Genomic DNA, 112,566 nt, shown 5'->3' with positions numbered 1-112,566 from the left:
ATTACAGAATTAGATGAAATCTATCAAGAACAAGAAAGACTTGCCATGATAGATTCATTGACAGAGATTTATAATCGTTTGAAGTTCCAACAAATATTAGAGATAGAGTGGGATAATGTAATACGTAACGATGAAAAAATGGCAATTATATTATTTGATATAGATAATTTTAAAACAGTAAATGACACATATGGTCATGATTTTGGAGACTTAGCATTAATACAACTTGCAGAACTTATGAAGTCTAAAGTAGAGCAACAAAATGTATTTGCAAGATGGGGAGGAGAAGAATTTATTATATTAGTGACAAATACAGTAGAAAAAGAAGCATTTCAAGTTGCAGAATCATTGCGCTTTTTTATTGAAACAAAACAATTCTCTGGAATTTCGAAATTAACAGCGAGTTTTGGAGTAGCGTTATATGAGAAAGGAATTACAAGAGAAGAATTAATGCAGCGAGCGGACATTGCATTATATGAAGCGAAAAAAAATGGGAAAAATCAGGTATGTATATATAGAAAAGAAAAAATGTGATTTTTCGCAACTAATTGTTGCGATTTTTTTTTATTGCCTGATAATAGTAGTAGGGAGACCATATGTAATGAAGTAATTATGGAGGAACAATATGATAAAAAAAATAATAGTAGTTGCTTCACTATGTACTGTTGTTTGCGGCGGAGTATACTATGCTTTCTATGCTCCCAGTGTAATGGAACAAACAGTGTTAACTACTAATGTGGCCCCGGCTATTGGGTCAGAAGTGCAAGATAATATAGAAGAAAAAGAAGAGAGACAAATTGATTATGCTAGTATATCTCAAAAATTAGATCAATATTTAGTAGGAAAGCAATTTAATGGGACAGTTTTGGTGACTGATAAAGAGCGTGTTATATTGAATAAAGGATATGGATATGCTGATGTTCAAAATAAAATAGAAAATACACCTCAAACAAAATATCGTATCGGTTCTATTACGAAAACAGTAGTTGCTACATCTATTTTACAGCTACAAGAACAAGGGAAATTAAACATTCAGGAAAATGTAAATACATATATTCCTTCATTTCCAGCAGATAAAAATATCACTTTATATCATTTATTAACGCATACATCGGGTTTACCGGAAAGCGGCAAAGGAAAAGTGAATGCGGCTTCTCGTATAAACTTAGTAAATTGGATTGGAAGTCAAAAATTAGAGTTTCCACCAGGAGCAGGTTGGAGATATACAGATTATAATTATATGGTGCTTGCTTATATTATAGAAAGCATATCAAAAAAAACGTTAGGAGATTACATAAAAGAAAATATATTTATTAAAGCAGAAATGCACGAATCTGGTATGGGAAATATGGCTCCGGGAGATCAGCATTTTACTAAAGGGTACGTTAAGAAAGATAATGTACTTGAACCTGCACAAAAATTGTCAATGGATTGGTTATACGGTTGCGGCGAGATGTATACGACAGTTGGAGATATGAAGAAATTAGACGAAGCAATTATAAATGGGAAACTTCTTTCTGAACAAAGTATGCAAGCGATGTTTTCACCTTCAGAAGAACGGAAATATGCATTTAGTTTTTATATATACCCAGATTATTTTCATAATCATGGTGTACTATCTGGTTGGAACACTTTCAATAATTTTAATAAAGAAAAAGGGACTTTTGTTATTTTATTTTCAAATGTGAAAAATAGTATGGATGATGATTTTAATAATGAGTTTCGAAAGATGGTAAATGATTTATTAGAACAAAGGGGATGAGAATATGGAAAACAAAATTTTATCAATAGGTTTCATCGGTATTGGTGTAATGGGAAAAAGTATGGTTCGTCATTTAATGCAAGAAGGTCATAAAGTATATGTATATAATAGAACGAAAGCGAAGACAGATTCTTTAGTACAAGATGGTGCAAATTGGTGTGATACACCGAAAGAGTTAGTGAAGCAAGTAGATGTTGTAATGACTATGGTTGGATATCCACATGATGTTGAAGAAGTGTACTTTGGAAGTGAAGGGATTATAGAGAATGCAAATGAAGGCACGATAGCCATTGATTTTACGACATCTACACCAACATTGGCAAAACGTATAAATGAAGTTGGTAAAAGAAAGAATGTATTTACGTTAGATGCCCCAGTATCTGGAGGAGATGTTGGTGCTAAAGAAGCAAGACTTGCAATTATGGTCGGTGGAGAGAAAGACATATATGATAGATGTTTACCGTTATTTGAAAAACTAGGAACAAATATTCAGTTACAAGGACCAGCTGGGAGTGGACAACATACGAAAATGTGCAATCAAATTGCAATTGCATCCAACATGATTGGAGTATGTGAAGCTGTTGCTTACGCGAAAAAGGCTGGACTAAATCCAGATAAAGTATTAGAGAGTATTTCAACAGGTGCAGCAGGTAGTTGGTCATTAAATAATTTAGCTCCTCGAATGTTAAAAGGAGACTTTGAGCCAGGGTTTTACGTAAAGCATTTTATGAAAGATATGAAAATCGCTTTAGATGAGGCTGAAAAATTACAATTACCAGTACCAGGTTTAAGCTTGGCGAAAGAATTGTATGAAGAGTTAATTATGGATGGAGAAGAAAATAGCGGAACACAAGTGTTATATAAAAAGTATATAAGGGGGTAAATGAGATGGATCTCCAAAAGTTTGATGAGATGATTGATGCTGTGCAGCGAGCAACTTGTATACAAATCAATGAAAAACAAAAGGAAGCCTTTAAACAAAAATATGATTTTGAACCAAACTTTGAATATGGAAGAGATGAGAAAGGGCATTATGTCATTCGAACTTCAAAAAAGATGTTAGAAGAAATGGAGTTTTATTTGGCATTAAAATATGATCGTGATGGAGTGGATCTTTATATGCAAGCTGAGATTGACGATATATGTCATGTGTCTGTTAGCTATAGTGAAGATGCGTTACATCTACAAGAATTGTTTCAATTTCTAGAAGAAAATAAATAAAAGTCCTCATTTGAGGACTTTTATTTATTTAGGTAAATATATTTCATTTTTATAATTATAAGCTAGAAGCTCGACGGCACCGTTCAACCGGGAACGGGATAACTTGCGCCATGTGGTTAGCGCCAAATTGTTTTGAGCGAGCGTGGCGTAATATATAAAATGCGCACAGAATAGCAACAGGAATAGCGCCGTATAAACCAAAAAATAAAGCGCTTACACAAGAGGCGACAAAACCTAAAACACCAACTTCTAACTCTTCCATAATAGCTCCTAAAATAACAGGAATAGCTCCGCATAAAACTCCTAGTATAAGTGCGATAAGTAAACTCATGATTATCCCCCTCTGTTTGCAATATTATTTTCCTTCTTATTAGTTGTAGTATATCATATACAAAACAGAATTTTCAGAAAAAATCTAAAAAAAGTTCAACAAATGTTCAAAAAGGGTTGAGAAATACACTTGAAAAATCAAGTGGATAGATTGTTTCTTGGAAGAAGAGGAAAGATGCTTTGAATAAATAAAAAATCAGGCCTATTTCATTTTTGGAAATAAGCCTGTTCCATAGGAGGATGTATATATGTAGAGTGAATAAAAGGTTGGAAAAGGGGGTCCAAGTCCTTTTATTCAACTAGCTACCTTAATAGATTGGAACCCAGCCTTCAGTTGTAACAAAAATACGAATAGCTACAACTTGACGATCATCCTGCAAAGTAAAATAATGTCTTGCATTTTCAGGAACAGAGATTAGGTCGCCTGGCTCAAGTTCAACGTCAAAGAATTTTCCATCTTTGCCTTCAATAGCAAAGATGCCATGGCCACTGACAATAAAGCGAACTTCATCATCAGTATGATGGTGTTCTTTTTGGAAATTAATTAATAATTCGTCAAGGTTAGGTGTGCTACTTGAAAGTGAAATTACATCATGCGCTTTATAACCTCGGCGTGCTGAAACATCAGCGATTTCTTTTGAAAAAACAGTTAATATTTCAGCTTTGTTATCATCTGTTAACGAATAATTTTCATTTAAATGAGTAGGAAGTTTAGAAATATTCCATTTCTCATATAAAACGCCTTCCTCTTGTAGAAATTTTGATACTTCCACTTCATCCTCAATGCGAGTATTTACTTCATGAATACGAATTTGCGCCATTAGAAACGCCTCCTTGAATTGATAATAGTTTTATATGAAATTGGAATAAAAACTCATAAGCTTCTAATCTTTTCTTTGCATCAAAGCTATCTCGGCCCCATACAGTGATGCCGTGATTTCGAATTAATACTGCTCCCGAATCTCCTTGTATATGTTTTCGGAAGTTCTCCCCAAGTGTTGGGATATGAGCATGGTTTTCGATAATAGGAATGTGAATTGTTGCACCTTCCTCCCAAATATCAAGAGCTTTAATGATTTCTTGATTTTGAAGGGTGACTGTATCGCTATACAAATTTGTGATGACATTGTTATCCGTTGTATGAACATGAAGTACGCACCCGGCATTCGTATTGTTATAAATATGTGTATGCAATATTGTTTCTGCTGAAGGGCGTAATTCAGTCTCTAAAACGGGAACTCCTACATGATCTACTAATAGAAAATCATCTGGAGTGGTTTTTGTTTTATCTTTACCGCTTGCTGTAATAAGGAAAGTAAGCGGCTCATGACTAACTTTTATAGAAATATTGCCACTTGTTGCTGGAAACCAATTTCGAGTTGTTAATTCTTTTTTAATCTCGCTTAAGTCATACCATTGACGAAACAGTTGTTTCATGATTTCACCTCCAACAAATGTTTTAATTCAGCTTGAACATCGTGAAATGTTTCAAACGGTGTATAAACAATATGATTTTCTTTACACTTTGTAATAAGGAAATCGCGAGCGAATACTTTATCTGCTTGTTTCGCAGCTTGTAAATCAGTAATAGAATCTCCGATTACAATATGGAAATTATTTGTATCACTTAATTTGCGGATTAAAGATGATTTACATAATCCACAATGATTTTGACAGTGATGATCACAAGGGTTAGGCCACTTAACTGTAATGTATTCATTTGAAAAGTCTGTTTCATTACAGTAAATTTGCTCTTTTGGAATGATTCCTTGTAGGAGTGGATAGACGAAGAAATCCATTCCACCTGATACAACGTAAAAAGAAATATTATTTTCATTTACAAATTGTATAAATTCACGAAAGCCACTACGAATTTCGGCAGTTTCTTTTAAAAATTGAATTATATCATCGTGCAAATTAGTAGGTAGCAATTGAAATAATTGGGAAACACCTTCTTGAATAGAAAGCTCTTGTGATAAAATTCTTTGCTTTATTTCTTCTGCTTCTGGTGGTGCGAATTTTTCCATAATCGACATAATGTTATCGTTATTTGTAATCGTACCATCGAAATCACAAAATACTTGAATACTCATAATTTCACCTCATGAGAGGGATTTCCCCATATTTGTAGTGCGCTATGCAAATTTATTTCATCTACTTCATGGAGTGGTTTACCTTGCAAAGTAGCATCAATTGCAGTACGGAAAGCTTTTCCACCACCTTGCGCCCCATACGGATGCCCATGTATGCCGCCGCCCGCATTAATAACAACATCTTTACCGAAGTCTCGTAGAATAAAGGGAACGAAACCAGGATGAATGCCAGCAGATGGGACAGAGAAACTTTTCTTGAAAAACGCATCGTCTTCAGTTAAATAGTTTGAAATGTTGAAAGCATCTTCCTTTTCTAACGCAACACTTCCGTATGGAGACGGGAATAAAGAAAAATCAGCACCAGCATAACGTAGTAGCTTTCCAAGTAATAATGGAGATGAGACCCCATATAGCTTGGATGCTGAATAAGCACCACTTACAGCAGGGTGTGCCATAATAGGAACTGGGATTTCATCATCTTCTGCCAGTGATTGTAGTACATCTAGTCCGTAAGCAAATACATTAAATAATAGAATATCAGCACCAGCTTGCACTGCGCGTTTCGCATTTTCTTTTAAGTCGAAAGTTCGTCCTGTTAAATTTACGGCATATAATGTTTTATGGCCGTATGTTTCATATACGGATTGTAAAACTTCTTTTCCAGATACAATTCGCTTCGCAAGTGGTGTTAAGGAGTTCTCGAATAAAATTTCATCATCTTTTACGATATCCACACCACCAATTGCTTGATCGCGTAATTGAGTTTTTAAGTATCCAATATTTCGTCCAATCATTCCTTTGAAAATGCTCATTAAAAGGGGACGGTCATACACTTGTACAAGATTTCGAATACCATCTATACCGAATTTTGGACCAGGGAAGTGCTTTTTTAATTCGTCTGAAAACGTTAAGTCAATTAATTTCACTTCGCCATCAAGTGATAACTTTCCGAATGTAGTTGTTAAAATCGCTGGTAAATCTGGACTGAAATTTAATAATGGGTATTCGATTTTAATAATCCCACGTTTTACTTTTTTGCGTAGATACGAATTGATATGTTCTTGTTCTTCTAATTCCTCAATATGAATGACGTTGCCTTTATGTTGTTTTAATTGTTCTTGTAATAAATGTGGCAAATGAGTCCAAGAGCCAATTGTTAAACCGAGTGCAATTTGTTCAGCCTTTTTGTCTAAGTTAAGTGAATCGTCATGGATTAAATACGTCGCTATAATTCCGCTCATTGTTATAACCTCCTAGTTAAATAAAAAAACCTCTCAGCTAAGGAGAGGTTTTTTTACAACCAGCTCCTTATCTGTCAGCGTAATGCTGCGAGAATTAGCACCGTGTCTACAATTGTAGATCGGTTGCCGGGTTTCGTCGGGCTCGTCCCTCCACCTGCTCTTGATAAGAAGTATTTAGAAATGTTTAAATTTTTAAGATAACTGAATTTTGTCAGATATTTTTCATGTTGTCAACGACTTTTTGAAAAAATTTAATTTATCAATTCGATTAATTGCTTCTCGTAATCGTTCTTCTGTATGCAAGAGACCAACGCGGACGTATCCTTCACCGTGTTCACCAAATCCAACACCAGGAGCAACTGCAACGTGTGCTTTTTCTAGCAAAATATCAGAAAATTGCTCAGATGTATATCCTTCTGGTACAGGAAGCCATGCAAAGAAGGATCCGGTTGGGATGTCTACATTCCAACCGATAGAGTGACAAGCTGAAATAAGAGCATTTCTTCGAGATTCGTAACTATTTACAAGATCTACGACGCAAGATTGTGAACTTAATAGCGCTTCGCGGGCAGCGTCTTGAACTGCACCAAAAATACTAACATACATATGATCTTGCAATAGGTTAATTGTTTCGATGACACTTTCATTCCCTACGGCAAAAGCAATACGCCATCCAGCCATATTGAAAGTTTTGGATAATGTGTAAATTTCAATTCCTATATCTTTTGCACCGTCTGCTTGCAAGAAACTAACCGGTTTTTGACCATCAAATCCGATCGCACCGTAAGCAAAATCGTGAACGACTAATATATTATGTTTATTAGCAAAATGAATGGTTTCATCAAAGAAATCTTTTGATGCAGTAGCACCAGTAGGATTGTTTGGATAGTTTAAAAACATTAACTTTGCTTGTTTCGCAATAGCGTCATCAATTTTTGTATAATCTGGTAAAAATTTATTTTCGGCAATAAGCGGCATTGTTTCAAATTGCGCTTTTGCTAAAGCAACTCCGGATAAATAATCTGGATAGCCTGGATCGGGAACGAGAATCGTATCACCAGGGTTTGTAAAACACATTGGTAATTCTACTAATCCAGCTTTTCCACCAAACAAAATAGCAACTTCAGTTTTTGGATTTACTACTACATCATATTCACGTTGATAGAATGTTGCCACGGCTTCTTTTAAGCTTTCGTGTCCGCGAAATGGCGGATATTTATGATGAATGGTCTTTTCTGCAGCATGTTGTAAAGCTTTTACGATATGCTGCGGTGTTGGTTGATCTGGATTACCTTGACCTAGATTAATAACATCGTGACCAGCCGCAACGACTTTGTTAACTTTTGCAACAAGTGAAGCGAAAAATTGTGTTGGCAATGATGTTACTATCTCAGAAGGTTGAAATAATTTCATACTTTCCACCTCTTTTGAAAGTTGTTACAATTCTAGTGACAAATGATATAATCTTTCCAGTATTTTGTAAAGAGAAAATTAAGAATGGGGCTGAAAAAATGAAAGTCGCATGTATTCAAATGGATATTGTATTTGGAGATGTAGAAAAAAATATGGAGAACGCTAAAAATAAAATAAGCGAAGCGATGAAGGAAAGACCAGATGTTATCGTCTTACCAGAACTATGGACAACAGGATATGATTTAACGAGGCTTTCTGAAATTGCAGATAGGGATGGATTAGAAACGAAAGAAAAGTTGAAAGAATGGTCGAAGCAATATGGTGTACATATTGTTGGTGGTTCTATAGCAAAGCAAACAGAGCAAGGGGTTACCAATACAATGTATGTCGTAAACAACGAAGGAGATCTAGTCAATGAATATAGTAAAGTACATTTATTTCAGCTTATGGATGAACACAAATATTTAATAGCGGGTAATGAAACAGGTGAATTTAAACTAGATGATATCGAGTGCGCTGGCACAATTTGCTATGATATTCGTTTTCCAGAATGGATGCGCGTTCATACTGCTAAAGGGGCAAAAGTTTTATTCGTTGTAGCAGAATGGCCATTAGTTCGTTTAGCACATTGGCGTTTGCTATTGCAAGCAAGAGCAGTTGAAAATCAATGTTATGTTGTTGCATGCAATAGGTCAGGAAAGGATCCGAATAATGAGTTTGCAGGTCATTCTCTAATTGTGGATCCTTGGGGTGAAGTCGTGGTAGAGGCAAATAAAGAGGAATCCATTTTATTTGGAGAACTTACATTCGAGAAGATTAAAGAGGTACGTAAAGGAATTCCAGTTTTTGCAGATCGCCGTCCAGAACTATACAAATAAAATATTGACAAGTGATTTTTATTCTTGGTATAGTTTTCAACATAAAGTTAAAAATTCTAAAAAATCATATAACTCTTATCAAGAGCAGGTGGAGGGATTTGGCCCGATGAAGCCCAGCAACCGACCGTAATACCATTGTGAAATGGGGCGTTTATGACGCCAAAAGGCACGGTGCTAATTCCAGCAGAAAATAAAATTTCTGGCAGATAAGAGGGGAGAAGATAAACTTCAAACCTCTTTCTTAGTGGAAAGAGGTTTTTCTGCGTTAGAAAAACCTCTGAATTTAAAAAGGAGGAAAAGACGATGGGATATTATTCATTAACAGAAGTAACAGCTGTACAATATGCGAAAGAACATGGATATTTTGACAAGAAGGCGAAAGTAGTTTGTCATGAAATAGGAGATGGAAATTTAAATTACGTGTTCAAATTAGTTGATGGAGAGAGATCAATTATAATAAAACAAGCACTTCCATATGCGAAAGTAGTTGGTGAGAGCTGGCCGTTGTCTATAAAAAGAGCGACGATTGAAAGCAAGGCATTACAAATTTTCGCGAAGTATGTACCAGATTATGTTCCGGTAGTGTACAGTCATGATGAAGAGTTAGCAGTTACAGTAATAGAAGACTTATCAAGACTAACAATTACAAGAAAAGGATTAATAGATGGAGAAGGATATCCACTTTTATCCCAGCATATCGGTCGTTTTCTAGCACATGTTTTATTTTATACTTCAGATTTCGGTTTACAGTCAGAAGAGAAAAGGGTGCTAGAAGGTACATTTGTAAATCCAGACCTTAGTAAAATTACAGAAGATTTAGTTTTTACGGATCCGTTTGGACATTACGATACGAATGATTATGAGTCAGATTTACAGTCAGTGATTGATGAACTTTGGAGTGACAAAATTTTAAAACTAAAAGTAGCACAATATAAATATAAGTTTTTAACGAGAAAAGAAGCGCTTATTCATGGTGATTTACATACTGGTAGTATTTTTTCATCACCTTCTGAAACGAAAGTGATTGATCCAGAATTTGCAACGTACGGTCCATTTGGCTTTGATATCGGTCAATTTATTGCAAATCTATTATTAAATGCTTTATCGAGAGAAGAAGAAAAGAGAAGTGTACTATTTTTCCATATAGAAAAGACATGGAGTTATTTTGTAGAAACTTTTACGAAGTTATGGATTGGAGAAGGTGTAGAAGCATATACGAAAGAAAAACAATGGTTACCAATTATTTTGCAAAATATCTTTACTGATGCCGTCGGATTTGCCGGATGTGAACTGATTCGTAGAACAATTGGTTTAGCTCATGTAGCGGATTTAGATGAAATAGCAAATAAAGAAAGAAGAATTCAAGCTAAGAAGCAAGCGCTGTACTTAGGAAAAGAACTAATAAAATATGAATCTAAGTGTGCTGATATTCAACTGTTTCGAACATTATTTCAACAGACAGTTTCAGGAGGCATAAAAGCATGAGTACATTTGTAACTGTTCCGAGGTCTGTAAGTTGGAAAGGTGATGCAATTGCGGTATTAAATCAAACAAAGTTGCCGCATAGTACAGAATATAAAACGTTGACGACTATTGAAGAGGTATGGAAAAGTATTGTAATGCTAGAAGTACGCGGAGCACCCGCAATTGGAATTGTAGCAGCATTTGGTTTGGCGCTTGCATCAAAAAAATATAACACGATACATATTGAAGAATTTCAGAAGATATTTAATAGAGATTGTAACTATTTAGGGACATCACGACCGACGGCAGTGAATTTGTTTTGGGCAATTGATCGTATGAGAGAATCTATTCGAGAGATTACTACAATAAAAGAAGCGCAAAAAACATTAGAAGAAGAAGCGCTTCGCATTCAGCAGGAAGATGAAGAGGTATGCCGGAGTATTGGAGAACATGCGTTAACATGCTTTACAGACGGTGATAACATTTTAACAATTTGTAATGCCGGAAGTATTGCAACTGCAAGGTATGGTACTGCATTAGCGCCGTTTTATATCGGGAAAGAAAAAGGTGTACACTTACATGCGTATGCATGTGAAACGAGACCGGTTTTACAAGGTGGCCGTTTAACGACATGGGAGTTAAAGCAAGCGGGTATTGATGTGACGCTTATTACAGATAATACGGCAGCTCATGCAATTCGTACGAAAGAAATTGATGCAATTATCGTAGGGGCAGATCGAATTGTCACAAATGGAGATACGGCAAATAAAATCGGAACAATGAATTTAGCTATATTAGCAAAGTATTTCGAAATTCCATTTTACGTTGCAGCTCCGTTATCTACGTTTGATATTACGAAACAAACAGGTACCGAAATTGTTATTGAAGAAAGAGATGAAACAGAAGTTACGAAAATTTTTGGCAAACAAGTGGCACCGATTGGTACAGATGTTTATAATCCTGCATTTGACGTAACACCGCATGAATTAATTACAGGTATTATTACTGAGAAAGGTATTATACGTGGAGATTATGAGCGAGAAATTTCATCATTATTTGAAAAACAAGCTAATACATAATAGCTTGTTTTTTTATGCCTAAATGTGCCTTTTCCCCTTATTTATATAATGAAAGGAGGAGAGAAGGATGGAAGAGTGGATCGGGATGATAGGTAATGTAGGCTTTCCAATTGTTGTAACATTATATTTACTCCATCGGATTGAAAGTAAATTAGATGGGATAACTGTTGCGATAGAGAAACTGCCACAGCAATTACTAAAGTACGATGATCCTCGTGATAAAAAATAAAGTTTGCTCTTCGTGAGCAAACTTTATTTTTTTATCACGCATTAACTGCCCGTAAAAGCCCGATTGGTGAGGGCTACGAATCAGTGGGGGATGAAGCCCCACTGATTAAAGTTTCACTTTATTGAGCAATATAACCACCATCGATAACGACAGCTTGACCAGTTATGCCTTTTGCTTTTTCACTCGCTAAAAACATAGCATAATCAGCAATTTCTTGTACTTGTAATAAACGTTTTTGTGGTACAAGTGGATAAATGACATCTTCTAAAACATTTTCAAGCGGTACATTTCGTGTAGTAGCTAAGTCTTGTAGTTGATTACGTACAAGAGGGGTATCGACATAACCAGGGCAAAGTGCATTAACAGTAATTCCATGGGTAGCACCTTCTAATGCGGCAACTTTTGTTAGTCCAATTACGCCATGCTTTGCGCTATTGTAGGCAGCTTTTCCGGCGAATCCGACAAGGCCATTAATAGAAGCGACGTTAATAATCCGGCCGTATTTTTGTTTTTTCATAATAGGAAAAGCGTGTTTGATGGCGATAAATGGAGCGATTTGCATAATTTTAATAAGAAGCTCGAATTTCTCAGTTGGAAAATCTTCAATCGGTGAAACATGTTGCATTCCTGCATTGTTAATTAATACGTCTAATGAACCGAAATGACTAACTGTTTGAGAAAGCGCTGCTGTAATTTCTTCTTCAGATGTAACGTCACATTTTAAACCGATAGCTTGAAAGCCTTCTTTTTGTAATTGTTCAGCAGCTTCTTTCGCACGATCTTCAAGGCGATCAGTAATAACAACTTTTGCGCCTTCTTTTGCAAAGGTATTCCCCATTTCATAACCAATACCACTCGCAGCACCTGTTAAAAAGACAACTCGATTTGTAACCATGATGAAAAACACTCCTTCATAATAAAAGTTCCCTCATTGCTCTATTTAGAGGGGGAACTACGAAATTCCTGCAAACATTTGGAAAAAATCCGTTAGCTATCTTGTAAAACAAGATAGTGGGAGGATTTCAATTATGTCGACAAGTCAAATGCTGAAAGGGATTTTAGAAGGATGCTTACTTGCTATTATTTCTGAAGGTGAAATATACGGTTATGAAATGAGTGAAAAGCTAGCGAAGTATGGTTTTACAATGGCGAGTGAGGGAAGTATTTATCCGTTGTTAATACGGATGCAAAAAGAGGGGCTAATATCAAGTGTAATGAAGGAATCTCCATCTGGTCCAAAAAGGAAGTATTATACGTTAACAGAAAAGGGAGAAGATGAACTGGATGAATTTATGGGTCGCTGGGAATCGATGCAAAGTAGTGTAGAACGTCTACTTGAAGGGAAGGGAAGAAATGCTATCAAGTGAAGCGCAAAAGTTTTTGTTAGATATGAGATTGTTTTTGACCGCAAAGAGTGTGGAAGAAAGCGATATGGAAAGCTTTTTAGAAGATGCAGAGTTGCATTTAATAGAAGGTGAGAGTGACGGGAAAAGTGTAGAAGAAATTTTTGGAAGTTCGACGAAAGAATATGCTAATGAACTTGTAAAAGTGATGGAAAGAGATAGACAGGAAACGTGGAAGTAAATTGGTTTTACAGTAATGAATATCGTAGCATTTTGGATTATTGCTTCTATTTTAATAGTGAATAACGGAAAGTTACAAATTTCACTTATTCAGTGCATTGGTTATAGTTTCACATTAATGTTAGCTGTGTTAGGCCCTAATTTTTTGCTTCGTAAAATGACCTTTGTAACAAGCTTTACAAAAACGTGGTTTTCTATGTGGTCTTTAGTCATGATCGCTCCAATGTTTTTATTAGGAGCTGTTACGATATTAGATGTAATATATCCTACAAAGATGGTTACATTCACCCAAATGCAAAGTTATATGTTAGCTGGTGGGATCTTTATCATGACAGTAGCTATAAACATGTATTTTGAAGGATGGTTTAAAAACTTATATTTAATTATTCCTCTTTCTATTATGTTAGTATTTCAAGCATTTACATCAGAAGATCTCATGTCAATGTTATTTCAGATTATATGCTTATACGGAAGTTTATTTATTTTAATTTTCGTTGAAATTATGATGAAGACGAATAGAAGAGAAACGGTTAATTAAGGAAGGGGAGAATGAGATGCTTTCACATGAGTCACGAAATTTTTTGGCGGAGATAGGTGCCTATTTAACAGCAAAAGGGATAAGTGAAAAAGATATTGAATCCTTTTTAGAAGATGCGGAATTGCATTTAACAGAAGGGGAGAAAAGGGGCAAGAGTGTAGGAGACATATTTGGTAATTCGCCGAAGGAATATGCCAATCAACTTGCAAAAGAGATGCAAGTTGATTATAAACGTAATATTGGATGGCTAGTTACAGCTATTATGAGCATACTATGTTATTGGACTATTCCAGATCTTTTATTTCGAAAGCTAAACGAACCATATACAGTCTCTTTAATCGGGGTAATTGGATATCCAATTATCATAGTTTTAATGATTGTGGGAGGAATTTTGTTTTTAAGAGGTGCTAGTTTTCAAAGTAGTATTTTGAAAAAGAGTTTACTGCTATTTGGAGCCGTAATGCTTACTTATTTACCAGTATTAATAATGCTTTTTAAGGATTGGTACAGTTTTCCTTTCTATGAAATTCCTCAAATAGGAAGATATTTAATTGGAGGAGTTATACTAGTAGTGACAACAATTGTAAATGTTCGGTCTCTTGGGTGGAGTGGTTTATTTGTATTAGGAATCCCTATTTTTATAATAGTGATGGTTGAAAAACTAGTAATTTAATAAGAAGTTCTAGAAATAGAAGAGGATTAGCAATTATAGGAATCTATACAGATTTGGCAAAAAGGTACATGATGACTATTTTAATACTTTATTAGATGACACATCAGGATATATTTTGTTCTTCGGGTTAATAGGAAAAAGGCTGCTCTGGATATGCAAAAAATTATTTCCAAAGAAATATTATATAGGGATTTTTAGAGGGATTACATTTACGTTTAGTTGTCTATTTTTATTTCTAGCAGCCGGGACTTGGTTTGTTGATTAAATAAGTTGTTTTAAACAGTAATAAGATTGTTACTGTTTTTTTCTTTGTAATAAAGAGCTTTGTAAAGAGAGTTCTTTTTGTTCGTTTGTTAATAAGGAATGAATATGGACGTTTTCTGGGCGGGGGACTACAGGGTACATCAGATTTGATGGAGAAGGGTGGTGTTCCGAGCCAGTTGGAGAATGAGGATCTGCATGTGTAAGTTTTCCGTGAACCCGCCTTGTGAATAAAATATGGCCAATTTCGTGAGCGAGCGTATATATATTTTTCATAGGAGCGGCTGAATTTGTTAAAACGATATAACCAGTAAGTTGTTGTTGTTTAGCTAAAGAGTAAGCACAGGCAATTACTGCTGTTTCTTTAAAATAATCACTGCCAATATAACAAATATAAAGATCACATTCTGGAGCTTCATTTACACACGTTTGGAAAAAGGATGCTAATTTTTCCTGACTTTGAATAGAATTTTTATAACTAATTTCACGGTCTGAAAAACGAAAAAGCTCATTTAATACAATTACTTCTTGAATTTGAAATGTAATGGGGTGCCAAATTGATTCTGCGACTGCTAAATCTTTTGCGATACGGTCTTCAGAAATGTTGGCGCCTGGCGTAATGCAAATACATATATTGACGTATGGATCCATAGGGAACACCTCAAATGAAAAAATTCTTCCTATAATATATGTGAGAAAAAGGTGCTATGTATGGATAAACGCCTTGTTTATTACATGAATATATAGACTACAAGTCGAAAAAATTTCATAGTTCTATAACGTAGTATGGTCATCTTTTTGATATAGTAAAGGAAAGGGGGAGAATATATGTATACATTAAAAATCGTTTCAGACAGAGAAGCTCTTTATCAATTTGCGAGTTATGTAAAAGTTGTGCAAGGGGTTGAAGATGTATATGTAGAGGTGGGAGAACCTGTATATGAACATCCATTAATGAAGTTTTACGTACATATTAAGCTGGGGGAAACATATGATCAACATAAAGCGTTACAAGAAATAGCAAGATTAGTAGAATTGGGGCGTTTTACATACGTTCATTATCGTAATGATGAAATTGAAGAAGCTTTTGAAGCTGTAAAATATGAAAGTTTTAAGAAATAAAGTGAAAAAAGGGAGCGAAAGCTTCCTTTTTTTCTTGAAATTTACATCAACAAAATGAGAAAAATTTTGTTATGATAAGGGAGGGTGAGGAAAGGAGAGTTTACATATTGGGGTATATTGAAGAGTTACGTAAAGTCGTTGGTACAAGGCCACTTATTTTAGTAGGATCAGCAATTATTATATTAAATGATAGGCAAGAAGTATTGCTTCAATATCGTTCAGACACATATGATTGGGGTGTACCTGGCGGAGCGATGGAGCTAGGAGAAACGACAGAAGAAACTGCTCGCAGAGAACTATTTGAAGAGACGGGACTAAACGCGAAAATTATGCAATTTATCGGGGTTCTTTCGGGAAAAGAAGTGTACTTCCAATATCCAAATGGAGATGAAATTTTTAATGTCATTCATCTGTATCAGGGGCATCATGTGAGTGGGGAAGTTAAGCTTGATCATGAAGGAGTACAGCTTCAATATTTTCCGGTAGATAAGTTACCGAATTTGAATAAAACAACAGAGAAGATTTTACAAAAATTCCTATACGCATTAACAGAATAGAAGGTTAATTCCTTCTATTTTTATTATATTAAATATTTTGATTTTTTAGTATGTTTATAGTATGATAGTTGTAGATATACATCTTATGGAATTTCACCTAAAAACTGACTAGGGTACATAAGAGAGGGGCAAGTACAAAATGCATAATGTTGTCATTACAGCTGCAGTTCGTTCACCAATAGGAACTTTCGGAGGAGCACTAAAAAATATAACACCAGTAGAATTAGCTGTTCCTGTACTTCAGGAAGCTGTAAAACGAGGCGGGGTAGAACCACATGAAGTTGATGAAGTAATTTTAGGTCATTGTATTCAAAGAACTGATGAAGCAAATACGGCGAGAACGGCTGCATTAGCGGCAGGATTTCCTGACACAGTTACGGGCTATACAATCCAACGCCAATGTTCTTCAGGTATGCAAGCAATTATGTCAGCTGCAATGCAAATTCAATTAGGTGTGAGTGATGTTGTTATTGCAGGTGGAGTAGAAGCGATGAGTTCGAGCCCTTATGCATTGAAACAGCACCGCTGGGGACAACGTCTACAGCACGGAGAAATTCGTGATACGGTGTGGGAAGTGCTAGAAGATCCGATTCATCATATTATGATGGGTGAAACAGCGGAAAATTTAGTTGAACAATATGAAATTACAAGAGAGGAACAAGATGAAGTTGCGCTTCGCAGTCATACATTGGCACTACAAGCAATCGAGTCTGGATACTTTGACGATCAAATTGTTCCTATTACAATAAAAGAGCGTAGAAAAGAAATTGTATTTTCTAAGGATGAACATCCGCGTGCAGATATTACAGCGGAAAAATTAGCTGGATTAAAACCAGCTTTCCGTAAAGATGGATCTGTAACGGCAGGGAATGCATCTGGTCTTAATGACGGAAGTGCAGTTCTAGTATTAATGAGTGAAGAAAAAGCGAAAGAAAAAGGCTTACAACCGTTAGCTAGAATTGTTGGCTATTCAGTAGCTGGAGTAGATCCTAAAATTATGGGAATTGGACCAGCACCAGCAATTCGTAAAGGATTAGAAAAAGTAGATTGGTCATTAGAAGATGCAGATTTACTTGAAATTAATGAAGCTTTCGCTGCGCAATACCTAGCTGTAGAGAAAGAATTAGGTTTAGACCGTGAAAAAGTGAATGTAAACGGTAGTGGTGTAGGACTTGGACACCCAATCGGTTGTACAGGAGCTCGTATCACTGTAAGTTTAATTCATGAATTAAAAAGACGTGGATTAGAAAAAGGAATTGCCTCTTTATGCGTCGGTGGCGGTATCGGGGTTGCCTTATTTATAGAAGCATTATAAAAAAGAAGCAGCGTTTGCTGCTTCTTTTTTACGACTCAAATAGATGATGGAATAATCGATCGCGATTTTCAAAGAAAAGTTTCGTCGTTTGATAATGCTCCGTTTCTTCTAAAGATGATTCGTGAATCCCCTCTTGTGTTAAAGAATATATAGTAGATTCAGGATAAGCCATTAATATAGGGGAATGCGTGGCAATAACAAATTGTGAACCTTGTTCAGCTAGTTCGTGCATTCGAATGAGCATGGAAAGTTGTCTCATCGGGGATAAAGCTGCCTCAGGCTCATCTAAAATGTATAAACCTTGTCCTGAAAAACGGTTCATAAATAAGGAGAAAAATGATTCGCCATGTGATTGTTTGTGTAGTGAGATACCACCATATGAGTCAATAACTGGATTTCCGCGTGCTTCTGGATCAGCATCCATTTCATCGATATAAGAAGCGACGTTATAAAATGATTCAGCGCGAAGAAAGAAACCATCGCTTGGTGTATTGAAACTTTTGGAAATTCGAAGATATTCATGTAAAGATGAATGTGAATTATTTGTGCTAAAACGGAAATTCTTCGTTCCACCTTCAGCATTAAAACCTAAAGCAATTGCAATTGCTTCAAGTAGTGTTGATTTACCTGTTCCGTTTTCTCCAATAATGAATGTTACATTTGGATGGAAAAGGAGCGATTGTAATGTTCGAATAGCGGGTAAACAGTAAGGATATGCGGAAAAGCTAGGGATATCTTCTTTTTTTAATGTGACACTTTTTAAAAAGGGTACGTCAATCAATATATAAACCTCAATTCATAACGGATTTTGATTTAAAAAAAGCAAAAAATACAAGTGTAAGACGACTTGCTAATAAAGTGCGCCAAAACCGAGATTTTCTCAGCCGAACGTCATTCTCTGCAATATAAAAATGGAAAGAACGCTTATAAAGCCAACGAGAGCAGGCGTATATTTTATAATTTTTAAGTTCTTCCATAGAAAAAAGAAAAGTGTTAATGACATGAGAACTCCCATTTTATTTTCTGAATATTTCATGAGGATTATAACATGGAAACTATGATATTCCAATGTGAAAATAAACATTGCATGAAGGTCAATTCTCTCGTTATGATAGATGATATTCTATTGGAAATATGAAAAGGAGTTAAAATATGCCGTTTACATTTGCGCATCCAGCAGCTGTTCTCCCTTTTTCTAAAAAGCAGGTTAATTATATTTCAGTAACGGCTCTTATAATAGGTAGTATGGCACCTGACTTTGAATATTTTTTACACTTTAGACCGTATGGCGTGATTGGACATACGTGGCTTGGGTTCTTATATTTAAATTTACCTCTTGTCTTTCTATTAGCATACATATATCATTACATTTTAAAAAAGCCGTGTATAACACATTTACCTAAACCATTTGCTGGCTACTATACATATGCAGTAGATGAGAGGTGGGGACTTCATACATGGAAGGATTTCTTTGTATTTTGCTATTCTGCTTTATTTGGTATGCTCACGCATGTTGTTTGGGATGCGTTTACTCATAATACAGGCTACTTCGTTATGGAAATACCATTGTTACAAAGAGAATTACATAGTATTCCGGTGTATAAATATATGCAACATGGGAGTACATGTGTTGGTTTATTATTACTATTACACGTACTATGGAAGTATAAAGATGAAACAGGGAAAGATATTATTATAGCTTCAGAAAAAAGGAAGTATTGGGTTTCGGCAATCATTGTGGCAACTATTATATTTATCGTTCACGCGTTCGTAAATCCCTATTTTCATATTTTCCAAATAGGGGGTATAATAGTATCTGGACTGACAAGTTCGTTTTGTGGACTTCTTATTGTTTCTATAGTTTACAAGACTAGGGACTAATTTATTTTAATGAATTGATAGTGTTAGGAGAAATTAAATGATGAAAGCATGGAAAAGTATTTTTGTTTTATGTAGTTTTCTTCTTATGTTAAGTGGTTGCTTCCATCAAGAAGAAAAGAAAGCTGAACCGAAGAAGAAAGAATCTATTCCTGAAACAAAAGAATATGGTGGGCGTGAGCTAAAAAAAATTGGGCAAAGAGTGAAAGAAACAGGATGGGGTACTTTCAAGTTAGAGCAGATACATTCTGTGAATCAAACATTTGAAGTAGCACCAATGAAAATTCATGTACAAGATGTGAAAGTAATCTCTTTATCACAAATGAGTGAAGACGCAAAAAATACATTAAAAGCATATACGGCATTAACTCCTGACGAAGTAAAGCGTAGATTGGGCGATAAGGTAAGTCAAGAAGATGCTGAATTATATGCATCGCTAAGTGGAACAGAGATTAGTGATACGATTCGTTACGTTGAAATTACATATAAGGTGGAAAATAGCGGGAATAAAAATATGCAATTTTTCTCTATGAATGATGTTACGATTAATGATAAGCAACATTTTAAAGTAGCGACTCAAAACTTTTTATATGATGAAGATACGCTCGTTGGTACGAAAAATGTATCAAGAGAAGATTATAAGCCTGGTGAAACAAGAGATGGAATTATCGGTTTAATACTTGATGATGGAAAAGAAAAGGTAAAGGATATTAAATTTACAACGGATGATTTAATGGCAGGAGACACAGAAACACAAGAAACTGTTAAAGAATCACAAAGTTTTAACATTTCACTTTCTGAGTAATATGTTTTTAAAATGATATAAGGAAAAACAGTCAGCATTCTATATATTATGCTGACTGTTTTTTTATTTCTTTTATGTATGAATCTACATTTTGAAAAGGCACTTTAATTTTAAACGCATCTTTTTGTTCATTAAATTGTTTTTCATTATAGGGACCGAAACGTTTATTGTGCTTTACGTCAATAATCCAATAATGTTCACTTTTTTTATTTGCAATTGCTGCGTCAGGGTTATTTGGATCTGACTTTTCCTCTGTTTGTTTTACAATAATGTATTTATCATCCCAAGCGATGTCTGTAATTTTGGCAGGGATGTATTGTGTGGCATATACAGCATCTTGCGTAGGGAACAGTTCAAATGCATTTCCAGAAGTACGTATGAGTTCGTATTCATCGTTAATCGTATAAGATACATGGTTTGTATTTCCTGTACAAGCAGTTAATAGGACGGCGACGAATAGGATTATCCATTTTTTCAATATGGGAACCTCCTTTACAATGCTGTTGTAACACATTGTACAAGAAAAGTAAGAGAAACGCCAGTTTACAATGTTTTTTAGAAGTGGTACGATGTAACGGGTAAAGAAGGATACGAAGGAGTCGACATAAAATGAAGTTGAAGATGCATCGTCCAGCGCTTGTAATGAATCGCATAGGTGCTTCCCTAATTGACATGTTTTTAATCTCGGTTATGTATGGTGCAGTAGTAGCTGTTATGACCGGAAACTATAGTGCTATTTTTAATCGGTTTAATATAAGTTTCGGTGACTATAGATATGATCTCGCAGTAGTTTTCATATTAATGGTTCTATATTTTATTTTGTTACCTTTTATTTGGAACGGTGTTACACTTGGGAAAAAAATAACGAGAACAAAATTGATTTCATTGACGAGTGAAAAATTAACGTTGCAAACATTAACTTTACGATTTTTTGTATTGTTATTACCGAACATACTGTTACTTGGAATTCCGTTAATATGCAACGTATATATGATGTTGTTCCGCAAAGATAATTGCGGTTTTCATGATTTAATTACAAAGACAAAAGTGATGAATCTAGTATAATAAAAAACCTTTTTATGCTTGTACATAAAAAGGTTTTTTATTATGGAAGGATATTTTTCGAAGTAGAAAGTCCTTTTTCAATAGATTGAAAATTAAGAAAATGGTATAATAAATGAAAATAATATCTTTATATAATGAAGGGGGAAGCTGTAATGACGGGAGGTAGCATAATCTTTTGGGGGATTTTAATTTTCATTGGTCTCGTTTTCGATCAGTGTAATAGTAAGAAAAAAGAAGGAGTAAAAAAGTAATCGCTTACAAATAAAAGAGTACCTTTTCTTGCTTGCAGACTAATCTTATAAAGGAGTATACTGAATGACGGTAAGACTTATAGAAGGGGTAATGAAAATGAAGCTTGCAGGAAAAGTTGCTATCGTAACTGGCGGTGGCATCGGTATTGGACGTAATACAGCTCTTTTGTTGGCTAAACAAGGCGCAAAAGTAATTGTGACGGACATTGATCAAGATAGTGGACAAGCAACAGTGGAGGAAATTACGAATCTAGGCGGAGAAGCCCTTTTTGTATCCTACGATATGGAAAAACAAGGAGATTGGCAACGTGTTATCAGTATTACTTTGAATGCATTCAGTCGCATTGATATGCTTTTTCAAAATGCTGGTTTATATAAAATAGATTCTATTTTTTCTCGCCAACAAGAGAACGATTCCAATGTACTTTGTATTAATGACGTTTGGATAGAGATAAAACAATTAACGTCATCTTTTATGAAACAGCAAGAAGAAGTGGTGCTTAGTGACTTACCGATTTTCGGTATTATTAGCACGAAAGGACAATCATTTCATACAGTAGAAGCCCTAGTATAATAATGAAAACCGCCCTCAATGTATGTGGACGGTTTTTTTGTATGTTATATACAAGAAAATTTTTTTAGCGAATACGTTGTTCGGTTTGGCTATCAAAGAAATGCGCTTTATTTAAATCAAATGCTAATTTAATTTGGTCTCCAGGTGAGAATATATGTCTTGCATCAACACGTGCTGCAAAATCTTGATTTCCAAGTTTCATATATAAAATGGATTCAGCACCTAACAACTCAGCAACTTCAATTTTTGATGTGAAAGTAGTAGATTGTGAAGCCTCTAAAAATAGTAGTTCATCATGAATATCTTCAGGACGAATTCCTAAAACGATTTCCTTATTTACATAACCTTGTTCACGTAATAATTTCATTTTTCCTTCAGATACTTTGATTTTCAATGAATTATCTATAACGAAATCAGTTTCATTTAATGTACCACGGAAGAAATTCATAGCTGGAGAGCCAATAAATCCGCCAACAAAAATGTTTTCAGGTGTTTCATATACTTCTTTTGGAGTTCCAATTTGTTGAATCTTTCCGTCCTTCATAACAACAAGACGGGAAGCCATTGTCATTGCTTCTGTTTGATCATGTGTTACATAAATTGTCGTTGTTCCAAGGCGATGGTGTAACTTAGAAATTTCTGAGCGCATTGCAACACGGAGTTTTGCATCTAAGTTTGATAATGGTTCATCCATTAAGAAAACTTTCGCGTCTCGAACGATTGCTCTACCTAACGCAACACGTTGGCGTTGTCCACCTGATAACGCTTTTGGTTTTCTATCTAAATATTGTTCAAGCCCTAAAATTCGTGCGGCATCTTTCACACGACGATCGATTTCATCTTTTGGTATTTTTCGAAGCTTTAATCCAAATGCCATATTATCATATACACTCATATGTGGATAAAGAGCATAGTTTTGGAAAACCATTGCGATATCACGATCTTTTGGAGGAACATCATTCATTAGCTTACCATCAATTGAAAATTCTCCTTTTGAAATATCTTCAAGTCCAGCTACCATTCGTAATGTTGTAGATTTTCCGCATCCAGAAGGACCAACAAATACGATAAACTCTTTATCTTGAATGTGTAAATTAAAATCTGTTACAGCGGTTACGTTATTATCATATATTTTATAAATGTTTTCTAATTTCAGTTCTGCCATGGTATTTCCCCCTAGAAAAAATTATGCAAACGTTTTCTTTGAGTTTATTATAAACGAATAGATTCAAAAAATAAATAAAAAAATAAAACGTTTTCATTTATTCGAGTGATATGTAGTAGTTTTCATATGTTTTCCTAGAAAAAGAAGGATAAAAATTGTAAGCGCTATTTTAAATTAAGATAGAATCTGTTATCATTCATTAGTGAAAACGTTTGCGCCTTGGAGAAAGAGAAGAATGAATTACTAATGAAATGGGGTAGCATAATGGAAAAACAATGGTGGAAAGAAAGTGTAGTATATCAAATTTATCCTCGTAGCTTTATGGATAGTAATGGTGATGGTATAGGGGATCTTCGTGGTATTATTTCAAAGCTAGATTACTTAAAAGAATTAGGGATTGATGTAATTTGGTTATCGCCAGTCTATGAATCTCCAAATGATGATAATGGTTATGATATAAGTGATTATTGTAAAATTATGAACGAGTTCGGAACAATGGAAGATTGGGATGAGCTATTACATGAAATGCATGAACGTAATATGAAACTTATGATGGATTTAGTTGTTAATCATACTTCTGATGAACATAATTGGTTTATTGAATCACGTAAATCAACAGATAATAAATATAGAGATTACTATATATGGCGTTCTGGAAAAGAAGGGAAAGAGCCGAATAACTGGGGAGCAGCTTTTAGTGGATCTGCATGGCAATATGATGAAATGACAGATGAGTATTATTTACATCTGTTTTCTAAAAAACAGCCGGATTTAAATTGGGATAATGAACAGGTAAGACAAGATGTTTATGAAATGATGAAGTTTTGGTTAGAAAAAGGAATTGATGGATTCCGCATGGATGTTATCAATTTTATTTCTAAAGAAGAAAGTTTACCGACTGTTGAAACAGAAGAAGAGGGGTATGTTTCAGGTCATAAGCATTTTATGAACGGTCCAAATATTCATAAATATTTGCATGAAATGAATGAAGAAGTATTGTCTCATTATGATATTATGACGGTTGGCGAAATGCCTGGTGTAACGACAGAAGAAGCTAAATTGTATACAGGAGAAGCTAGAAAAGAACTACAAATGGTATTTCAATTTGAACATATGGATTTAGATTCAGGAGAAGGCGGAAAATGGGATGTAAAACCATGTCCACTTCTTACTTTAAAACAGAATTTAACAAAGTGGCAAAAAGCATTAGAGCATACAGGATGGAATAGCCTGTATTGGAATAACCATGATCAGCCGCGCGTTGTATCTCGTTTTGGTAATGATGGAATGTATCGTACTGAATCTGCGAAAATGTTAGCGACGGTGCTTCATATGATGAAAGGAACACCATATATTTATCAAGGAGAAGAAATCGGAATGACTAACGTTCGATTCGAATCAATTGATGAATATCGAGATATTGAAACGTTAAATATGTATAAAGAAAAAGTGATAGACCGTGGTGAAGATAAAGAAAAAGTCATGGAATCTATTTATATAAAAGGTCGTGATAATGCTAGAACTCCGATGCAGTGGGATGATCAGTATCACGCTGGATTTACAACGGGTGAACCTTGGATTACGGTAAACCCTAATTACAAAGAGATTAATGTGAAACAAGCAATCCAAGACGAAGGATCAATTTTTTATTACTATAAGAAATTGATTGAGTTACGCAAAAATAATGAAATAGTTGTGTATGGATCGTATGATTTAATACTAGATAATAGCCCTTCTATTTTTGCTTATGTAAGAACATATGGAGAAGAAAAGCTACTTGTGATTGCAAACTTCACTGCGGATCAATGTGTATTTGAATTGCCTGAGAACATTGTTTATAGTGAATCAGAACTGTTAATACACAATTATGACTCGGAAAATGGATTAATGGAAAACGTTACATTGCGTCCATATGAAGCAATGGTGTATAAATTGAAATAAGAAAAAGCCTTATGTCCGAGCGACATAAGGCTTTTTCTATTACCATTTTAATATTGAGAATCCGTGCGGTGGAAGTGTAACTTGTAATACACTTGCTTCTGCTGAAAATTCTTCGTTTGTATATATATTGACTATTTTCTTCCTTGTAATATGGATAGGGAGTGAAGCTGTAATTTCATCGTTAGTAGGATTTAAAACGAAAAAGATAGTTTCATCTCCATATGTTTTCGTATAAGAAATGTAATTATGTTCATCATTTGCTTCGATGAATTGGAATGTACCATGTCCTCCAAATGCTTTATATTGTTTTCGTAATGAAAGTAATGTTTGTATATGTGTAAATAATACATGGTCTTGTTCTTTTGTATCCCAAATCATACATTTGCGGCAATCCGGGTCCATGCCGCCATCCATACCGATTTCGTCTCCATAATAAATACAAGGAGAGCCGATGAAAGAAAGATGGAATACATAGAGTAACTTTAACTTATTTTTATCTCCGTTACATGTTGTTAATATTCTTGGTGTATCATGGCTGTCTAATAAATGAAATGCGGCTTCATTTATATTCATAGAGTAGGAATGTAGGGATTCTGTAATTTGTTTCATGAATTCACTTGCTTTAATGGAATTGTTAGCAAAGTAAGAAAGTAGAGCATTTGTAACAGGATAGCTCATGACAGCATCAAATTGATCTCCGTGTAGCCATGGGAGGGCGTCGTGCCAAATTTCTCCTAAAATATATACTTCAGGATTTAACGCCTTTATCTCACTTCGGAATTCTCTCCAAAAGCAGTGGTCAACTTCATTTGCTACATCAAGGCGCCAACCGTCTATATTGAATTCTCTTACCCAATAACGCCCTACTTCAAGTAAATATTCTTTTACATCTGGGTGTGCAGTATTTAATTTAGGCATATACGGTGTAAATGCGAAAGTATCATAATTAGGAAGTGGCTCGGTTATAATTGGGAATTCATGAATGTGGAACCACTCTTTATATGCTGACTTTTCACCATGTTCTAGTACGTCTTGGAATTTATCGAAAAAGTAGCCACTATGATTAAACACAGCATCGAGCATTACTTTTATACCGTGTTTATGACATGCCCCAACAAGTTCTTTGAAAGTTTCTTTCGTCCCGAATTGCGGATCGATTTCCATGTAGTCAATAGTGTCATATTTATGGTTTGAATGAGCTTTAAAAATAGGTGTGAAGTATATTCCAGAAATCCCAAGTTTAACAAGGTAATCAAGGTTTTGAATAATACCAGCAAAATCTCCTCCGAAAAAATTAGTTGGAGTTGGTTCGGTACTTCCCCAAGGGAGGGTGTTTGCTGGATTTAATGTGCTGTCCCCGTTAGCGAATCGTTCTGGGAAGATTTGATACCATACTGTGTCCTTAATCCAAGGTGGTGCCATGAAAACGTCTTTTGTATGAATGAATGGAAAGCAGAAAAAGTTACCGACATCGTCATCTGGAATGTTTGAGAAAAAGCCTCGTTCTGCATAAATAAGAGTTTCTGTCTCAGTTTTTAATTCGAATCCATAACGTAAGCGCTTAAATTTTGGTTCGATTGAAATGGACCAATAATCAAATAATGCAGTAGAACCAGTTTTGTTCATCGGCGTATTTGACGTAATCCATTTTCCATCTGTCCATTCGTAAGGGTCACCATAAATAAGAGTGGCGATTTGAACATCGTTTCTCTTAGTACGTATTCGGATGTGAATTGTTTTTTCATCGTAAGCGTATGCATAATTATCTTTCGGCCTATGGTAAACGGCTTCTTTAAGCATATAGAAAATCCCCCTTTAATATCTCTATACATATTATTCCCTTAAATGTAATAATAAAGCCTGTATTGCAAACGATTGCCTTTCTATTAGCTTTAATATTGCTTATAAGAGTAGTATTCATTTCATATAAAGTCAATGTATAAAGAGCATAATGACATTATTTTTAAAATTAATATTTGCAAAATGAATAAAAGAATGTATAATGATAGACAAATAGCGCAAACGTTTTCATAGATTTGAGATAGGGTTTGCGCTTCTATTAAACTTTCAAATGCAAACGTTTTCAATTAGTAAGGTACATAGACAATTTAGGGAGGTTTTTTGGGATGAAGAAAGCATTATCATTATTAACGGTTTCGGCATTATCAATTGGTATGTTATCTGCATGTGGGCCGAAAGATTCAGGGAAAAAAGAGGAAAGTAAAGCGAAGAAAGACTATGACCTTCTCGTTTGGGAAGATGATAAAAAAGGCGTTGGTTTAGAACCAGCAGTGAAAAGCTTTGAGGAAAAATATAAAGTAAAAGTAAAAGTTGTTGAAATGCAAATGACAGATCAAGTGAAGAAGTTACGTCTTGATGGACCAGCGGGGACTGGACCGGATGTTGTAACATTGCCACACGATCAAATCGGAAATGCAGTAACAGAGGGCTTACTTTCTGAAGTGAAAGCAGATGATGCTGTTAAGAGTAAGTTTACTGATTTATCAATAGAAGCACAGACATATAACGGGAAACTATATGGCTTACCAAAAGCGATTGAAACACCAGTCTTTATTTACAATAAAAAGTTTATGCAAAAAGCACCAGAAACAATGGACGAATTGTTTAACTTCTCAAAAGATTTTACAAAGGATGGCAAGTACGGATTTTTAACATTAGGAGATAATTTCTACTTTGCTAATGCATTCATGGCAGGTATGGGTGGTTATGTGTTTGGTGAAAAAGATGGAAAACCAAATGCAAGTGATGTTGGGTTAAATAATAGCGGTGCTGTACAAGGTGCTGAATATCTTCAGAAATGGTACAAAGAAAAACTATTCCCGAAAGGTATTATCGGTGAATCTGGTGGACCTGCTGCTGATGGATTATTTAATGAAGGAAAAGCAGCTTCTATCATGAACGGACCATGGGCGTTCCAAGCGATGGAAAAGAACGGAATTGATTATGGTGTTGCTCCAATGCCAAAATTACCAAATGGTCAACCGATGAAAACGTTCGTTGGGGTAAAAGGATGGCATGTAACAAGCTTTTCTAAACAAAATGATTTAGCTACTAAATTCACTGAATGGGTAACGAATGAAGAAAACGCGAAAATTAGATTTGAGAAAACGAAAGAAATTCCGCCAGTAAAATCAGTAATGGAAGATCCGATTATTAAAGATAACGAAGCTGCAAAAGCGGTTGCAACGCAATCAGAAAATGGAATTCCAATGCCAAACATTCCAGAAATGCAAGAAGTATGGAAACCAGCTGGAGATGCCCTTCAATTAGTTGTTACAGATAAAGAGGCGCCAAAAGCAGCTCTTGATAGTGCAGTGAAGCAAATTAAAGGTAATATTGAGGCAAATCATAACAAGAAAAAATAAGGTGAAGTTCGTGCCTCTAATATGAGGGGCACGAATTCTCTCCCTTCCAAGTAGGAAGAAAAAAGGGGGAAGGAATATGCAAACATCTATGGAACCAATGAAAGATATGAACGGTTCAAAACATAGGAAAATGGCAACCATGTTATCAATCATTCCGGGCGTGGGCCAAATGTATAATAAACAATTTGTAAAAGGTCTTATTTTTCTAGTATTAACAGGTTCATTTATTGTAGCCTTTGCTGATTTATTAAATATGGGATTATGGGGGATTGTAACGCTTGGTACAGAAGTTCCACGTGATCATTCTGTCTTTCTATTAGTGGAAGGGATCTTAGCACTTATCGTTATCGGGTTTGGACTCGGAATATATGCATTTAATTTATATGATGCGTATCAAAATGGAAAGAAACGTGATATCGGAACACCTTTAAACTCTGTAAAAGAGCAATACCGTAATTTATTAGATCAAGGCTTTCCGTATTTAATGGTTTCGCCAGGTTTTCTACTACTTATCTTTGTTGTTGTATTTCCAATCATTTTCGTAATTTTAATTGGATTTACGAACTATGATTTATATCATTCTCCTCCAGCTAAATTAGTAGATTGGGTGGGCTTTAAAAACTTTATTGATATTTTCACACTACCGATGTGGAGAGAGACATTTTTAAGTGTATTCTCTTGGACGGTCATTTGGACATTCGTTGCAACGACATTACAAGTTGCACTCGGTATTTTTTTAGCGATTATCGTAAATCAGCCTGGTATTAAAGGGAAGGCAATTATTCGAACAATCTTCATTTTACCGTGGGCTGTTCCAGCATTCGTATCTATTCTTGTTTTCTCTGGTATGTTTAATGAAACATTTGGAGCAATTAACAATCAAGTATTGGCGTTATTCGGAATTGAAAAGATAGCTTGGATGACAGATCCATTTTGGGCGAAGATAGCTTTAATTATGATTCAAACGTGGCTTGGGTTCCCATTCGTCTTTGCAATGACAACAGGTATTTTGCAATCGATTCCAGGAGAATTATATGAAGCGGCTACAGTAGATGGAGCGACAGCTTGGCAACAGTTTCGTAAAATTACATTGCCACTTGTTTTATATGCAACAGCACCAATATTAATTACGCAATATACGTTTAACTTTAATAACTTTAGTATTATCTATCTATTTAACGGCGGAGGTCCTGCTGTAGCTGGACAAGATGCAGGTGGAACAGATATTTTAATTTCATGGATTTATAAGTTGACGATGACTTCAGCGCAGTACGGGAAAGCAGCAGCTCTTACAATGATTTTATCGTTAATCGTTATTACAGTTGCGTTATGGCAATTTAAGAGAACAAAATCATTCCAAGAAGAGGATATGATGTAAATGAATATTAAAAGACAGAAGATGTTACGTCTCTCATTAAGCTATTTCGTTATTTTTGTAATGTGTGCCATCATTTTCTATCCATTATTATGGATTATTGGCTCATCGTTTAATCCGGGTGATAGTTTATCTGGATCAAGTATTATTCCGCAAAATGCAACGTTAGATCATTATCGTAAGTTATTAGATCTAGAGAATAGTAATTACTTACTTTGGTATAAAAACACATTAAAAGTAAGTGTTTTAACGATGATTTTCTCAGTGTTAGCAATTAGTTTTACTGCTTATGCATTTTCGAGATACCGTTTTGTTGGAAGAAAAAATGGCTTACTAACATTTTTAATTCTGCAAATGATTCCGAACTTTGCAGCGTTAATCGCTCTATACGTATTAGCGCAGTTAACAGGATTAATTGATACACACCTTGCATTAATTTTAATTTATGTAGGCGGGGCAATCCCTATGAATACATGGCTTATGAAAGGGTATTTTGATACGATTCCGAAAGAATTGGATGAGTCAGCTCGTATGGATGGAGCAGGGCATTTTCGTATTTTTTGGCAAATCATTATGCCGCTTGCAAAGCCAATCGTAGCGGTTGTAGCGTTATTCACTTTCATCGGTCCATTTACAGATTTCATTTTAGCGAGTATCATTTTGCGCACACCAGAAAATTATACTTTAGCAGTTGGATTATATGAAATGGTAGCGAAGAAATTTGGTAATGAATTTACGACGTTTGCAGCGGGTTCAGTATTAATTGCAATCCCAATTTCAATTTTATTCTTATCACTACAAAAATACTTTATCTCTGGTTTAACAGCTGGAGGTACGAAAGGATGAAAAATGGGACATTACGTCCCATTTTTCTTTTCATCTCCCTATAAAAAGCTTTATAGGGAGATGAAAAGAGATTTGACATCACATGTGAAAATAAGTGAAATAAATAGTATATTATAGTATAGGAAAAAAGAGCTATATCCCTTACAATACATGGAGAGGGAGAATATGATAAGTTTTGCAAGATAAAATAAAAAAATGAAAGTTTATGACTTCTCCTATGACTTGCAACGAGTGCAAGATAAAATATATGAAAAATGGCAGAAAAGTGAGAGGAGGGGATTTTTTATGACAGTTACAATTAAAGATGTGGCGAAGAAGGCGAACGTAGCACCATCAACTGTTTCTCGTGTAATTGCTGATAATCCAAGTATAAGTGAAAAGACAAAGCGCCGTGTTCGAAAAGTAATGAGTGAATTAGGATATCATCCAAATTTAAATGCAAGAAACCTTGCGAACCAAACGACGAAGACACTTGGTCTTGTTATGCCAAGCTCTGCAAGTAAAGCTTTTCAAAATCCGTTTTTCCCGGAAGTTATAAGAGGAATTAGTTCATTTGCACATGTGGAAGGGTATGCACTTTATATGTCGACAGGTGAAACGGAAGATGAAATTTTTAATGGTGTTGTAAAAATGGTACAAGGGCGTCAAATTGGTGGTATTATTCTTTTATATTCAAGAGAGAACGATCGGATTATTCAATACTTGCATGACCAAAACTTCCCGTTTGTTTTAATTGGAAAACCATATGATCGAAAAGATGAAATCACATATGTAGATAATGACAATTATACAGCTGCAAGAGAAGTGGCAGAATATTTAATTTCACTAGGACATAAACAGGTCGCGTTCATTGGTGGTGGCTCAGATTTACTTGTAACAAGAGATCGTTTAGCAGGTATGAGTGATGCTTTAAAATTAGCAGACATTGTATTACCGAAAGAGTATATTTTACATTTTGATTTTTCAAGGGAAAGTGGTCAACAAGCCGTTGAAGAGTTAATGGGACTAAAACAACCACCGACAGCAATTATAGCTACGGATGATTTAATTGGACTTGGTGTGTTAAGTGCGCTTTCTAAAAAAGGACTCGTTGTACCGAAAGACGTTTCAATTGTAAGCTTTAATAATGCTTTATTATCAGAAATTGCGAGTCCGCCGCTTTCAACAGTTGATGTGAATATATATCAGTTAGGATATGAAGCAGCAAAAGCTTTAGTTGATAAAGTGGAGAATGCTGAATCTACTGCCAAGTGTATCATTATTCCGCATAAATTATTGAAGCGTCAAACATGTGATCATTATGCATAAAAAAAGCTAGGAGTTTAACTCTTAGCTTTTTTTTGTAGAAAGGCTTCTAAACGATCACAGCCTTCTTTTAAAGTTTCGATACTATATGCATAGGAAAGGCGAAGATAACCTTCACCATACTCAGAAAATGCTGTTCCAGGAACGATGGCTAGTCCAGCTTCTTTTACTAGATCAAGTGCAAAATCAAATGATGAAGATGTTAAATGGCCAACATATGGGAATAAGTAAAATGCACCTGTTGGTTTTTCAACTGTTAGCCCCATTTGAGTGAGTCTATTATATACGTAATCACGGCGTTTTTTGTATTGGTGGCGCATCATCTTCGGTGCGTCTTTAGCGGCAGTTAATGCTTCGATTGCAGCATATTGAGCGATTGAAGTAGCACATGTTACATTGTATTGATGAACTTTTAAAATATGTCCTGCTAAATAGCTTGGTGCAAATAAAAGTCCAACACGCCAGCCAGTCATAGAATGTGATTTAGATAAACCGTTAATGACGATCGTCTTTTCACGCATTTCTGGGAAATGGGCGATAGATGTGTGTTTTTCTTCGTATACAAGTTCGCTGTAAATTTCATCTGAAAGAACAAAAATATTTTTATCTTTTAAGACTGATACAATATCTTTTAATTCTTCTTTTGATAAAGTTACACCAGTTGGATTAGAAGGATATGGCAGTACGACGCATCTCGTTTTTTCTGTAATAGCATTTTCTAGTGCTGCAGCAGTTAAACGAAATCCAGTTTCACGAACATCTACAAAAATTGGCGTTGCGCCGCATAGTCGAATAATAGGCTCGTAACCAGGATAAATAGGAGCAGGCAAAATTACTTCTGTCCCGGGCTCTAAAATCGTTCGGAATGCAACGTCAATTGCTTCACTAGCACCGATTGTAACGATGGTTTCGTTTTCAGCTGAATAATGTAAATCGTAGTTATCTTTTACAAAGTTACAAGCGGCCTTTCGTAATTCTAGTAAACCAGCGTTATGTGTGTAGCTTGTATAATTTTCTGTAATGGCCCGTTTTGCCGCTTCTTTTACGAGAGAAGGTGTAGGGAAATCGGGTTGCCCAATTGTTAAAGAGATAAGATTATCATAGTTTTGAATCATATTAGAGAATTGGCGGATTCCAGAAATTTGGATGTCCTTTACTCTAGGATTAATGAATTGTTCCATTGTATCTCCCTTTCTTCCGTTTGAAAATTAAGTTCATTTTATCATACTTTCTATGATTACGCTTTGTATATGAAATTTAGAAAGAGAGAACAGAAAAAAAGCCGCTATAAGCGACTTTTTAGTATCCGTATTCCCAATCTATTTCATCTTCATTCCAAAGTACAGAGGATACTTTGCCAAGGTGAACAACTGATTCGTTCACAGCACATGTGCAATCTGCTTCTCCTGTTTTATGCTGTAATTCCTCATACACTGATTTTTCAACATTTTCTAGAACTACCAAATTTTCTTCTTTTAAAACAAGCGTAGTACCTGCCATATTTATCTTCCTCCTACTAAAGTAATGATCACTTATTTGTAAACATAGATAGTATGGATTATATGCTGTATTTTACTATAGTTGTCCGTCTAGTGAAGTATTTTTTATATTTTCTTTGTAATCCGTATTCATTGTATACTGCATGAAGGAAATTTGGTACAGGGTTTACAATCATTTCGAAAATCTGTAACAATTAATATGTGTTGTTAACAAAGAATTAACAAATATGTTAAGAAAAATCAAAATTTTAAAACAAATACACTAATAAAATGATATAATCATATCAAAATACATATAGGGGATGAGAGGCTATGGAGCTTATCCGTGATTTATTGATCCAAATTGCCATCATTATTTTGCCATTATTTTTATATGAAGCGATTCGTTTAAATCGCTATCAAGAAATGCCTCCGAAGCCGAATCGTTACTTTATTATGTTTTTATCTAGCGTTACGCTCGTTCTCTCCATGACATATTCTATTTGTTTTGACAATGTTTGCGGGTATAACTTTCACCCAATCCCAATTGTCAGTGGTTTTTTATATGGTGGGATTGTCGGTTTAATCCCAGCAGTTATTTTTGTTACATATGAATGGGCACTAAAAGGAATGAGCATTCTTCCAGTTGTAGAAGTAATATTTCTATTGATAGTTCCATTGTTCTTATCAAAGAAATGGTCTCTTTTTTCAAGGGATAAGAAGCTAATTTTAGCATTTATGATTTCGTCATTTTATGTGTTGGTTTTTCTAGTATTTGGTATAATTAATGTGCTGTTAGAAACAGGTTTTACACCGTATATTTCGCAAATATATAGCGGATTTATATTTGCCTCGCTTATTATGGTTATGACTATGGTATTTCAGGTGTATTTAACGGAATATTTAAATGAAAACGCATTACTACGTACTGAGATGCAAAAATCAGAAAAACTTAATATCGTAAGTGAATTAGCAGCAAGTGTTGCACATGAGGTTCGAAATCCGCTCACTGTTGTTCGTGGATTTATCCAATTGCTAGAAAGTACGGAAGAAGTGAAGAATAAGGACTATATGCGTCTCGTATTAGCTGAATTAGATCGGGCGGAACAAATTATTTCAGATTATTTAAATTTGGCAAGACCGCAAATTGAGAAAAAAGAACACATTTGTTTATCCGCGCAACTTATAGAAATGACTACTTTAATGTCATCATTTGCAGCGATGCAAGGTGTATATTTGCAAGTTGAGATTTCTGAGAGCCTTTATACGATTGGTGATAAGACGAAATTGAAGCAAGCTATTATGAATGTTGTTAAAAATGGTATTGAAGCAATTCAAGGAAATAAAGGATATTTAAAAGTAACGGCTGTTCAAAAAGACGAAACAATCGTAATAAGAGTTAAAGATAGTGGCGTTGGTATGACAAAAGAACAGTTAGCAAGGCTTGGACAACCGTATTATTCTTTAAAAGAAAAAGGGACAGGATTAGGACTTATGGTGACATTTAGTATTTTACAAGCGCATAATGGTACACTGGAATATAAAAGCGAAAGCGGAAAAGGTACTGAAGCGATTATTATATTACCAGCTGTAAGAAATAAGGAATAAAAGTTACCGATGGAAGGTAACTTTTTATTTTATATTGTTTATTCGTTTGTTCTTTCTTGTTTTGTTCGGCTAAATAAACTTTTAAATGAATGGAAGAAACCTTGTTCTTTTGAGGCGGCGACCATTCTTTTTGTTTCTTGAATTTCGCGAATAACTTGCATAAGTTGTGTATCACGGTTACTGTCTTTATTATAAATTTGATTAACGAGTTTATTCATTTTTTCTTCTTGCTTGGATTCTCGTTTATACATATGATTCATTAACAAATCCATCTTTTCTTTTTGCAAGGCATCTGTTTGAGCGGCGTGATCAACTAACTCTTGTAGCATTTTTTCTTGAGAGCCTTCTTTTACATAAACTTGTTGCATCAATTCATCTAATTTTTCATCTTTCAAACGATTTTGTGTAATTAGAGTAGAATTTTGATGAATAATTGCTTCATTTAATTGAGCGAGCATTTCGAGTTTTAACATGAACTCCTCAAAGTTACGCCCATCTTCTTTTTCTTTCGTTTGTATTTCTTGCTTATCTTGTATAGCGGGTACAGGCGGGGCCTCTTTTTCTTTTAAAATAATAGGTATCGTTTCTGAAATATCTTCTTGCAGTTTAGCAGCTCTTTCATGTATAGATTTCAATAGTTTTAAATCATCCAGTTTATAAATACGAGCATCAGCTGTTTTTGAAATGATATAACCATGTTCCTCTAACAGTCGGCTATATTTACGGACTATATGTTTTGGGATGCCTGTTTTATTCGTGACATCTTTTGTTTTATAGATAGCTTCCATGTTATTTCCTCCCCAAAAAGTATCGTATATATCATTTCAATCTTTTTATGAGGACTTCCTTTGAAAAAGAATGTCGGAAGGTTATTAGTTTTCTACAGCATTAGTGAAAAGATGAAGAAAAATGAGAGATTTTTGGCGGAATGGCGAAGAAGAGCTAAAATAATGTCTGAAAACATATACAGGAGAAGTTTGTTATAATAACGGAGGAAAAGAAACTGGTAGAATCATGGAGGTATACATGAAGCAATTAAAAGGTATTATCATTTCAATTATTGCAATTCTTTCTATTGTAGTAGCGGTGTATGAAGTACTTGTTCCAGAGGAAACAAGTATCAAAAAAACGAATGCGTATGATCAAGTTCTAGAATTTCCGAAAGAGCGATATCCAGAGACAGGGAAACATATTACGGATGCTATAAAAGAAGGGCATTCAGAAGTTTGTACAATTGATCGTGGTGGTGCTGGAGATAGAAGGAAATTATCGTTAGCTCCATATCCATCAAAAAAAGGCTATGATCGTGATGAATGGCCAATGGCGATGTGTAAAGAAGGCGGAAAAGGGGCGCATATTGAATATATAAGTCCAGCGGATAATCGCGGAGCAGGTTCTTGGGTAGGAAATAAGTTAGATAAATATCCAGATGGTACGCGTGTGAAATTTGAAGTGAAGTAGTGTTACATATTTCATAATGAAGGAGAAGGGGAACGATGGAGTTAACAATTTCTTATTCACAATTAATGTTGATGAACTATGACGGTGAACAGCCTTACGTAGACTGGACGGATGAAGATTTTGATAGAGGTTATGCTAAGGCGGATGGAACTGTTATTTTTGAAGCACTTTCTGATTATACTTGTGAAGTAAAAGTGACTTGTGGAAAACATATTGAGAAAGAAGAAGTAATTAGAACAGTTACGGTTCCTTTTACAGTTAAAAATGAATGTATCGTTGTAACGAGTATTCTTTCAAATAAATTTCAAATTCCTATTCCAAATGGTGAGTATACAGTTGTATTGCAGGTAATTCCTCTTGAAGAACCAACGGATGATGAGTTATATAAACTACAATACGAATTCTTTTTTGAAAGTAAAGAATAAAAAATGGGTTATCCTAAGGAAGGATAACCCATTTTTGTTATGCATTTGTTTTTAAAAGGGAACGAGCATCTTTTGCTGCTTGCACCATGTGTTCTAAAGCTGGAATAACTTCTTCCGTTTTTCTTGTTTTTAAACCACAGTCAGGATTAATCCAGAAATATTTAGGATCACATACTTGTAAAGATTGTTCTACGATTTCAAACATTTCATCTTTACTTGGTACACGTGGGCTATGAATATCGTATACCCCTAGACCGATCCCTTTTTCATATGTTGTATGTTTTAATGTATCAATAAATTCTCCGTGACTACGTGATGTTTCGATAGAAATGACATCCGCATCTAATGCACGAATAGCATCTACAATATCTTCGAAGTTACTGTAACACATGTGCGTATGAATTTGCGTTTCATTGGCTACAGAAGATGTTGCTAAAAGGAAGGATTGAACTGCCCATGTAATATATGCATCCCAATCTTTTTCTTTTAGTGGCATTCCTTCACGAAGCGCTGGCTCATCGACTTGGATTACTCTAATTCCAGACGATTCAAGTAATTCAATTTCATGACGAAGTGCTAATGCAATTTGATAGGAAACTTCTTTTCTTGAAATATCATTTCGAACGAATGACCAATTTAAAATAGTGACAGGTCCAGTTAGCATACCTTTTACTACTTTTTCTGTTAAGCTTTGTGCGTATACAGTTTCTTTAATAGTCATTCCATTTATAAAGGCAACATCACCATAAATAACAGGTGGTTTCACGCAACGGGAACCATACGATTGTACCCAACCGTTTTTAGTGAAGGAGAAACCAGCAAGACGTTCACCGAAGTATTCGACCATGTCAGTTCTTTCAAATTCACCATGAACAAGAACATCAAGACCGATTTCTTCTTGGTAACGAATCCATTTTTCTGTTTCTTTTTCAATAAATTGCCCATATTGTTCATTTGAGATAACGCCGTTACGCCATTCTTTTCGCGTTTGACGAACTTCAGTTGTTTGCGGGAAGCTACCGATAGTTGTTGTTGGTAACAACGGTAACTGCAGAGCAACTTGTTGTAATTCGTATCGTTTTTCAAATGGAAGAGGGCGTGAAAAATCTTCTTCTTTTAGTGCTGTTCGTGCTGCTTTGACATCTTCTCTGTTACGTGCACCAGATGAACGTATTGTATGGTGCGCATTGCGATATGTTTCAAGTTCGTTACTAATGCTTTCTGTACCTTGAGTCAAAGCAGAATGAATAAGAACTAGTTCTTCTAATTTTTGGTTTGCAAATGCTAGTGCATCAAATAGTTCAGTCGATAAGTGAGTTTCCTCGGTTTTATCAATTGGTGAATGCAATAAACTACAAGAAGGCTGAACGATGAAATCTTTCGTTTGGACTTGTTTTTGTAACGTTGTAAATAACGTAAGAATTTCATCAAGGTCCGCTCTCCAAATGTTACGGCCATCTATACAACCGACTGCTAAAGTTTTGTCAGCTGGGAATCCGTATTTCGCAATAGCATTTAAATTACCTTCTTTACCGTGAACGAAATCTAAACCAACACTAGATACAGGGAATGTAATAATTTCTTCATAGTTTTCTTCTACACTATCAAAATATGTTTGTAAAAGAAGATTCGCGTTTGGAACTTCTTTACGAATAGTTTCATAAATTTCTTTCGCATGCTGAATTTCTTCTTTAGTTAAAGAAGCGAAAATCGGTTCATCAACTTGAATGATTTGTGCACCAGCCGCATGTAGTTCTGAAAGTAGTTGTACGTAAGGTGTAACTAACTGTTTTAAAATAGTAGCAAATTGATCTTGTTTATAGCCTTTTGCTAATTTTAAGAAAGTATATGGTCCTAAAATAACAGGCTTTCCATCTACGCCTAATTCTTGTTTTGCCTCTTCGTATAAGCGAAGTGGACGATTATCTTTTAAAGAGATTTGTAATCCCTCTTCATATTCAGGAACAATATAATGATAGTTTGTGTTAAACCATTTAGTCATTTCGGAAGCTACGTGATCTTTAGAGCCACGCGCCATTGCAAAATATACATCAAGGTAAGATGTAAACTCAGAAAAACGTGACGGGATAAAACCTAACATATAAGCAGTATCCAGAACGTGATCATAATATGTAAAATCGCCGACTGGAATGAGTTCAATTCCTTTTTCTTGCTGTACTTTTACGTGTTGAAGGCGAATTTCTTTCATCGTTGTTAAAAATTGTTCTTCATCAATTTTATTGGACCAAAAAGCTTCCAATGTTTTTTTCCATTCTCGTTGTAGTCCGATACGTGGATAACCTAAGTTACTTGTTTGAATTGCCATTTTAAATTCCTCCCTAATTGAAAGTAAGCATTTCCGTTTACTAGGAAATACTTATAACAAAAAGTACAAAGACATAGAAAATAAGCCTTCCTTTTTGTTTTAACACCTCATCATCATCCGTGAATCTATCAGTGTTGTTAAAACAGGCAGGTCTCCTGACTTATGCTTCATATAATTTCTTTCACCTTCCCGTTCTCACAGTGGCACTAACAAAGAAATCTCAGCATTTACAGTGGCGGGACCGTGTTGGAGTTTCACCAAGCTTCCCTTTTAAACACGAAACGAAATTTTCGTGTACCTATTTTCCTTTTGAAAGGAATTTAACAAGCGATATGATATTGAAACAAATTCTAACACAATTTTTGGAATTTTGTCTACTGTTTTAAAATAAGAAAATTCTAAAGGTTTTATTTCTTAATATTCTGAATAATTTAGGTGTTTTTCAGATTAATGATATATAATGGAATGTGAAAATATAGAAAAATTGAGCGAGTAAAGAAGACGTTCCCTCTTCTTTACTCGCTCAATTTTCATCTACATCAAATTTTGAAAGTCGTCCTGCTATGGCATCGTTAAGGAGGGTGCTTAACCATTGTAATTCAACGGTAATATGCTCAATAACACTTTGTAAAATATATAGTTGTGCACGTGGAATTTTTCCTTTACTGCAATCATATATAGTTTGCATTTTATGTAAATATTGAACGGTATCATGTTTCTTTTTTTCTAAAATTGGAACTAATTCTTGATCATCACCAAAATGAGTGAAAGAAAGTGCTGAATAAATTGGTTTATATATTTGGTTTTTTGCTTCGAACTGTTTTAAGAGTAACGTGTGAAATAGTTGTTTACCTTCCTCTGTTATATGAAAGATTGTTTTATCTGGTCTATTCGTATCACGAACAATAGTTGTAATGCGAATTGCACCTTGCTTTTCTAATTGCTCGAAGGCGTAATAAAGTGATCCTTTTGCATATTTAATATAATAATCCATCTGTCTTTCTTTCATTATGTGCTGCACTTCATATGGATGTTTATCTCCTTCGAGTAGCAAGCCGAGAATGACTAATTTCATGCTCATTCTGTCTCAACTCCTGTACATAAAAACTGTATCCCTACTAATTAAAGTTTGATTTTATACATATTATAAACGGCATATCCTTTTTCATAAAGGGATATGCCGTTCCTTTTTTAATACTAACTTACTTGTTTTTGCTTTTGTTTCGCTTTCGGTCCTGTAAATAGGCGTTCATTTCCCATAAGTAAAATACAAATAATACTTAGTACAGCTGGGATCAGTGCCCAGAAGAATGTGTTGGCAATAGATGTAGCGAGAGCTTCTTTAATACCAGTTAATATTTCTGCTGGAATCTTCTCGGTAGCACCTGGTGATAATAAGAAACTTGTGTCTCCACCTTTTGGAGCTAATTTTGCAAGTTCAGGAGGGAACACAGTGTTTAATTTATTAATAAAAATATGATTTTGAATTGTACCGAAAATCGTTACACCAAGAGTCATACCGAGTGAACGGAAGAATGAGTTTGTTGATGTAGCAGAACCACGGTCTCTCATTTCTAATTTATGGATAGAAGACATACTTAAAACTGAGAATGAGAAACCAACCCCAAGTCCAGCGAGAACCATAAATAGCGTTACGAGCATACGAGGTGTGTCCATTGTTAAGGTGCTTAGTAAATAAATACCAAGAACGAAGAAAACGCCAGATACCATCATAATGTTACGATAGCTTGTTCGTGAAGCTAACTGTCCACCTGTTTGACTTCCAATTACAGAGCCGACCATCATTGGTGTTAAAATTAATCCAGCATTTGAGGCTGATCCTCCGAGAACACCTTGAACGAAGATTGGGATATAAACTGTACAGATGATAAAAGCAGCACCATAGAAAAAGGCAACGCCTTGGCTAGCTGCAAATAAAGGTTTTTTAAATAGATGGAAAGAAATGATAGGCTCAGTTGCTTTTCGTTCTACGAAGAAGAAAATAATAAGCATAATAACAACAGTTGCAAATAAACCGATAATTACATTAGAGTCCCATGCATACGTTTTACCACCAAGTTCTAGTGCGAACATCAAGCAAATAATACTAATGACAAGTGTAATAGCACCAGCCCAATCAATTTTTTGTTTTCTAAATTCTAGAGATTCACTGTAGTATTTAGTAATGAAGAAGAAGGAGATAAGCCCTAATGGAATATTAATATAGAAGACCCAATGCCAACTTATATAGTCCGTAATATAGGCACCTAATAAAGGTCCAAATACACTTGATGTCCCGAAAACTGCACCGAATAGCCCTGTCATTTTCCCACGTTTTTCTGGCGGGAATATGTCATACATAATTGTGAAGGCGATAGGCATAAGGGCGCCACCACCAATACCTTGAATTGCTCTATAAATACTTAATTGTTCAATACTAGATGCTGTCCCGCAAAGTGCAGAGCCGAATAAGAAAAGAATGAGTCCACCAATATAAAAACGTTTCCGTCCGTACATATCAGAAAGTTTTCCGAAAATAGGCATCCCTGCCATTGTTGCTACCATATATGCCGATGTGACCCAAACAAACTTGTCAAATCCTCCTAAGTCTCCGACAATCGTCGCCATTGCGGTTGCAACAATTGTATTATCCATTGCTGCCATTAAAATACCAAGTAGTAAACCAGCAACAACAAACTTTGTATTGTTGGAGTCTTTTTTTGATAGTTGAGTTTCCAAATATGCCCCTCCTTTAATAATAAGTAAACTATATTAAGTTTTAAATGCAACGCATAAAAATCTAAAGCATAGTTCCTCTTAAATTCTCTTACATAAGTGCACTGACATGCCATAAAGAATATTATAGTCAAATTTGACTAAAAGGCAAACTTTTTCTTTCACCAAAATATCCTTTTGTATGGAAAGAAAAAGAGTGAGCAATACTGAATATTGTTATAAAGTCAATGAAGTAAATTGTAAAAAATATTTCAGTAAGAATACTTCCTGTTAACAGTTGAAAAATGGTTTTTTCTTTATATTGTCGAATAGGATAAAAGGAAGGGAACTATTAAATATCGTTTGTAACAAGCGTTCATCATTTTTGTAGTTTATTGTGTAAAGCGAAAGAATAGAATTGTATGGATGGTACATCTGAAATGAGGTGAATATATATTATGAAAATATGGAAGCGAATTTCGGATCAAGGAAGGGATACAATACCGTTACAGCCGGTATTGTGGATTGATGGCTCAAAAAAGGAAGGCGAACTTCCTAATGTAGCAGTTACATTACAAATCCGTAGTATGTATGAAGAAAAATTTTCATATGAACTAATCTATGATGTAAACGACATACTTATTATGCGAATTGAAGTTGAAAATAAAGGAATTGAAGTGATTTCACGAGTCGTTGTAAGTCATATGATTAGAGATTACTTTTCGTATATTCCGAATTCTCTGCAGGTTAATAAGGGGATGAGCGAGTTTTTATTCCAGCTTGTAAGGTGGAGAATCGATAATTTATTGCCGAACGAGAAGGTGGAACTAAGTTGTAAATTAAAAGCAAATAAAGATAAAGCGGTTAAAACTGCATTGTTTAAGGCTACATACACATTTCAACATAAAGCAGTCTCATATGGCCCATTGCAAACAAATGAAGTTGTGGTGCAGCAATGATAAAAAGGAACCTGTGCGAAAGGTTCCTTTTTTAATGGAGGTTGTGCTTCTTGAGTATTTTCTTTTGTTCGATTCCTTTTTTTCCTACATAGTTATTTTTATAACCAAAATATAGAATGAATAGAAATGAAATAACATTTACAATAGCGTCGATTTGATCGTTCGTAATAAAGTTTATTCCGAAAGAGGTAAATAGTAGCTTTAATGATAACAAAAAACCAGCTAGTAAACGTATAGCATCTGATAGATTTTCTTTTTGTAGCATATAGGTCACTCCTTTCTATAAACGATATATAGTATATATGAAATAGAATAAAAAAAGGAATACAAGCTCTAGCGGAAATGTACATAGAATATGTACATTTTTTATTTAGTAGAAAAACATTATTGTTATAGAAACATATATTGGTATAGAAAGGAGAGGAAGTATGAAACATAAAGGGAAGATTAGTGGATTATTACTAGGGAATACTGTTGCTGTTACGGAATGGATTGCGCTTCAGGATGTAATTGCAAAATTAGATTCGCGATCATTTTATACTGTCTTTATTATTTATATTTTGCAACTGTTGCTAAGTTGTTACTTTGGCCATTGGTACGATAAAAGAGAAAACGGACGTATGAATATGGAAGTAGGGGGAATGGCAAGTAATGATTTTGTTGTTGATTTTTTTGAAAAAGTAGCTGCTTTATCTGAACGAGATTCTCGCAATATTACAGTGTACATTCTTTCCGTTAAAGAATGGGAGGGATTAAAGGAAACAGTGCAAGAAAAAAAGTTGGAAGCGTTAGTACAGAGAGTGGAGTCTACTATTGTAAAGACGATTCGAAAAGGTGATGTCGTTACAAAATGGGATGAAAATAAATATGTTATTGTAGCGATTGATAATGGTCATGAAAAATCAACAATAACACGACGATTAATGAAAAATATTGAAAGTGAAATAGAAAGTGGTTTATTAAGTGTGACGCTATTATTTGGGGCCGCTAGTTATCCAGTAGAAGGGAAAACTTTTGAAGAATTGTTAAGAAAGGCACAGAATCAATTGTACCAGTATAGAAATTTGAAAGACAATGAGTAAAACTTTGAGTTAAAGAAGTATGATATGAAGAAATTCGGATTGTAACATTTTTTTGACTTTTATTACAAAAACAACTTTTATTGTAATAAAAGTCTTTAAAAATATATGAAATAGGCATATAATTATGATGGATGTGTCAATGCATTTGCACAATGTGTTTCATTTTAAAAGTGTAGAGGAAAACATGCTCTACACTTTTCCTTTTTAGGAAAGGAAAAGAATATTTGTAAGTTGTTGCGAGGTAGTATTTGTACTGTGTAAAATGAACAAAGAGATTATTTGATAGAAAGCGGAAAGGGAATGATAGATGTGAGAGATCGACAATCATCTTTTATCAGGTGAATTATTATAGTTGTTCTTCTAATTATTATGGCTCTGGTGAATTCCATTGTATTTTAAGGTAATACATAGTGTGAGTAGAGAATGAAAAGTGCAAAGTGAAATATACTTAGTAGATGGACATGAAACTGCTACATAATTCAAAGAGAATAACGTGAAAAATAATTTTAAGTAATAAATGTGTACAAGCATGATAAACAATACTGATGATCTTCGTAAAAAAGATGCGAGTGTGAAGTGTATAGAAGGATTATATGATTTTTATAGCTTTTTTACACAAGGATCGTTTATAAGTAGGAGGAAAAGATGTTGAAATATAGTAAATTAGCAATTGTAGCCGCATTATCAATGGTTTTATTAGCGGGTTGTTTCGGGCCAAAACCAGAAGAGGAATTATATGTAGCATTTGAAAATGCTGCCAAGCAAGAAAAGACAATGTTTGAAGATGCAAAAAAACTTGAAACCTTAGAGAAAGAAGGACAAGAATTATATAACCAAATTGTTCAAGAAGGAAAAGATAATAATCAAGTCGTTAAAGAAAAGCTGAATCAAGCAGTAAAGAATACAGATGAACGAGAAAAAGTGCTTACAAAAGAAAAAGAGGCTTTAAATAAAGCACAAGAAGAAGTGAAGTCAGCTGATAAGTACGTAAAGAAAATTGAGGATACTAAATTAAAAGACAAAGCGGATAAAGTTAAAAGTGCGTATGAGAAAAGACATGAGTCATTTAACAAGATGTTTGATAGCTATAATAAATCTTTAAAGCAAGAAAAAGAGTTATATACGATGCTACAGGATAAAGGTACAAAATTAAAAGATATTAGTGAGAAAGTTAAAGTAGTAAATCAATCGTATAAGGATATTGAGTCAGAAAAAGATAAGTTTAATGAATTCACGAAATCTTATAATACAGAAAAAGTTGCATTTTACAAGCAAGCCAATATTAAAATTAAAGAAGAGAAAAAATAAAACAGTTTGGCCTAACATAGGCCAAACTGTTTTATTTTTTTGTATAAGTACGGCTATACCATGGAACAGGTTCACTTAATTTTTTTTCTTGTTTCAGTGCTTCAGGACCAATATAATCTTGAAGTGTTTTTTTGGAAACTGTTAAAGACAAGGTTGTTTTCGGGTTTCGGTAGGAGGATTCAAGATGACCAAGATGTGGTAGGTTTCGAAAATCTTCTTTCGTAGGAGGGATGTGGAAATAATAATCGCCTAACCGTATAAGAACATCAGATTGTTGTTGGCTAAAACGTGGATTTCTAGAGAAATGTAATCCTTCTTTAATTGCTTTTTTTTCGGCGATTAAACGCTCTAAAGCTGTCTTTTTTAACCAGTATAAATATTTAGGGTTAGTTGCAGCTTTGGCATGACGATTCACAACGAAAATAGATTGAGCTAGTCGATTAATAGGATGTTGGTTTTGTAATTGAGATTGTGGTTGTGAAGGTTTCATATTGAATCTCCTTTCAATTTTTCATTATTATAACATAAATAAAAGAGGTTTTTATTATATGCAAAAAGTGATTGTATACATTTTCAATATTAAAGCAATATTGTTACAAAAAACAACTATTTTGTATAATAGTAATAGAATGTGTTTTGAAATTTGATAATGAAAGAGTGAGAAGTTTGAAAGAACTATTAAAACAACAATATGCCATTATAGATATTGGATCTAATACAATGCGTTTAGTTATTTATGAAAAGCAAAATGGAGGTTTTTATAAAGAAATTGAAAATACGAAAGTGGTTGCTCGGTTAAGAAATTATTTAATCGATGGTGTTTTGAATGAAGAAGGTAAAGAAGTATTGTTACAAACATTATTTCAATTTCAAGAAAGTACAAAATTCCATCAGCTGCATCATGTACTTTGTGTTGCAACGGCAACAATTAGACAGGCTGAGAATCAAGAGGAGATTAAAAAACTTGTTGAAGGACAAACAGACTTTACTCTTAGAGTGTTATCAGAATATGAGGAAGCACGTTACGGCTATTTAGCAGTTATGAATTCTACTTCGTTTTCGGAAGGAATAACAGTAGATATTGGTGGCGGAAGTACGGAAGTTACATATATTAAAAATAGAGAGATTTTAGAGTACCATAGTTTTCCTTTTGGTGCGCTTTCTTTAAAACATCTATTTATTAAAGGTGATATTCCTACTAAAGATGAATTAGAGGAAATTCGAGAGTATTTAGAGTGTCAATTTCGAACGTTACCATGGTTAATTGATAAGAAATTGCCTCTTATTGCAATTGGTGGTAGTGCGAGAAACTTAGCAAAAATCCACCAAAATTTAATAAACTATCCTATAGCGGGAGTACATTTATACAAAATGAAAGAAGAAGATATTGAAAATGTAAAAGGTACATTAGAAAAACAATCGTTTATCGAACTTCAGAAAATGGAAGGATTGGCAAAAGATCGAGCTGATACAATTATTCCAGCGGTTGAAGTATTTCATAAACTTGTAAATATTATAGAAGCAACGGCATTTGTATTAAGCAAAAAAGGATTAAGAGAAGGTGTTTTCTATGAAGAGTTGACGAAAGATTTAGGGATTTCATATTATCCGAATGTAGTTGAAGAAAGCTTACATTTGTTATCACACGAATATGAAATGGATATGGAATTTGTCATTCAACTTATTAAACATGGAAGATTGATTTGTAAACAACTCGAAGAAATGGGACTGATTTCTGTTTCAATAAAAGACTGGGAAGCATTCCATCAAGCAGCGAAAGTATTTAACATTGGAAAATATATAGATGAAGAAGCGAGTCGTTTACACACGTTTTATTTATTGGCGAATAAAACAATTGATGGCATGATGCATAAAGATCGAGTGAGGTTAGCGCTTATTGCATCTTATAAATCAAAAATGCTATTTAAACAACATTTATCTCCATTTGAAGGTTGGTTTGATAAAAGCGAACAAAAAAAAATCCGCCTATTAGGGGCTGTTTTACAATTTTCAGCTGCTTTAAATGTAAGACAAAGATCGCTTGTTGATACGATATCCATAACAGAAAATAAAGAAGGATTAACGTTTAGAATTTTATGTGAGCAATCGGCATTAGCAGAAAAAGTACAAGCTGAAAAACAAAAAAAGCAGCTAGAAAGAGTGTTAAAAACGAATATTAACTTGTCATTTGAATGAAAATGCTAGGTTGTACGGATGTCTTTACAAAAAATTTACACTTTATAATATTGTAATTTGCTAAAATAAAAGTAACTAAATTATAGTAAAAAAGTTTCAAGGGGAAGTGTGAAGAGAATGGAATTGTTGAAGGGGAACATCGTAAATTTAAATGATACAGCATATTATAATAACCGAGAGCTAAGTTGGTTAGCATTTAATGAACGTGTACTACAAGAAGCGCAAGATGAAAATAATCCACTCTTGGAAAGATTAAAGTTTATTAGTATTTTTAGCTCGAATTTAGATGAATTCTTTATGGTACGTGTAGCGGGTTTGAAAGATCAAGTGAGTGCTGGGTTTAATCAACCAGAAAATAAAGCTGGCTTAACACCAAAAAAACAATTAAATAAAATTGAGATAAAAGCCCATGAATTAATGACCGTACAATATGATACGTTTAAAAATTACGTATTGCCAGCGCTTGAATTAGAGGGGATTGAGCGTTTAACATTCCATGATTTGACGAAAGAACAGAGAGAATTTATAGAAGATTATTTTGATGAGCAAATTTTTCCGGTTTTAACGCCTGTAGCTATCGATGCATACCGTCCATTTCCGATGTTATTAAATAAAAGTTTGAACTTAGCTACTCTTTTATATGATGAGAAGCAAGTGGAGGAAGAAAACCGTACGAAGTTAGGAATTGTGCAAGTTCCTTCATTACTTGAACGCTTCATATTTTTACCGAGTGAAGGGCAAAAGCATAAATTTATTTTATTAGAAGACGTAATTAGTAGTTTTACTCATAAATTATTCACAGGATATAAAGTATCATCTGTTACTCGTTTCCGTATTACACGTAATGCGGATTTAACAATTCATGAAGAGGGTGCGAGGGATTTATTAAAGGTAATTGAAAAAGAGTTGAAAAAGCGTAAGTGGGGAGCTGCTGTACGTTTAGAAGTTGGCAAAGAACACATTGATGAAAGAGTATTAACATTATTATACGAGGTGTTGGAAGTAAAAGATGAAGATGTATATATAATGGATGGACCGTTAGATTTAACATGTTTATTCTCTTTATATAAAAAATTAGCACCATTATATGAACATCTCATTTATCCAGCCCTTATTCCGCAACCACCTCAAGACTTAGGTGATGAGGAAGATGTATTTGAAAAGGCGATTGAGCATGATATTTTATTACATCATCCTTTTGAATCGTTTCAGCCAGTAGTTGATTTTGTCCGTGATGCGGCAGACGATCCGAATGTACTTGCGATTAAACAAACATTATATCGAGTAAGTGGTGATTCTCCGATTATTCAGGCACTAAAAGTAGCAGCTGAAAAAGGAAAACAAGTCACAGTGTTGGTGGAGTTAAAAGCAAGGTTTGATGAAGAGAATAATGTTCATTGGGCTAAAGAATTAGAACAGGCTGGGTGTCACGTTATTTACGGTGTAAGTCACTTGAAAACGCATAGTAAAATTACGCTAGTTGTAAGAAGAAAAAACGGAAAAATCGAAAGATTCGTACATCTTGGAACCGGAAATTATAATGATGCAACAGCAAAGTTATATACCGATTTTGGCTATATTACATCACGAAAAGACTTTGGGGTCGATGCAACAAATTTCTTTAATTATTTAAGTGGTTATACAACGAAACCGCATTTTCACCATTTATCAGTTGCACCATTTGATATAAGAGAGCAATTTATGGATTTAATAGATGAAGAAATTCGTTATCATAGGCAATATGGAAATGGCTATATTATCGCTAAGATGAATTCACTAACGGATAAACCATTAATAAAAAAAATGTATGAAGCATCACAAGCGGGAGTAAAGGTAGAGCTCATCGTTCGAGGAACATGTTGTTTAAGACCTGGTATTCCAAATGTAAGTGAAAATATTCGTGTAGTTAGTGTTGTAGGAAGATATCTAGAACATAGCCGTATTTATTATTTCCATCATAATGGAGAGGAGAAAATATATTTATCTTCAGCTGATTGGATGACGCGAAATATGGAGAAACGAGTAGAAATATCCTTCCCAATTCTAGATATTGAAATGAAAGCAAGAATAAAGGCGATTTTACAGCTTACTTTAGCAGATAATGTGAAAACACGCGAACAAAATAAAGACGGTGACTACTATTATGTTATTAATAGTGGTGCAGAGGAGATTGATAGCCAAGTGAAGTTGTTTAAGATGGCGTATCAAAATACAGATGCTGAATAGCAAGAACAAAGTAAAAAACCTCTTATTAATAAGAGGTTTTTTACTTTGTTCTCTACTTATTATACGTTCTCAAAATAGAAGAATGTGTAGAGAGAATAGTTTTTATTGTAAGCATATTAATCGATTGTCTAATAGAGAGAATAGCGTTGGTAGAATTGTTGGCATACATTAATAATAGTATGGTTGTTGACAAGGTCCACCATAACAAGGATAAGGTGCTGGTGGCGGGTAAGGTGGTGGATAAGGTGGATAAAATGGTCTAGGGCCGAAAGCTAATGCTCCGCCGAGCAATCCACCAGCAATTCCAGCTAGAAATGGAACGCCAAAAAACGGAAAGAATCGTGAGTCGCCTACTGGGCCAATAGGTGCTGAACGAACTGGGATTGGTTGATAATATGGATACATGAACAAACCTCCTTTATTGGACTCACTTTTATCATATGGTAAACGAAACGTGGATGAGCGCGTACAAGAAAGGATATGTAAGAAAATAGGCGAATTATTACGAATGTTGTAGGGTGAAGAGTGTAATTTCAGGTTTTGACATAAACCGGAATGGGACACGTGTTCTTCCAAGTCCGCGATTGACATAGAGAGATAAGTCTTGAATGGAATAGAAGCCTTCAATGTAGTGTTTGGCAAGTGATGGGGTAACGATAGCACCTAAAAAAGGGATTTTTACTTGTCCGCCGTGGCTATGACCAGAAAGTTGCAAGTTGATTGGATATGTAGCAATTTGTGGCGCAATATCTGGCTCGTGAACAAGAACAATGTTATAAGTATTTTTCCGCGCTTGTTGTAGTGTTTCCGCTATTTTTGGTTTGCCAAGTAGTATATCATCGAGTCCGAAAATAGAAATTTCACTATTATCCAGTAGACGAATTCGTTTCTCGCTATTTTGTAATAGTTCAAATCCAGATTCACGCATGATGTGATCATAGTATTCAGTTCCATATCCGCCGTGATCATGGTTACCATAAATAGCAAATTTACCGAAGGGTGCTTGTATATTCTTTAAAATGGATGCAACGAAAGGAGTGTCAGTATATGTTTGGTAATTATCAATGAGATCACCAGTAAAAAGGACAATATCTGGGTTTGCAGCATTAATCTTAGAAATGATTTGAGATAAATGTTGGAGCGAGAAATAGTATCCGAGATGTAAATCGCTAAATTGAAGAATCTTCATACCATGAAAACTTTTTGGTATGAGCTGTGATTTTAGTGTGTGCTCTGTAAAAGAGATCATATGCGGCTCTATGTATTTAGCGTAATAGTAACCGATACTAGTGGTTATAAATGAATATAGACAAGTGCGTATTCCATTTTTCAAAAAATTTCTTCTTGTAATTTGCTTCATAAAAGTATGAGTATACCTATTTGATTTATATCATGTGTTTTCGTTCCATATACAGGCTACTCAAATCTCCTTTCAGTTTTTTTTAATATATTTAAAATAATAAAGAAGTAGTATAGCTTACGGAAAAATGAATGAAAAGAAGTCTCTTTAAGTTAAAATATCAGAAAAGTTTAAAAATATAAAGATTTCTATCAAATAAAATGATAAAATGAATGTGTATTCATTTTTGGGAGGGATATATGTGAAAGAGAAGGTAGTAATTATAACAGGTGGATCGAGTGGAATGGGAAAAGGAATGGCAACTCGTTTTGCAAAAGAAGGGGCACGAGTTGTTATTACAGGGCGTACAAAAGAAAAACTGGAGGAAACAAAGTTAGAGATTGAACAGTTTCCAGGGCAAATATTGCCTGTACAAATGGATGTACGAAATACTGAAGATATTCAGAAAATGATTGAACATATTGATGAAAAGTTCGGACGAATTGATATTTTAATAAATAATGCAGCTGGCAACTTTATTTGTCCAGCAGAAGATTTATCTGTGAATGGCTGGAATTCGGTCATTAATATTGTGTTAAATGGTACATTTTATTGCAGTCAAGCTGTCGGGAAGTATTGGATTGAGAAAGGTATAAAAGGAAATATCATTAATATGGTAGCGACATATGCATGGGATGCAGGTCCAGGAGTTATTCATTCGGCTGCAGCAAAAGCTGGCGTATTAGCAATGACTAAAACGCTTGCTGTTGAGTGGGGACGTAAATATGGAATACGAGTTAACGCTATCGCACCAGGGCCGATTGAACGTACGGGCGGTGCCGATAAATTATGGATTTCAGAAGAAATGGCTAAGCGTACACTACAAAGTGTGCCACTTGGAAGACTAGGTACGCCAGAAGAAATTGCGGGTCTAGCTTATTATATATGTTCAGATGAAGCTGCATACATAAATGGAACATGCATGACAATGGATGGAGGACAACACTTGCATCAATATCCATTTTAAGAGGGATGACCAAATGAATGTTTGATTCATTTTTTTTGTGGTAAAATGTGACGGAATTGTGACATGTGAAAGAAAGGTATTTACAAGAGGTTATATATACGGTATATTTAAGACCTCTTTTTTCTTCATAGTAGAATTGCTAATTCCCCTTAGCATTTTACCCCTCTAATCCCTTCAGGAAAACTGAAGGGATTTTTTATTATTTTTCCGTAAATATCGTGTTATAATTTTTGAAAAGTAAAGGGAGGGAAGCACGTTGATAGATGCATTAGATGTAATGAGTAACTTGGATAAAGTCCTTCCTTATTATCAAGCTATTTTTAGTGCTGATGAACATACAGTAATTGGATATGAAGTAGTAGGACGTATTCAAACAGAAGAGGGCATACAAAGTTTAGCTTCGTTCTTTCATGATGATTCTATTCCAAGTGAGTTTCAACTGGAAGCGGATAATATTATAGTAGAAAAAGCTTTAAACCGTTATTTAGAAAGCAATCAAAAATTGTTATTATTTATACATCGAAATGCTAACGTATTAATGAATGACGAAGATGAAAGTTTACTTCAACTTTTATTGATGTATGAAAAACAAGGTTTAAATTTGAACCACATTGTTTTAGAGATAACAGAGCATGAATGTAAAGAAGATATTGAGCAATTTAATCATTTGCTTATGTATTATCGTACATATGGTATTCAGATTTCGATTAATAAAGTTGGAACGGGTACAAGTAATTTAGAACGTATTAGCGTGTTAGCACCTGATATTTTAAAAGTAGATTTAACAAACTTAAGGCAAACTGCACTTATACAATCTTATCAAGATATTTTATATTCCTTATCTTTACTTGCAAGAAGAATTGGTGCAACGTTGTTATATGAAGAAATTGATGCTTTTTATCAACTACAATATGCTTGGAAAAACGGTGGTAGATACTATCAAGGTAATTATTTAAAAGAATGTTTACCTGATTTTATTGAAACGAATGTTTTAAAAGAGAGACTTGGTAATGAATGTCATCAATTTATTCAGCATGAGAAAAAGAAGTTGCAAAAAATTTATCATTTAACAGAGATGTTACGTGATCGAATTGGTGATGTTCTGTCAAAACAAAAAAAGAATGAAGATATAAATGATTGGTTATTACAATTTAGCCAAAGTATATCACAATGTAGTTTTCGCATATTTATTTGCAATGAAGATGGTTTTCAACAATCAGGTAATGTTATGAAAAAAGATGGGGAATGGATTGTGATGCCGGAGTATTATATGAAGAACTGGAGTTGGCGTCCGTATTTTCTTGAGAATATTATGAAAATGCGTTTTGAAAATAAGGCCAGACTTTCAGATTTATATGCCGATATTGAAACTGGTGAAATGGTACGAACATTTTCTTTCCCGATTGATGATGAAAACTTTTTATTTATAGATTTATCTTATGAATATTTATATGAAGAAGATGTTTTATTTTAATGCACGAAGAGATTCGTGCATTTTTTTGTTTGTTTTTATCAGAAATTGGTAATAGTGAAAATGGTGATGAAAATGCTGTCTATCGTTGTAAAGATTTTACGAACGAAACCATCCCTTTCTTTGCATAATCATTGTTACAATGAATACTACAAAGACAAGTTCTTTTAAAAGGAAGGTGAAAAAATGAGGAAATATGGAATATGGCTTGTTCTATTTGTATGTGTTGCCTTTCTAGTTGGTTATAGTGTTACAACTGTTTTAGGAAAAGAGGAATTGAAAGTCGATCGGAAAGACGTGTTTACAACGATACAAAAAGGCTATGAAACCCAATTTTCAATTCGCGGGAAGCATTTGCCGATGAATAAGATGATAGAGACGTTATCACCGTATTTTACAGATAATTTCCTTCAAGTATTTACAGATGAAAATAGTAGAAGTGATAAACAAAGTGGTGAATATTTACTTCCAGCAAAAGAAGCACCGTTTTCTTTTAATTCGGAAACGAAAATGGCGTATGATGAAGAGCATAAAAATTTATATGTATATGAGCGGGCGAAAAGTGGACAATATCAAATTGTAACATTGAAAAGGGATCAAGATAAATGGAAATTAGCAGGGTATCATGAAAGCCAAGAACTTTTAACTGAAATAAAAAGGTTACAACAATTATAAAGTGCAACTTTAATCAGTGGGGGCTTTATATCCCACTGATTATTAGCTTTCATCAATCGGGAGTTTTACTGCCCATAAATAACGAGATAAAAATAGGAATAGGTATTTACCTATTCCTATTCTATATTGAGTAGCTGTTGTAATTTTTCGATTTGAAAACCTGCAACCACTTCACCGTCGATTACAACTGTTGGAGTTGAATAGGAATCATAGTCGTATAAAAGGCGATCGCGAGCAGCAGCGTCTTTTTTTACGTCAAATTCTTCATATGCAACGTTATTATGCTTTAAAAATTCTTTCACAATGACACATGGCGGACAATCAGGTTGTGTGTAAACCTCAATTTTTTTCATTGTAATTCCTCCTTTTTTCTGTTTTTTATTATATTATTCCAGTATGGAAATCGCAATAAAGAAGGAAAAAGATGTTCTTTCTGTGTTTTCCTTTGCATTTCGACAAATTTTTAGTTGAGTTTCTGGCCAATAACCTTTATCCTAGACTGTGGAACATTTTTTCTGTTATGACGGATAGAATGAGTATAGCTGTAAAACCTATTGGTAGGAAGATTAGAGAAAGGAGAGATTTCATGTCTCTACTCCAAGGAATTTTAACACGACTTGTTAGTCTACAAGAACAAGCTGTAAGCGGTGAAGTAGCACAACGCTATTTTGAAGTGAACGGTGAGCGCAAATGTAGCGTGAAATTTTTCGATAAAAGTGAAATGTATGAATTAGAAGTGTATCAACAAGGTGAAAAACCTCAAGTGTATCAATTCGATAATATCGATATGGTTGCAATTGAGATTTACGATATCATTTCTTGATACATATAAAAAAGGTACTGCCTATGGCAGTACCTTTTTTAGTTCTTTTACTTTCCAGTATATATGTATAGGAATTTTTCGTTTTTCCTACAATGGTAATAAAGTGAGACTTTAATCAGTGGAAGTGCTTATTATCGACTGATGATTGGCCTACATCAATCAGGAGTTTTACTGCTCGAAAAGAGCGTGATAAAAATAAATAGGAGGTGTGTTATGTGGAACGTTTACCAGTTGTGATCTGTCCTAATTGCCACAATTCTGCAGAGATTATTCATGTATTAACGGCTCAATCGAATCAAAATGTAATTTATACTTGCCAAGTTTGTCATTTTGTAATGCGAAATATTGAGACGAATAAAGGATAGTAAGTTATAATTTTTGTTTTTGTCCCATACAATGAGAATACGAAAAGTCTGTCTAATAGAAAGGACGTGACTATGTGGACGGTGGGCATAAATTCTATAATGTTTCAGAGAGACATTTGAATTTTGATACGGTCTTTAACCGCATTTGTAGTTTCATTGAAAAGGATCCACGAAATTTATATCGATTATCTATTGGGACAGACTCACAGGCACATCAAAAAGATACGAGATTTATTACGGCAATCCATATTCACCGTGTTGGAAAAGGTGCTTGGGGATGTTTACACCATAGGTCAGTAAAAGATAAGCCGGCAACATTACGGGAGAAAATATATTTAGAAACACAGTTTAGTCAAGAAATCGCTTGCCTATTTACTCCTAACCATATACAAACCATATGGGATTTATTGCATCCATATGCTCAAGATGGGGCTGGGTTCATAATGGAAATTCATTTGGACATAGGGAATGATGGTTTAACAAAAGAATTTATTTTAGATATGACAGCGAAAATTCAAGCGATGGGATTAACTGCAAAAATTAAGCCGGATGCTTATGCGGCATTTAGTTATGCAAATCGATATACGAAATAATTTTTATATGGTTACAATTGTTACATGTTTTTATTAAAAACTGAATATTACATCTACTAAATAAGTTGGAAATTTTATATAATGAGAGTAACGATGGGATTATAAGGAGAGGGGTATATGCAAAGGGAATTTGTTTTAACGAAAGAAGAAGAAAGTTTGTTACTAGATATTCTATTTCAACAAAATTATGCGAGTGAAATTTTAGCTGTAGAACTTACAGATATTGAGAATGGTTTGAAACAGACAGATGTGACGCAATATAAAAAAATCACAAGGTTATTTTACAGATTAAAAAATAAAGGGTATTAAGCGCTACCGTAATGGTAGTCTTTTTTTTGTGTTGTATGCTAAAATAGCTGTGTAATTGTATTTTTATTGAAATAAAGTTAGGACAAAATAATAATGTGAAAACGCTGTCATAAAATAAGAATAGAGTCGATGAATATAAGCAGGAAAAAGGGAAAATGGGGGATGTAACATGATTAGTATTCCGAAAGACGAGTTTCAGCAAATTCTTGTGAAAGATTTAATGATTTCATCAGAAAAAGTAGCACATGTCCAAATTGGGAATGGATTAGAGCATGCTTTACTCGTTCTTGTGAAATCTGGATATTCGGCAATACCTGTTTTAGACCCAATGTATAAATTACATGGGTTGATTAGTACTGCTATGATTTTAGATGGTATGTTAGGGTTAGAGCGCATTGAGTTTGAAAGACTTGATGATATGAAAGTAGAACAAGTGATGAAGGAAGATATTCCGGTTCTTAAGTTAGAAGATTCATTTGCAAAAGCTTTAGAAATGACAATTGATCATCCTTTTATTTGTGCTGTAAATGAAGAAGGGTATTTCGAGGGGATTTTAACACGTAGAGCTATTTTAAAATTATTGAATAAAAAAGTACGGCAGCATAATCGATAAATAATAGGAGGAAAGTGACTTCATAGAAACGGAGAAGTCACTTTTTTTCGTGCATATCAGTTGTGTATGTATTATATTTAAAAAGACATAAAACATAAGGAAAGTTCGAACTGAAAAATTGTATTTTTTGTATAAAAGTATTCAGTTAAATTCAGGATGAAAAGCTTATTGAAATAAGGTGTATGGAAGCTAAGGAAAGAGGGAGAAAGTTGCAAATTGATGATTTTCAAATGATGGTTGTGTTAGCCCAGGAATCAAATATGAGAAAAGCGGCGGAACGTTTATTTGTTTCCCAACCTGCGCTTAGTCAACGATTACAATCTATGGAGAAACAATGGGGAATGAAATTTTTTATTCGTTCACAAAAAGGATTGACAATTACACCTGAAGGGGAAAAAGTCGCAAATTATGCAAAAGAAATGTTACAAAGAGAAGAGAATATTAAGAGCGAACTGGCAGTTTTTAGAACGGAAACATATGGAACGTTAAAAATAGCTGTTGCATCGGTTATTGGTCAATATTGGCTCCCTCCTGTGTTGAAAAAGTTTGTACAAAAGTATCCTTCTGTGAAGATATCGCTGTTTACTGGCTGGAGTAGTGAAGTGCAAAAGCAATTTTATGAGGGCGATGTTCATGTAGCTATATTAAGGGGATCACAGGAATATAAAGGACAAAAGCAACAATTATTTGAAGATGAATTATATTTAGTCGATAAAGAAATAAAAGATATTTCGATGTTAAAAGAAACAAATAGACCATTTATTCAATTTAAAAGTGATTCGACTTATTATGGTCAAATACAAAATTGGTGGTATGGGTTATTCTCTAACCCACCTAAGCGAACAATTGTAGTTGATCAAATTGAGACGTGCAAACAACTTGTTCTAAATGGTATAGGTTATGCGTTATTGCCTTCTACAGTATTAAAAGAAGTGCAGGAAAATATGTATAAAACACCTGTTCAATTAACGAGAGAAACATGGTTGTTAACGAGTGAATCAGCAAGACAATTGAAGCAAGTACAAGCGTTTTTAGAAATTATAGAAGAAATTCAAAGGGAAAAATAAGATTATTGTCTTGCTACTCGCTCTATCGTTTGGTAGAGTAACAATATAAATGGATTTAGGAGGCAACAAGAATGAAAATGATGGACGCTAACGAAATTATTTCGTTTATTCAAAAAAGTGAAAAGAAAACTCCTGTAAAGGTATACATAAAAGGGGATTTAAAAGAAGTAACGTTCCCTGAAACAGTACAAGCATTTGTAAATAAAAAATCTGGTGTAGTATTCGGAGAATGGTCTGAAATTAAGACAATTCTTGATGAAAATAGCAAGCACATTGTTGACTATGTAGTTGAGAACGATCGTCGTAATTCTGCAATCCCAATGCTTGATTTAAAAGGTATTAAAGCTCGTATTGAGCCAGGCGCAATTATTCGTGACCACGTTGAAATTGGTGACAACGCTGTTATCATGATGAATGCAACAATTAACATCGGTGCTGTAATTGGCGAAGGTACTATGATCGACATGAACGCAGTGCTTGGTGGACGTGCAACGGTTGGGAAAAACTGTCACGTAGGTGCAGGTGCTGTACTTGCGGGTGTTATTGAGCCACCTTCTGCAAAACCAGTTATCGTTGAAGACGATGTTGTAATTGGTGCAAATGTAGTTGTTTTAGAGGGCGTTACAGTAGGTAAAGGTGCAGTTGTAGCAGCAGGAGCTGTTGTAACAGAAGATGTGCCTCCATATACAGTTGTTGCGGGAACTCCAGCACGTGTAATTAAAGAAATTGATGAGAAGACAAAAGCGAAAACTGAAATCAAACAAGAGCTTCGTCAATTAAACCCAGAGAAATAAAAAACAAAAAGCGTAAGAGCATAAATAGGCTCTTGCGCTTTTTATAGATAGAGGTGCAAAAATGACAGTAAGCAAATTTGTCCAAGTTCGTAGAGATTTACACAAAATCCCGGAAATTGGATTTAAAGAGTGGAAAACACAACAGTACATTTTAGAGTATATAGAAACACTTCCTAACGAATATTTGGAAGTGAGAACATGGAAAACAGGTGTAATTGTTAAAGTAAATGGGAAAAGCCCAGAGAAAATAATAGGTTATCGCGCAGATATAGATGGTTTGCCAATAACAGAGGAAACTGGATACGAATTTGCTTCTGTACATAAAGGAATGATGCATGCATGTGGACATGATTTGCATACAACAATTGGTCTAGGCCTCCTAACAGCAGCTGTGAGTGAAAGAATAGATGATGACCTTGTGTTTCTATTCCAGCCGGCAGAAGAAGGTCCAGGTGGCGCTCTTCCTATGTTAGAAAGTGAAGAGCTAAAAGGATGGAAGCCTAATATAATTCTTGGTCTTCATATTGCACCAGAATACGCTGTAGGAACAATTGCGACAAAAGAAGGTCTGTTATTTGCGAATACATCAGAATTATATGTTGATTTAAAAGGAAAAGGTGGACATGCGGCTTATCCACATACTGCGAATGATATGATTGTTGCAGCCAGTCACCTTGTTACACAACTTCAATCCGTTATTAGTCGTAATGTGAATCCTCTTGACAGTGCGGTAATTACAATTGGGAAAATAACAGGTGGTACAGTTCAAAATATTATCGCAGAAAAATCTCGTTTAGAAGGAACGATTCGAACATTATCAGTGGAATCAATGAAGCGTGTGAAAAGCAGAATTGAGGCAATTGTTGCAGGTATCGAAGCTTCTTTCCAGTGTGAGGCGATTATAGATTACGGAGCAATGTATCATCAAGTATATAACCACGAAGAGTTAACGAGAGAGTTTATGCAATTTGTACATAAACAAACTGATATGAATGTTATTACATGTACTGAGGCAATGACAGGTGAAGATTTTGGTTATATGCTTCGAGAAATCCCTGGATTTATGTTTTGGCTTGGAGTAAATTCAGAATATGGTTTACATCATGCGAAATTAAAACCAGACGAAGAAGTGATTGAAAAGGCAATTACATTTTTAAGCCAATATGTAAAGTGGAAAGGAAATAGAAAATAAAACTTCCGCTTTCTTGAAGGTTCCAAAAAACTTTTTGTTCTGAGGTGTAAGTAACGCTCGTATAGATTGATTTTAGACATTTACATACAAATGAAAGAATTAAAGTTAATTGTACTGTTTTAATAATGAGCAGGGGGTTTTAGCCACTGCTCATTATTAATTATTTGACTAACTTATATATGTTTACTTTTAGTATGAAAAGTGTGTAAAATCAATGTGAAACATAGAAAAAAGGGTGGGGAATTACGTGCAAATTAGCAGTGCGATTTTATGTTTCGTCTTATATGCGTATGTTATTATTGCGGCGGTTTATTTTGGAATAAGTTTTTATGCCTATCGTCTAGTAGATAATAATGAATATGACGAAACATACAAATGGGTGAAGAGGTATTTATCACCTGTACTAGAAATTATGAATGGGTTTGTGCTCTTTTTATTTATTGGATTAATTGCTTTCTCAACGAGTTTAGTAGGGAATAAAACTACATTATTTGTACTAGGTATCATTATTTTTATGCTGCTAGGTATACGAATTGGTAATACGGTCTTTTGGAATGAAAGAAAAGTAGATGGTTGGACGGGAATGTTAATCCCGTGTATGCTAGCTGCAATCGTGACAAATATAGAGCATGAATATTATCAATTACACTTTTGGCTTATTATCGTTTTAACGATTCTTTCTGTTTTGTATATAAGTACAGTAGTACTAACATACATTGCATATGAAAAAGGAGATGTTCAAGGTACCCGCTTCTTTAGAGGGCGAGCGCTATTCTGGAGTGTGCCAACAATGGCGGTTATCGGGATTATTGCGATATTAGTGAATGGATACCAATTTTCTAATTGGCAACTGTTGTTAGAAAATTGGTGGATTTTCATCGTTTCATTTATTGCTTTTTTAGGCGCAACGCATTATTTATTCCATCAACATCATTACATATGGGCGCTTGTATTTGCTTTTACGCAGCTTCTATTTGCTTTTTTCGGCCAAGAAACGTTATTGTTCGTTTTTGAAACATTTAGTTCGTTTGGAAATATATTTGTATTTGGTATGTTACTTGTTGGTATCGCCTTTTATTTACAACAATATTTTTATATACAAAAACAAAAATAAGTATGATTTACACATTTTTGTGACGTATATAAAGTATGTTACAATGAAAATACATAGTACTTGAAGTTATTGGAGGAATTCCTGTGAGTGAGAAAGAAAAAGAATTTGCTGTCATCGGGCTTGGGCGTTTCGGTGGAAGTATTTGCCGAGAACTAGCTCAATTAGGTATGGAAGTAATGGCAATTGATTCAGATGAGGATAAAATTAATGAGTTTGCAAATATAGCTTCACATGCTGTAATTGCAGATTCAACAGATGAGATGGTATTGAAAAGTCTCGGCATTCGTAATTTTGATCATGTAGTCGTTGCTATTGGAGATAATTTAAATTCAAGTATTTTAACAACGTTAATTTTGAAAGAGTTAGGTGTAAAAAATATTACTGTAAAAGCTCAAAATGACTATCATGAAAAAGTATTAAGTAAGATAGGTGCAGATCACATTGTACATCCAGAGCGTGATATGGGAAAACGGATTGCTAATAATATTGCATCAAGTAATGTATTAGACTATCTTGAGCTTTCAGATGAGCATAGTATTGTAGAGATTATTGCAAATAAAAAAATTGATGGGCACTCTTTAATTGAATTAGATATTCGTGCGAAGTTTGGATTGAATATTGTAGCAATTAAACGTGGTAAAGAAGTTATCGTCTCTCCTCGAGCTACGGAAAATATTCAAGCGGGGGATATATTAATTGTAATTGGTCATGATGACGAAGTAGATCGTTTTAAACACTTTTTAAGATAAGAGAAAAGGACAATGCCATGAAGGCATTGTCCTTTTTCTTATATTTCCATAATGATTGGTAAAATCATTGGGCGACGTTTCGTTTTTTCGTATAGGAATGGTGCTAATGTGTCTGTAATCTCATTTTTAATTTCAGACCATTGTGTTGTTTTACGTTCCATTACTTTTTCTAAATGTGTTGTAATCAATGTTTGAGCATCGTTAATTAAATCGCTGCTTTCACGCATATAAACGAAACCACGCGAGATGATATCAGGTCCTGCTGCAACTTTAAATTCTTTCATATCAATGCTTACAACTACAATTACAAGCCCTTCTTCAGAAAGGATGCGACGATCGCGTAATACGATATTACCGATATCTCCAATACCATTTCCATCAATATAGACAGAACCAGATGGAATTTTTCCAGCTACACTTGCTTCATCTGAACGCAAGGCAAGAACATCTCCGTTATCCATGATGAAACAGTTCTCTTCTGGAATACCGCAATCATTCGCTAATTTCATATGCATACGTTGCATACGATATTCACCATGAATTGGCATGAAATACTTTGGTTTAATTAGACGTAGCATTAGTTTTTGCTCTTCTTGTCCGCCATGTCCACTCGTATGAATGTTTGACAGCTTGCCATGGACTACATTAGCACCAGCACGATACAACATGTTAATTGTACGGCTTACACTAATTGTGTTACCAGGGATTGGTGAAGAAGAGAAAACAACTGTGTCGCCAGGAATAATTTGAATTTGACGATGAGTACCATTCGCAATACGGGAAAGTGCTGCCATTGGTTCACCTTGACTACCAGTACATAAAATAACCACTTTATTAGCTGGTAGGCGGTTTAGTTGAGATGTGTCTATGAATGTATCTTTTGGACATCGGATATACCCAAGGTTTTGTCCAATCTCGATAGCTGCTTCCATACTTCGACCAAATACAGCTACTTTACGATTATTTTCAACAGCAGCCTCAACAACTTGTTGTAAGCGATGGATATTCGATGCAAAGGTTGCGAAGATAATACGACCTTCTACTTTGCGGAATATATCTTGAATACTATCGCCAACACGGCGCTCAGACATCGTAAAGTTTGGAACTTCACTGTTTGTACTGTCAGATAAGAGACAAAGTACACCGTCTTTTCCGATTTCAGCCATTTTTGTTAAATCTGCTGGCTCACCGACTGGTGTGAAATCGAATTTGAAATCACCTGTATGAACGACTTGTCCTTGAGGTGTTTTCACAACAACTCCGTATGAATCCGGAATACTGTGAGTTGTACGGAAGAAGGAAACAGATGTCTTTTTAAATTTAATAACATCATCTTCTTGAATTTCATAAAGCTTTGCTTTACGAAGTAATCCGTGCTCTTCTAATTTGTTTTTTATTAGTGCAATTGCTAATTTTCCACCGTAAATTGGAATGTTTACTTGACGTAATAGATAAGGGATTCCACCGATATGATCTTCGTGACCATGTGTAATGAATAATCCTTTAATTTTATCTTCGTTTCGCACAAAATAAGTGTAATCAGGTATTACATAATCGATCCCGAGGAGTTCGTCTTCTGGAAATTTAATTCCAGCGTCAATTATAATAATTTCATCTTGAAATTGAACAGCATATGTATTTTTACCGATTTCACCAAGACCACCGAGAGCAAAAACGGCAACTTGATCATTTTTTAGAAATTTCATATGGCTATACAATCTCCGCTAATACTAAATCAGCGTTTTGTTTTTCATATTCAAGATGAGCGCCAGTAACAGACTGAACAAACTCGATATTATATGCGAACTTATTTAATTTTTTACGAACATCCTTTTCAGACGTAGCCTCTAAATATACAACTTTTGTATTTTCACGTACTGGGACCTCAGTTAATTTTTCTTGATAAAATACTTTAAAAATCATTTGGAAAACCTCTCCTTGTCTATGTTTTGCATTATCTGTTACTTATTATAAAGCAAACAGTCACGATTTTCATGTTTTTTCGAATGAGAATGAAGAAAAAGCCCGAAATGGGCATAATTTAAGCGATTGTCTTCTTCCGGACTAAATCGTTTAAATAACGCTTAAGCTTTTTCTTCAGCTTCTTCAGCATGATTACTCCTTCCTTTCCTTATTCTAAACATGCATATTACTAGTGAAAACTCTATCTCTGACATAAGAAAGAGGGGAAAGTGAATGGAAAACCTTGTCCTTTCTCATACAGTGAAAGTTATTCTATAGTAACGATTAGTAGCCGTTAGTTATAGATATAGTATGAGGAAGAATGGACAAGAAAATTCATTAGAACAAGTATTCACCTTTTTTACTAATATATATATGCATGTTTCATAAATAAGGTCAGAAAGTGAACGCTTTCTTCACAGATGTTTAATATGTTATACTTTTTTTTAGAATTTGAAAAGCGATTATCAAAATAGGAGTAAAGAGTGCCAGAAAGGGTTTTGACAAATGAATGATAAAATTGTCTTTTTTGATATTGATGGAACATTATTAGATCACGATAAAAAAATTCCGCAATCTACACGAGATGCAGTAAGACATTTGCAGGAAAAAGGGGTGCATGTAGCAATTGCGACAGGACGCGCACCGTTTATGTTTGAAGATATTCGTAAGGAACTCAATATACATAATTATGTTAGTTTTAATGGACAGTATGTTGTCTTTGAAGATGAAGTAGTATTTAATAATCCGTTACACCCAGCTGCCTTGCATAAGTTTACTCAGTTTGCAAAACAAGAAGGATATCCACTTGTATATCTTGACCATCAAGAAATGAGAGCGACAGTGGAATATCATGATTATGTGAAAGAAGGTTTTGGAAGCTTGCAGTTCGAGCATCCGGCATATGAACCTGATTTTTACGAAAAACGCGATATTTATCAAACGCTTCTTTTTTGTGAAGTAAATGAAGAGGAAAAGTTTATTAATCAATATCCAGATTTTCATTTTATTCGTTGGCATGCGTATTCAATGGATATCATTCCTAATGGTGGTTCTAAGGCAAAAGGGATTGAGAAGTTCATTGAAAAATTAGGATTTAGCCGTGAACAAGTGTATGCATTTGGGGATGGTTTAAACGATTTAGAAATGATTGAAGCAGTTGGGACGGGCATTGTGATGGGGAATGGTCATGAAGATTTGAAAAAACTTGCAAATCATGTGACAAAGGATGTAAGTGAAGACGGTATATATCATGGATTAAAATGGGCTGGCCTGTTATAAGTAAATATGGAACCCATTTCATAAAATGAAAAGGCGGGAGATTAATTCCCGCCTTTTTATTATTAGCGCTCTAAAGGTTTTGAATCATCAGGAGCGGTAAATGGATTTTCTTTATTAATATGGTCATAGAACATAACACCATTTAAATGATCAATCTCATGTTGGAATACAATTGCCGGTAAGCCTTTTAAGCGTAATTTTACTTCTTCTCCATTAATAGATGTTGCTTTCACTGTAATTCTTGTGTAACGAGGGACATAGCCAGGTACTTCGCGGTCTACAGATAGACAACCTTCACCGCTTTGTAAATATGTACGTTCAACAGAATGACTAATGATTTTTGGATTGAATAATGCATGGCTATATAACGTACCGTTCGTATCAGTTACATGAACCGCAATCATTTTCTTTGAAATACCGATTTGCGGAGCTGCTAATCCGATTCCAGGGCGTAAACTGTATTTTTCAGCCAGTTCAGGATCCTGGCTATTTATTACAAAATCAATCATTTCTTTAAGGGTATTTGTATCTTCTTCACTCGCTGGTAACGACACCTCTTCTGCAACATCTCGCAAAATAGGATCTCCTTCGCGAATTACATCGTTCATTGTAAGCATATGTAATCTCTCCTTTCCTCTTTAGTCTACCAAAGGAGATGAGAAAAGTCATCGGCAAGTAAGGGTAACTATTTGCAAATCGTTCTTCTATAGAGGAGTTATGTATGAGATAAAAAGAAAAGACGGCAAAGCCGTCTGTTTCTTTCCATAGTTGTTTCATTTTACATTAGCGAATGCAAGCAGCACCAACGATAATTAAAAGGATAAACAACACAACGATTAAGGCAAAGCCGCGTCCAGATCCGCCACAAGAACCGCCATAACCGTAGGAAGGATATGAACAAGTTGGATAGCAATATGAGTATCCGTACATGAGATGACCTCCTTTTTCATTTCCCGCTAATACTGCGGTTACTATAATGTATGGAAGAGAGTGTGGTGATGTATAGGTATTTACCTAAAAAAGGAAGAAGAGTTTGTATATTTTTGTTACGAAGAGAGAAAAACTAAAGAGAATTAAATCGTTTACATATTATTCTAAGAGAAAAAATAAGTGAAAAAGGGAATAATATAACAGTGGGTCAATGCTTACTAATACAGATGTGAAAAATAAAAACACGTTTGTGTAATAGAAACCTGCATATTATTTATAAAAAAACGTATTCAAAGTAATTGACATCGTAATTAGAATAGTTGTAAACTAAAAAACGTGATCAAGATTGTATTAATATGTTTCTGAAAAAACATTAGTACAGATTGTTAGGTACACAAAATTATTCTCAACCGACAGACAAACATGTTGGTTTACATCGTTGCGCTTTTTAAACTGGAAAATAGCCGGTGAAAGCGTTTCAGAATATGGTTCAAGAGAGGAAGAGGTGAACGGAATGGGTACTAAAACAAAAAAGACCCTATTTAATGTTGATGAGCAAATGAAAGCTATCGCAGCTCAATTTGAAACATTACAAATTTTAAATGAAAATGGCGAAGTTGTGAATGAAGCAGCTATGCCTGAATTATCTGATGATCAATTAAAAGAATTAATGCGTCGTATGGTGTATACTCGCGTACTAGATCAACGTTCTATTTCTTTAAACCGTCAAGGACGTTTAGGTTTCTACGCACCTACAGCTGGACAAGAAGCTTCTCAATTAGCAAGTCATTTCGCACTTGAAGCAGAAGACTTTATCTTACCAGGATACCGTGATGTACCACAATTAGTATGGCACGGATTACCATTATATCAAGCATTCTTATTCTCTCGTGGACACTTCATGGGTAACCAAATGCCTGAGAATGTAAATGCACTAGCTCCACAAATCATTATCGGTGCGCAAATCATCCAAACTGCTGGTGTTGCGTTAGGTATGAAACTACGTGGTAAAAAATCTGTTGCAATTACTTACACTGGTGACGGTGGTGCTTCACAAGGTGACTTCTACGAAGGTATGAACTTTGCAGGTGCATTCAAAGCTCCAGCAATCTTCGTTGTTCAAAACAACCGTTATGCAATCTCTACTCCAGTAGAAAAGCAATCTGCAGCTAAAACTGTAGCACAAAAAGCAGTAGCAGCAGGTATTTACGGAATTCAAGTAGACGGTATGGATCCATTAGCTGTATACGCAGCAACTGCTTTCGCTCGTGAGCGCGCAGTAAATGGCGAAGGCCCTACTTTAATCGAGACTTTAACATTCCGTTATGGTCCACATACAATGGCTGGTGATGACCCAACTCGTTACCGTACAAAAGATATCGAAAACGAATGGGAACAAAAAGATCCAATCGTACGCTTCCGTAAGTTCTTAGAAACTAAAGGCCTATGGTCTCAAGAAGTTGAAGAGAAAGTAATTGAAGAAGCAAAAGAAGATATCAAACAAGCAATTGCTAAGGCTGACCAAGCTCCAAAACAAAAAGTTACTGATTTAATGGAAATCATGTATGAAAAAATGCCTTACAACTTAGCTGAACAATATGAAATTTACAAAGAAAAGGAGTCGAAGTAAGCCATGGCTCAAATGACAATGATTCAAGCAATCACTGATGCTTTACGCGTTGAAATGAAAAATGACCCTAACGTACTTGTGTTTGGTGAAGACGTTGGTGTAAACGGCGGTGTATTCCGTGCTACTGAAGGTTTACAAGCTGAATTCGGTGAAGATCGTGTAATGGATACTCCACTTGCAGAGTCTGGTATTGGTGGACTTGCAGTTGGACTTGCACTTGAAGGATTCCGTCCAGTTCCAGAAATCCAATTCTTCGGTTTCGTATTTGAAGTAATGGATTCAATTTCTGGTCAATTGGCTCGTATGCGTTACCGTTCTGGTGGACGTTGGACTGCTCCAGTAACAGTTCGTTCTCCATTCGGTGGTGGTGTTCATACTCCTGAACTACATGCTGATAGCTTAGAAGGATTAGTAGCTCAACAACCTGGTCTAAAAGTTGTTATTCCATCTACTCCATACGATGCTAAAGGTCTTTTAATCTCTGCGATTCGTGACAACGATCCAGTTATCTACTTAGAGCATATGAAATTGTATCGTTCATTCCGCCAAGATGTACCAGAAGGCGAATACACAATTGATTTAGGCAAAGCTGATATCAAACGTGAAGGTACAGATGTATCTGTTATCGCTTACGGTGCTATGGTTCACGCTGCATTAAAAGCTGCTGAAGAACTTGAAAAAGAAGGTATCTCTTTAGAGGTTGTTGACTTACGTACAGTTCAACCATTAGATATCGAAACAATCATCGCTTCTGTTGAAAAAACAGGCCGCGTAGTTGTAGTTCAAGAAGCTCAAAAACAAGCTGGTATTGCAGCTAACGTTGTAGCGGAAATTAACGACCGTGCAATCTTAAACTTAGAAGCTCCAGTTGTACGTGTTGCAGCTGCTGATACAGTATTCCCATTCTCTCAAGCAGAGAGCGTATGGTTACCAAACCATAAAGATATTGTTGAAGCTGTAAACAAAGTAATGAACTTCTAATTTTTAGCTTTTCATGTGCAAAAGAAATCAGCACATGCTGGTTTCTTTTGTACATATTCCATAATAATGAAATGAATCAGGGGGCTGAATTCCGTGGCATTTGAATTTAAACTACCAGATATCGGTGAAGGTATCCACGAAGGTGAAATCGTAAAATGGTTTATTAAACCAGGCGATGAAGTAAATGAAGACGATGTACTTCTTGAAGTACAAAATGATAAAGCAGTAGTAGAAATCCCTTCTCCTGTTAAAGGTAAAGTACTTGAAGTACTTGTAGAAGAAGGAACAGTTGCAATTGTAGGAGATACATTAATTAAATTTGATGCTCCTGGATACGAAAACCTTAAATTTAAAGGTGACGACCATGATGAAGCTCCAAAAGCTGAAGAAGCAGCAGTAGAAGCTCCAGCAGCGGAAGCTACTCCAGCAGCAACTGCAGAAGTAGTAAATGAGCGCGTTATCGCTATGCCATCTGTTCGTAAATATGCTCGTGAAAAAGGTGTAGATATTCATAAAGTAGCTGGATCTGGTAAGAACGGTCGCGTTGTGAAAGCTGACATCGATGCATTTGCAAATGGTGGACAAACTGTAGCAGCAACTGAGGCTCCAGCAGCAGTAGAAGCTACTCCAGCAGCAGCGAAAGAAGAAGCACCAAAAGCACAACCAATCCCAGCTGGTGAATATCCAGAAACTCGTGAGAAAATGAGTGGTATCCGTAAAGCGATTGCGAAAGCAATGGTTAACTCTAAGCATACAGCTCCTCACGTAACATTAATGGATGAAGTTGATGTAACTGAGCTTGTTGCTCACCGTAAGAAGTTCAAAGCTGTTGCAGCTGACAAAGGTATTAAATTAACTTACCTTCCGTACGTTGTTAAAGCTTTAACATCTGCATTACGTGAATACCCAATGTTAAACACTTCTTTAGACGATGCATCTCAAGAAGTAGTTCACAAACATTACTTCAACATCGGTATCGCAGCTGATACAGACAAAGGTCTATTAGTACCAGTTGTTAAAGATACAGATCGCAAGTCTATCTTCACTATTTCTAACGAGATCAATGATCTTGCTGGTAAAGCACGTGAAGGTCGTTTAGCTCCAACTGAAATGAAAGGTGCTTCTTGCACAATTACAAACATTGGTTCTGCAGGTGGACAATGGTTCACTCCAGTTATCAATCACCCAGAAGTAGCAATCCTTGGTATCGGCCGTATCGCTGAGAAGCCAGTTGTGAAAAATGGTGAGATCGTTGCAGCTCCAGTATTAGCATTATCTCTAAGCTTTGACCATCGTTTAATTGACGGCGCAACTGCTCAAAAAGCATTAAACCAAATTAAACGTCTATTGAATGACCCACAATTATTAGTAATGGAGGCGTAATAACAATGGTAGTAGGAGATTTCCCAATTGAATTAGATACAGTCGTTGTTGGTGCAGGTCCTGGTGGATACGTTGCGGCAATTCGTGCAGCACAATTAGGTCAAAAGGTAGCAATCATTGAAAAAGCTAACCTTGGTGGCGTATGCTTAAACGTTGGATGTATTCCTTCAAAAGCGTTAATCAATGCAGGTCATCGTTATGAGAATGCAATGCATTCTGATGACATGGGTATCACTGCAGAGAACGTAAAAGTTGACTTTACAAAAGTTCAAGAATGGAAAAACGGCGTAGTTAAGAAATTAACTGGCGGTGTTGAAGGCCTTCTTAAAGGTAATAAAGTTGAAATCATTCGCGGTGAAGCTTACTTCGTAGATGCTAACACATTACGCGTAATGACTGAAGATGCAGCTCAAACGTATACGTTTAAAAATGCTGTTCTTGCAACTGGTTCTACACCAATCGAAATTCCTGGATTCAAATACTCTAAACGTGTTATCAACTCTACAGGTGCTTTAAGCTTACCTGAAATTCCTAAAAAACTTGTTGTAATCGGCGGCGGTTACATCGGTATGGAATTAGGTACTGCATATGCTAACTTCGGTACAGAAGTTACTGTAGTAGAAGCTGGCGACGAAATCTTAGCTGGTTTTGAAAAAGCAATGAGCTCTGTTGTTAAACGTGCTCTTCAAAAGAAAGGTAACGTAAATATCCATACAAAAGCTATGGCTAAAGGCGTTGAAGAAACAGAAACTGGCGTAAAAGTTAGCTTCGAAGTTAAAGGTGAAATCCAAACTGTAGAAGCAGATTACGTATTAGTAACTGTAGGTCGTCGTCCAAACACTCAAGAAATCGGTCTTGAGCAAGTTGGAGTTAAAATGACTGACCGCGGTATCATCGAAATCGATGAGCAATGCCGTACAAACGTACCAAACATCTATGCAATCGGTGATATCGTTCCTGGACCACCATTAGCTCACAAAGCTTCTTACGAAGGTAAAGTAGCTGTTGAAGCAATTAGTGGCCATGCATCAGCTATCGATTACATCGGAATTCCTGCAGTATGCTTCACTGATCCAGAATTAGCATCTGTTGGTTACACTAAGAAACAAGCTGAAGAAGCAGGAATGACTGTAACTGTATCTAAGTTCCCATTCGCTGCAAACGGTCGTGCGTTATCATTAAACAGCACTGACGGTTTCCTACAACTTGTAACACGTAAAGAAGATGGTCTTCTTGTAGGTGCTCAAGTTGCAGGCGCAGGTGCTTCTGATATTATCTCTGAGATTGGTTTAGCTATCGAAGCTGGAATGACAGCTGAAGATATCGCTCAAACAATCCACGCTCACCCAACATTAGGTGAAATCACAATGGAAGCAGCTGAAGTTGCTCTTGGAATGCCAATTCACATTGTAAAATAATAAAAAAACGTCTTCTAAATTTAGAAGACGTTTTTTTATGTATGTGTTATATGAATAGAAAAACAAGAGGTGAATCATTCCGATTCACCTCTTGTTTTTTATTCTTTATTTTCAAATTGATACATTTGTTTACTTGTACTAGTGTCATTATAAAGAAATAAGACGATATCAGCATTTAGTTTTTCAAGATCTTGTTTAATATTTTTACTTGCCCCAAATCGTGGATCAATAAAAGTTGTTTGTTCGAATTCTTGTGCGAATAAAGGATAAGTTGCATCTGCATAAGAATCTTTAATAATGACAGCATGCAATTTACTTTTTGCATTTGGATTTAAGATGTTAATCTGTGAATAGTCTGTTTGATAAACCGATGCATAGTCTGGTGAAAGCTTCTTTTTGTTCACTGCAAAGAATTCTTTCATCGGTATTTTACTTGTTTCTTCTGATTTTGGACCGAGATAGACAGTATAATTATCCCACACATTTGGGTTTTCTTTTAATTGTACATATGGAATTGTTTCAGGTGTTTTTATTAATTTGTATAATTGTCTATTCCAACTACCGATAAATTGCCCATTAGGTTCTTCTATAGTGGTTTTATAATCATCTCGATTAACAACATTTCCTGTAAATACTTTAGAGTGATTAGCAATGTAATTCATTGTTTGTTCGTATGCATAAAACGCACCTTTCATATTCCAATGGTGATCCGTTTTAAAGTATAGTTCTTCTAATTGTTCGTGAGTAAATTCTTTTTGAATAGCAGGTAGAACATCAATAAATGGAAAATTTATTTTCTGTAATTCTTGTACAAAATAATCACGATGTTTTTGATCATACCCACGATCTACATATGGTGGGTACTTATACGAAAATGTCGTTAGTTTACTTGGAGCTAACAGGAAATAAAATTCTGTTTTTGTAAATTGATTTCTTAAGTTGTCTAGTTCACTTACAGATTGCTTTATTTGATCACGCATATCAATATTTGTAGGTGCAGACAAAATGAAACCGTCATCTGCGACGAAATTATTATTTATAAAAGTACGATTGAATTTTAATTGCAACTTTGTGTAAGTTTCAATAAATTTATCTCGTGCGGCAATATGATCTGTAAAGTGTAATTCAGTATCTTTGAAATATTTTCCGGATTTTATAGTATCCATAGTTAGGACTGGATCTAAAGCTAATTCTCTGTTTTCAAAATCAGAAAAACTTTTTTTATCCCAATATATTATTTTGGCTGTCCATATACACATCCCGAAAATAATAGCGAGAAATCCAGTGATTAATATACGATTAGTTAAATTTTTCATAGTTAGCCCTCCTTTAGAAGCGGAAGTAAATAAATGGATTGTAAGTTGCATTCGTTAAGTACATCATAGTAATGATTAAAACACTCAAATAGTAAAGTGGAGATAAAAGTACTATCTTTTTATTTACAAATAGAGTCTTGATCCAAGAGAAAATTGGAGCTGATGTCACTATTGCAAGTATAAAGATTCCCCAATGATTCATCACATAGAAATAACTAGTAATGTCAGTCAACGATCCATTTAATCCGAACATTGCTTGTAAAAATTTAGAACAGTAGCTAAAGTTGTCAGCTCTGAAGAAAACCCAACCGATAATCACTAAAAACAGCACGTATACATGTTGAATTGGCCACCATAATTTTTGCAAGATTTTCTCAAAACCGGATTTTTCCAAAGCAATTAAACATCCGTAATAGATACCCCAAATCATAAATGTCCAACTAGCCCCATGCCAAAAACCTGTTAGCGCCCATACTATAAAGAGATTACGATAGATTTTCCAGCTAGATACTCGATTGCCACCTAGTGGGATATAGACATAATCACGGAACCATGAACCAAGGGAAATATGCCAGCGACGCCAAAATTCAGAAATCGATTTTGATATATACGGATAATTGAAGTTTTCTAAGAAATCAAACCCGAACATTTTTCCTAATCCAATGGCCATATCACTGTAGCCTGAAAAATCGAAATAAATTTGTAATGTATAAGCGATCGCACCAATCCAAGCAGTAGATACGCTCATTGTTGCTGGGTCCATTGCAAATATTTCATCGGCAATAGCTCCCAATTGATTTGCAATCAAAACTTTTTTTCCTAATCCAAGGATAAAACGACGAATGCCTTCTGAAAACATATCAGCATTAACGGTTCTAACATGTAATTGATGAGCTATTGTGTTATACCGAACAATTGGTCCCGCAACTAATTGAGGGAAAATAGTAAAGTATAGCGCCAAATCAAACAGATTTCGCTGAGCCTCTACTTTTCTTTTGTAAATATCAATAATATAACTCATTGCATGGAAAGTGAAAAATGAAATCCCGATTGGTAATGGGATTTTTTCGAGTACAATGTTTGTATGAAAAATCCCGTTTATATTATCTACTAAGAAATTAGCATATTTAAAATATCCTAGTATAGCAATATTGACGACGATTGCTATAGTAAGAATGAGTTTTCTATTTGTATTAGATATTTGTCCTGTATTAAGCCATAACCCGAACCAATAGTTAATGAAAATAGAAAAAAGCATAAGGAAGACATATATAGGCTCTCCCCAGGCATAAAATAATAAACTAAATAACAAAAGAACGATGTTTTGTAATTCTTTACGTACTGAATAGTACACTAGAAGAATTGCAGGTAAAAAAAGACATAAAAAAAATAGGTTACTAAATACCATGTATCATTGATTCCTTTCTATAGTTAATCCAAAGGAATTATACCACGCTACTAATGGAATAATCTATATTGTAAGGAAAGAAAGAGAATGTAACGTAAAAAACGAGGAAGTTTTGGCATATAAAATAGTTAAGAGCTTACATAAATGGTAGAAGATAAATCATAGAGTAAGTAGAAGCTTCAAATATTTTATACACGTAGAAGTTTGTTTTTAAAATAAGCAGAGGGATGGGCTGCACAATATAATAGAAGAAATAGGAGGTAACGCTATGAAAATTACGCTAGTTTCATTTTTACATCTAGTTTTATGGAGTGGATTTTCAGCAGTGTTATTATTGTCAAGTCGTGATAAACTTCATTATAAAATTTTTCTTTTTCTCATATTTTTTTATTTAGCGTATGTGATAGCGTATGTCATACTAAGTGCAAGGAGAAAAGCAATGCTTCTTACTTGCACGAATAGTATGATTTTTCTGATCGTTTATTTTTGTTTTTAAACTAACGTTTATAGAAATACATTATCCTTCCATTAAATAATTGTAATTCTCCTTCTAATTTCTTCGCTAGAAAACGGCAAAATTCATTTGCTTTTCCTTTATCACCAAATGTTGCATTAGAGGGTAAAGAAATTTGAATGAAAGATTGTTCATTTTCTATTCCAACACCGAAATAAATTGAGTCATATCGATCATGACTGGATTGAAGCTTTAATGTTGTTGCTGATGTATCTAAAATTTCATAAGGAAAAGCGGTATTTGTATAAGCGTAATTAATTTGAACTCCGGTTTGGGAAGTAACTGTTTTATAGTACTGAAAAAGTTGTTTTATATCATCTGTTGAAACAGAGTGTTGATTGGATTTAGGTACAAGCGTAATAAAGGCATGTTGCATATAAGTTCCCCCTAGCTTAGTAGAATAATATCATTCTACAACCTACTGAATTTTTTGACAATTAAAAGGAGTATTGCTTTTTTTGTTTAATATATGTATGAGTAGGAAAGGTGATGTAGAGAGGTGGAAACCAATGTTTGAAAAATTGTATGATGAGCATGAAAGTGTGAAGGTACGATTTTTAGGATTTATGACACATGATACTCGTTATGACTTTGGGATTGTTTATACAAATATGTTTTTTGGAAAGCCACTCATTGTTTGTATGCAAACGGGAAGGTCTACTTTACTGGGACAAGATGATGTAGAGAATGTGCAATATATGCAGGAAATTTTCAAGTTAGGATCTCAAGAGGAAGCAGCGGAGTTAGCTCAGTTTTTTAAATTTCTCGTTCCATCTACTTCATTGCATGCAGAATATGAAGAATAATTAATTTGAAACAGTCGTACGTATAAATATGGCTGTTTTTTTGTGTTAATATCGCATACTAATTTTAAATTAAAATATTTAATGTGTTATACTAAAAACCTATTGACGTAAAAAGTATAACATATTAAAATAAAGACAGAAAGTTAAGCGGTTACAAAAGTTTTTGGGATTATAAACTTAGGGGGAAATGAAAAATGGGAACAATCGTATGTCAAGATTGTGAAGGTACAATTGCACACTTCGAGGATGAGAAAGTAACGGTACTTTACGGGAAATGTGGATCTTGCGGATGTGATCACACAGAGCATACAAAAGCCCAATAATTGATAGGACATGGACAACTGAAAGTTTTTAGGACCATAAACTTAGGGGGAAATGAAAAATGGGAACAATCGTATGTCAAGTATGCGAGGGAACAATCGCACATTTTGAAGATGAGAAAACGACAGTACTTTACGGAAAATGTGGTACAAATTGTGATTGTGCTAATAGAGATAATGCGAAAGCTTAATGATAAATAAGTAGATTACTATTAAAAATCAGGGGGAAATGAAAAATGGGAACAATCGTATGCCAAGTATGTGAAGGAACAATCGCACATTTTGAAGATGAAAAATCAACAGTATTATATGGGAAATGTGGATCTCATTGCGAATGTGACCATAAAGAACATACAAAAGCTTAATTATTAAAAAAAGCGCCTACATGTGTAGGCGCTTTTTTTAATAAATTGTAGTTGTATGGCCAACTGTAGCAACGATTGCATCATCTCTAATCGGAATAAATCCTATGGCTGTTTGTGGTGTGTTTGGAGAGGCGTATTGACTCATTATACGGCTATCAATACGAGTAATAGTATCGGTCAAAAAAGCTGAAATAAAAGCGTAAGGGACGCGTCGTTCATTTAATGAGTAGATAATTTCTTCTTTTGTTTTTACACCTACGCCATGTCCGTAAAAAAAGAAATTTCCTAGATAGATTGTGTTTTCTCCTTGCCACTCAATCGTAGCTGGATTCACTTGTGGGTTTTTAAAGTAAACGAGATCGCCAGGAACAAGGTCGCCACCTGTTTTTGTTATGAGTTTTAAATCTTGATCGTAGTCCCAAGTATAAAGTAAAAGATTTGCAAAAAGGCGATTGAAGGTTTCTTCCTCATACAATGATAGTAAAGCTTTGTAAAAAATAATTATCATAGCGGTTGCGCATTCAGTCCCATATAGTTTCCCGTTTTTGAAAATATCTTGTATGGCAATAGAAGGTGGTATATTTGGAAGTAGTTGGAATCCCCCTAAAGATGTTCTTTTCCAAAACTGGGGGTTGCAAAAGGATTGTTGAAACGTACGAAACTGAAATCCACTTTGAAAAAGTTCTAATGCAGAAATAATAATATTAACTCGCAAATTTAAATCAAAGCTGAGTTCGTCAGCAGTTCGGAAGGAATAAACTTCTTGATTTCCTGCCATTATGGATAAAATTTGTTGCTTCTCAGCTGCAAATGGCTCATATTCATTTGTGATATAAGGGTGTACAATAGAACGACCTATTACAATCATAATGGTATCCCCACCTATACGTTACATTCTTTAGTAGCGTATGAAGAAAGAGAAAAAAGGTGAAAGAAAAGCCTATCAACTGATAGGCTTGTACTCTTTAATAACACGTAATGTTTGTAATGTCATATCTTCAGGACCTTGTACAGGTAAACCTGCTTCTAAATTTTTACGAATATACTCTAAGTTATCTTGTGTAATAATTTCCCCCGGAGTAAAGATTGGAATCCCTGGTGGATAAACCATAACAAAATCAGCTATAATACGACCTGCCGCATTTTCAAATGGAATGACTTCTGTTTCTGAATAAAAAGCATCTCGTGGAGAAAGTGCTAGCACCGGTATTTCTGGAATTTCTACTTGTACTTGAACACCTTTATCTGCCCTATTTCTAAATGTTTCCGCTAAATCTTGTAATGCTGCAATAAGCGTATTTGTATCACTTTCTGTATCTCCAAAAGTGATAAGACATAGTATGTTGTATAAATCGGAGAGTTCTACTTCAATGTTATATTGCTCTCTAAGCCATACTTCAGCCTGATGGCCGGTAATACCTAAATCTTTCACAGACACAATTATCTTTGTAGGATCATAGTTAAAAGTAGCGTCTGTACCTAACATTTCTTTTCCAGGACAGTAAAGGTGCTCAATAGCATTTATAGCATCACGAACATGTTCAGCTAATTGTATTGTTTGTTCTATGAGCGCTGTTCCTTCTGTAGCAAGACGTTTTCTTGCTACATCAAGAGATGCTAATAAGATGTAAGAAGTTGATGTAGTCGTAAGCATGCTAATAATAGATTGAACATGTTTTACGTTCACAAGACCTTCTTTTACATTAAGAATAGAACTTTGAGTTAAAGAGCCTCCTAATTTGTGAACACTTGTTGCTGCCATATCTGCACCAGCTTGCATCGCTGACATCGGTAATTCATCGTGAAAATGAATATGAACACCATGAGCCTCATCGACTAGTACAGGGATATCGTACGAATGTGCTAATTGTACAATCTGTTCTAAGTCTGCAGCAAAGCCAAAGTAGGTTGGATTAATAACAAGTAAGCCTTTGGCATCTGAGTGTTCTTCAAGTGCTTTTTTGACAGATTGAATTGTAATTCCATGAGAAATACCAAGTTTTGGATCGATTTCAGGATGCATGAAAATAGGTTTTGCACCTGAGAAAATAATAGCTGACATTACTGATTTATGCACGTTTCGTGGTACTAGGATTTTGTCACCAGGACCGCAAACGCTCATCACCATTGTCATAATCGCGCCACTTGTACCTTGAATAGAAAAGAAAGTATGATCTGCACCAAATGCAGCAGCAGCTAAATCCTGTGCTTCTTTAATCATACCCTTTGGATGATGTAAATCATCGAGTGGCGCAATATTAATTAAATCAATTGCTAATGCGTTATGCCCAATAAATTCGCGAAATTCAGGATCCATGCCCTGTCCTTTTTTATGACCAGGAATATGGAATTGGATTGGATTTCGCTTACTGTGCTCAACTAAAGCGGTAAACAATGGTGTTTCGTATTGGGACAATCTATACACCCCTTCTTTTTTGTAATATTTATTAGAATTTGTTTTATATGATTTCATCTCATTCTAAAAGGAAAGTAAGGTAATTAACTTTTAAAACGAGACTTGTTTTCCTGCCATTCACAAAATCCTTTTGGATGGTAGTCACACTTTATTTTCTATAAAACAAAAGCATTATATCACCAATAATTATAGATGTATATAAAAAAATATTTTTATGGTGAGTATGTGTAATAGTTATTTCCAAGTCAACTCATAGAGGAAGACAATTCCATTAAAATGAATAAATAGTGTATAATGCAGAGTGGCTATAATGAAGAATAAAAAATTCTCTTTAAGATAGCATAATGAAACACGTAGAAATGATAAATGAGGTGCAAAATGGAATATCAATATCCGTTAGATTACGATTGGTCAAATGAAGAAATGGTTGCCATTGTGAAGTTTTATGAAGCAATTGAGAAGGCATATGAAAAAGGAATTAGAAGAGAAGAATTAATGGGATTATATCGTCGTTTTAAAGAGATTGTTCCATCAAAAGCAGAAGAAAAGAAAATTGATAAAGAGTTTCAAGAAGTAAGTGGATATTCTATATATCGTACTATTCAAAGGGCGAAAGAAGTCGAAGAACAAAAGCTTGTGAAAATGTAAAAATATTTTGAAAAATAAAAACTGAAGTGATATAATGTGATAACAACTAAAAACGGACAATATAAATTGTCCGTTTTCTACTATCGATTACAAAGTGCATATAAAGGAAGGAGTGATTGCATCGTAGATTCAATCTTAGCAAGGAATTGTTCGTTGGTCATTGCTGAAAACTCCTCTGGTGATATATGAATACCAACTAATAGTTCTGCTTTTTTCACAGTAGCTAAACGTTCAATCATCTTTTGTAAGTCTTCTGTTTCAAGCGTTTTATGCAATTTTACACTTGGTTTAGTATGGTCAATGGACCAAACGAAGTCATTTGGAATATTTGTTTTTAAATCATTTAAATGTTCTAAGAAGGCGTGAGCCGTCTCCACTTTTTGTGGACACTCATAGATTAAACCAAAGTATATGAAGGCGTGAGTACCCCATAAACCAATTTGAAAATGTGGTAGCATTTTATATCCTCGTTTATTTGTTGAAAAAGCAACCCAAGTATCGTTTGGTGGATTGACTTTGCGGCGTGCATGTTTTGCAACATGATAAAAAAAGTTCTCATCAGTTTGTTTGGATAAATACTCTGCAAACTGTTCCCCTAAAGCTTCTAGCTTAGGATGAATGTTCGTTTTAATTGCACTCATTCGTTCTTCGAGACCATCAACTGTAAAGACATCAAAATCAGTTGATTTGAATGTTTGTAGTGTCATGATTGTTCCTCCAACTCCTATTTTGTTTTTATTTTAGCATAGCTTGTACTATTCATAAAAAAAACAGCACAAAAAAATTTAAATAAAAAAATATAATTTTGTTGCATAGATGATTTATCCAACATAGTATAGTATAAAACAAAAAATCAGAAAATTTAATTAATTCTAGTCCGAGGGCAGACGAATATTGGGAGGAGGCAAATAATATGAGACAGGTGATTAATGCGTTAAAGAGAACAGATGCTGAAAAGAGAATACCGGTGCTACGTTTGGAGCTAGATTATGAATTAGCAACTTTATATGATGCAATGATGGAGGATGACAAACAGAAAAAAGAAGAGTGCGTACAAAAATTAGAAGTGTTGAGACTTGAAATGATTCGTTTAGAAGCGTAATAATAGTATATGTATAAAAAATTAGTTGGTGCGAACCTTATAAAGGGTTCGTTTTTTCTGTGAACAGTATAGATCGGAGTGTTTAAACATGCAAGAGGTATGGAAAGATATCGATGCACACGCCAAACGGTGGATTCGAGATGCAGGAGAGCGTTTAATGGCATCACTGAAACAAGCACTTATTATAGAAACGAAATCAAATGCAGCTGATTTAGTAACAAACATGGACCGGGAAATAGAACAGTATTTAATTGGGAAAATTAAAGAAACATTCCCAACCCATAATATTTTAGGAGAAGAAGGCTATGGAGATGAGATAACTTCTTCTGACGGGGTTGTTTGGTTAATTGATCCAATTGATGGTACAATGAATTTTGTACATCAAAAAAGAAATTTCGCAATTTCAATTGGAATTTATGAGAACGGTATCGGAAAAATTGGTCTTATTTATGATCCTGTTCATGATGAATTATATCATGCGGTAAAGGGAGTTGGAGCGTTTTGTAATGATACGCCAATTCCTCTATTGGAAAAAGGAACAGTAGAGAATGGTATTATAGCTTTAAATGCGATATGGCTTACCGACAATCCATTGCTTAATATGGAAAGTATGATGGCACTTGTTAAGAAAGCAAGGGGTACGAGATCATATGGCTGTGCAGCATTAGAAATGGTATACGTTGCAACGGGAAGAATAGATGCATATGTAACGCCGAGATTATCACCATGGGATTTTGGTGGGGGGCAGATCATAGTTGAGGAAGTTGGAGGAAAGGTGACAACATTCTCCGGATCTCCGCTGTCTATTATAGAGAAAAGCAGTGTATTAGTTGCAAAACCGGGAGTATATGAGGAAGTATTATCATTTATATCGCAGTAACAAAAAAAGTAAGAGGCTATATACAAGCTTCTTACTTTTTAACATTATTGCGATTTACGCATTTTTCTTTTTGTTACAAAACCATATCCAACTGTAACAAATGTGCCGATAATGCAAATAATAATACCAATGGGACTATTTTCAGCAACCATAATGCCGATACCGATTAAGAAAATAACACCGATAATTGCAGTTAATAAAAAGCGATATTGAATGTGTTCCATTTCTTCACCCTCCAATCTCATTTTACTTTCACAAAAGTAAGAATACAACTATATTTTCATTCTTGATTTTATTTTGATTGCCATTGTATCCCCTTCGCTCTTATAATAGAGAAGGATTAAAAAGACATTAGGAGTTGGACATGTTGAAAAAACGACAAGATTTACGAAATATAGCAATTATTGCCCACGTTGACCATGGTAAAACAACACTTGTTGACCAGTTATTACGTCAAGCGGGGACGTTCCGTGCGAATGAACATATTGAAGAACGCGCAATGGACTCAAATGATCTAGAAAGAGAACGCGGTATTACAATTTTAGCGAAAAATACTGCGATTCACTATGAAGATAAAAGAATTAACATTTTAGATACACCTGGTCATGCGGACTTCGGTGGAGAAGTAGAACGTATCATGAAAATGGTTGATGGTGTTCTACTTGTTGTTGATGCATATGAAGGTTGTATGCCACAAACACGATTTGTTTTAAAGAAAGCTCTTGAGCAAAACTTAACACCAATCGTAGTTGTAAACAAAATTGACCGTGACTTTGCTCGCCCTGACGAAGTAGTTGATGAAGTTGTTGACTTATTCATCGAGCTTGGTGCAAACGAAGATCAATTAGAGTTCCCAGTTGTATTTGCATCAGCAATGAACGGAACAGCAAGCTTAGATTCAAATCCAGCAAATCAAGAAGAGAATATGAAATCATTGTTTGACACAATTATTGAACATATTCCAGCACCAGTGGATAACAGTGAAGAGCCACTTCAATTCCAAGTAGCACTTCTTGATTACAATGACTACGTTGGTCGTATCGGAGTTGGACGCGTATTCCGCGGTACTATGAAAGTAGGACAACAAGTTGCATTAATGAAGGTTGACGGAAGTGTAAAACAATTCCGTGTAACGAAATTATTTGGTTACATTGGATTAAAACGTCAAGAAATTGAAGAAGCAAAAGCTGGAGATTTAGTAGCTGTTTCAGGTATGGAAGACATTAACGTTGGTGAAACAGTATGCCCAGTTGAGCATGAAGAGGCTTTACCATTATTACGTATTGATGAGCCAACACTACAAATGACATTCCTTGTAAATAACAGCCCATTTGCAGGTCGTGAAGGTAAATACATTACATCTCGTAAAATTGAAGAGCGTCTTCGTTCACAATTAGAAACAGATGTAAGTTTACGTGTAGATAATACAGATTCTCCTGATGCGTGGATCGTATCTGGACGTGGTGAGTTACATTTATCTATCCTAATTGAAAACATGCGTCGTGAAGGTTATGAACTACAAGTATCTAAGCCTGAAGTAATTATTAAAGATGTTGATGGCGTAAGATGTGAGCCTGTAGAGCGCGTACAAATCGATGTGCCTGAAGAATACACTGGTTCTATTATGGAATCAATGGGTGCACGTAAAGGTGAAATGTTAGATATGGTGAATAACGGAAACGGTCAAGTTCGCCTTACTTTCATGGTTCCAGCACGTGGTTTAATTGGTTACACAACAGAATTCTTAACATTAACTCGTGGTTACGGTATTTTAAACCATACATTCGATTGCTACCAACCAGTACACGCTGGACAAGTAGGTGGACGTCGTCAAGGTGTTCTAGTTTCACTTGAAACAGGAAAAGCATCACAATACGGTATTATGCAAGTTGAAGATCGCGGTGTAATCTTCGTTGAACCAGGTACAGAAGTATATGCTGGTATGATTGTTGGAGAACATACACGTGAAAATGATTTAACAGTTAACGTTGTAAAAATGAAACAACAAACTAACATTCGTTCTGCAACGAAAGACCAAACTTCAACAATGAAAAAACCACGCTTAATGACTTTAGAAGAGTCATTAGAGTACTTAAACGATGACGAGTTCTGTGAAGTGACTCCGGAATCAATTCGTCTACGTAAAAAGATTCTTGATAAGAGCGAGCGCGAAAGAGCTGCTAAGAAAAAGAAATCTGTAGAAGCGTAAAAACAAAAAAACAACTACCTTTCCAAAAGGTAGTTGTTTTTTTGTTTTATTTATTTTTAGAATATTTATTCTTTTTTGTGGACAGTATTTTTTTTGCGAGTTACTCTTGTATTAAGTGTATAAAGAAAACTTGTTTTTATAGCTAGGGGGGAAGAGCGTGTTAGAAAGGATGTCTTTTTTTGCTAAATTATGTAAGGTGGATGAAAATCCAGAGTTAGGAATGTGGTTACTTTATGGAACGATTATTATATTAAGTGCTCTCGTTTATAATTTAGGATTTGCTAGAAAATTATCTGTACTAAAAAATATCGTGATATATATTTCTTTAGCAATTGGGTGTACAGTGTTAACCTTTTTTGCTGTATTTTTACCTGTTGGGGAGGGGCTTGTTGTAGCAGCAATTGTACTAGGAATTTATAGATTGCGCTTACGTCAAGCAAAACAAGAAAAAGTAGGATGAGGGGGAATTAATGACATGCGTTCAGTACAAGATGCACTATATAATTGGTTAACGATTAAAACAGTTGCGGAAGCACGCCCCGATGATAGTGCTGCGAAAGAAACGTATTTGTTATTTCAAAATATGATATATGAAGAACATAAATTAAGGGATGTGGAAGTTAAAAAGAATGAGGAAATGTATTTGATTACATATGAAATTGATGGGGAAAGAAAATCTGTGAGATTTCCATTAGAAGCTATTGATTGTTTTTTGGATCAGATGAATCGTGAACCTGAAAAATATAAATAAGTCCTTATCGATATGATTAAGGACTTATTTATATTTTACCAATCGTCTTCAACTTTTTTATCACGGTATAATCGGAAATTACCACTTGCATGACGTTCCATCGTACGCTCTGCAATTCGTTCCGAACATTCCATGCACATATATGTATGAATAGGGCGATTACGCAGTTTTTTTGCCGTAGGATTTTCGTCATCTAACATATCTTTTTTATCACAGATCATACATTTGACTCTCATTTCGTCACCTCAATACGAATTCTATCGGTATAAGTATATCATGGAAGTATGATGTTTTTGAATAATAGGAGGAAAAAATAATATTTTCGCAATTCGAAAAATAAGTTATGATAAGGATATATTAAGTATATTTGGAGGTGGAAATATGGCGAATGTAGTAGAGCCTACATTAACAGATGATTTAGTACAAACGTTCCGTAAAGAATGTATTGTTATGGTAGCAACAACAGATTTCGAAAAACAAGTTCCTAACGTAAGTGCTATTTCTTGGGTGTATGCAGTGAGTGAAACTAGTATTCGATTTGCGGTAGATCAACGTTCACGTATTGTGGAAAATATAAGGCGCAATACGGGAGTGGTATTGACTATAATGGCGAATGGATCCGTATTTTCCATAAGTGGTGCAGGTGAAATTTTGACAGATAGAATGGAAGGTATTCCTCTAAAATTAGCTGTAATAGAAGTAAGTGTGCAAGAAGTACGTGATGTTATGTTTTATGGAGCAAAACTTGCAATTGAACCAAAATATGAAAAAACATACGATCTTCGGGCAGCGAAAAAACTGGATAACCAAGTGTTGGTAGGGATAAAAGAATTATAAATGAGATGAATAAGAAAATCGTTCATTAACTTTTGGAATCAGTTATTGTGATTTAACGTTAATAATTAAAATTAAAAGTAATATATTGAATAGAAATGAATAAAAAATAAATAAAAGGTTTAATTGCTATAATTTTCGATTCTACCTCGTTTATACGGTACATATAATTATAACAATGGTTCGTCCATATTTTATGGATGAAACCCTTGTTCTACAAATTTAAAAGTGGAGTCAGGGGGTAACAGGTTGGATAAAATTTATGTGTTAGATACGAATGTACTTTTGCAGGATCCTTTATCTATTTTTTCATTTGAAACCAATGAAGTAGTGATTCCGGCAGTTGTATTAGAAGAGGTTGATTCGAAGAAACGTTATATGGACGAAGTAGGACGAAATGCTCGTTATGTATCTAAGTTAATAGATAAATTTCGTGAAATAGGAAAGCTGCATGAAAGTATTCCGCTAGAAAACGGCGGTACATTTCGTATTGAATTAAATCATCGTTCATTTGTTCAACTACAAGATATTTTTGTAGAAAAAACAAATGATAATCGAATTTTAGCAGTAGCAAAAAATCTATCTTTAGAAGAACAAGAAAAAGAGGACGGGAAGTCTGTTATTTTAGTAAGTAAAGACGTGCTCGTAAGGGTAAAAGCTGATGCGATTGGATTGAAGGCTGAAGATTATTTAAGTGATCGCGTAATTGAAGTAGATAATATATATTCAGGTTTTTTAGAAGGGTATATATCAAAAGAACAATTGGATTATTTTTATGAAAAAGGTGAATTACCTTTATCTGAAATTGCAAATCATCCTTTTTATCCAAATCAGTTTGTGGTAATGAAGGATGCACTTGGGGGTTCTAGTTCTGCACTTGGCATTGTAGATCACTTAGGTAAGAAGGTGAAGAAACTTATTTTTCACAATGAGCAAGTGTGGGGGATACGACCACGAAACGTGCAGCAAATAATGGGATTAGAATTGTTGCTTCGCGAAGATATTCCGCTTGTAACGTTAACGGGGAAAGCTGGTACAGGAAAAACGTTACTTGCGTTAGCTTCGGGATTAATGCAAACGGAAGATTTAGGGTTATATAAAAAATTACTTGTTGCAAGACCAATTGTTCCAGTTGGAAAAGATATCGGTTATTTACCAGGAGAAAAAGAAGAAAAGTTAAGACCATGGATGCAGCCGATTTTTGATAATCTAGAGTATTTATTTAATACGAAAAAGCCAGGGGAATTAGATGCTATTTTAGCTGGAATGGGTTCGATTGAAGTAGAGGCTCTTACTTATATACGTGGAAGAAGTATTCCAGACCAATTCATTATTATTGATGAGGCACAAAATTTAACGAAGCATGAAGTGAAGACGATATTAACGAGAGTAGGAGAGAAAAGCAAGATTGTATTAATGGGAGATCCTCAGCAAATCGATCATCCATATTTAGATGAATATAATAACGGTTTAACATACGTTGTCGAGAAATTTAAAGAGCAACGTATTAGTGGTCATGTAAAGTTTGTTAAAGGGGAGCGCTCGAATTTAGCTCAACTAGCAGCGGATTTATTGTAAAAAGGAGTGAGCTTCAGCTCACTCCTTTTTTTCTTTCAAGTATACTCGTTAAATAATTGTGAATTTACGGATGTTACGGATTGGATTTTGTCTATTAGATCCATCATTGAAATATAGATGTACAGGTCCGTCCTCTTTTAATGGTTTTCCTTCTTTTGAAAAACCAAGAATGGCCTTGTTGACCGTTTCTAATGGAAGTGTAATGGTAGTATCTACTGTTTCAATTTCAACTTGCATAGCGTCCTCTAAAATTTCGGCGTTAGCAAGAAATGGATGAAATGGTATACCAAATGTCCCAGTAATCAGCTGTTCTTTTTTATATTTCTTTACACTTTGTTGTATTGGCGGGAAGGCGGCACCATCACGGATTTCACGATCCCAATGTTCTGAAGTGTTCTTTAAGTAAGCTTCTAGTTCAGACGTGTTTTCTCTAGTTTCATCAAAGTAAGTTGTCAAATCTACTTTTCGATCGTCAAAAATCCAAACAGTTGGATCAATAGTGATTGGAAAACGTACTTTTCCATTAATAAATAAAATTTCGCTCATTGTTGTTCCCCCATTTGTGTTATACTCCCACTTTTCAGTATAATAGTATTAGACACTGTTGTCACAAAAAATGTTTCTATTGCAATTTATTAAAACTATCGCTAATATTAATAGATATGAGAGAGTAGGACGGAAACGGAGGGAATCAATTTGGCGTCTGAGACAGTATCAAATCATCAGGAAAAGGCACTAGCCCTTCTACAAGCGGATGCAGAGAAGATTTTAAGACTTATTAAGGTGCAAATGGACCATCTTACAATGCCGCAATGTCCATTATATGAAGAAGTTTTAGACACACAAATGTTTGGACTATCCCGCGAGGTCGATTTTGCGGTTCGCCTTGGTCTTATTGCAGAAGAGCAAGGAAAAGCAATGTTAGGAGAGCTCGAACGTGAGTTATCTGCACTTCATGAAGCATTTACAAACAAACAACAATAACGGGTTCAAATATGGGGGCTCAAACTAAAACAGTTTGAGCTTTTTATTTGTATAATAAAGCAGGAAGAACGTATATACATATGGAATACAACAATAATTAATTTGAAACAGAGAGAGGAAATGAAATGAAAAGAATATGGAAATCAATGGATTATTCATTATTACTTCCTCTTGTTATTTTATGTGTGCTGGGAGTCATAATGGTATATAGTTCTAGTTCCATTGTTGCGATTTCGCGGTTTGATAAACCAGCAAATTTCTTTTTTAAAAGACAATTACTTACTTTAGCTGCTGGGACAATGGTATTAATAATTATGGCTATTATCCCATATAAAGTGTGGAGAAAACGAATTTTCTTATTGGGGAGTTACGGTGCTAGTGTTGCCTTATTAGCGGCAGCTGCCTTTTTCACTAAGTCAGTAAACGGTGCAAACGGATGGATATTTGGAATACAGCCTGCGGAATTTGTAAAGATAACAGTTATTCTCGTATTGGCTCATTTTTTTGCGAAAAGACAAGAAACGAATACGTCCGTTTTCAAAGGATCGGGACCGGTACTTTTAGGTATTGGTTTAATTATGTTTTTAATTTTAAAGCAAAATGACTTAGGTACGGATATGTTAATTGCGGGAACGGTAGGAATCATGTTTCTTTGTTCAGGAGTTAGTGTTAATTTATGGATAAAAAGATTCTTATTAACGTCTATAGTATGGGTCCCGATGTTGTATTTTATTGGGAATTATAAATTAAGTCCATACCAAAAAGCGCGATTTTCAGTTTTTCTGGATCCATTTAGCGATCCGCAAAAGGATGGATTTCAATTAATAAATTCATTTATTGGAATTGCTTCAGGCGGGTTAAATGGTAGAGGATTAGGGAATAGTATACAAAAGTATGGTTACTTACCAGAGCCACAAACGGATTTTATTATGGCGATTATATCTGAAGAACTAGGCTTTATAGGTGTAGCTATCATTTTAATCTGTTTATTGTTAATTATCATTCGCTCATTTAGAGTGGCGCAAAAGTGTACAGATCCATTTGGAAGTTTAATAGCCATCGGAATTGCAAGTTTGTTTGGAGTTCAAACGTTTATCAATGTCGGTGGTATGTCTGGATTAATACCGCTTACTGGGGTACCGTTACCTTTTGTTAGTTACGGCGGAAGTTCCTTGTTAGCCAATCTACTTGCGATGGGGATATTATTGAATATTGCTAGTCATGTGAAAAGACAAGAAAAACAACAAAATGAGTTAGTTAAAGAAAGAGAACAAAGTGGACCGCATCTTGTAGTTGTAAAATAAAAACACATTGCGCTGTAGAGCACAATGTGTTTTTTTATTTAAAGTAATTCCAAATGTGATACATTAATTGTTTTTATATCCAAAAGATATATCACATTAAAACAAATGTGATATACAATTAGGTTGTCCGAAAAGGAAGAGGTATGCTATACTATTTTTGTGAAACAAATTGCACAGAAAACTTATCATTTGTTAAAAAATAAGGTATGATGGATAAAAATAAAGTGAAACTTTCTAAGTATAATATAATGTGGAAAGTGAAGAACTTCACGCTTTTTATGGTGTGTATATATTTTATCTCTAGAGTGGTAGGAAAGTAGAGGGGGAAAATCATGACAAAGCTGCAACGTATTCAAAAAGTATTGGTAGCTAACCGTGGAGAGATTGCAATTCGTGTGTTTCGAGCTTGTTCGGAACTTGGATTAAAAACAGTTGCAATCTATTCTAAAGAGGATAGCGGTTCTTATCATCGCTATAAAGCCGATGAGTCCTATTTAGTTGGGGAAGGGAAAAAGCCAATTGATGCTTATCTAGATATTGAGGGCATTATTGAGATTGCGAAAAGCAATCATGTAGATGCAATCCACCCTGGATATGGTTTCTTGTCAGAAAATATCCAATTCGCAAAACGTTGTGAAGAAGAAGGAATTATCTTTATTGGTCCGAAAAGTGAGCATTTAGATATGTTTGGAGATAAAGTGAAAGCAAGAACACAAGCGCAGCTAGCACAAATTCCGGTTATTCCTGGTAGTGATGGCCCAATAGATTCAATAGAAGAAGTCGAAGAGTTTGCTGAAAAGTATGATTACCCGATTATTATTAAAGCGTCCCTTGGTGGTGGCGGTCGAGGTATGCGTATAGTACGAGCTAGTGAAGAATTAAGAGAATCGTATAATCGCGCGAAATCAGAAGCAAAAGCAGCCTTTGGTAATGATGAAGTATACGTTGAAAAATTCGTTGAAAAACCTAAACATATAGAAGTACAAATTTTAGCAGATGAAGAAGGCAATGTTGTTCACTTATTCGAGCGTGACTGTTCTGTGCAACGTCGCCATCAAAAAGTTGTCGAAATCGCACCAAGCGTTTCGCTTTCAGATGATTTGCGTCAACGTATTTGTGAAGCTGCTGTGAAGTTAACGAAAAATGTAAACTATTTAAACGCAGGAACGGTAGAATTTCTTGTAAAAGGTGATGAGTTTTACTTCATAGAAGTAAACCCACGTGTTCAAGTTGAACATACGATTACAGAGATGATTACAGGAGTGGATATCGTTCAATCGCAAATTTTAATAGCTGATGGACATGCATTACATAGTAAAATGGTAGGTGTTCCGAAGCAAGAAGAAGTGGTTGTGCACGGATTTGCAATCCAATCTCGTGTAACGACTGAGGACCCACTAAATAATTTTATGCCGGATACAGGAAAAATTATGGCGTACCGATCAGGAGGTGGCTTTGGTGTTCGTCTTGATACAGGTAATAGTTTCCAAGGTGCAGTTATTACACCGTACTACGATTCTTTACTTGTAAAAGTTACGACTTGGGCTCTTACTTTTGAACAAGCTGCTGCAAAAATGGAACGTAACTTAAAAGAATTCCGTATTCGTGGTATTAAAACAAATATTCCATTCCTAGAGAATGTAGTAAAACATAAAAACTTCTTATCAGGAGAATATGATACGTCGTTTATTGACGCGTCACCTGAACTGTTCTTATTCCCGAAACGTAAAGACCGCGGAACGAAAATGTTAAATTACATTGGTTCAGTAACAGTAAATGGTTTCCCGGGAGTAGGGAAAAAAGAGAAACCAATTTTCCCGGATGCTCGTATACCAAATGTAGTACACTCAGAGCCGATACAAAATGGAACAAAACAAATTTTGGATGAGCGTGGAGCGGATGGATTAGTAAAGTGGGTTCAAGATCAAAAACGTGTACTTTTAACTGATACAACATTCCGTGATGCGCATCAGTCACTACTTGCAACTCGTATTCGTACAAAAGATTTACATCAAATTGCAGAGCCGACAGCGAGAATGTTACCGAACTTATTCTCAGCGGAAATGTGGGGCGGTGCAACGTTCGATGTTGCGTATCGTTTCTTAAAAGAAGATCCATGGGAACGATTACTAGATCTTCGTGAAAAAATGCCGAATGTTTTATTCCAAATGTTACTTCGCTCTTCAAACGCAGTTGGTTACAAAAACTATCCAGATAATTTAATTCAAAAATTTGTGGAATGTTCTGCTCAAGCTGGCATTGATGTATTCCGAATTTTTGATAGCTTAAACTGGGTAGAAGGTATGAGAGTTGCGATTGATGCTGTACGAGATACTGGCAAAATTGCAGAAGCGACAATGTGTTATACAGGAGATATTCATGATCCGTTACGTAGTAAATATGATTTAAATTATTATAAAAACTTGGCGAAAGAATTAGAAGCATCAGGTGCTCATATATTAGGTATTAAAGATATGGCAGGTTTATTAAAACCTAATGCTGCATACGATTTAGTTTCTGCATTAAAAGAGACAGTATCGATTCCGATTCACTTGCACACACATGATACGAGCGGAAACGGTATATTAACGTATACGAAGGCAATTGAAGCGGGTGTTGATATTGTCGATGTAGCGGTGAGTTCAATGGCAGGTCAAACGTCACAACCAAGTGCGAACACACTATACTACGCATTAGGCGGAAATGAAAGACAACCAGATGTTAATATAGATTCATTAGAAAAACTATCTCATTACTGGGAAGATGTACGCAAATACTATGCACCGTTTGAAAGTGGTATGAATGCACCTCACACAGAGGTATATATGCACGAAATGCCGGGTGGGCAGTATAGTAATCTTCAGCAACAAGCAAAGGCGGTTGGTTTAGGAGATCGCTTCGATGAAGTGAAAGTAATGTACCGTCGTGTGAATGACATGTTTGGAGACATTGTAAAAGTAACGCCATCTTCAAAAGTTGTTGGTGATATGGCATTATTTATGGTTCAAAACCATTTGACAGAACAAGATATTTTAGAGCGTGGACATGCTTTGGATTTCCCAGGATCTGTTGTTGAAATGTTCTCTGGTGATTTAGGTCAACCGTACGGTGGTTTTCCGAAAGAATTACAAAAGATTATTTTAAAAGGGAAAGAGCCGTTAACAGTAAGACCGGGTGAATTGTTAGAGCCAGTAGATTTTGATGCTTTAAAAGAAGAGTTATTCCATAAACTTGGACGCGAAGTAACGATTTTCGATGTAGTTGCGTACGCGTTATATCCGAAAGTATTTATGGACTACGAAAAAGTTGCTGAGATGTATGGTAATGTATCTGTGCTTGATACACCGACATTCTTCTATGGTATGAGACTTGGTGAAGAAATTGATGTGGAAATTGAGCAAGGTAAAACATTGATGGTTAAACTAGTATCAATTGGAGAACCTCAGCCGGATGGAAATCGTATTCTTTACTTAGAATTTAACGGACAACCACGTGAGATTGTTGTGAAAGACGAAAGTGTGAAAGCAACAGTTGCACAACGTGTGAAAGGAAATCGTGAAAATCCAAACCATATTAGCGCAACGATGCCAGGAACGGTTATTAAAGTAGTTGTAAAAGAAGGCGATGAAGTGAAAAAAGGCGATTCTATGGCAATTACAGAAGCGATGAAAATGGAAACGACAGTTCAAGCGCCGTTCAATGGTAAAGTGAAGAAAGTATATGTTAACGATGGTGATGCAATTCAAACGGGTGATTTACTTATTGAATTAGATCACTAAAATAAGGAAAGAGCTGTGTAAATACAGCTCTTTTTTTATTGCAAAAAATCCCTTGCCGATTCGGCAAGGGATTTTAGTTTTAAATTATTTTGTTTGTTTAGAAGTTGATTCGGATTCTTTTGCGTTCACTTTACTTCTTGTTCCTAACATAACTAAATAGCATAATACAGCAAACAAGCAAGAAATGAATAGGGAATGTAATAATGCCATTGCTAAACTAGCATTTGTATATACAACTAAAATCCCAACAATAGCTTGAAGTGTTACAAGAATAAAGGAAATAATCCATCCCCAGTATACTACGCTTTGTTGCTTATATTGACGAATAGCAATAATCATTGCGTATAGTATCCAAAGGAATATTAATATCGCTGCAGCTCTATGCCCCATTTGAACCCACTCATGTAATTGAGTCGGCCATGGTCTATTTTTACTACATAAAGGAAAGTCTGGACAGGCTAAGCTAGCTCGTTCGTGACGTACTAAAGCCCCTGTGTAGACGACGATATAACTGTAAATTGTTACACCATAAATGTGAAATTTCATTTTTTTATCCATAATAAGTGAACGTGCATCAAATTTCTGATCAATTTCAAAAATAAGACACGTTAACAAAATAACAGAAGCGAATGAAATTAAGGAAATACCAAAATGGATAGCAAGTACAGCTGGCATTTGACCCCAAACAACGGCTGCCGCTCCCATTAATGCTTGTGCAACTAAAAATACGAAGGATAAAATTGCTAACGTTTTTGTTTCGCGCACATGTTTATAATACTTCCAGGATAAAATACAAAGGAGAGTGACAAGTATTCCTGCTGATCCTGATGTAAGGCGGTGACTTAGTTCAATAATAGTTTCCATCGATAAATTAGATGGAACTAACTCACCATTACAAAGCGGCCATGATTTACCGCAGCCTTGGCCAGAACCTGTTTTTGTAACTAAAGCGCCTCCTAATAATACTACTAATAAATCAAGACTTGTAATGACTGCTAACCATTTAATAAAGCGTTGCAATCTCTTTCACCATCTTTCTGCTATGAAGTTATTGCGAAATATTTTCATTCCATTATGTATAGAATAAAACGCGCTAGTTCCTATGATATATAAAAAATAATAAAATAGCAAAGAAATGGAGGGGGAAGACAAAGGGGAGAAAAAGGGTGTGAAAATAGAATTTATAAGGGAATTTTTAGGAGGAAAATAGGCTGTTTTGAAAAGAAATGGGGAGAATACGTGTTAAATATGACAAAATAGTTTATTATAGAAAGTAACATCATGTTATGATAAGGATAAGTAAGAAGTAAGCTTTTTTATATTCGACACAAAAAGTTCATGTTTTCTTCACAAAATGTTCGGGAAATATGATTTAATATATTGGAGTATGGGCGTAGATTAGTAGTAGAATGGGTTAACAATATTTCTACTGTAATAATATTGCTATATAGAAGCGAATTATTTCATTCGAAATAGGCGCAAAAAGAAAGATGAAAGTTTTAAGAGGGGGTTAAAGTGATGAACCATGCAACAAGTGAGCTGCATGATGAGTCAGCTGTAACAAGTGTACCCGAAACAACTCGGTTACAAGATTTATCAGCGCTCGTTAAAATGGGGATTGTAAACTCAAATACACTTACTGTATTTACAGGATTTTGGTTGGCGTTACACTTTAATGGATTAAGTGTGATGGACAATCTGGATAAGCTATTTTTTACAATCGTTGGTTCCGGATTAATTATGGCAGGGGTATGTTGTTTAAATAACTACATTGATCGAGACATCGATCCGTTAATGGAAAGAACAAAAACCCGTCCAACGGTTACAGGAAAGTATAAACCAGGTTTTGCACTTACATTTGGACTAGTTATATTACTACTTGGATTTGTATTCTTATTATTAACAACACCGATGGCAGTATTAATGGGATTTATTGGTGCCTTCACATATGTTGTCTTATATACTTTATGGACAAAGAGAAAGTATACGCTAAATACTGTTGTAGGTAGTATTTCTGGAGCAGTTCCACCTTTAATTGGATGGGCAGCAATTGATCCATCTTTAGGCCATCCAATTGCTTGGATGTTATTTTTAATTATGTTTATTTGGCAAATCCCACATTTCCTTGCGTTAGCGATGAAACGTGTTGATGAATATCGAAATGCAGGAATTCCAATGCTTCCTGTAGTTCATGGATTTGAAATTACGAAACGCCAAATTATGATTTGGACAGTATGTTTATTACCACTACCATTTTATATGAGTGGACTTGGGATAACATTTATGGTACTTGCAACATTGCTTAACATCGGATGGATCGTTTTAGGATTTTATGGCTTCCGTAAGAAGGATGACATCAAATGGTCCGTACAAATGTTTGTTTATTCCCTAAATTATTTAACAATCTTATTTGTATCAATGATTGTAGTTACATTCTTCTAAGACAACGACATAATTGGATTTCTTTACGTTGAGATTTACTTTACTTAACTATAAAGTACAATCTAATTCACAAGGAAAGTGGGGGTTGTTTGTATGAAGAAACAGTGGCGACTGCTTTCGTTCGTTTCACTGCTGGCTTTACTGTTAGGGGGATGCGGTAAAGCCTTTCAATCTACTTTAATTCCGCAAGGAGAAGTAGCAAAAATGCAATATGATCTGCTCTTACTAGCGAGTGCGATCATGGTAGGAGTAGTACTAGTAGTTACTATTATTTTCTTGTATGTAATTGTGCGTTTCCGACAAAAGAAAGGTCAGGAAGATTATATTCCAGAACAAGTTGAAGGGAATCACAAACTAGAAATTATATGGACAGTTATTCCGATTATTCTTTTACTAATCTTAGCTGTTCCGACGGTTACATATACATTCAAACTTGCTGATGTAAGTGCGATGGAGAAAAAGAATATTGATAAAGATACGATCGTTGTTGATGTAACAGCGAATCTTTATTGGTGGGAATTTTCTTATAAATCAGAAAAAATAGTAACTTCTCAAGATTTAGTTATCCCCACAGGTAAGAAAGTGTATTTGAATTTGAAGGGTGCCGATATTAAACATTCATTCTGGGTTCCATCTTTAGCTGGTAAAATGGATACAAATACAGACAATGTAAACAAAATGTGGTTAAAGGCAGATAAATCGGGCACTTATAATGGTTTTTGTACAGAGTTTTGCGGCCCGTCACATTCTTTAATGCAATTTAAAGTGAAAGCTTTAGATGAAAGCGAGTACAAAAAGTGGCTTGCTGATATGAAGAAGATTGATGGGAAAAAAGAAGTAGCTTCAACAAAGGCGCAAGAGGGCCAAGAAATATTTAATAAAAGCTGTATTGGTTGTCATGCAGTTGGATCTAATGATAGTAGACCACCTTCCGCTCGTATCGCACCAAACTTAGCAAACTTTGCTGATCGTGATACGGTTGCTGGTATTGCCGAAAATAATGAAGAAAACTTAAAAAAATGGCTGAAAGATCCTGAAAATATGAAGCCAGGAAATAAAATGACTGGTAAATATGGCAACTTAACGGATGATCAAATTGATGCATTAAATGCATACTTACAAACGTTAAAGATTGAAAAGTAAAGAGGGATTATTCGCGAAGGGGAGGTTGAAAACGTGAGCTCTGTAGCAAAAAAACAGGGGATGGGTGCTGTCATATGGGATTATTTAACGACAGTAGACCATAAAAAGATTGCCATTCTCTATTTAATTGCAGGTGGATTGTTTTTTATAATAGGCGGAATAGAAGCACTATTTATTCGCCTTCAATTAGCGATTCCTAACAACGCTTTTCTTGTTGGGGATGCTTATAATCAAGTATTAACGATGCACGGTACAACAATGATTTTCCTCGCAGCTATGCCACTCGTGTTTGCATTTATGAACGCCGCCGTGCCACTTCAAATTGGTGCGCGTGATGTAGCGTTCCCGTTTTTGAATTCACTCGGATTTTGGTTATTTTTCTTTGGTGGAGTATTTTTAAATTTAAGTTGGTTTTTAGGTGGAGCACCTGATGCAGGATGGACATCTTATGCATCATTAGCTTTAGCTTCTAAAGGCCATGGTGTTGATTTTTATGTACTCGGCTTGCAAATTTCAGGTATTGGTACATTAATTGGAGGTATTAACTTCCTTGTTACAATCATTAATATGCGTGCGCCAGGAATGACGTATATGCGTATGCCGATGTTTACATGGACAACGTTTGTAACATCTTCACTTATATTATTTGCTTTTCCGCCGTTAACTGTAGGATTAGGACTTTTAATGTTAGATCGTTTATTTGGAACAAGTTTCTTTAATCCAGCATTAGGTGGGAACACAATTATATGGGAGCATTTATTCTGGATTTTCGGTCATCCGGAAGTATACATTCTTATACTCCCAGCTTTCGGAATATTCTCAGAAATCTTCGCGACATTTTCGAAAAAACGATTATTTGGTTATTCATCGATGGTGTTTGCGACAGTATTAATTGGATTTTTAGGATTCATGGTATGGGCGCATCACATGTTTACTGTTGGCCTTGGTCCAGTTGCAAATGCTATTTTCTCAGTTGCGACAATGGCAATTGCGGTTCCGACAGGTATTAAAATATTTAACTGGCTCTTTACAATGTGGGGCGGAAGTATTCGTTTTACAACACCGATGATGTGGGCGGTAGCTTTTATTCCATCATTCGTAATGGGGGGAGTTACAGGCGTTATGCTTGCATCTGCACCAGCTGATTATCAATTTCATGATAATTATTTCGTAGTAGCGCACTTTCATTATGTAATCGTCGGTGGTGTTGTATTTGGTTTACTTGCAGGAGCTCATTATTATTGGCCACTGATGTTTAATAAAATATTAAATGAAACATTAGGTAAGATAACATTTTGGTTATTCTTTATCGGTTTCCATTTAACATTCTTTATTCAGCATTTCCTTGGATTGATTGGTATGCCACGTCGTTACTACACATATCTTGAGGGGCAAGGATTGGAAATGGGGAATATGATTAGTTCTATTGGAGCAGTGTTTATGGCTCTTGGAACGATTGTTCTTCTATTCAATGTAATAAAAACAACTGTATCAAAAGAGAAGGCTGGTCGTGATCCATGGGATGGACGTACACTAGAATGGACAATGCCAGCACCTACACCGGAATATAATTTCAAACAATTACCATTTGTTCGCGGGTTAGATCCGTTTTGGATTGAAAAACGTGAAGGTAATAAAGAGATGACGGCGGCGGAACCAGTTGGTGATATTCATATGCCAAATGCTTCATTTTCACCATTTATCATTTCTCTAGGCTTATTCATAGCGGCATTCGGTGCAATGTATATGCAAGGTGGAAAAGATAAGTTCTGGTTATTAGTAGCAATTATTGGTTTAATCATTACATTTGGCGCAATGTTCCTTCGTTCAGTAGTCGATGATCATGGATATCATATTCATAAGGAAGATTTAGAGGATAAGGGGGGCAAGGCATAATGCATGTAGATGAAAAATTAACGAATGAAACATTTCCAGCAGAGCCTGAAAAAGCAACCCTTGAGGGGAAAAATAAGTTTGTCGGTTTTTGGTTATTTCTTGGAGGCGAAACAGTATTGTTCGCTTCCTTGTTTGGCACATATTTAGCATTAAAAAACTCTACAAATGGTGGACCAACATCTCAAGAGATGTTTCAAATGCCGCTCGTTTTCATTATGACGATGCTTTTATTAACGAGTAGTTTAACGAGTGTATATGCGATGTACCATATGAAAAACTTTAATTTTAAGAAAATGCAACTTTGGCTACTTGTAACAGTGTTGCTTGGCTTAGGGTTTTTGGGATTTGAAATATATGAGTTTTATCATTATACACATGAATTTAAGCATACTATGAGAAGTAGTGCATTTGGCTCTGCATTTTATGCTCTTGTTGGTACACATGGACTTCACGTATTGTTTGGATTGTGTTGGATTTTAACATTAATCTTTAGAAATGCGAAGCGTGGTTTAAATTTATACAACGCACCAAAGTTTTATGTTGCATCAATTTATTGGCACTTTATTGACGTAGTTTGGGTGTTTATTTTCACTGTAGTATATTTAATGGGAATGGTGGGATAAACAATGGCGATAAGACAAACAAATAATCCTAAGGTGGATCTTGTTTATCGGAAGAGAAAAAGTGCAGAGGAGATGAAGCACCAAGTTATTACGTTTGCGCTAATGATTTTCCTGACATTAGTTGCATTTGTAGCGGTAGCATATCCAAAAACTTTTAGTCCAACCTTCTCTGTTCCGTTTATTTTACTATTAGCAGTGGTGCAAGTAATTTTTCAATTGTATTATTTTATGCATATGAGCCATAAAGGGCATGAGGCTGCAAGTTTCTTTCTGTATTCTGGCCTGTTAATAGGATTAATTACAATTTTAGCTTTTATGACAATCGTGTGGATTTGAAAAGTGAAGAATAAGGGGGCTTGTGTTGTCACAGCCCCCTCTTCACATTATGTGGAAGGATAACCATTAGGAAGGTGGGGGTGACAATGAGTAACTTATGGATATTTGGCTTTCAAGCTTTATGGAGTCCATTCTTTTTATTATTTATGCTTTCGATTCTTATTGGATACTTCTTAATTATTGGACCATATAGAACTCGATTTGAAAATGCGACGAAGGTAAGTAAAAAGCAAATTTTTTATTTTACGTCTGGAATTGTTCTTTTGTATTTTGTAAAGGGTGGACCTATTGATTTAATTGGCCATATTATATTTAGTGCACATATGTTTGAAATGGCAGTCATGTATATTGCAGTTCCGCCTTTATTATTACTTGGTATACCAGTTTGGTTATATCGTTATATTACTTCTTTTAAGCTAGTTCAAATTGTATTGAAAATTTTTGCTAAACCGCTTATTGCATTGTTTGTATTTAATGGACTGTTTTCTTTTTATCATTTGCCAGTTGTTTTTGATGCAGTAAAACAAAGCCAAATTGCCCATCCGATTTGCCTCGCTATATTATTTTTTTCGGCAATCATGATGTGGTGGCCGATGTTAAATCCGTTACCAGAATATCAAACGTTAAGTGATATAAAGAAACTTGGTTATATGTTTGCTAACGGTATATTATTAACGCCAGCTTGTGCATTAATAATTTTTGCAACTGCACCGTTATTTGCAACGTATACGGATTCAGCTGCTTGGATGAAAGCGATGGAACTATGCGTACCTGCGGGAACTTTATCAGAATTAAATATAACTGGACCAGAATTTTTGCACTGGATGCCAATAGTACAAGACCAACAAACGGGCGGTATCATTATGAAAATTGTCCAGGAAATAGTGTACGGTACGATTATCGGCTATGTATTCTTTAAATGGGCGCGTAGAGAACGCGAAAAGGATAAGGAGCAGTTGCAACAATTGCCGCCATATTTACAGACTAAGTAAAAAAGTGTATGGGATTCCATACGCTTTTTCTTTTTTTTTTTTAGTTTTAGCTTTAGGTATTTATAAAAGATTGAATTTTCGATCTTTTAGTGTTAAGTTAGTGTTGGCGTGTACTAAAAGTGGATATAAAATTTACTACTAGCTTTCATGCGTAATAATTCCATATGTAGTGCAAGTTTTTTAGAGAGTTACAAATTTATATTGTTATCTTTAATAAACACGAACTATTTTAAGGGGGAATTTAAATGGGTAGTAGTGGAAGTATGGTAAAGCCGATTAGTGGTTTTTTAACAGCGTTAATTCAATATCCAGTACCGGTAGTAGAGTCACGTGCAGACATTGATAAACAAATTAAACAAATCATAAAAACAATTCATTCAACTAAATCAGGTTATCCTGGATTAGAATTAATAGTATTTCCCGAATATAGTACACAAGGGCTCAATACAAAAAAATGGACTACAGAAGAGTTTTTATGTACAGTGCCTGGGCCAGAAACAGACTTATTTGCTGAGGCATGTAAAGAATCTGAAGTGTATGGTGTTTTTTCTATAATGGAAAGAAATCCTGATGGTGGAGAACCTTATAATACAGCGATTATTATTGATCCACAGGGTGAAATGATTTTGAAGTATCGTAAGTTAAATCCTTGGGTGCCGGTCGAGCCTTGGAAAGCTGGAGATTTAGGCTTACCTGTTTGTGATGGACCTGGAGGGAGTAAATTAGCTGTTTGTATTTGTCATGATGGCATGTTCCCTGAAGTAGCCCGTGAAGCAGCCTATAAAGGTGCGAATGTCTTGATCCGTATTTCCGGATATAGCACACAAGTTAGTGAACAATGGATGTTAACCAATCGTTCAAATGCATGGCAAAATTTAATGTATACATTGTCAGTGAACTTAGCGGGTTATGATGGTGTATTTTATTACTTTGGTGAAGGACAAGTATGTAATTTTGATGGGACTACTTTAGTGCAGGGGCACCGAAACCCTTGGGAGATTGTTACTGCCGAAGTATATCCAGAGCTAGCAGATCAGGCTAGATTAGGATGGGGGCTCGAAAATAATATATATAATTTAGGCTCAAGGGGATATGTAGCGACTCCTGGTGGAGTGAAAGAGAACCCGTATACGTTTGTAAAAGATTTAGCTGAAGGTAAGTATAAGGTTCCCTGGGAAGATGAGATTAAAGTGAAAGATGGATCCATTTATGGGTATCCAGTTAAAAAGACGATTCATTCTTAAGGAAGATAAATAGAACAAGCGCATCATATTGATGCGCTTGTTCGGTTTACTCAATAATTTGAAATTCTTTTAACTCTTTTTCGACATTTTGTAGGAGTTGTTCGCTTTTTTGGAGTACATTTGTTGGGAAAGTCTCATCATCACCATATTCAACACCGTGAGGATAATAATGTTTTCCTAATAAGGGAGGGAGTAGTTTTACTTCAGCGTGTCTGCTGCCAATGTCGCCTTCAACAGCAACTCCGCGCACTCGTAAGTAATAAATATCCTTTAATATTTCAAATTTATAATCGTATGTAACTCTTTCGTAATCCCACTGTCCAGCTAGTACAAAATGGTTCTTTTCCATAATCTCAGTTAAAAGGGATAAATCAACGACGGCCCCATTAAATTTCGTATTTGTAAATTGCATATAATACCTCCTTTTTTAATGTTACATCATTATTTTTATAATAGTATGAATAATAAGAAAGTGCAATTCATATTGAGAGAAAAGGGATAATCCAGACTTTTTTTGTGAAAATATGATATAGTGAAAAGAGTACGGTACACACAAAAAAGGAAATAAAAGGATTTGTGTATATCTCAATTTTATGTTTTGTGCAGGAGGTATATCGTTTGAAGAAATTATTGCGTATCGTAATGATTACATTTTTAATTTTAGCTGTTGATTTATACGGGAAATTACTCGTTTCACAATATATATTAACCCCATCTCAATCAAAACAAGAAAATAAAATTGTGAAAAAGAAAAAACAAGTCGATGAGGACTCCTCAGACACTGTTTTAAATATGATTGGTGGAGATTCTGAAAATCTATTGGCAAAGTGGGGAGAACCAGCTCGAATAGAGCCATCTGCTTACGGTTATGAATGGTGGGTGTACAATCAAGATTTAAATCAGTACGTTCAATTTGGAGTTGCTGAACGTAAAATTGTAACAGCGTATGTTGCTGGTGAACAAGTTAAGGTACCGCCTTATTATATAAATGAAAAATATGAAGATGTATACAAAAAGAATCCGCTCTCGCATGAGATTTCATTAAAAAGAGGGAAGAATAGTTATCAATTTGAGTTATCTGATACGGAAGTAATGGAACAGCCGTTAGTACCTGTAGAAGATGGATGGGCACAATTATATTTTGATCATTTCACACATGAACTCGTTGGTGTTCGTTATATGGATGATGAAACGTTATTGCGCCAAAGACCGTATCAGCTTGTTTATTCAGGTGAATTAATAGCAGAACAACCATTAACACCAGAAAAGATGAAACAAGTAGAGAATGGGAATATGCAACAAATTTTTGATTTAACAAATATTATTCGAAGTCGTCATGAACTACCATTGTTAACGTGGGATCAACAAACAGCAGATGTTGCTATTGGACATAGCAAAGATATGAAAGACAATAATTACTTTTCACATGATTCACCTACATTAGGTACGTTAGGAGATCGTTTACAACGAGGACGAGTAGGGTTTCAGCTTGCTGGTGAGAATATAGCGGCACAACATAGTGATGGAATTGCAGCGGTACAAGGTTGGTTAAATAGTGAGGGGCATAGAAAAAATTTATTTAATGAACAATTTACCGGATTAGGTGTTGGGGTATATGATAAATTTTATACGCAAAACTTTATTCGAAAATAAAGTGAAACTTTAAGTAGTGTAAAAAAAGGTGCATGAATCGTCTAAAAATAGGCGAACCATGCGCCTTTTTTTTCTTACAATATAAGTAGATATACATGAAGAGGTGAGGATTATGCCAACAACAAAAGGACCGTTACATCCATCGGTTCAACAGTTTAAAGAATTTGTAAACCATCACCCTAAAATGGTTCATGACGTTAGAAGTGGTCAAAAAACTTGGCAGCAATTTTATGAAGAATGGTACTTACTTGGTGAGGAAGATCCAATATGGGCAACTTATAGACCTGATGGAGCGCCTGCATTTTCTTCAGTAAAAGAAAATAAAAAAGAGAAGGAAAAAGACAATCGAACTGAAGAGGAAAAAACTGCTGATGTGATGGGACAAATGCTTTCTTTTTTTAAAAAGCTAGATGTGGAACAAATGCAGCATCATTTAGCTAATGTGACGAGTGCTATCGGGAGTGTGCAACAAGTTATTCAACAGTTTCAAGGAAGTCGCACGCAACAAGAACAAAGTACTTCCAAAGAAAATAATCCATTTTTCTTTCAAAAGGATTAGGGGGAAAGATGATGAGAGAAGAACTTATGGAGTTTATAAAGGCTGATGAGGACTTATCGCGTTATATTAGGGAGCAGCCATACTGGTATAGGAAGTTAACCCGAAATCCTGAAGAAAAAGAAGCTTTTGAGCTGGCTGCTATGCAACATTTCAAAAAAACGATACCAGATAAAGTAGAAAAATTTCAAAATCAATTGGCGGTTGCTTCGATCATGATTGATATGTTTCAGTATATGAAGCAGCAAAATACGACATAATTGGAAGGGAAAACTATGTCCGTCATGCAGAACTTTTGTTACAATAGAAGCGGATTATTTAAAAAAGGAGTTGCAGCATGACGGAAATTTGTTTAGTACGACATGGACAAACTGATTGGAATTTTCAAGAGATTATTCAGGGGCGTGAAGATATTCCACTTAATGAAGTTGGGAAAAAGCAAGCGAGTCAAAGTGCGGCTGCTTTGCAAGTAGAATCGTGGGATATTATTATAAGTAGTCCGTTAATTAGAGCACAAGAAACGGCTAAGGCAATCGCAGAGGCAGCTGGATTACAATCCATTTTATTAGATGAACGATTTGTTGAACGGAATTTTGGAGAAGCTTCAGGGAAGCCGGTTGCGACTGTTAGAGAGTTAATTGCGGAGGGTAAAGTAGAAGGTATGGAGTTAGATAAAGAAATTGTAGCTCGTTGCTTTGCTGCTTTAGAAGATGTTGCAGTAACTCATTCTGGTAAACGTATTATTATTGTTGCTCATTCACATGCGATAAAAGCTATTTTACATGCAATTGCACCAGATGAAATTACGTTTAAGACCCCGTTAAAAAATGCATGTATTAGTTATGTGAAAGAAAACGGCGGAGAATGGGATGTTCTTAAATATAATATTGCGGAACATATTAATGTATAAGCGTATCTGAGATTGTTTGAAAATAGTTAGAGTCATATCTTTTTTTTAAGTGAGTCACTTCAATTAGTAGTTCTATTCTAAATGTGGTATGATGAATACTCGGAGGTGTCTCTCATGATTGTAGCGACGCTAGAAAGCGTATTAATATTAGATAAGGCAGAGCAGCTTGCAAAAGCGATCATCTGTTCAGATATAGCAGAAGATTATCGTAAGTGTTATAAAGAATTGCATGAGGATGTGGAAGTTCAGACATTAATTCAGCAATTTACAGCGATGAAGGAACGATATGAGGAAGTGCAGCGTTTTGGGAAATACCATCCTGACTATACTATCGTGTCAACAAAAATGAGGGAATTAAAGCGTTCTGTAGACTTGCATGATAAGATTGCAACCTTTAAACGAGCAGAAACTGCTTTACAAAAGTTATTAGATGAAGTTAGTGTAGCAATTGGTTCTGAGGTATCCTCTTCTATTAAAGTTCCAACAGGAAATCCATTTTTCGATGCTGGTGGCTGTGGCGGAGGTTGCGGTACTGGCGGAGGTTGCGGTTGTAAAAAAACGGGGTGATGTACCCCGTTTTTTAGAAGATGTAAGAAAACGTATACAGAGTTTGTTTCATTATGTCATAAATTTCTGGTTAGTTTTCAAAAAATATAAAATATAAGTTTTTAAAAGGAGAAGATGGAGAAGATTATGTTCGGGCAACGACAAAGTATGATTGTTTATTTACATTCATTGAAACATGCCAAGATTTTAAGAAAATATGGTAACATACATTACATATCAAAACGATTAAAATATGCCGTTGTATATTGTGATATGGAACAAATTGAGCATATGATGCATAAGTTGAATAAACTTCCTTTTGTGAAAAAGATAGAACAGTCGTACCGTCCGTTTTTAAAAACGGAATTTGAAAATTCCCGTCCTGATCGGGCAAAAGAATACGATTATAGTTAAAGTAAAAAAATCCCCTGCTACGTTTAGCGTGGGATTTTTTTACTTTAAATAAAGTGTTATTTCATTGGAGGAATGAAATTATTCATTCGTAAAATACCAATTAGATGATTGAAAAATAGTTCTTTTTCTGGGAAAGTTGTGGACGGTTTTACAGTAAATGTGGTCACTTTTTTTCCTAGTTTTTCTGCCATCTCTTCAAATAAAATGACACGTTTACTTTTTTTGTTTTCAGGCATAGGAATACCTTCACGACATATGTATAATGGTTGGAAATCTCCAGTAGTGGTCGGTTTTAATATTACAACAAGCGAGCATACTTTCTTTTCGTTTTTAATTGTTTCAAATTGTAACATATGTGTTATACGTTCTTGGTTTGCTTTGGCAATTTCAAGTAATTCATATAAATCAGAGTAGCCTTCTCCAAGTTCTATAAAGCGTTGAATCATATCTTTTCCTCCTCTTTCTTTTACTGTACCATCTCACTTTTTAAATGAAAAGTAGACAAAGAAAAAAAACCCTGCAAAGCAGGGCCCTTCTTATACTAGTATGTACTAGTAAGAAGGCAAAGGGAGAGGAGAAACCGGAGGAAGAACTTATGGGGAAACGTAAGTCTTCTCCGCGGTTGGCAACAACATCGAAGGTGATGTTGTTATAATTATTTATGTCCAATCTAAATGAAGATATACATAATGAATTTAAATTTTATGTTTGGCTTTTTATTTTTCTTTTTTTTATTTTATGATAGGATAAAAAAAGATAAAGTGAAACTTTAATCAGTGGGGGCATCCCCGTTGATTATTAGCCTTCACTAATCGGGCGTTTACGGGCAGTTAATTTCCCAGCTCACTTTTTGTTCTAACCGAATTTTGAGTTGGGAGTTTTACTGCCCGTTAATGCGGGGGAAAGTGGAATTAATGTACATAATGGGTTTGTGTTAGCGAATGGCGAGATAAATACATAAAAAATGACGAGCGGTTATTTTTAGAGAAAGTTTCTTATGGATAGGTGAAAGTTACATATAGTTTGTTACTGAAGTGGGAAATTATTTTATAAGCGCTCGATAGATTGAAATAAAGGTAGTGACAACAGATGAGAGTAGTTTCAGGAAAATGTAAAGGGCACCCACTTAAAGCGGTTCCCGGCAATACAACACGTCCAACGACGGATAAAGTAAAAGAATCTATTTTTAATATGATAGGCCCTTATTTTGATGGTGGTACCGCTCTTGATTTATTTGGCGGTAGTGGTGGCCTTGGAATTGAGGCTATAAGTAGAGGGATTGAAAAAGCGATTTTTGTTGATCGGGATAGTAAAGCAATAAAAGTCATTCATCAAAATTTAGAAAGTTGTAGAATACATGAACAAGCTGAAGTGTATCGAAATGATGCAGAGCGTGCGGTGAAAGCGCTCATAAAGCGTGAAATGTCATTCGATCTTATACTAATAGATCCTCCATATAAAGATCAAAAAATTGTATCTTTGATTAGTGTGATGGATCAACATGGATTGCTACATAGAGATGGATTAATTATGTCAGAGCATGGTAATGATGTTGTTTTACCTGATTCTATAGGGAATCTTGTAAAAGTAAGAGCTGAAAATTATGGGATTACAGCAATATCGATTTATAAGTATGAAGGTGAGGAGACAGAATGACAAGTATAGCTATTTCTTCAGGGAGTTTTGATCCAATTACCCTTGGGCATCTTGATATTATTAAAAGGGGAGCAAAAGTGTTTGATGAAGTGTACGTAGTTGTTTTAAACAATTCATCAAAAAAACCATTCTTTTCAGTTGAAGAACGTCTAGATTTAATTCGAGAAGCAACAAAGGATATCCCAAATGTAAAAGTGGATTCGCATAGCGGGCTATTAGTGGAGTATGCAAAAATGCGTAATGCAAATGCAATTTTACGTGGTTTACGAGCGGTTTCTGACTTTGAATATGAGATGCAAATTACTTCTATGAATCGAAAATTAGATGAAAATATTGAAACCTTTTTTATAATGACAAACAACCAATATTCATTTTTAAGTTCGAGTATTGTGAAAGAAGTTGCGAGGTATGGAGGAAGTGTAGTAGATCTTGTGCCTCCTATTGTAGAGCGTGCTTTAAAAGAAAAGTTTCAAACCCCGTTAAAGTGAACGGGGTTTTTCTTTATTCATGCGTAAAAATAATAAGATAACATATAAGTATAAACAAAATAATGTGAAAATTGGTCCGTAGTGTACAAAAGATGTCCAAATTTCAAGTAGTGTAGAAGAATGATTGGATAAAAATACGGGAATATCTTTTTCCATAGGTGAGAAAGAACTTACTTTCTCATAAAAAGGTTTCCAAAATATAAACGTAAAAATAGGAGCAAGAATACTTTGGATAAGTCGTGCGAAAAAATATGGCTTAAATCGGATATCCGTTTCAGCTAGTATGCTAGCAACTTGTGCCTGAATTGAAAGGCCGCTAAATGCTAAAATGAAGCTTGTTACCATCGCTTGTTGCAGAAGGGGTGTTTCATTTATTTGACTAATCATTTGGCTTCCGAGTGTCATTTCAAAAATACCTGATAATATCGGAATACTAAAATCAGTACTTAGTTGGAAGAATGATAAAATATGTTGCATAATAAAAGAAAGAGTTGCTGTAATATGGAATACAGTAATCATTTTGTTTAACACAGAAAATAAAATAATAAATCCGCCAATCATAAGTAATGTTTGAATGGAAGAAACGATAGCGTCCCCAAGTAATTTTCCTATTGGTCTTTTTTCTTGCAAGCGTGTTTGGTGAAGGATTGAAAAAGGGTTTTGAAAAGGACGTTTTTTAGTAGTTTGTTTATCATTTGTGTAAGATGTGTTATGCCCGTAAAAACGCATTATTAATCCGACGGCAAAGTTGCTTAAATAATGTGCAGCAGCTAGTACGATTCCTAATTTCGGATTATTGAAAAAACCGATAGAAACAGCTCCAAAAATAAAAAGTGGATTAGAAGAGTTTGTGAAAGATACGAGGCGCTCGGCTTCAATTTGTGTTATTTGATCGCTTTTACGCAGTCTAGCGCTTAATTTGGCGCCAGCAGGGAACCCTGAGGCCATGCCCATTGCCCAAACAAATCCACCTATTCCTGGAACGCGAAAAAGTGGTCGCATGAGTGGTTCTAATATAACGCCTATAAATTTTACAACACCGATACTAATTAGAAGTTCCGCAATGATGAAAAACGGTAATAGTGAAGGGAATACAACTTCCCACCATATATTTAACCCTCGAATGGAAGCTTGCAAAGCAGCTTGGGGGTGGAGTACAAGAGAAAAGGTTAAAAATAGTGTTGATATGGTAAGGAAAGCGGTTTTCCATTTTTCATACATGTAAGTAAATCCCCCTTTGTCCCAAAAAACGTTCATTTCAGTATACGTGGATACGTGGTGAATTTAGACCATAAGTATGAAAAAGGGATGAAAAAAATTAAAGGGTGAGAAAAATGAAAGAACCGAAGATTGGTTTAGCGCTTGGATCTGGGGGAGCGAAAGGATTTGCTCATATTGGCGTTATAAAAGTTTTAAGGGAAGCGGGTATCCCGATTCATATGATTGCAGGGAGTAGTATGGGGGCCTTAATAGGTACATTTTATGCAGCTGGCTGTAACGTTGAACGATTGTATAAATTGGCGACTGTTTTTAAGAGGAAATACTATTTAGATTTCACGGTACCAAAAATGGGGTTTATTGCTGGTAAACGTGTCAAAGATATGATTAAAATGTTTACATATAATAAAAATTTAGAAGAGTTAGATATCCCGACAGCTGTTGTGGCTACTGACATATTGAAGGGGGAGAAAGTGGTTTTTACAAGTGGTCCTGTTGCAGATGCGGTGAGGGCTAGTATATCTGTCCCTGGAGTGTTTGTGCCAGAAAAGGTAAATGGACGATTATTAGTAGATGGTGGAGTGATTGATCGCATCCCAGTTTCGGTTGTAAAAGAGTTAGGTGCCGATATTGTTATTGCTGTTGATGTATCTCCGATTAAGGTGAATGGTGAGGTTACATCTATTTATGATGTAATTATGCAAAGTATTGAAATTATGCAGCATGAGCTTGTAATGAATCGGCAAATTGCATCAGATTTAATGATGCGACCAGCTGTGGAACAATTTAGTTCACGTGCTTTTACAAACATTGAAGACATTATTCGAGTCGGAGAAGTAGAAGCAGAAAAACATGTTTCAAATATTTATTTATTAATTGAGCAGTGGAAGGAGAAACATAATGTTTAAGCGTTTTCGGTTTATATATGCAATCTTAATAGGTGTGATATTGGCGATGTTACTTGTTTATGTGCGTTTACCGTACTATGTAACAAAACCAGGAATGGCTGCGAAATTAGAGCCGTATGTCCAGGTTGAGGGTGGAACAAAAGAATCTGGTGATTTTATGCTTGTAACGGTTTCGATGGGGCCGGCAAATGTGGTGAATTTAATAGCGGCACAATTTAATAAATATACACATGTTTCGAAGGCGGAAGAAATATTGCAAAGGGGCGAGAGTGATGAAGAATATCAATTCCGCCAAAATTATGCAATGAAAGACTCGCAAAATGCAGCAATTTATAATGCGTATAAACAAGCGAATCGTACTGTTTCTTTTGAAAATAAAGGTGTATTAGTTGCTGGTGTAGCGAAGGGTATGCCGTCAGAGGGGAAGCTTAAGCTTGGAGATATCATCATAGCTGTCGACGGAAAAACATTTGAAAAGACGGATCAATTTATTGAGTATATGACAGGGAAAAAAGAAGGAGATACAGTAAATATTGAGTACATGCGAGGCGGAAAACAGTTAAAAGAAAATTTAAATGTAAAGACAATTCCTAATGGAAATGGCCGCGTAGGTATAGGTGTCTCTATCGTGACGGAAAGAGAGTTAGTAGTAGATCCGAAAGTGAAAATTGATTCCCATGAAATAGGTGGGCCATCAGCAGGCTTAATGTTTACATTAGAAATATATAATCAACTTGTGGAAGAAGATTTAACAAAAGGACATGAAATTGCTGGAACAGGTACAATTAATGAAAAGGGAGAAATTGGCCCAATTGGTGGTATACAGCAAAAAGTGGTAGCTGCTAGTGATGCGGGTGCTGAGGTGTTTTTTGCGCCAAATGAAAAAGGTGCGGAGAAATCCAACTATAAAGATGCACTTGAGGCTGCGAAAGATATTAAAACAAAAATGAAGGTTGTACCAGTGGATACGCTGGATGATGCGTTGAAGTATTTGGAAAAAATGGGTGAGAAAAAATAAACCTCTCTGAAATAGAGAGGTTTTTCTTATAGAAACGTTGTAGTTGTTTCATCGTAACGAATTGGATGGTGTGTTACGTCTTGTTTTAGTAGTTGTGTCCGTAATGGTTCTTGCATGATAGAGAAATATACAGAATTTGCTTTTCGCTCTATATGTAAAGTAGGATGGTCAAAACTTTTTGTATGAGTAAGGATTGGAAGTTCTATTTTTTTCTTGTTTTTTGAAATATAAGTTTGTCCTTTTTGTGACATGCCGAGTAGACGAATATACGGTGCATGTTGTTCTATATTTGCCATATGCATCTCTTCTTTTGTCGTGTTTGTTAAAATATGTGTACAGGCTCTTTGTAATCTAGTCCATGTATAACGTTTTGTTTTTAATGCTTCCATGAATGAGTGGTAGGAAGAGCTGTTTTGTATTTTTGATAAAATACGATGCTCTAAACCTTCTTCGATTTCATATATATGTCGTAAGTCCCCTGGAGACATCGTCATAAGTTTGTATTTAAAAAATGAAAAGTATTGTTCCCAATTATGTAATATCCCGAAGTTTTGTTTATAAGTTGCTAAAAGAGAAGCGGTTGCTTTCGGGATAAAAGGCTCAATTTCTGTAAATGAACCATTGTCGCTAAGGAGTTGTTTACGAATACTCGTTGCACTTGCGATATGTTGGTTGCTAAATGTTTCATCGTGATAATGAGATGCGTATCTTTTTATAGTTTGTGCTTGCATAGAACTATTTTGCGCCAGAATTGCTTTTATGTATTGAAAGCCTAAAATGTTATTTGGTTGTGACATATCGATGTTTTTTTTGGATGGTAAAATGTGTAGAAAGGCTTCGGATGTAGCTTTGGCGTAACTATTACCTGCGCTCATAAATTGTTTTACGAGACGATTAAAAGTCACTTCTTCGTTTTTTTGTACAGAGATGGTATTATAAAAATTTTCGATTTGTCCATCTTCACTGCCAAAACAAATTTCAGAAACGCGTAAGGCATTTAAGATGGAAATAGCACCATTTGCAAAAGTTTCAGCTTTTTGTGTTGCAAATGCGTATGGAAGCTCTACAATAAGGTCTACACCGCTTGCTAAGGCCATTTTAGTGCGATACCATTTGGAAATGAGTGCGGGCTCACCACGCTGCAAAAAAGGGCCACTCATAACGGCAATTATAATATCAGAGTGTGTTAACTTTTTTGTTTGTTGCACATGATAATCATGACCGTTATGAAAAGGGTTATATTCAACGACAATACCACTGGCTTTTATGATAATCTCTCCTTTCGATGTAGCATCTTTTTGGAAAACATGATACTCTATATATTATTTACTATGATGACTTCATTATAGTGTAAAGAAAAAACTTACACTATAAAAGCATTATATCACTTATACCGCAGGGTTTAACCTTCTTGTTTTTCTTCATTGACCACTTTTTGACCACTTCGACCACTTTTTAG

Annotated in this window: 124 protein-coding genes, 3 pseudogenes and 3 riboswitches (1 of these 130 only partly in view); of the genes and pseudogenes, 85 read left to right on the top strand and 42 right to left on the bottom strand. The window is 35.1% G+C overall.

The genetic code is table 11. From position 1 onward, the window contains the following. From ACS2MN_RS13795 to ACS2MN_RS13780, 4 genes are all read left to right on the top strand, one after another. Nucleotides 1-534 carry the end of a GGDEF domain-containing protein gene (locus ACS2MN_RS13795; protein ID WP_142285940.1) on the top strand. 759 nt of this gene lie to the left of the window's left edge, so the window shows 534 of its 1,293 coding nt (coding positions 760-1,293); the start codon falls outside the window, past its left edge; the stop codon is at nucleotides 532-534. Nucleotides 535-625: 91 nt separating this feature from the next. Continuing rightward, nucleotides 626-1,762: a serine hydrolase domain-containing protein gene (locus ACS2MN_RS13790; RefSeq protein ID WP_000591852.1), complete on the top strand. Its 1,137-nt coding sequence runs from the start codon at nucleotides 626-628 to the stop codon at nucleotides 1,760-1,762. 4 nt (nucleotides 1,763-1,766) lie between these two features. Further along, nucleotides 1,767-2,645 carry an NAD(P)-dependent oxidoreductase gene (locus ACS2MN_RS13785; RefSeq protein ID WP_000428222.1) on the top strand — a complete coding sequence of 293 codons (879 nt, stop codon included), beginning with the start codon at nucleotides 1,767-1,769 and terminating at the stop codon, nucleotides 2,643-2,645. Between the two features lie 5 nt (nucleotides 2,646-2,650). Beyond that, complete coding sequence (locus tag ACS2MN_RS13780) at nucleotides 2,651-2,983, top strand: DUF3909 family protein (protein ID WP_000365606.1); 333 nt, start codon at nucleotides 2,651-2,653, stop codon at nucleotides 2,981-2,983. 55 nt (nucleotides 2,984-3,038) lie between these two features. On the opposite strand, the gene ACS2MN_RS13775 is transcribed toward ACS2MN_RS13780, so the two are convergent. The 6 genes from ACS2MN_RS13775 to ACS2MN_RS13750 all read right to left on the bottom strand — a co-directional run bounded on the left by ACS2MN_RS13775 (nucleotide 3,039) and on the right by ACS2MN_RS13750 (nucleotide 8,060). Further along, on the bottom strand, nucleotides 3,039-3,314 hold the full coding sequence (locus ACS2MN_RS13775; RefSeq protein ID WP_000054649.1) for a hypothetical protein: 276 nt from the start codon (nucleotides 3,312-3,314) through the stop codon (nucleotides 3,039-3,041). A gap of 307 nt (nucleotides 3,315-3,621) precedes the next feature. Continuing rightward, the gene (locus tag ACS2MN_RS13770; RefSeq protein ID WP_098709233.1) at nucleotides 3,622-4,134 is read right to left on the bottom strand and encodes a 1,2-dihydroxy-3-keto-5-methylthiopentene dioxygenase; all 513 of its coding nucleotides are present in this window, start codon (nucleotides 4,132-4,134) and stop codon (nucleotides 3,622-3,624) included. Then, entirely contained in the window at nucleotides 4,112-4,750 is a 639-nt protein-coding gene (locus tag ACS2MN_RS13765; protein WP_098709234.1) for a methylthioribulose 1-phosphate dehydratase, read from the bottom strand. The genes ACS2MN_RS13770 and ACS2MN_RS13765 overlap by 23 nt, the downstream gene beginning before the upstream one ends. Beyond that, nucleotides 4,747-5,406, bottom strand: coding sequence for a 2-hydroxy-3-keto-5-methylthiopentenyl-1-phosphate phosphatase (locus ACS2MN_RS13760; RefSeq protein ID WP_000027451.1), 660 nt, complete (start codon nucleotides 5,404-5,406; stop codon nucleotides 4,747-4,749). Before ACS2MN_RS13760 ends, ACS2MN_RS13765 begins: the two co-directional genes overlap by 4 nt. Beyond that, complete coding sequence (gene mtnW, locus ACS2MN_RS13755) at nucleotides 5,403-6,647, bottom strand: 2,3-diketo-5-methylthiopentyl-1-phosphate enolase (protein WP_000014212.1); 1,245 nt, start codon at nucleotides 6,645-6,647, stop codon at nucleotides 5,403-5,405. Before mtnW ends, ACS2MN_RS13760 begins: the two co-directional genes overlap by 4 nt. A 64-nt stretch (nucleotides 6,648-6,711) precedes the next feature. Beyond that, nucleotides 6,712-6,817, bottom strand: a riboswitch (SAM riboswitch). 52 nt (nucleotides 6,818-6,869) lie between these two features. Then, nucleotides 6,870-8,060 carry a pyridoxal phosphate-dependent aminotransferase gene (locus ACS2MN_RS13750; protein ID WP_000765540.1) on the bottom strand — a complete coding sequence of 397 codons (1,191 nt, stop codon included), beginning with the start codon at nucleotides 8,058-8,060 and terminating at the stop codon, nucleotides 6,870-6,872. 14 nt (nucleotides 8,061-8,074) lie between these two features. Here ACS2MN_RS13750 and ACS2MN_RS13745 point away from each other — a divergent pair, with 14 nt between their 5' ends. The 4 genes from ACS2MN_RS13745 (at nucleotide 8,075) to ACS2MN_RS13730 (ending at nucleotide 11,710) form a co-directional block, all read left to right on the top strand. Further along, on the top strand, nucleotides 8,075-8,938 hold the full coding sequence (locus ACS2MN_RS13745; protein ID WP_033661364.1) for a carbon-nitrogen family hydrolase: 864 nt from the start codon (nucleotides 8,075-8,077) through the stop codon (nucleotides 8,936-8,938). 72 nt (nucleotides 8,939-9,010) lie between these two features. Next, nucleotides 9,011-9,151: riboswitch (SAM riboswitch) on the top strand. 90 nt (nucleotides 9,152-9,241) lie between these two features. Further along, a complete protein-coding gene (gene mtnK, locus ACS2MN_RS13740) occupies nucleotides 9,242-10,423 on the top strand; it encodes an S-methyl-5-thioribose kinase (RefSeq protein ID WP_098709235.1) in 1,182 nt (393 codons plus the stop codon). Beyond that, nucleotides 10,420-11,481, top strand: coding sequence for an S-methyl-5-thioribose-1-phosphate isomerase (mtnA, locus tag ACS2MN_RS13735; protein WP_000103029.1), 1,062 nt, complete (start codon nucleotides 10,420-10,422; stop codon nucleotides 11,479-11,481). Before mtnK ends, mtnA begins: the two co-directional genes overlap by 4 nt. A gap of 67 nt (nucleotides 11,482-11,548) precedes the next feature. Continuing rightward, on the top strand, nucleotides 11,549-11,710 hold the full coding sequence (locus ACS2MN_RS13730; RefSeq protein WP_000393323.1) for a YvrJ family protein: 162 nt from the start codon (nucleotides 11,549-11,551) through the stop codon (nucleotides 11,708-11,710). A 118-nt stretch (nucleotides 11,711-11,828) separates the two neighbouring features. Here ACS2MN_RS13730 and ACS2MN_RS13725 read toward each other — a convergent pair whose 3' ends face one another. Then, nucleotides 11,829-12,605, bottom strand: a complete 777-nt coding sequence (locus tag ACS2MN_RS13725) for a 3-hydroxybutyrate dehydrogenase (RefSeq protein ID WP_000258446.1) — start codon at nucleotides 12,603-12,605, stop codon at nucleotides 11,829-11,831. Nucleotides 12,606-12,738: 133 nt separating this feature from the next. Here ACS2MN_RS13725 and ACS2MN_RS13720 point away from each other — a divergent pair, with 133 nt between their 5' ends. From ACS2MN_RS13720 to ACS2MN_RS13705, 4 genes and pseudogenes are all read left to right on the top strand, one after another. Further along, nucleotides 12,739-13,077 (top strand): PadR family transcriptional regulator, encoded by a 339-nt coding sequence (locus ACS2MN_RS13720; protein WP_000107975.1) that lies wholly within the window; start codon nucleotides 12,739-12,741, stop codon nucleotides 13,075-13,077. Then, a pseudogene (locus tag ACS2MN_RS13715) lies at nucleotides 13,064-13,831 on the top strand (DUF1129 domain-containing protein). Before ACS2MN_RS13720 ends, ACS2MN_RS13715 begins: the two are co-directional and overlap by 14 nt. 16 nt (nucleotides 13,832-13,847) lie before the next feature. Continuing rightward, the gene (locus ACS2MN_RS13710; RefSeq protein WP_000948567.1) at nucleotides 13,848-14,504 is read left to right on the top strand and encodes a DUF1129 domain-containing protein; all 657 of its coding nucleotides are present in this window, start codon (nucleotides 13,848-13,850) and stop codon (nucleotides 14,502-14,504) included. Further along, nucleotides 14,504-14,769, top strand: a pseudogene (locus ACS2MN_RS13705) (DNA-binding protein). The gene ACS2MN_RS13710 and the pseudogene ACS2MN_RS13705 overlap by 1 nt, the downstream one beginning before the upstream one ends. Before the next feature lie 29 nt (nucleotides 14,770-14,798). Here ACS2MN_RS13705 and ACS2MN_RS13700 read toward each other — a convergent pair. After that, on the bottom strand, nucleotides 14,799-15,416 hold the full coding sequence (locus tag ACS2MN_RS13700) for an ImmA/IrrE family metallo-endopeptidase (protein WP_000371631.1): 618 nt from the start codon (nucleotides 15,414-15,416) through the stop codon (nucleotides 14,799-14,801). A 177-nt stretch (nucleotides 15,417-15,593) separates the two neighbouring features. On the opposite strand from ACS2MN_RS13700, the gene ACS2MN_RS13695 reads away from it, so the two are divergent. From ACS2MN_RS13695 to ACS2MN_RS13685, 3 genes are all read left to right on the top strand, one after another. Then, nucleotides 15,594-15,887: a DUF3928 family protein gene (locus ACS2MN_RS13695; protein WP_000288323.1), complete on the top strand. Its 294-nt coding sequence runs from the start codon at nucleotides 15,594-15,596 to the stop codon at nucleotides 15,885-15,887. Between the two features lie 107 nt (nucleotides 15,888-15,994). Continuing rightward, nucleotides 15,995-16,444, top strand: coding sequence for an NUDIX hydrolase (locus ACS2MN_RS13690; RefSeq protein ID WP_224992975.1), 450 nt, complete (start codon nucleotides 15,995-15,997; stop codon nucleotides 16,442-16,444). A 139-nt stretch (nucleotides 16,445-16,583) separates the two neighbouring features. After that, nucleotides 16,584-17,759: an acetyl-CoA C-acetyltransferase gene (locus ACS2MN_RS13685; protein ID WP_000552062.1), complete on the top strand. Its 1,176-nt coding sequence runs from the start codon at nucleotides 16,584-16,586 to the stop codon at nucleotides 17,757-17,759. A 28-nt stretch (nucleotides 17,760-17,787) separates the two neighbouring features. Here the strand turns inward: ACS2MN_RS13685 and ACS2MN_RS13680 are convergent, their stop codons facing one another. Beyond that, nucleotides 17,788-18,540, bottom strand: coding sequence for an AAA family ATPase (locus ACS2MN_RS13680; protein WP_000567990.1), 753 nt, complete (start codon nucleotides 18,538-18,540; stop codon nucleotides 17,788-17,790). A 10-nt stretch (nucleotides 18,541-18,550) separates the two neighbouring features. After that, nucleotides 18,551-18,795, bottom strand: a pseudogene (locus tag ACS2MN_RS13675) (hypothetical protein). 116 nt (nucleotides 18,796-18,911) lie between these two features. Here ACS2MN_RS13675 and ACS2MN_RS13670 point away from each other — a divergent pair. Continuing rightward, complete coding sequence (locus ACS2MN_RS13670; RefSeq protein ID WP_001116884.1) at nucleotides 18,912-19,640, top strand: DUF4184 family protein; 729 nt, start codon at nucleotides 18,912-18,914, stop codon at nucleotides 19,638-19,640. Between the two features lie 37 nt (nucleotides 19,641-19,677). Continuing rightward, the gene (locus ACS2MN_RS13665) at nucleotides 19,678-20,442 is read left to right on the top strand and encodes a hypothetical protein (RefSeq protein WP_087949717.1); all 765 of its coding nucleotides are present in this window, start codon (nucleotides 19,678-19,680) and stop codon (nucleotides 20,440-20,442) included. A gap of 46 nt (nucleotides 20,443-20,488) precedes the next feature. On the opposite strand, the gene ACS2MN_RS13660 is transcribed toward ACS2MN_RS13665, so the two are convergent. Next, nucleotides 20,489-20,920, bottom strand: a complete 432-nt coding sequence (locus ACS2MN_RS13660; protein WP_000758796.1) for a DUF3997 domain-containing protein — start codon at nucleotides 20,918-20,920, stop codon at nucleotides 20,489-20,491. Nucleotides 20,921-21,051: 131 nt separating this feature from the next. Between ACS2MN_RS13660 and ACS2MN_RS13655 the strand changes: the two genes are divergently transcribed. The 3 genes from ACS2MN_RS13655 to ACS2MN_RS13645 all read left to right on the top strand — a co-directional run bounded on the left by ACS2MN_RS13655 (nucleotide 21,052) and on the right by ACS2MN_RS13645 (nucleotide 22,332). Continuing rightward, nucleotides 21,052-21,507 (top strand): RDD family protein, encoded by a 456-nt coding sequence (locus ACS2MN_RS13655; RefSeq protein WP_000769092.1) that lies wholly within the window; start codon nucleotides 21,052-21,054, stop codon nucleotides 21,505-21,507. 152 nt (nucleotides 21,508-21,659) lie between these two features. After that, on the top strand, nucleotides 21,660-21,758 hold the full coding sequence (locus ACS2MN_RS13650) for a hypothetical protein (RefSeq protein ID WP_000145635.1): 99 nt from the start codon (nucleotides 21,660-21,662) through the stop codon (nucleotides 21,756-21,758). A 64-nt stretch (nucleotides 21,759-21,822) separates the two neighbouring features. Continuing rightward, nucleotides 21,823-22,332, top strand: coding sequence for an SDR family NAD(P)-dependent oxidoreductase (locus tag ACS2MN_RS13645; protein WP_000218407.1), 510 nt, complete (start codon nucleotides 21,823-21,825; stop codon nucleotides 22,330-22,332). Nucleotides 22,333-22,396: 64 nt separating this feature from the next. On the opposite strand, the gene ACS2MN_RS13640 is transcribed toward ACS2MN_RS13645, so the two are convergent. Next, a complete protein-coding gene (locus ACS2MN_RS13640) occupies nucleotides 22,397-23,497 on the bottom strand; it encodes an ABC transporter ATP-binding protein (RefSeq protein ID WP_224992976.1) in 1,101 nt (366 codons plus the stop codon). Nucleotides 23,498-23,761: 264 nt separating this feature from the next. Here ACS2MN_RS13640 and malL point away from each other — a divergent pair, with 264 nt between their 5' ends. After that, nucleotides 23,762-25,438, top strand: coding sequence for an oligo-1,6-glucosidase (malL, locus tag ACS2MN_RS13635; protein WP_000415213.1), 1,677 nt, complete (start codon nucleotides 23,762-23,764; stop codon nucleotides 25,436-25,438). A 39-nt stretch (nucleotides 25,439-25,477) separates the two neighbouring features. Here malL and ACS2MN_RS13630 read toward each other — a convergent pair whose 3' ends face one another. Then, a complete protein-coding gene (locus ACS2MN_RS13630; RefSeq protein ID WP_000910468.1) occupies nucleotides 25,478-27,238 on the bottom strand; it encodes an alpha-glycosidase in 1,761 nt (586 codons plus the stop codon). 326 nt (nucleotides 27,239-27,564) lie between these two features. Between ACS2MN_RS13630 and ACS2MN_RS13625 the strand changes: the two genes are divergently transcribed. The 4 genes from ACS2MN_RS13625 to malR all read left to right on the top strand — a co-directional run bounded on the left by ACS2MN_RS13625 (nucleotide 27,565) and on the right by malR (nucleotide 32,353). Beyond that, on the top strand, nucleotides 27,565-28,824 hold the full coding sequence (locus tag ACS2MN_RS13625; RefSeq protein WP_000709915.1) for an extracellular solute-binding protein: 1,260 nt from the start codon (nucleotides 27,565-27,567) through the stop codon (nucleotides 28,822-28,824). Between the two features lie 76 nt (nucleotides 28,825-28,900). Beyond that, on the top strand, nucleotides 28,901-30,202 hold the full coding sequence (gene malC / locus ACS2MN_RS13620) for a maltosaccharide ABC transporter permease MalC (protein ID WP_001195001.1): 1,302 nt from the start codon (nucleotides 28,901-28,903) through the stop codon (nucleotides 30,200-30,202). Further along, nucleotides 30,203-31,045 carry a maltosaccharide ABC transporter permease MalD gene (gene malD / locus ACS2MN_RS13615; protein ID WP_001022595.1) on the top strand — a complete coding sequence of 281 codons (843 nt, stop codon included), beginning with the start codon at nucleotides 30,203-30,205 and terminating at the stop codon, nucleotides 31,043-31,045. It begins immediately after the preceding gene. A gap of 285 nt (nucleotides 31,046-31,330) precedes the next feature. Beyond that, nucleotides 31,331-32,353, top strand: coding sequence for a maltose operon transcriptional repressor MalR (malR, locus tag ACS2MN_RS13610; protein ID WP_000219033.1), 1,023 nt, complete (start codon nucleotides 31,331-31,333; stop codon nucleotides 32,351-32,353). Nucleotides 32,354-32,367: 14 nt separating this feature from the next. On the opposite strand, the gene ACS2MN_RS13605 is transcribed toward malR, so the two are convergent. Then, nucleotides 32,368-33,531, bottom strand: a complete 1,164-nt coding sequence (locus ACS2MN_RS13605; protein ID WP_000434561.1) for an aminotransferase A — start codon at nucleotides 33,529-33,531, stop codon at nucleotides 32,368-32,370. Between the two features lie 118 nt (nucleotides 33,532-33,649). Next, a complete protein-coding gene (locus ACS2MN_RS13600) occupies nucleotides 33,650-33,850 on the bottom strand; it encodes a hypothetical protein (RefSeq protein WP_000929282.1) in 201 nt (66 codons plus the stop codon). A gap of 311 nt (nucleotides 33,851-34,161) precedes the next feature. Here ACS2MN_RS13600 and kinB point away from each other — a divergent pair, with 311 nt between their 5' ends. After that, nucleotides 34,162-35,436 (top strand): sporulation sensor histidine kinase KinB, encoded by a 1,275-nt coding sequence (kinB, locus tag ACS2MN_RS13595; protein WP_000420362.1) that lies wholly within the window; start codon nucleotides 34,162-34,164, stop codon nucleotides 35,434-35,436. A 38-nt stretch (nucleotides 35,437-35,474) separates the two neighbouring features. On the opposite strand, the gene ACS2MN_RS13590 is transcribed toward kinB, so the two are convergent. Further along, entirely contained in the window at nucleotides 35,475-36,224 is a 750-nt protein-coding gene (locus ACS2MN_RS13590; RefSeq protein ID WP_000387502.1) for a DUF3967 domain-containing protein, read from the bottom strand. A 238-nt stretch (nucleotides 36,225-36,462) separates the two neighbouring features. Here ACS2MN_RS13590 and nucA point away from each other — a divergent pair, with 238 nt between their 5' ends. Together nucA and ACS2MN_RS13580 are read left to right on the top strand one after the other, a co-directional pair. After that, the gene (nucA, locus tag ACS2MN_RS13585; RefSeq protein ID WP_000811503.1) at nucleotides 36,463-36,897 is read left to right on the top strand and encodes a DNA-entry nuclease; all 435 of its coding nucleotides are present in this window, start codon (nucleotides 36,463-36,465) and stop codon (nucleotides 36,895-36,897) included. 35 nt (nucleotides 36,898-36,932) lie between these two features. Continuing rightward, on the top strand, nucleotides 36,933-37,322 hold the full coding sequence (locus ACS2MN_RS13580) for a competence protein ComJ (RefSeq protein WP_000424021.1): 390 nt from the start codon (nucleotides 36,933-36,935) through the stop codon (nucleotides 37,320-37,322). A 37-nt stretch (nucleotides 37,323-37,359) separates the two neighbouring features. Here the strand turns inward: ACS2MN_RS13580 and metE are convergent, their stop codons facing one another. The 3 genes from metE to ACS2MN_RS13565 form a co-directional block, all read right to left on the bottom strand. After that, nucleotides 37,360-39,648, bottom strand: a complete 2,289-nt coding sequence (gene metE / locus ACS2MN_RS13575; protein ID WP_001007622.1) for a 5-methyltetrahydropteroyltriglutamate--homocysteine S-methyltransferase — start codon at nucleotides 39,646-39,648, stop codon at nucleotides 37,360-37,362. 128 nt (nucleotides 39,649-39,776) lie between these two features. Further along, a riboswitch (cobalamin riboswitch) is annotated at nucleotides 39,777-39,965 on the bottom strand. 206 nt (nucleotides 39,966-40,171) lie between these two features. Then, the gene (locus ACS2MN_RS13570; RefSeq protein WP_000062081.1) at nucleotides 40,172-40,729 is read right to left on the bottom strand and encodes a PadR family transcriptional regulator; all 558 of its coding nucleotides are present in this window, start codon (nucleotides 40,727-40,729) and stop codon (nucleotides 40,172-40,174) included. A gap of 116 nt (nucleotides 40,730-40,845) precedes the next feature. Continuing rightward, on the bottom strand, nucleotides 40,846-42,387 hold the full coding sequence (locus ACS2MN_RS13565) for an MDR family MFS transporter (protein WP_000449889.1): 1,542 nt from the start codon (nucleotides 42,385-42,387) through the stop codon (nucleotides 40,846-40,848). A 434-nt stretch (nucleotides 42,388-42,821) separates the two neighbouring features. On the opposite strand from ACS2MN_RS13565, the gene ACS2MN_RS13560 reads away from it, so the two are divergent. Further along, nucleotides 42,822-43,322, top strand: a complete 501-nt coding sequence (locus ACS2MN_RS13560) for a hypothetical protein (RefSeq protein ID WP_000708173.1) — start codon at nucleotides 42,822-42,824, stop codon at nucleotides 43,320-43,322. A gap of 31 nt (nucleotides 43,323-43,353) precedes the next feature. Here ACS2MN_RS13560 and ACS2MN_RS13555 read toward each other — a convergent pair whose 3' ends face one another. Beyond that, entirely contained in the window at nucleotides 43,354-43,587 is a 234-nt protein-coding gene (locus ACS2MN_RS13555) for an SPP1 phage holin family protein (RefSeq protein ID WP_000939445.1), read from the bottom strand. 163 nt (nucleotides 43,588-43,750) lie between these two features. Between ACS2MN_RS13555 and ACS2MN_RS13550 the strand changes: the two genes are divergently transcribed. Both ACS2MN_RS13550 and ACS2MN_RS13545 read left to right on the top strand, forming a co-directional pair. Next, entirely contained in the window at nucleotides 43,751-44,404 is a 654-nt protein-coding gene (locus tag ACS2MN_RS13550) for a diguanylate cyclase domain-containing protein (protein ID WP_000680808.1), read from the top strand. Between the two features lie 645 nt (nucleotides 44,405-45,049). Beyond that, complete coding sequence (locus ACS2MN_RS13545; protein WP_000922475.1) at nucleotides 45,050-45,712, top strand: YkyA family protein; 663 nt, start codon at nucleotides 45,050-45,052, stop codon at nucleotides 45,710-45,712. Between the two features lie 31 nt (nucleotides 45,713-45,743). On the opposite strand, the gene ACS2MN_RS13540 is transcribed toward ACS2MN_RS13545, so the two are convergent. Next, nucleotides 45,744-46,202, bottom strand: a complete 459-nt coding sequence (locus tag ACS2MN_RS13540; protein WP_000804859.1) for a YkyB family protein — start codon at nucleotides 46,200-46,202, stop codon at nucleotides 45,744-45,746. Between the two features lie 176 nt (nucleotides 46,203-46,378). On the opposite strand from ACS2MN_RS13540, the gene ACS2MN_RS13535 reads away from it, so the two are divergent. Both ACS2MN_RS13535 and ACS2MN_RS13530 read left to right on the top strand, forming a co-directional pair. Continuing rightward, nucleotides 46,379-47,908 (top strand): Ppx/GppA family phosphatase, encoded by a 1,530-nt coding sequence (locus tag ACS2MN_RS13535; RefSeq protein ID WP_000661381.1) that lies wholly within the window; start codon nucleotides 46,379-46,381, stop codon nucleotides 47,906-47,908. Between the two features lie 117 nt (nucleotides 47,909-48,025). Beyond that, nucleotides 48,026-50,134 carry a polyphosphate kinase gene (locus ACS2MN_RS13530; RefSeq protein ID WP_000421686.1) on the top strand — a complete coding sequence of 703 codons (2,109 nt, stop codon included), beginning with the start codon at nucleotides 48,026-48,028 and terminating at the stop codon, nucleotides 50,132-50,134. Nucleotides 50,135-50,302: 168 nt separating this feature from the next. On the opposite strand, the gene ACS2MN_RS13525 is transcribed toward ACS2MN_RS13530, so the two are convergent. Further along, complete coding sequence (locus ACS2MN_RS13525; RefSeq protein ID WP_000283739.1) at nucleotides 50,303-50,539, bottom strand: hypothetical protein; 237 nt, start codon at nucleotides 50,537-50,539, stop codon at nucleotides 50,303-50,305. Between the two features lie 97 nt (nucleotides 50,540-50,636). Then, nucleotides 50,637-51,494 (bottom strand): metallophosphoesterase, encoded by an 858-nt coding sequence (locus ACS2MN_RS13520; RefSeq protein WP_015000920.1) that lies wholly within the window; start codon nucleotides 51,492-51,494, stop codon nucleotides 50,637-50,639. A gap of 241 nt (nucleotides 51,495-51,735) precedes the next feature. On the opposite strand from ACS2MN_RS13520, the gene fadH reads away from it, so the two are divergent. The 4 genes from fadH (at nucleotide 51,736) to ACS2MN_RS13500 (ending at nucleotide 54,646) form a co-directional block, all read left to right on the top strand. Next, nucleotides 51,736-52,500 carry a 2,4-dienoyl-CoA reductase gene (gene fadH / locus ACS2MN_RS13515; RefSeq protein WP_000660910.1) on the top strand — a complete coding sequence of 255 codons (765 nt, stop codon included), beginning with the start codon at nucleotides 51,736-51,738 and terminating at the stop codon, nucleotides 52,498-52,500. A 256-nt stretch (nucleotides 52,501-52,756) separates the two neighbouring features. Beyond that, nucleotides 52,757-53,974: an EAL domain-containing protein gene (locus ACS2MN_RS13510; protein WP_000564311.1), complete on the top strand. Its 1,218-nt coding sequence runs from the start codon at nucleotides 52,757-52,759 to the stop codon at nucleotides 53,972-53,974. Next, on the top strand, nucleotides 53,974-54,102 hold the full coding sequence (locus tag ACS2MN_RS13505; protein WP_000544074.1) for a hypothetical protein: 129 nt from the start codon (nucleotides 53,974-53,976) through the stop codon (nucleotides 54,100-54,102). Before ACS2MN_RS13510 ends, ACS2MN_RS13505 begins: the two co-directional genes overlap by 1 nt. 55 nt (nucleotides 54,103-54,157) lie before the next feature. Further along, the gene (locus ACS2MN_RS13500; protein ID WP_001233803.1) at nucleotides 54,158-54,646 is read left to right on the top strand and encodes a DUF3993 domain-containing protein; all 489 of its coding nucleotides are present in this window, start codon (nucleotides 54,158-54,160) and stop codon (nucleotides 54,644-54,646) included. A 116-nt stretch (nucleotides 54,647-54,762) separates the two neighbouring features. Here the strand turns inward: ACS2MN_RS13500 and ACS2MN_RS13495 are convergent, their stop codons facing one another. Then, a complete protein-coding gene (locus tag ACS2MN_RS13495) occupies nucleotides 54,763-54,999 on the bottom strand; it encodes a glutaredoxin family protein (protein ID WP_000717871.1) in 237 nt (78 codons plus the stop codon). Between the two features lie 233 nt (nucleotides 55,000-55,232). On the opposite strand from ACS2MN_RS13495, the gene ACS2MN_RS13490 reads away from it, so the two are divergent. The 10 genes from ACS2MN_RS13490 to ACS2MN_RS13445 all read left to right on the top strand — a co-directional run bounded on the left by ACS2MN_RS13490 (nucleotide 55,233) and on the right by ACS2MN_RS13445 (nucleotide 62,265). Then, entirely contained in the window at nucleotides 55,233-55,469 is a 237-nt protein-coding gene (locus ACS2MN_RS13490; protein WP_000055152.1) for a YkuJ family protein, read from the top strand. A 215-nt stretch (nucleotides 55,470-55,684) separates the two neighbouring features. Then, complete coding sequence (locus tag ACS2MN_RS13485; RefSeq protein ID WP_000440536.1) at nucleotides 55,685-55,834, top strand: hypothetical protein; 150 nt, start codon at nucleotides 55,685-55,687, stop codon at nucleotides 55,832-55,834. 74 nt (nucleotides 55,835-55,908) lie between these two features. Further along, nucleotides 55,909-56,427, top strand: a complete 519-nt coding sequence (locus ACS2MN_RS13480) for a ribonuclease H-like YkuK family protein (protein ID WP_000348650.1) — start codon at nucleotides 55,909-55,911, stop codon at nucleotides 56,425-56,427. Nucleotides 56,428-56,544: 117 nt separating this feature from the next. Continuing rightward, nucleotides 56,545-56,736 (top strand): antirepressor AbbA, encoded by a 192-nt coding sequence (gene abbA, locus ACS2MN_RS13475; RefSeq protein ID WP_001188532.1) that lies wholly within the window; start codon nucleotides 56,545-56,547, stop codon nucleotides 56,734-56,736. Nucleotides 56,737-56,905: 169 nt separating this feature from the next. After that, nucleotides 56,906-57,349 (top strand): cyclic-di-AMP-binding protein CbpB, encoded by a 444-nt coding sequence (gene cbpB / locus ACS2MN_RS13470; RefSeq protein WP_000623575.1) that lies wholly within the window; start codon nucleotides 56,906-56,908, stop codon nucleotides 57,347-57,349. Between the two features lie 182 nt (nucleotides 57,350-57,531). Beyond that, nucleotides 57,532-58,416: a LysR family transcriptional regulator gene (locus tag ACS2MN_RS13465; RefSeq protein WP_002039481.1), complete on the top strand. Its 885-nt coding sequence runs from the start codon at nucleotides 57,532-57,534 to the stop codon at nucleotides 58,414-58,416. A gap of 71 nt (nucleotides 58,417-58,487) precedes the next feature. Beyond that, a complete protein-coding gene (gene dapD, locus ACS2MN_RS13460) occupies nucleotides 58,488-59,210 on the top strand; it encodes a 2,3,4,5-tetrahydropyridine-2,6-dicarboxylate N-acetyltransferase (RefSeq protein WP_000783253.1) in 723 nt (240 codons plus the stop codon). Between the two features lie 61 nt (nucleotides 59,211-59,271). Further along, the gene (locus ACS2MN_RS13455) at nucleotides 59,272-60,402 is read left to right on the top strand and encodes an N-acetyldiaminopimelate deacetylase (RefSeq protein WP_000218682.1); all 1,131 of its coding nucleotides are present in this window, start codon (nucleotides 59,272-59,274) and stop codon (nucleotides 60,400-60,402) included. Nucleotides 60,403-60,649: 247 nt separating this feature from the next. Beyond that, entirely contained in the window at nucleotides 60,650-61,516 is an 867-nt protein-coding gene (locus ACS2MN_RS13450) for a hypothetical protein (protein WP_001167326.1), read from the top strand. Between the two features lie 83 nt (nucleotides 61,517-61,599). Further along, on the top strand, nucleotides 61,600-62,265 hold the full coding sequence (locus ACS2MN_RS13445; protein WP_001290442.1) for a potassium channel family protein: 666 nt from the start codon (nucleotides 61,600-61,602) through the stop codon (nucleotides 62,263-62,265). Nucleotides 62,266-62,303: 38 nt separating this feature from the next. Here the strand turns inward: ACS2MN_RS13445 and rnjA are convergent, their stop codons facing one another. After that, on the bottom strand, nucleotides 62,304-63,971 hold the full coding sequence (gene rnjA / locus ACS2MN_RS13440; protein WP_000670378.1) for a ribonuclease J1: 1,668 nt from the start codon (nucleotides 63,969-63,971) through the stop codon (nucleotides 62,304-62,306). A gap of 4 nt (nucleotides 63,972-63,975) precedes the next feature. Next, on the bottom strand, nucleotides 63,976-64,188 hold the full coding sequence (locus tag ACS2MN_RS13435) for a DNA-dependent RNA polymerase subunit epsilon (RefSeq protein WP_000576438.1): 213 nt from the start codon (nucleotides 64,186-64,188) through the stop codon (nucleotides 63,976-63,978). A 546-nt stretch (nucleotides 64,189-64,734) separates the two neighbouring features. On the opposite strand from ACS2MN_RS13435, the gene ACS2MN_RS13430 reads away from it, so the two are divergent. Next, a complete protein-coding gene (locus ACS2MN_RS13430) occupies nucleotides 64,735-65,508 on the top strand; it encodes a Cof-type HAD-IIB family hydrolase (protein ID WP_000998284.1) in 774 nt (257 codons plus the stop codon). Between the two features lie 62 nt (nucleotides 65,509-65,570). Here ACS2MN_RS13430 and def read toward each other — a convergent pair whose 3' ends face one another. Together def and ACS2MN_RS13420 are read right to left on the bottom strand one after the other, a co-directional pair. Next, on the bottom strand, nucleotides 65,571-66,125 hold the full coding sequence (gene def / locus ACS2MN_RS13425) for a peptide deformylase (RefSeq protein WP_000957068.1): 555 nt from the start codon (nucleotides 66,123-66,125) through the stop codon (nucleotides 65,571-65,573). Nucleotides 66,126-66,291: 166 nt separating this feature from the next. Beyond that, a complete protein-coding gene (locus ACS2MN_RS13420; RefSeq protein WP_000274562.1) occupies nucleotides 66,292-66,438 on the bottom strand; it encodes a YjcZ family sporulation protein in 147 nt (48 codons plus the stop codon). A gap of 514 nt (nucleotides 66,439-66,952) precedes the next feature. On the opposite strand from ACS2MN_RS13420, the gene pdhA reads away from it, so the two are divergent. The 4 genes from pdhA to lpdA all read left to right on the top strand — a co-directional run bounded on the left by pdhA (nucleotide 66,953) and on the right by lpdA (nucleotide 71,850). Next, nucleotides 66,953-68,068: a pyruvate dehydrogenase E1 component subunit alpha gene (gene pdhA, locus ACS2MN_RS13415; RefSeq protein WP_000536896.1), complete on the top strand. Its 1,116-nt coding sequence runs from the start codon at nucleotides 66,953-66,955 to the stop codon at nucleotides 68,066-68,068. Nucleotides 68,069-68,071: 3 nt separating this feature from the next. After that, the gene (pdhB, locus tag ACS2MN_RS13410; RefSeq protein WP_000068163.1) at nucleotides 68,072-69,049 is read left to right on the top strand and encodes a pyruvate dehydrogenase complex E1 component subunit beta; all 978 of its coding nucleotides are present in this window, start codon (nucleotides 68,072-68,074) and stop codon (nucleotides 69,047-69,049) included. Nucleotides 69,050-69,142: 93 nt separating this feature from the next. After that, nucleotides 69,143-70,432, top strand: coding sequence for a pyruvate dehydrogenase complex dihydrolipoyllysine-residue acetyltransferase (pdhC, locus tag ACS2MN_RS13405; RefSeq protein WP_000863414.1), 1,290 nt, complete (start codon nucleotides 69,143-69,145; stop codon nucleotides 70,430-70,432). A gap of 5 nt (nucleotides 70,433-70,437) precedes the next feature. Beyond that, nucleotides 70,438-71,850 (top strand): dihydrolipoyl dehydrogenase, encoded by a 1,413-nt coding sequence (lpdA, locus tag ACS2MN_RS13400; protein WP_000260104.1) that lies wholly within the window; start codon nucleotides 70,438-70,440, stop codon nucleotides 71,848-71,850. 98 nt (nucleotides 71,851-71,948) lie between these two features. Here the strand turns inward: lpdA and ACS2MN_RS13395 are convergent, their stop codons facing one another. Both ACS2MN_RS13395 and ACS2MN_RS13390 read right to left on the bottom strand, forming a co-directional pair. Further along, a complete protein-coding gene (locus ACS2MN_RS13395) occupies nucleotides 71,949-73,166 on the bottom strand; it encodes a DHHW family protein (protein WP_087969771.1) in 1,218 nt (405 codons plus the stop codon). 13 nt (nucleotides 73,167-73,179) lie between these two features. After that, nucleotides 73,180-74,574, bottom strand: a complete 1,395-nt coding sequence (locus ACS2MN_RS13390) for an MBOAT family O-acyltransferase (protein ID WP_346994729.1) — start codon at nucleotides 74,572-74,574, stop codon at nucleotides 73,180-73,182. A 268-nt stretch (nucleotides 74,575-74,842) separates the two neighbouring features. Between ACS2MN_RS13390 and ACS2MN_RS13385 the strand changes: the two genes are divergently transcribed. After that, complete coding sequence (locus ACS2MN_RS13385; RefSeq protein WP_000705227.1) at nucleotides 74,843-75,070, top strand: hypothetical protein; 228 nt, start codon at nucleotides 74,843-74,845, stop codon at nucleotides 75,068-75,070. A 1-nt stretch (nucleotide 75,071) separates the two neighbouring features. Here the strand turns inward: ACS2MN_RS13385 and ACS2MN_RS13380 are convergent, their stop codons facing one another. Next, nucleotides 75,072-75,464 carry a DUF1885 family protein gene (locus tag ACS2MN_RS13380; RefSeq protein ID WP_001163289.1) on the bottom strand — a complete coding sequence of 131 codons (393 nt, stop codon included), beginning with the start codon at nucleotides 75,462-75,464 and terminating at the stop codon, nucleotides 75,072-75,074. A 133-nt stretch (nucleotides 75,465-75,597) separates the two neighbouring features. Here ACS2MN_RS13380 and ACS2MN_RS13375 point away from each other — a divergent pair, with 133 nt between their 5' ends. From ACS2MN_RS13375 to ACS2MN_RS13360, 4 genes are all read left to right on the top strand, one after another. Continuing rightward, on the top strand, nucleotides 75,598-75,894 hold the full coding sequence (locus ACS2MN_RS13375) for a DUF3055 domain-containing protein (protein WP_000462031.1): 297 nt from the start codon (nucleotides 75,598-75,600) through the stop codon (nucleotides 75,892-75,894). A 194-nt stretch (nucleotides 75,895-76,088) separates the two neighbouring features. Continuing rightward, the gene (locus ACS2MN_RS13370) at nucleotides 76,089-76,217 is read left to right on the top strand and encodes a GapA-binding peptide SR1P (protein ID WP_000536778.1); all 129 of its coding nucleotides are present in this window, start codon (nucleotides 76,089-76,091) and stop codon (nucleotides 76,215-76,217) included. 59 nt (nucleotides 76,218-76,276) lie between these two features. Beyond that, nucleotides 76,277-76,405 (top strand): GapA-binding peptide SR1P, encoded by a 129-nt coding sequence (locus tag ACS2MN_RS13365; RefSeq protein ID WP_000536788.1) that lies wholly within the window; start codon nucleotides 76,277-76,279, stop codon nucleotides 76,403-76,405. A gap of 45 nt (nucleotides 76,406-76,450) precedes the next feature. Then, the gene (locus ACS2MN_RS13360) at nucleotides 76,451-76,579 is read left to right on the top strand and encodes a GapA-binding peptide SR1P (protein ID WP_000536785.1); all 129 of its coding nucleotides are present in this window, start codon (nucleotides 76,451-76,453) and stop codon (nucleotides 76,577-76,579) included. 37 nt (nucleotides 76,580-76,616) lie between these two features. Here ACS2MN_RS13360 and ACS2MN_RS13355 read toward each other — a convergent pair whose 3' ends face one another. Together ACS2MN_RS13355 and speA are read right to left on the bottom strand one after the other, a co-directional pair. Beyond that, on the bottom strand, nucleotides 76,617-77,447 hold the full coding sequence (locus ACS2MN_RS13355; RefSeq protein ID WP_000635336.1) for a protein-glutamine gamma-glutamyltransferase: 831 nt from the start codon (nucleotides 77,445-77,447) through the stop codon (nucleotides 76,617-76,619). A 75-nt stretch (nucleotides 77,448-77,522) separates the two neighbouring features. Continuing rightward, complete coding sequence (gene speA, locus ACS2MN_RS13350; protein ID WP_000084886.1) at nucleotides 77,523-78,995, bottom strand: arginine decarboxylase; 1,473 nt, start codon at nucleotides 78,993-78,995, stop codon at nucleotides 77,523-77,525. 378 nt (nucleotides 78,996-79,373) lie between these two features. On the opposite strand from speA, the gene ACS2MN_RS13345 reads away from it, so the two are divergent. Beyond that, nucleotides 79,374-79,643, top strand: coding sequence for a UPF0223 family protein (locus ACS2MN_RS13345; RefSeq protein ID WP_000456544.1), 270 nt, complete (start codon nucleotides 79,374-79,376; stop codon nucleotides 79,641-79,643). Between the two features lie 80 nt (nucleotides 79,644-79,723). On the opposite strand, the gene ACS2MN_RS13340 is transcribed toward ACS2MN_RS13345, so the two are convergent. Next, on the bottom strand, nucleotides 79,724-80,350 hold the full coding sequence (locus ACS2MN_RS13340) for a YktB family protein (protein WP_000175079.1): 627 nt from the start codon (nucleotides 80,348-80,350) through the stop codon (nucleotides 79,724-79,726). A gap of 206 nt (nucleotides 80,351-80,556) precedes the next feature. Here ACS2MN_RS13340 and ACS2MN_RS13335 point away from each other — a divergent pair, with 206 nt between their 5' ends. Together ACS2MN_RS13335 and ACS2MN_RS13330 are read left to right on the top strand one after the other, a co-directional pair. Continuing rightward, nucleotides 80,557-80,745, top strand: a complete 189-nt coding sequence (locus tag ACS2MN_RS13335) for a hypothetical protein (protein ID WP_001250164.1) — start codon at nucleotides 80,557-80,559, stop codon at nucleotides 80,743-80,745. An 88-nt stretch (nucleotides 80,746-80,833) separates the two neighbouring features. Beyond that, a complete protein-coding gene (locus ACS2MN_RS13330) occupies nucleotides 80,834-81,625 on the top strand; it encodes an inositol monophosphatase family protein (RefSeq protein WP_001158713.1) in 792 nt (263 codons plus the stop codon). Between the two features lie 44 nt (nucleotides 81,626-81,669). Here ACS2MN_RS13330 and ACS2MN_RS13325 read toward each other — a convergent pair whose 3' ends face one another. Then, on the bottom strand, nucleotides 81,670-81,849 hold the full coding sequence (locus ACS2MN_RS13325; RefSeq protein ID WP_000400129.1) for a DUF5325 family protein: 180 nt from the start codon (nucleotides 81,847-81,849) through the stop codon (nucleotides 81,670-81,672). Nucleotides 81,850-81,989: 140 nt separating this feature from the next. On the opposite strand from ACS2MN_RS13325, the gene typA reads away from it, so the two are divergent. The 3 genes from typA (at nucleotide 81,990) to ACS2MN_RS13310 (ending at nucleotide 84,585) form a co-directional block, all read left to right on the top strand. Continuing rightward, nucleotides 81,990-83,834, top strand: a complete 1,845-nt coding sequence (typA, locus tag ACS2MN_RS13320; protein ID WP_000914753.1) for a translational GTPase TypA — start codon at nucleotides 81,990-81,992, stop codon at nucleotides 83,832-83,834. Between the two features lie 157 nt (nucleotides 83,835-83,991). Continuing rightward, the gene (locus ACS2MN_RS13315) at nucleotides 83,992-84,294 is read left to right on the top strand and encodes a YlaH-like family protein (protein WP_000893661.1); all 303 of its coding nucleotides are present in this window, start codon (nucleotides 83,992-83,994) and stop codon (nucleotides 84,292-84,294) included. Nucleotides 84,295-84,309: 15 nt separating this feature from the next. Further along, a complete protein-coding gene (locus ACS2MN_RS13310; RefSeq protein WP_001258146.1) occupies nucleotides 84,310-84,585 on the top strand; it encodes a hypothetical protein in 276 nt (91 codons plus the stop codon). A 35-nt stretch (nucleotides 84,586-84,620) separates the two neighbouring features. Here the strand turns inward: ACS2MN_RS13310 and ACS2MN_RS13305 are convergent, their stop codons facing one another. Beyond that, nucleotides 84,621-84,821, bottom strand: a complete 201-nt coding sequence (locus ACS2MN_RS13305) for a YlaI family protein (RefSeq protein ID WP_002093346.1) — start codon at nucleotides 84,819-84,821, stop codon at nucleotides 84,621-84,623. Nucleotides 84,822-84,966: 145 nt separating this feature from the next. On the opposite strand from ACS2MN_RS13305, the gene ACS2MN_RS13300 reads away from it, so the two are divergent. After that, the gene (locus tag ACS2MN_RS13300) at nucleotides 84,967-85,422 is read left to right on the top strand and encodes a pyridoxamine 5'-phosphate oxidase family protein (RefSeq protein WP_000024577.1); all 456 of its coding nucleotides are present in this window, start codon (nucleotides 84,967-84,969) and stop codon (nucleotides 85,420-85,422) included. Between the two features lie 246 nt (nucleotides 85,423-85,668). Beyond that, complete coding sequence (locus tag ACS2MN_RS13295; protein ID WP_000358079.1) at nucleotides 85,669-86,997, top strand: PhoH family protein; 1,329 nt, start codon at nucleotides 85,669-85,671, stop codon at nucleotides 86,995-86,997. 48 nt (nucleotides 86,998-87,045) lie between these two features. Here the strand turns inward: ACS2MN_RS13295 and ACS2MN_RS13290 are convergent, their stop codons facing one another. Next, on the bottom strand, nucleotides 87,046-87,543 hold the full coding sequence (locus ACS2MN_RS13290) for a hypothetical protein (RefSeq protein ID WP_001289791.1): 498 nt from the start codon (nucleotides 87,541-87,543) through the stop codon (nucleotides 87,046-87,048). A 150-nt stretch (nucleotides 87,544-87,693) separates the two neighbouring features. Between ACS2MN_RS13290 and ACS2MN_RS13285 the strand changes: the two genes are divergently transcribed. The 3 genes from ACS2MN_RS13285 (at nucleotide 87,694) to pyc (ending at nucleotide 93,064) form a co-directional block, all read left to right on the top strand. Beyond that, nucleotides 87,694-87,981: a YlaN family protein gene (locus ACS2MN_RS13285; protein WP_000135695.1), complete on the top strand. Its 288-nt coding sequence runs from the start codon at nucleotides 87,694-87,696 to the stop codon at nucleotides 87,979-87,981. 125 nt (nucleotides 87,982-88,106) lie between these two features. After that, a complete protein-coding gene (locus ACS2MN_RS13280) occupies nucleotides 88,107-89,285 on the top strand; it encodes an FtsW/RodA/SpoVE family cell cycle protein (RefSeq protein ID WP_346994730.1) in 1,179 nt (392 codons plus the stop codon). 332 nt (nucleotides 89,286-89,617) lie between these two features. Continuing rightward, nucleotides 89,618-93,064: a pyruvate carboxylase gene (gene pyc, locus ACS2MN_RS13275; protein ID WP_000164046.1), complete on the top strand. Its 3,447-nt coding sequence runs from the start codon at nucleotides 89,618-89,620 to the stop codon at nucleotides 93,062-93,064. An 84-nt stretch (nucleotides 93,065-93,148) separates the two neighbouring features. On the opposite strand, the gene ctaA is transcribed toward pyc, so the two are convergent. After that, the gene (gene ctaA, locus ACS2MN_RS13270) at nucleotides 93,149-94,084 is read right to left on the bottom strand and encodes a heme A synthase (protein ID WP_001188753.1); all 936 of its coding nucleotides are present in this window, start codon (nucleotides 94,082-94,084) and stop codon (nucleotides 93,149-93,151) included. 498 nt (nucleotides 94,085-94,582) lie between these two features. Between ctaA and ctaB the strand changes: the two genes are divergently transcribed. From ctaB to ACS2MN_RS13235, 7 genes are all read left to right on the top strand, one after another. Beyond that, nucleotides 94,583-95,506 (top strand): protoheme IX farnesyltransferase, encoded by a 924-nt coding sequence (ctaB, locus tag ACS2MN_RS13265; RefSeq protein ID WP_001015063.1) that lies wholly within the window; start codon nucleotides 94,583-94,585, stop codon nucleotides 95,504-95,506. Nucleotides 95,507-95,599: 93 nt separating this feature from the next. Then, nucleotides 95,600-96,649 carry a cytochrome c oxidase subunit II gene (gene coxB, locus ACS2MN_RS13260; protein WP_000745270.1) on the top strand — a complete coding sequence of 350 codons (1,050 nt, stop codon included), beginning with the start codon at nucleotides 95,600-95,602 and terminating at the stop codon, nucleotides 96,647-96,649. A gap of 60 nt (nucleotides 96,650-96,709) precedes the next feature. Next, nucleotides 96,710-98,545: a cytochrome c oxidase subunit I gene (gene ctaD, locus ACS2MN_RS13255; RefSeq protein ID WP_170957719.1), complete on the top strand. Its 1,836-nt coding sequence runs from the start codon at nucleotides 96,710-96,712 to the stop codon at nucleotides 98,543-98,545. Further along, complete coding sequence (ctaE, locus tag ACS2MN_RS13250; protein ID WP_000557861.1) at nucleotides 98,545-99,168, top strand: cytochrome c oxidase subunit III; 624 nt, start codon at nucleotides 98,545-98,547, stop codon at nucleotides 99,166-99,168. The genes ctaD and ctaE overlap by 1 nt, the downstream gene beginning before the upstream one ends. A 3-nt stretch (nucleotides 99,169-99,171) precedes the next feature. Beyond that, complete coding sequence (ctaF, locus tag ACS2MN_RS13245) at nucleotides 99,172-99,504, top strand: cytochrome c oxidase subunit IVB (RefSeq protein WP_001007827.1); 333 nt, start codon at nucleotides 99,172-99,174, stop codon at nucleotides 99,502-99,504. An 86-nt stretch (nucleotides 99,505-99,590) separates the two neighbouring features. Further along, nucleotides 99,591-100,496: a cytochrome c oxidase assembly factor CtaG gene (gene ctaG / locus ACS2MN_RS13240; RefSeq protein WP_098708964.1), complete on the top strand. Its 906-nt coding sequence runs from the start codon at nucleotides 99,591-99,593 to the stop codon at nucleotides 100,494-100,496. A gap of 245 nt (nucleotides 100,497-100,741) precedes the next feature. Continuing rightward, nucleotides 100,742-101,740: a formamidase gene (locus ACS2MN_RS13235; protein WP_000535796.1), complete on the top strand. Its 999-nt coding sequence runs from the start codon at nucleotides 100,742-100,744 to the stop codon at nucleotides 101,738-101,740. Between the two features lie 46 nt (nucleotides 101,741-101,786). Here the strand turns inward: ACS2MN_RS13235 and ACS2MN_RS13230 are convergent, their stop codons facing one another. Next, complete coding sequence (locus tag ACS2MN_RS13230; RefSeq protein WP_001160935.1) at nucleotides 101,787-102,152, bottom strand: YugN family protein; 366 nt, start codon at nucleotides 102,150-102,152, stop codon at nucleotides 101,787-101,789. A 206-nt stretch (nucleotides 102,153-102,358) separates the two neighbouring features. Here ACS2MN_RS13230 and ACS2MN_RS13225 point away from each other — a divergent pair, with 206 nt between their 5' ends. The 6 genes from ACS2MN_RS13225 (at nucleotide 102,359) to ACS2MN_RS13200 (ending at nucleotide 105,819) form a co-directional block, all read left to right on the top strand. Then, complete coding sequence (locus ACS2MN_RS13225; protein WP_000735382.1) at nucleotides 102,359-103,393, top strand: CAP domain-containing protein; 1,035 nt, start codon at nucleotides 102,359-102,361, stop codon at nucleotides 103,391-103,393. A gap of 112 nt (nucleotides 103,394-103,505) precedes the next feature. Continuing rightward, the gene (locus ACS2MN_RS13220; RefSeq protein WP_001143329.1) at nucleotides 103,506-103,952 is read left to right on the top strand and encodes a YlbD family protein; all 447 of its coding nucleotides are present in this window, start codon (nucleotides 103,506-103,508) and stop codon (nucleotides 103,950-103,952) included. Between the two features lie 11 nt (nucleotides 103,953-103,963). Continuing rightward, complete coding sequence (locus ACS2MN_RS13215) at nucleotides 103,964-104,209, top strand: YlbE-like family protein (protein WP_001206442.1); 246 nt, start codon at nucleotides 103,964-103,966, stop codon at nucleotides 104,207-104,209. Between the two features lie 77 nt (nucleotides 104,210-104,286). Beyond that, nucleotides 104,287-104,859, top strand: a complete 573-nt coding sequence (locus tag ACS2MN_RS13210; protein ID WP_000134950.1) for a histidine phosphatase family protein — start codon at nucleotides 104,287-104,289, stop codon at nucleotides 104,857-104,859. Nucleotides 104,860-104,973: 114 nt separating this feature from the next. Continuing rightward, entirely contained in the window at nucleotides 104,974-105,426 is a 453-nt protein-coding gene (locus ACS2MN_RS13205) for a YlbF family regulator (protein WP_000634357.1), read from the top strand. A gap of 126 nt (nucleotides 105,427-105,552) precedes the next feature. After that, the gene (locus ACS2MN_RS13200) at nucleotides 105,553-105,819 is read left to right on the top strand and encodes a YlbG family protein (protein WP_002093356.1); all 267 of its coding nucleotides are present in this window, start codon (nucleotides 105,553-105,555) and stop codon (nucleotides 105,817-105,819) included. Between the two features lie 56 nt (nucleotides 105,820-105,875). Here the strand turns inward: ACS2MN_RS13200 and ACS2MN_RS13195 are convergent, their stop codons facing one another. Then, nucleotides 105,876-106,265: a DUF7147 family protein gene (locus tag ACS2MN_RS13195; RefSeq protein ID WP_000616007.1), complete on the bottom strand. Its 390-nt coding sequence runs from the start codon at nucleotides 106,263-106,265 to the stop codon at nucleotides 105,876-105,878. Between the two features lie 643 nt (nucleotides 106,266-106,908). Here ACS2MN_RS13195 and rsmD point away from each other — a divergent pair. After that, nucleotides 106,909-107,475, top strand: coding sequence for a 16S rRNA (guanine(966)-N(2))-methyltransferase RsmD (gene rsmD / locus ACS2MN_RS13190; protein ID WP_001266984.1), 567 nt, complete (start codon nucleotides 106,909-106,911; stop codon nucleotides 107,473-107,475). Then, the gene (coaD, locus tag ACS2MN_RS13185) at nucleotides 107,472-107,963 is read left to right on the top strand and encodes a pantetheine-phosphate adenylyltransferase (protein ID WP_000200597.1); all 492 of its coding nucleotides are present in this window, start codon (nucleotides 107,472-107,474) and stop codon (nucleotides 107,961-107,963) included. Before rsmD ends, coaD begins: the two co-directional genes overlap by 4 nt. Here coaD and ylbJ read toward each other — a convergent pair. Continuing rightward, nucleotides 107,955-109,184, bottom strand: coding sequence for a sporulation integral membrane protein YlbJ (gene ylbJ, locus ACS2MN_RS13180; RefSeq protein WP_000273078.1), 1,230 nt, complete (start codon nucleotides 109,182-109,184; stop codon nucleotides 107,955-107,957). The genes coaD and ylbJ overlap by 9 nt on opposite strands. Before the next feature lie 113 nt (nucleotides 109,185-109,297). Between ylbJ and ACS2MN_RS13175 the strand changes: the two genes are divergently transcribed. Both ACS2MN_RS13175 and ACS2MN_RS13170 read left to right on the top strand, forming a co-directional pair. Next, nucleotides 109,298-110,089, top strand: coding sequence for a patatin-like phospholipase family protein (locus ACS2MN_RS13175; RefSeq protein ID WP_000662585.1), 792 nt, complete (start codon nucleotides 109,298-109,300; stop codon nucleotides 110,087-110,089). Then, entirely contained in the window at nucleotides 110,082-111,107 is a 1,026-nt protein-coding gene (locus ACS2MN_RS13170) for a SepM family pheromone-processing serine protease (RefSeq protein ID WP_000476315.1), read from the top strand. Before ACS2MN_RS13175 ends, ACS2MN_RS13170 begins: the two co-directional genes overlap by 8 nt. A gap of 26 nt (nucleotides 111,108-111,133) precedes the next feature. Here the strand turns inward: ACS2MN_RS13170 and ACS2MN_RS13165 are convergent, their stop codons facing one another. Continuing rightward, a complete protein-coding gene (locus ACS2MN_RS13165; protein ID WP_346994756.1) occupies nucleotides 111,134-112,375 on the bottom strand; it encodes a nucleotidyltransferase in 1,242 nt (413 codons plus the stop codon). Nucleotides 112,376-112,566: the final 191 nt, after the last annotated feature.

Origin of the sequence: Bacillus cereus group sp. BceL062, assembly GCF_051780025.1 — a bacterium.
Lineage (GTDB): Bacteria > Bacillota > Bacilli > Bacillales > Bacillaceae_G > Bacillus_A > Bacillus_A toyonensis.
This window is presented reverse-complemented; position numbering and strand designations above follow the sequence as displayed.

What these genes read in the sequence shown, in the direction of transcription:
- ACS2MN_RS13790 (WP_000591852.1), top strand. Translation starts at nt 626, where the DNA reads ATGATAAAAAAAATAATAGTAGTTGCTTCACTATGTACTGTTGTTTGC.
- ACS2MN_RS13785 (WP_000428222.1), top strand. Translation starts at nt 1,767, where the DNA reads ATGGAAAACAAAATTTTATCAATAGGTTTCATCGGTATTGGTGTAATG.
- ACS2MN_RS13780 (WP_000365606.1), top strand. Translation starts at nt 2,651, where the DNA reads ATGGATCTCCAAAAGTTTGATGAGATGATTGATGCTGTGCAGCGAGCA.
- ACS2MN_RS13775 (WP_000054649.1), bottom strand. Translation starts at nt 3,314, where the DNA reads ATGAGTTTACTTATCGCACTTATACTAGGAGTTTTATGCGGAGCTATT.
- ACS2MN_RS13770 (WP_098709233.1), bottom strand. Translation starts at nt 4,134, where the DNA reads ATGGCGCAAATTCGTATTCATGAAGTAAATACTCGCATTGAGGATGAA.
- ACS2MN_RS13765 (WP_098709234.1), bottom strand. Translation starts at nt 4,750, where the DNA reads ATGAAACAACTGTTTCGTCAATGGTATGACTTAAGCGAGATTAAAAAA.
- ACS2MN_RS13760 (WP_000027451.1), bottom strand. Translation starts at nt 5,406, where the DNA reads ATGAGTATTCAAGTATTTTGTGATTTCGATGGTACGATTACAAATAAC.
- mtnW (WP_000014212.1), bottom strand. Translation starts at nt 6,647, where the DNA reads ATGAGCGGAATTATAGCGACGTATTTAATCCATGACGATTCACTTAAC.
- ACS2MN_RS13750 (WP_000765540.1), bottom strand. Translation starts at nt 8,060, where the DNA reads ATGAAATTATTTCAACCTTCTGAGATAGTAACATCATTGCCAACACAA.
- mtnK (WP_098709235.1), top strand. Translation starts at nt 9,242, where the DNA reads ATGGGATATTATTCATTAACAGAAGTAACAGCTGTACAATATGCGAAA.
- mtnA (WP_000103029.1), top strand. Translation starts at nt 10,420, where the DNA reads ATGAGTACATTTGTAACTGTTCCGAGGTCTGTAAGTTGGAAAGGTGAT.
- ACS2MN_RS13730 (WP_000393323.1), top strand. Translation starts at nt 11,549, where the DNA reads ATGGAAGAGTGGATCGGGATGATAGGTAATGTAGGCTTTCCAATTGTT.
- ACS2MN_RS13725 (WP_000258446.1), bottom strand. Translation starts at nt 12,605, where the DNA reads ATGGTTACAAATCGAGTTGTCTTTTTAACAGGTGCTGCGAGTGGTATT.
- ACS2MN_RS13720 (WP_000107975.1), top strand. Translation starts at nt 12,739, where the DNA reads ATGTCGACAAGTCAAATGCTGAAAGGGATTTTAGAAGGATGCTTACTT.
- ACS2MN_RS13710 (WP_000948567.1), top strand. Translation starts at nt 13,848, where the DNA reads ATGCTTTCACATGAGTCACGAAATTTTTTGGCGGAGATAGGTGCCTAT.
- ACS2MN_RS13700 (WP_000371631.1), bottom strand. Translation starts at nt 15,416, where the DNA reads ATGGATCCATACGTCAATATATGTATTTGCATTACGCCAGGCGCCAAC.
- ACS2MN_RS13695 (WP_000288323.1), top strand. Translation starts at nt 15,594, where the DNA reads ATGTATACATTAAAAATCGTTTCAGACAGAGAAGCTCTTTATCAATTT.
- ACS2MN_RS13685 (WP_000552062.1), top strand. Translation starts at nt 16,584, where the DNA reads ATGCATAATGTTGTCATTACAGCTGCAGTTCGTTCACCAATAGGAACT.
- ACS2MN_RS13670 (WP_001116884.1), top strand. Translation starts at nt 18,912, where the DNA reads ATGCCGTTTACATTTGCGCATCCAGCAGCTGTTCTCCCTTTTTCTAAA.
- ACS2MN_RS13665 (WP_087949717.1), top strand. Translation starts at nt 19,678, where the DNA reads ATGATGAAAGCATGGAAAAGTATTTTTGTTTTATGTAGTTTTCTTCTT.
- ACS2MN_RS13655 (WP_000769092.1), top strand. Translation starts at nt 21,052, where the DNA reads ATGAAGTTGAAGATGCATCGTCCAGCGCTTGTAATGAATCGCATAGGT.
- ACS2MN_RS13650 (WP_000145635.1), top strand. Translation starts at nt 21,660, where the DNA reads ATGACGGGAGGTAGCATAATCTTTTGGGGGATTTTAATTTTCATTGGT.
- ACS2MN_RS13645 (WP_000218407.1), top strand. Translation starts at nt 21,823, where the DNA reads ATGACGGTAAGACTTATAGAAGGGGTAATGAAAATGAAGCTTGCAGGA.
- ACS2MN_RS13640 (WP_224992976.1), bottom strand. Translation starts at nt 23,497, where the DNA reads ATGGCAGAACTGAAATTAGAAAACATTTATAAAATATATGATAATAAC.
- malL (WP_000415213.1), top strand. Translation starts at nt 23,762, where the DNA reads ATGGAAAAACAATGGTGGAAAGAAAGTGTAGTATATCAAATTTATCCT.
- ACS2MN_RS13630 (WP_000910468.1), bottom strand. Translation starts at nt 27,238, where the DNA reads ATGCTTAAAGAAGCCGTTTACCATAGGCCGAAAGATAATTATGCATAC.
- ACS2MN_RS13625 (WP_000709915.1), top strand. Translation starts at nt 27,565, where the DNA reads ATGAAGAAAGCATTATCATTATTAACGGTTTCGGCATTATCAATTGGT.
- malC (WP_001195001.1), top strand. Translation starts at nt 28,901, where the DNA reads ATGCAAACATCTATGGAACCAATGAAAGATATGAACGGTTCAAAACAT.
- malD (WP_001022595.1), top strand. Translation starts at nt 30,203, where the DNA reads ATGAATATTAAAAGACAGAAGATGTTACGTCTCTCATTAAGCTATTTC.
- malR (WP_000219033.1), top strand. Translation starts at nt 31,331, where the DNA reads ATGACAGTTACAATTAAAGATGTGGCGAAGAAGGCGAACGTAGCACCA.
- ACS2MN_RS13605 (WP_000434561.1), bottom strand. Translation starts at nt 33,531, where the DNA reads ATGGAACAATTCATTAATCCTAGAGTAAAGGACATCCAAATTTCTGGA.
- ACS2MN_RS13600 (WP_000929282.1), bottom strand. Translation starts at nt 33,850, where the DNA reads ATGGCAGGTACTACGCTTGTTTTAAAAGAAGAAAATTTGGTAGTTCTA.
- kinB (WP_000420362.1), top strand. Translation starts at nt 34,162, where the DNA reads ATGGAGCTTATCCGTGATTTATTGATCCAAATTGCCATCATTATTTTG.
- ACS2MN_RS13590 (WP_000387502.1), bottom strand. Translation starts at nt 36,224, where the DNA reads ATGGAAGCTATCTATAAAACAAAAGATGTCACGAATAAAACAGGCATC.
- nucA (WP_000811503.1), top strand. Translation starts at nt 36,463, where the DNA reads ATGAAGCAATTAAAAGGTATTATCATTTCAATTATTGCAATTCTTTCT.
- ACS2MN_RS13580 (WP_000424021.1), top strand. Translation starts at nt 36,933, where the DNA reads ATGGAGTTAACAATTTCTTATTCACAATTAATGTTGATGAACTATGAC.
- metE (WP_001007622.1), bottom strand. Translation starts at nt 39,648, where the DNA reads ATGGCAATTCAAACAAGTAACTTAGGTTATCCACGTATCGGACTACAA.
- ACS2MN_RS13570 (WP_000062081.1), bottom strand. Translation starts at nt 40,729, where the DNA reads ATGAGCATGAAATTAGTCATTCTCGGCTTGCTACTCGAAGGAGATAAA.
- ACS2MN_RS13560 (WP_000708173.1), top strand. Translation starts at nt 42,822, where the DNA reads ATGAAAATATGGAAGCGAATTTCGGATCAAGGAAGGGATACAATACCG.
- ACS2MN_RS13555 (WP_000939445.1), bottom strand. Translation starts at nt 43,587, where the DNA reads ATGCTACAAAAAGAAAATCTATCAGATGCTATACGTTTACTAGCTGGT.
- ACS2MN_RS13550 (WP_000680808.1), top strand. Translation starts at nt 43,751, where the DNA reads ATGAAACATAAAGGGAAGATTAGTGGATTATTACTAGGGAATACTGTT.
- ACS2MN_RS13545 (WP_000922475.1), top strand. Translation starts at nt 45,050, where the DNA reads ATGTTGAAATATAGTAAATTAGCAATTGTAGCCGCATTATCAATGGTT.
- ACS2MN_RS13540 (WP_000804859.1), bottom strand. Translation starts at nt 46,202, where the DNA reads ATGAAACCTTCACAACCACAATCTCAATTACAAAACCAACATCCTATT.
- ACS2MN_RS13530 (WP_000421686.1), top strand. Translation starts at nt 48,026, where the DNA reads ATGGAATTGTTGAAGGGGAACATCGTAAATTTAAATGATACAGCATAT.
- ACS2MN_RS13525 (WP_000283739.1), bottom strand. Translation starts at nt 50,539, where the DNA reads ATGTATCCATATTATCAACCAATCCCAGTTCGTTCAGCACCTATTGGC.
- ACS2MN_RS13520 (WP_015000920.1), bottom strand. Translation starts at nt 51,494, where the DNA reads ATGAAGCAAATTACAAGAAGAAATTTTTTGAAAAATGGAATACGCACT.
- ACS2MN_RS13505 (WP_000544074.1), top strand. Translation starts at nt 53,974, where the DNA reads ATGCACGAAGAGATTCGTGCATTTTTTTGTTTGTTTTTATCAGAAATT.
- ACS2MN_RS13500 (WP_001233803.1), top strand. Translation starts at nt 54,158, where the DNA reads ATGAGGAAATATGGAATATGGCTTGTTCTATTTGTATGTGTTGCCTTT.
- ACS2MN_RS13495 (WP_000717871.1), bottom strand. Translation starts at nt 54,999, where the DNA reads ATGAAAAAAATTGAGGTTTACACACAACCTGATTGTCCGCCATGTGTC.
- ACS2MN_RS13490 (WP_000055152.1), top strand. Translation starts at nt 55,233, where the DNA reads ATGTCTCTACTCCAAGGAATTTTAACACGACTTGTTAGTCTACAAGAA.
- abbA (WP_001188532.1), top strand. Translation starts at nt 56,545, where the DNA reads ATGCAAAGGGAATTTGTTTTAACGAAAGAAGAAGAAAGTTTGTTACTA.
- cbpB (WP_000623575.1), top strand. Translation starts at nt 56,906, where the DNA reads ATGATTAGTATTCCGAAAGACGAGTTTCAGCAAATTCTTGTGAAAGAT.
- ACS2MN_RS13465 (WP_002039481.1), top strand. Translation starts at nt 57,532, where the DNA reads ATGGAAGCTAAGGAAAGAGGGAGAAAGTTGCAAATTGATGATTTTCAA.
- dapD (WP_000783253.1), top strand. Translation starts at nt 58,488, where the DNA reads ATGAAAATGATGGACGCTAACGAAATTATTTCGTTTATTCAAAAAAGT.
- ACS2MN_RS13455 (WP_000218682.1), top strand. Translation starts at nt 59,272, where the DNA reads ATGACAGTAAGCAAATTTGTCCAAGTTCGTAGAGATTTACACAAAATC.
- rnjA (WP_000670378.1), bottom strand. Translation starts at nt 63,971, where the DNA reads ATGAAATTTCTAAAAAATGATCAAGTTGCCGTTTTTGCTCTCGGTGGT.
- ACS2MN_RS13435 (WP_000576438.1), bottom strand. Translation starts at nt 64,188, where the DNA reads ATGATTTTTAAAGTATTTTATCAAGAAAAATTAACTGAGGTCCCAGTA.
- ACS2MN_RS13430 (WP_000998284.1), top strand. Translation starts at nt 64,735, where the DNA reads ATGAATGATAAAATTGTCTTTTTTGATATTGATGGAACATTATTAGAT.
- def (WP_000957068.1), bottom strand. Translation starts at nt 66,125, where the DNA reads ATGCTTACAATGAACGATGTAATTCGCGAAGGAGATCCTATTTTGCGA.
- ACS2MN_RS13420 (WP_000274562.1), bottom strand. Translation starts at nt 66,438, where the DNA reads ATGTACGGATACTCATATTGCTATCCAACTTGTTCATATCCTTCCTAC.
- pdhA (WP_000536896.1), top strand. Translation starts at nt 66,953, where the DNA reads ATGGGTACTAAAACAAAAAAGACCCTATTTAATGTTGATGAGCAAATG.
- pdhB (WP_000068163.1), top strand. Translation starts at nt 68,072, where the DNA reads ATGGCTCAAATGACAATGATTCAAGCAATCACTGATGCTTTACGCGTT.
- lpdA (WP_000260104.1), top strand. Translation starts at nt 70,438, where the DNA reads ATGGTAGTAGGAGATTTCCCAATTGAATTAGATACAGTCGTTGTTGGT.
- ACS2MN_RS13395 (WP_087969771.1), bottom strand. Translation starts at nt 73,166, where the DNA reads ATGAAAAATTTAACTAATCGTATATTAATCACTGGATTTCTCGCTATT.
- ACS2MN_RS13390 (WP_346994729.1), bottom strand. Translation starts at nt 74,574, where the DNA reads ATGGTATTTAGTAACCTATTTTTTTTATGTCTTTTTTTACCTGCAATT.
- ACS2MN_RS13385 (WP_000705227.1), top strand. Translation starts at nt 74,843, where the DNA reads ATGAAAATTACGCTAGTTTCATTTTTACATCTAGTTTTATGGAGTGGA.
- ACS2MN_RS13380 (WP_001163289.1), bottom strand. Translation starts at nt 75,464, where the DNA reads ATGCAACATGCCTTTATTACGCTTGTACCTAAATCCAATCAACACTCT.
- ACS2MN_RS13375 (WP_000462031.1), top strand. Translation starts at nt 75,598, where the DNA reads ATGTTTGAAAAATTGTATGATGAGCATGAAAGTGTGAAGGTACGATTT.
- ACS2MN_RS13370 (WP_000536778.1), top strand. Translation starts at nt 76,089, where the DNA reads ATGGGAACAATCGTATGTCAAGATTGTGAAGGTACAATTGCACACTTC.
- ACS2MN_RS13365 (WP_000536788.1), top strand. Translation starts at nt 76,277, where the DNA reads ATGGGAACAATCGTATGTCAAGTATGCGAGGGAACAATCGCACATTTT.
- ACS2MN_RS13360 (WP_000536785.1), top strand. Translation starts at nt 76,451, where the DNA reads ATGGGAACAATCGTATGCCAAGTATGTGAAGGAACAATCGCACATTTT.
- ACS2MN_RS13355 (WP_000635336.1), bottom strand. Translation starts at nt 77,447, where the DNA reads ATGATTGTAATAGGTCGTTCTATTGTACACCCTTATATCACAAATGAA.
- ACS2MN_RS13345 (WP_000456544.1), top strand. Translation starts at nt 79,374, where the DNA reads ATGGAATATCAATATCCGTTAGATTACGATTGGTCAAATGAAGAAATG.
- ACS2MN_RS13340 (WP_000175079.1), bottom strand. Translation starts at nt 80,350, where the DNA reads ATGACACTACAAACATTCAAATCAACTGATTTTGATGTCTTTACAGTT.
- ACS2MN_RS13335 (WP_001250164.1), top strand. Translation starts at nt 80,557, where the DNA reads ATGAGACAGGTGATTAATGCGTTAAAGAGAACAGATGCTGAAAAGAGA.
- ACS2MN_RS13330 (WP_001158713.1), top strand. Translation starts at nt 80,834, where the DNA reads ATGCAAGAGGTATGGAAAGATATCGATGCACACGCCAAACGGTGGATT.
- ACS2MN_RS13325 (WP_000400129.1), bottom strand. Translation starts at nt 81,849, where the DNA reads ATGGAACACATTCAATATCGCTTTTTATTAACTGCAATTATCGGTGTT.
- typA (WP_000914753.1), top strand. Translation starts at nt 81,990, where the DNA reads ATGTTGAAAAAACGACAAGATTTACGAAATATAGCAATTATTGCCCAC.
- ACS2MN_RS13310 (WP_001258146.1), top strand. Translation starts at nt 84,310, where the DNA reads ATGCGTTCAGTACAAGATGCACTATATAATTGGTTAACGATTAAAACA.
- ACS2MN_RS13305 (WP_002093346.1), bottom strand. Translation starts at nt 84,821, where the DNA reads ATGAGAGTCAAATGTATGATCTGTGATAAAAAAGATATGTTAGATGAC.
- ACS2MN_RS13300 (WP_000024577.1), top strand. Translation starts at nt 84,967, where the DNA reads ATGGCGAATGTAGTAGAGCCTACATTAACAGATGATTTAGTACAAACG.
- ACS2MN_RS13290 (WP_001289791.1), bottom strand. Translation starts at nt 87,543, where the DNA reads ATGAGCGAAATTTTATTTATTAATGGAAAAGTACGTTTTCCAATCACT.
- ACS2MN_RS13280 (WP_346994730.1), top strand. Translation starts at nt 88,107, where the DNA reads ATGAAAAGAATATGGAAATCAATGGATTATTCATTATTACTTCCTCTT.
- pyc (WP_000164046.1), top strand. Translation starts at nt 89,618, where the DNA reads ATGACAAAGCTGCAACGTATTCAAAAAGTATTGGTAGCTAACCGTGGA.
- ctaB (WP_001015063.1), top strand. Translation starts at nt 94,583, where the DNA reads ATGAACCATGCAACAAGTGAGCTGCATGATGAGTCAGCTGTAACAAGT.
- coxB (WP_000745270.1), top strand. Translation starts at nt 95,600, where the DNA reads ATGAAGAAACAGTGGCGACTGCTTTCGTTCGTTTCACTGCTGGCTTTA.
- ctaD (WP_170957719.1), top strand. Translation starts at nt 96,710, where the DNA reads ATGGGTGCTGTCATATGGGATTATTTAACGACAGTAGACCATAAAAAG.
- ctaE (WP_000557861.1), top strand. Translation starts at nt 98,545, where the DNA reads ATGCATGTAGATGAAAAATTAACGAATGAAACATTTCCAGCAGAGCCT.
- ctaF (WP_001007827.1), top strand. Translation starts at nt 99,172, where the DNA reads ATGGCGATAAGACAAACAAATAATCCTAAGGTGGATCTTGTTTATCGG.
- ctaG (WP_098708964.1), top strand. Translation starts at nt 99,591, where the DNA reads ATGAGTAACTTATGGATATTTGGCTTTCAAGCTTTATGGAGTCCATTC.
- ACS2MN_RS13235 (WP_000535796.1), top strand. Translation starts at nt 100,742, where the DNA reads ATGGGTAGTAGTGGAAGTATGGTAAAGCCGATTAGTGGTTTTTTAACA.
- ACS2MN_RS13230 (WP_001160935.1), bottom strand. Translation starts at nt 102,152, where the DNA reads ATGCAATTTACAAATACGAAATTTAATGGGGCCGTCGTTGATTTATCC.
- ACS2MN_RS13220 (WP_001143329.1), top strand. Translation starts at nt 103,506, where the DNA reads ATGCCAACAACAAAAGGACCGTTACATCCATCGGTTCAACAGTTTAAA.
- ACS2MN_RS13215 (WP_001206442.1), top strand. Translation starts at nt 103,964, where the DNA reads ATGAGAGAAGAACTTATGGAGTTTATAAAGGCTGATGAGGACTTATCG.
- ACS2MN_RS13210 (WP_000134950.1), top strand. Translation starts at nt 104,287, where the DNA reads ATGACGGAAATTTGTTTAGTACGACATGGACAAACTGATTGGAATTTT.
- ACS2MN_RS13205 (WP_000634357.1), top strand. Translation starts at nt 104,974, where the DNA reads ATGATTGTAGCGACGCTAGAAAGCGTATTAATATTAGATAAGGCAGAG.
- ACS2MN_RS13200 (WP_002093356.1), top strand. Translation starts at nt 105,553, where the DNA reads ATGTTCGGGCAACGACAAAGTATGATTGTTTATTTACATTCATTGAAA.
- ACS2MN_RS13195 (WP_000616007.1), bottom strand. Translation starts at nt 106,265, where the DNA reads ATGATTCAACGCTTTATAGAACTTGGAGAAGGCTACTCTGATTTATAT.
- rsmD (WP_001266984.1), top strand. Translation starts at nt 106,909, where the DNA reads ATGAGAGTAGTTTCAGGAAAATGTAAAGGGCACCCACTTAAAGCGGTT.
- coaD (WP_000200597.1), top strand. Translation starts at nt 107,472, where the DNA reads ATGACAAGTATAGCTATTTCTTCAGGGAGTTTTGATCCAATTACCCTT.
- ylbJ (WP_000273078.1), bottom strand. Translation starts at nt 109,184, where the DNA reads ATGTATGAAAAATGGAAAACCGCTTTCCTTACCATATCAACACTATTT.
- ACS2MN_RS13175 (WP_000662585.1), top strand. Translation starts at nt 109,298, where the DNA reads ATGAAAGAACCGAAGATTGGTTTAGCGCTTGGATCTGGGGGAGCGAAA.
- ACS2MN_RS13170 (WP_000476315.1), top strand. Translation starts at nt 110,082, where the DNA reads ATGTTTAAGCGTTTTCGGTTTATATATGCAATCTTAATAGGTGTGATA.